84 protein-coding genes, 1 tRNA gene, 1 pseudogene and 2 riboswitches (1 of these 88 running past the window's edge) are annotated in these 91,742 nt (G+C 72.6%); of the genes and pseudogenes, 41 read left to right on the plus strand and 45 right to left on the minus strand.

The annotated features are described in order from the left end of the window. The 3 genes and pseudogenes from ACFWPQ_RS27520 to ACFWPQ_RS27530 all read left to right on the plus strand — a co-directional run. Nucleotides 1-434, plus strand: the 3' end of a protein-coding gene (locus tag ACFWPQ_RS27520) for an FAD-dependent monooxygenase (RefSeq protein WP_384040116.1). 1,222 nt of this gene lie to the left of the window's left edge; the window shows 434 of its 1,656 coding nt (coding positions 1,223-1,656); its start codon lies off the left edge, out of view; its stop codon occupies nt 432-434. A gap of 87 nt (nt 435-521) precedes the next feature. After that, nucleotides 522-1,311: pseudogene (locus tag ACFWPQ_RS27525) on the plus strand (MerR family transcriptional regulator). Beyond that, a complete protein-coding gene (locus ACFWPQ_RS27530; protein WP_384040119.1) occupies nt 1,308-2,036 on the plus strand; it encodes a hypothetical protein in 729 nt (242 codons plus the stop codon). The pseudogene ACFWPQ_RS27525 and the gene ACFWPQ_RS27530 overlap by 4 nt, the downstream one beginning before the upstream one ends. On the opposite strand, the gene ACFWPQ_RS27535 is transcribed toward ACFWPQ_RS27530, so the two are convergent. Then, entirely contained in the window at nt 1,927-3,363 is a 1,437-nt protein-coding gene (locus ACFWPQ_RS27535; protein ID WP_384040122.1) for an RNB domain-containing ribonuclease, read from the minus strand. The genes ACFWPQ_RS27530 and ACFWPQ_RS27535 overlap by 110 nt on opposite strands. 103 nt (nt 3,364-3,466) lie before the next feature. Between ACFWPQ_RS27535 and yaaA the strand changes: the two genes are divergently transcribed. Both yaaA and ACFWPQ_RS27545 read left to right on the plus strand, forming a co-directional pair. Next, a complete protein-coding gene (gene yaaA / locus ACFWPQ_RS27540; RefSeq protein ID WP_384040125.1) occupies nt 3,467-4,249 on the plus strand; it encodes a peroxide stress protein YaaA in 783 nt (260 codons plus the stop codon). A gap of 124 nt (nt 4,250-4,373) precedes the next feature. Continuing rightward, nucleotides 4,374-5,045: a bifunctional 4-hydroxy-2-oxoglutarate aldolase/2-dehydro-3-deoxy-phosphogluconate aldolase gene (locus ACFWPQ_RS27545; RefSeq protein ID WP_384040128.1), complete on the plus strand. Its 672-nt coding sequence runs from the start codon at nt 4,374-4,376 to the stop codon at nt 5,043-5,045. On the opposite strand, the gene ACFWPQ_RS27550 is transcribed toward ACFWPQ_RS27545, so the two are convergent. Genes ACFWPQ_RS27550 through ACFWPQ_RS27560 form a run of 3 tightly spaced genes read right to left on the minus strand, consistent with a single transcriptional unit; the run spans nt 5,017 to nt 7,857 of the window. Beyond that, the gene (locus tag ACFWPQ_RS27550; protein ID WP_384040131.1) at nt 5,017-6,237 is read right to left on the minus strand and encodes a bifunctional RNase H/acid phosphatase; all 1,221 of its coding nucleotides are present in this window, start codon (nt 6,235-6,237) and stop codon (nt 5,017-5,019) included. The genes ACFWPQ_RS27545 and ACFWPQ_RS27550 overlap by 29 nt on opposite strands. Nucleotides 6,238-6,277: 40 nt before the next feature. Continuing rightward, nucleotides 6,278-7,021: a zinc ribbon domain-containing protein gene (locus tag ACFWPQ_RS27555; protein ID WP_384040338.1), complete on the minus strand. Its 744-nt coding sequence runs from the start codon at nt 7,019-7,021 to the stop codon at nt 6,278-6,280. Further along, nucleotides 7,018-7,857, minus strand: a complete 840-nt coding sequence (locus tag ACFWPQ_RS27560; RefSeq protein ID WP_384040134.1) for a Nif3-like dinuclear metal center hexameric protein — start codon at nt 7,855-7,857, stop codon at nt 7,018-7,020. Before ACFWPQ_RS27560 ends, ACFWPQ_RS27555 begins: the two co-directional genes overlap by 4 nt. 186 nt (nt 7,858-8,043) lie before the next feature. On the opposite strand from ACFWPQ_RS27560, the gene ACFWPQ_RS27565 reads away from it, so the two are divergent. After that, on the plus strand, nt 8,044-9,297 hold the full coding sequence (locus tag ACFWPQ_RS27565; protein WP_384040137.1) for a hypothetical protein: 1,254 nt from the start codon (nt 8,044-8,046) through the stop codon (nt 9,295-9,297). A gap of 95 nt (nt 9,298-9,392) precedes the next feature. After that, nucleotides 9,393-9,545: a hypothetical protein gene (locus tag ACFWPQ_RS27570; RefSeq protein WP_383701824.1), complete on the plus strand. Its 153-nt coding sequence runs from the start codon at nt 9,393-9,395 to the stop codon at nt 9,543-9,545. Nucleotides 9,546-9,666: 121 nt separating this feature from the next. Here ACFWPQ_RS27570 and ACFWPQ_RS27575 read toward each other — a convergent pair whose 3' ends face one another. The 3 genes from ACFWPQ_RS27575 to ACFWPQ_RS27585 are packed head-to-tail and all read right to left on the minus strand — an operon-like array spanning nt 9,667 to nt 12,603. Continuing rightward, nucleotides 9,667-10,617, minus strand: coding sequence for a 3-oxoacyl-ACP reductase (locus tag ACFWPQ_RS27575; RefSeq protein WP_384040141.1), 951 nt, complete (start codon nt 10,615-10,617; stop codon nt 9,667-9,669). A 14-nt stretch (nt 10,618-10,631) separates the two neighbouring features. Beyond that, nucleotides 10,632-11,708, minus strand: coding sequence for a Zn-dependent alcohol dehydrogenase (locus ACFWPQ_RS27580; protein ID WP_351709674.1), 1,077 nt, complete (start codon nt 11,706-11,708; stop codon nt 10,632-10,634). A gap of 37 nt (nt 11,709-11,745) precedes the next feature. Then, entirely contained in the window at nt 11,746-12,603 is an 858-nt protein-coding gene (locus ACFWPQ_RS27585) for a MaoC/PaaZ C-terminal domain-containing protein (RefSeq protein ID WP_384040145.1), read from the minus strand. Nucleotides 12,604-12,880: 277 nt separating this feature from the next. On the opposite strand from ACFWPQ_RS27585, the gene ACFWPQ_RS27590 reads away from it, so the two are divergent. Then, nucleotides 12,881-14,161 carry a sensor histidine kinase gene (locus ACFWPQ_RS27590; protein ID WP_384040148.1) on the plus strand — a complete coding sequence of 427 codons (1,281 nt, stop codon included), beginning with the start codon at nt 12,881-12,883 and terminating at the stop codon, nt 14,159-14,161. Here ACFWPQ_RS27590 and ACFWPQ_RS27595 read toward each other — a convergent pair. Continuing rightward, complete coding sequence (locus ACFWPQ_RS27595; RefSeq protein ID WP_384040150.1) at nt 14,139-15,710, minus strand: alpha-L-arabinofuranosidase B; 1,572 nt, start codon at nt 15,708-15,710, stop codon at nt 14,139-14,141. The two genes, ACFWPQ_RS27590 and ACFWPQ_RS27595, sit on opposite strands and share 23 nt — an antisense overlap. A 262-nt stretch (nt 15,711-15,972) precedes the next feature. On the opposite strand from ACFWPQ_RS27595, the gene ACFWPQ_RS27600 reads away from it, so the two are divergent. Then, nucleotides 15,973-16,605 carry a response regulator gene (locus tag ACFWPQ_RS27600; protein ID WP_384040341.1) on the plus strand — a complete coding sequence of 211 codons (633 nt, stop codon included), beginning with the start codon at nt 15,973-15,975 and terminating at the stop codon, nt 16,603-16,605. A gap of 25 nt (nt 16,606-16,630) precedes the next feature. On the opposite strand, the gene ACFWPQ_RS27605 is transcribed toward ACFWPQ_RS27600, so the two are convergent. From ACFWPQ_RS27605 to ACFWPQ_RS27620, 4 genes are all read right to left on the minus strand, one after another. Next, on the minus strand, nt 16,631-17,449 hold the full coding sequence (locus ACFWPQ_RS27605) for a hypothetical protein (protein ID WP_384040153.1): 819 nt from the start codon (nt 17,447-17,449) through the stop codon (nt 16,631-16,633). Beyond that, entirely contained in the window at nt 17,449-17,988 is a 540-nt protein-coding gene (locus tag ACFWPQ_RS27610) for a SigE family RNA polymerase sigma factor (RefSeq protein WP_384040155.1), read from the minus strand. The genes ACFWPQ_RS27605 and ACFWPQ_RS27610 overlap by 1 nt, the downstream gene beginning before the upstream one ends. Nucleotides 17,989-18,176: 188 nt before the next feature. Continuing rightward, nucleotides 18,177-19,607 (minus strand): MFS transporter, encoded by a 1,431-nt coding sequence (locus ACFWPQ_RS27615; RefSeq protein ID WP_384040158.1) that lies wholly within the window; start codon nt 19,605-19,607, stop codon nt 18,177-18,179. 76 nt (nt 19,608-19,683) lie between these two features. Next, nucleotides 19,684-20,883 carry a lipid-transfer protein gene (locus ACFWPQ_RS27620; protein WP_384040161.1) on the minus strand — a complete coding sequence of 400 codons (1,200 nt, stop codon included), beginning with the start codon at nt 20,881-20,883 and terminating at the stop codon, nt 19,684-19,686. Between the two features lie 204 nt (nt 20,884-21,087). Here ACFWPQ_RS27620 and ACFWPQ_RS27625 point away from each other — a divergent pair, with 204 nt between their 5' ends. Further along, a complete protein-coding gene (locus ACFWPQ_RS27625) occupies nt 21,088-22,839 on the plus strand; it encodes an MFS transporter (protein ID WP_384040164.1) in 1,752 nt (583 codons plus the stop codon). A 161-nt stretch (nt 22,840-23,000) separates the two neighbouring features. On the opposite strand, the gene ACFWPQ_RS27630 is transcribed toward ACFWPQ_RS27625, so the two are convergent. Beyond that, on the minus strand, nt 23,001-24,053 hold the full coding sequence (locus ACFWPQ_RS27630) for an aldo/keto reductase (protein WP_384040167.1): 1,053 nt from the start codon (nt 24,051-24,053) through the stop codon (nt 23,001-23,003). Nucleotides 24,054-24,353: 300 nt separating this feature from the next. On the opposite strand from ACFWPQ_RS27630, the gene ACFWPQ_RS27635 reads away from it, so the two are divergent. The 4 genes from ACFWPQ_RS27635 (at nt 24,354) to ACFWPQ_RS27650 (ending at nt 28,007) form a co-directional block, all read left to right on the plus strand. Next, a complete protein-coding gene (locus ACFWPQ_RS27635; RefSeq protein WP_384040170.1) occupies nt 24,354-25,007 on the plus strand; it encodes a class I SAM-dependent methyltransferase in 654 nt (217 codons plus the stop codon). Between the two features lie 22 nt (nt 25,008-25,029). Beyond that, entirely contained in the window at nt 25,030-25,950 is a 921-nt protein-coding gene (locus tag ACFWPQ_RS27640) for an N-acetylmuramoyl-L-alanine amidase (protein ID WP_384040173.1), read from the plus strand. A 135-nt stretch (nt 25,951-26,085) separates the two neighbouring features. Then, nucleotides 26,086-26,901, plus strand: a complete 816-nt coding sequence (locus ACFWPQ_RS27645) for a hypothetical protein (RefSeq protein WP_384040176.1) — start codon at nt 26,086-26,088, stop codon at nt 26,899-26,901. A gap of 95 nt (nt 26,902-26,996) precedes the next feature. Continuing rightward, nucleotides 26,997-28,007, plus strand: coding sequence for an LLM class F420-dependent oxidoreductase (locus tag ACFWPQ_RS27650; RefSeq protein ID WP_361295971.1), 1,011 nt, complete (start codon nt 26,997-26,999; stop codon nt 28,005-28,007). Nucleotides 28,008-28,028: 21 nt separating this feature from the next. Here ACFWPQ_RS27650 and ACFWPQ_RS27655 read toward each other — a convergent pair whose 3' ends face one another. From ACFWPQ_RS27655 to ACFWPQ_RS27670, 4 genes are all read right to left on the minus strand, one after another. Beyond that, entirely contained in the window at nt 28,029-28,808 is a 780-nt protein-coding gene (locus ACFWPQ_RS27655; protein WP_384040179.1) for a hypothetical protein, read from the minus strand. Next, nucleotides 28,795-30,408: a substrate-binding domain-containing protein gene (locus ACFWPQ_RS27660; RefSeq protein ID WP_384040182.1), complete on the minus strand. Its 1,614-nt coding sequence runs from the start codon at nt 30,406-30,408 to the stop codon at nt 28,795-28,797. Before ACFWPQ_RS27660 ends, ACFWPQ_RS27655 begins: the two co-directional genes overlap by 14 nt. Next, complete coding sequence (locus tag ACFWPQ_RS27665; RefSeq protein WP_384040185.1) at nt 30,405-31,691, minus strand: hypothetical protein; 1,287 nt, start codon at nt 31,689-31,691, stop codon at nt 30,405-30,407. The genes ACFWPQ_RS27660 and ACFWPQ_RS27665 overlap by 4 nt, the downstream gene beginning before the upstream one ends. A 129-nt stretch (nt 31,692-31,820) precedes the next feature. Next, nucleotides 31,821-32,384, minus strand: a complete 564-nt coding sequence (locus tag ACFWPQ_RS27670) for a hypothetical protein (RefSeq protein WP_384040188.1) — start codon at nt 32,382-32,384, stop codon at nt 31,821-31,823. Nucleotides 32,385-32,519: 135 nt separating this feature from the next. On the opposite strand from ACFWPQ_RS27670, the gene ACFWPQ_RS27675 reads away from it, so the two are divergent. Continuing rightward, nucleotides 32,520-32,810: a hypothetical protein gene (locus ACFWPQ_RS27675; protein WP_384040189.1), complete on the plus strand. Its 291-nt coding sequence runs from the start codon at nt 32,520-32,522 to the stop codon at nt 32,808-32,810. Nucleotides 32,811-32,934: 124 nt separating this feature from the next. Here the strand turns inward: ACFWPQ_RS27675 and ACFWPQ_RS27680 are convergent, their stop codons facing one another. The 3 genes from ACFWPQ_RS27680 to ACFWPQ_RS27690 are packed head-to-tail and all read right to left on the minus strand — an operon-like array spanning nt 32,935 to nt 36,226. Further along, entirely contained in the window at nt 32,935-34,005 is a 1,071-nt protein-coding gene (locus ACFWPQ_RS27680; RefSeq protein WP_384040192.1) for a prenyltransferase, read from the minus strand. Continuing rightward, a complete protein-coding gene (locus ACFWPQ_RS27685; protein ID WP_384040194.1) occupies nt 34,002-34,772 on the minus strand; it encodes a class I SAM-dependent methyltransferase in 771 nt (256 codons plus the stop codon). The genes ACFWPQ_RS27680 and ACFWPQ_RS27685 overlap by 4 nt, the downstream gene beginning before the upstream one ends. Beyond that, nucleotides 34,766-36,226, minus strand: coding sequence for a glycosyltransferase family 4 protein (locus ACFWPQ_RS27690; protein ID WP_384040197.1), 1,461 nt, complete (start codon nt 36,224-36,226; stop codon nt 34,766-34,768). The genes ACFWPQ_RS27685 and ACFWPQ_RS27690 overlap by 7 nt, the downstream gene beginning before the upstream one ends. Before the next feature lie 220 nt (nt 36,227-36,446). Between ACFWPQ_RS27690 and ACFWPQ_RS27695 the strand changes: the two genes are divergently transcribed. Continuing rightward, nucleotides 36,447-37,076, plus strand: coding sequence for a TetR family transcriptional regulator (locus tag ACFWPQ_RS27695; protein WP_384040200.1), 630 nt, complete (start codon nt 36,447-36,449; stop codon nt 37,074-37,076). A gap of 50 nt (nt 37,077-37,126) precedes the next feature. Then, nucleotides 37,127-37,308: riboswitch (TPP riboswitch) on the minus strand. Nucleotides 37,309-37,399: 91 nt separating this feature from the next. Here ACFWPQ_RS27695 and ACFWPQ_RS27700 read toward each other — a convergent pair. Then, on the minus strand, nt 37,400-38,263 hold the full coding sequence (locus tag ACFWPQ_RS27700) for a tetratricopeptide repeat protein (protein WP_384040203.1): 864 nt from the start codon (nt 38,261-38,263) through the stop codon (nt 37,400-37,402). Between the two features lie 125 nt (nt 38,264-38,388). Here ACFWPQ_RS27700 and ACFWPQ_RS27705 point away from each other — a divergent pair, with 125 nt between their 5' ends. Then, on the plus strand, nt 38,389-39,051 hold the full coding sequence (locus ACFWPQ_RS27705; RefSeq protein ID WP_384040206.1) for a 1,4-alpha-glucan branching protein: 663 nt from the start codon (nt 38,389-38,391) through the stop codon (nt 39,049-39,051). On the opposite strand, the gene ACFWPQ_RS27710 is transcribed toward ACFWPQ_RS27705, so the two are convergent. The 4 genes from ACFWPQ_RS27710 to ACFWPQ_RS27725 all read right to left on the minus strand — a co-directional run bounded on the left by ACFWPQ_RS27710 (nt 39,048) and on the right by ACFWPQ_RS27725 (nt 42,255). Beyond that, nucleotides 39,048-39,281 (minus strand): ferredoxin, encoded by a 234-nt coding sequence (locus ACFWPQ_RS27710; RefSeq protein WP_089101390.1) that lies wholly within the window; start codon nt 39,279-39,281, stop codon nt 39,048-39,050. The genes ACFWPQ_RS27705 and ACFWPQ_RS27710 overlap by 4 nt on opposite strands. Before the next feature lie 9 nt (nt 39,282-39,290). Then, on the minus strand, nt 39,291-40,748 hold the full coding sequence (locus ACFWPQ_RS27715; protein ID WP_384040209.1) for an aldehyde dehydrogenase: 1,458 nt from the start codon (nt 40,746-40,748) through the stop codon (nt 39,291-39,293). 138 nt (nt 40,749-40,886) lie between these two features. Next, a complete protein-coding gene (locus tag ACFWPQ_RS27720) occupies nt 40,887-41,429 on the minus strand; it encodes a GNAT family N-acetyltransferase (RefSeq protein ID WP_384040212.1) in 543 nt (180 codons plus the stop codon). Between the two features lie 166 nt (nt 41,430-41,595). After that, complete coding sequence (locus tag ACFWPQ_RS27725) at nt 41,596-42,255, minus strand: MSMEG_1061 family FMN-dependent PPOX-type flavoprotein (protein ID WP_384040215.1); 660 nt, start codon at nt 42,253-42,255, stop codon at nt 41,596-41,598. 201 nt (nt 42,256-42,456) lie between these two features. On the opposite strand from ACFWPQ_RS27725, the gene ACFWPQ_RS27730 reads away from it, so the two are divergent. After that, nucleotides 42,457-43,557, plus strand: coding sequence for an MBL fold metallo-hydrolase (locus ACFWPQ_RS27730; RefSeq protein WP_384040218.1), 1,101 nt, complete (start codon nt 42,457-42,459; stop codon nt 43,555-43,557). 71 nt (nt 43,558-43,628) lie between these two features. Here ACFWPQ_RS27730 and ACFWPQ_RS27735 read toward each other — a convergent pair whose 3' ends face one another. Next, on the minus strand, nt 43,629-44,210 hold the full coding sequence (locus tag ACFWPQ_RS27735; protein WP_384040221.1) for an XRE family transcriptional regulator: 582 nt from the start codon (nt 44,208-44,210) through the stop codon (nt 43,629-43,631). A 256-nt stretch (nt 44,211-44,466) separates the two neighbouring features. On the opposite strand from ACFWPQ_RS27735, the gene ACFWPQ_RS27740 reads away from it, so the two are divergent. Beyond that, nucleotides 44,467-45,501: a hypothetical protein gene (locus ACFWPQ_RS27740; protein WP_384040224.1), complete on the plus strand. Its 1,035-nt coding sequence runs from the start codon at nt 44,467-44,469 to the stop codon at nt 45,499-45,501. A gap of 131 nt (nt 45,502-45,632) precedes the next feature. Here ACFWPQ_RS27740 and ACFWPQ_RS27745 read toward each other — a convergent pair whose 3' ends face one another. Next, entirely contained in the window at nt 45,633-46,283 is a 651-nt protein-coding gene (locus tag ACFWPQ_RS27745) for a phosphotransferase family protein (protein ID WP_384040227.1), read from the minus strand. Nucleotides 46,284-46,337: 54 nt separating this feature from the next. Then, nucleotides 46,338-46,469: riboswitch (cobalamin riboswitch) on the plus strand. Between the two features lie 108 nt (nt 46,470-46,577). Here ACFWPQ_RS27745 and ACFWPQ_RS27750 point away from each other — a divergent pair. From ACFWPQ_RS27750 to ACFWPQ_RS27780, 7 genes are all read left to right on the plus strand, one after another. Next, a complete protein-coding gene (locus tag ACFWPQ_RS27750; protein ID WP_384040230.1) occupies nt 46,578-47,810 on the plus strand; it encodes a prenyltransferase/squalene oxidase repeat-containing protein in 1,233 nt (410 codons plus the stop codon). Then, on the plus strand, nt 47,807-48,424 hold the full coding sequence (locus ACFWPQ_RS27755) for an SCO2322 family protein (RefSeq protein ID WP_384040233.1): 618 nt from the start codon (nt 47,807-47,809) through the stop codon (nt 48,422-48,424). Before ACFWPQ_RS27750 ends, ACFWPQ_RS27755 begins: the two co-directional genes overlap by 4 nt. Further along, on the plus strand, nt 48,417-49,727 hold the full coding sequence (locus tag ACFWPQ_RS27760) for a CbiQ family ECF transporter T component (protein WP_384040236.1): 1,311 nt from the start codon (nt 48,417-48,419) through the stop codon (nt 49,725-49,727). The genes ACFWPQ_RS27755 and ACFWPQ_RS27760 overlap by 8 nt, the downstream gene beginning before the upstream one ends. After that, entirely contained in the window at nt 49,724-51,406 is a 1,683-nt protein-coding gene (locus ACFWPQ_RS27765) for an ABC transporter ATP-binding protein (RefSeq protein WP_384040239.1), read from the plus strand. The genes ACFWPQ_RS27760 and ACFWPQ_RS27765 overlap by 4 nt, the downstream gene beginning before the upstream one ends. Continuing rightward, nucleotides 51,403-52,284 (plus strand): ECF transporter S component, encoded by an 882-nt coding sequence (locus tag ACFWPQ_RS27770; protein ID WP_384040241.1) that lies wholly within the window; start codon nt 51,403-51,405, stop codon nt 52,282-52,284. Before ACFWPQ_RS27765 ends, ACFWPQ_RS27770 begins: the two co-directional genes overlap by 4 nt. A gap of 336 nt (nt 52,285-52,620) precedes the next feature. Then, entirely contained in the window at nt 52,621-53,034 is a 414-nt protein-coding gene (locus tag ACFWPQ_RS27775) for a transglycosylase SLT domain-containing protein (protein ID WP_384040244.1), read from the plus strand. A 462-nt stretch (nt 53,035-53,496) separates the two neighbouring features. Beyond that, nucleotides 53,497-54,183, plus strand: coding sequence for a YoaK family protein (locus ACFWPQ_RS27780; RefSeq protein ID WP_384040248.1), 687 nt, complete (start codon nt 53,497-53,499; stop codon nt 54,181-54,183). Between the two features lie 125 nt (nt 54,184-54,308). On the opposite strand, the gene ACFWPQ_RS27785 is transcribed toward ACFWPQ_RS27780, so the two are convergent. Next, nucleotides 54,309-55,541 (minus strand): cytochrome P450, encoded by a 1,233-nt coding sequence (locus tag ACFWPQ_RS27785; RefSeq protein WP_384040251.1) that lies wholly within the window; start codon nt 55,539-55,541, stop codon nt 54,309-54,311. 285 nt (nt 55,542-55,826) lie between these two features. On the opposite strand from ACFWPQ_RS27785, the gene ACFWPQ_RS27790 reads away from it, so the two are divergent. Then, nucleotides 55,827-56,996, plus strand: coding sequence for a steroid 3-ketoacyl-CoA thiolase (locus tag ACFWPQ_RS27790; protein WP_384040254.1), 1,170 nt, complete (start codon nt 55,827-55,829; stop codon nt 56,994-56,996). 175 nt (nt 56,997-57,171) lie between these two features. Here ACFWPQ_RS27790 and ACFWPQ_RS27795 read toward each other — a convergent pair whose 3' ends face one another. Then, on the minus strand, nt 57,172-59,217 hold the full coding sequence (locus ACFWPQ_RS27795) for a bifunctional glycosyltransferase 87/phosphatase PAP2 family protein (RefSeq protein WP_384040256.1): 2,046 nt from the start codon (nt 59,215-59,217) through the stop codon (nt 57,172-57,174). A 366-nt stretch (nt 59,218-59,583) separates the two neighbouring features. Between ACFWPQ_RS27795 and proP the strand changes: the two genes are divergently transcribed. Further along, the gene (gene proP, locus ACFWPQ_RS27800) at nt 59,584-60,957 is read left to right on the plus strand and encodes a glycine betaine/L-proline transporter ProP (RefSeq protein ID WP_384040259.1); all 1,374 of its coding nucleotides are present in this window, start codon (nt 59,584-59,586) and stop codon (nt 60,955-60,957) included. A gap of 95 nt (nt 60,958-61,052) precedes the next feature. Here the strand turns inward: proP and ACFWPQ_RS27805 are convergent, their stop codons facing one another. After that, complete coding sequence (locus tag ACFWPQ_RS27805; protein ID WP_384040262.1) at nt 61,053-62,042, minus strand: peptidoglycan-binding protein; 990 nt, start codon at nt 62,040-62,042, stop codon at nt 61,053-61,055. Nucleotides 62,043-62,214: 172 nt separating this feature from the next. On the opposite strand from ACFWPQ_RS27805, the gene ACFWPQ_RS27810 reads away from it, so the two are divergent. Then, a complete protein-coding gene (locus ACFWPQ_RS27810) occupies nt 62,215-64,260 on the plus strand; it encodes a DHA2 family efflux MFS transporter permease subunit (RefSeq protein WP_384040265.1) in 2,046 nt (681 codons plus the stop codon). Here ACFWPQ_RS27810 and ACFWPQ_RS27815 read toward each other — a convergent pair. Both ACFWPQ_RS27815 and ACFWPQ_RS27820 read right to left on the minus strand, forming a co-directional pair. Further along, entirely contained in the window at nt 64,253-64,756 is a 504-nt protein-coding gene (locus ACFWPQ_RS27815; RefSeq protein ID WP_384040268.1) for a GNAT family N-acetyltransferase, read from the minus strand. The genes ACFWPQ_RS27810 and ACFWPQ_RS27815 overlap by 8 nt on opposite strands. A gap of 67 nt (nt 64,757-64,823) precedes the next feature. Continuing rightward, entirely contained in the window at nt 64,824-65,285 is a 462-nt protein-coding gene (locus tag ACFWPQ_RS27820) for a DUF1992 domain-containing protein (RefSeq protein ID WP_384040269.1), read from the minus strand. 92 nt (nt 65,286-65,377) lie between these two features. Here ACFWPQ_RS27820 and ACFWPQ_RS27825 point away from each other — a divergent pair, with 92 nt between their 5' ends. Further along, entirely contained in the window at nt 65,378-65,767 is a 390-nt protein-coding gene (locus tag ACFWPQ_RS27825; protein WP_361296071.1) for a hypothetical protein, read from the plus strand. A gap of 28 nt (nt 65,768-65,795) precedes the next feature. Here ACFWPQ_RS27825 and ACFWPQ_RS27830 read toward each other — a convergent pair whose 3' ends face one another. The 4 genes from ACFWPQ_RS27830 to ACFWPQ_RS27845 form a co-directional block, all read right to left on the minus strand. Then, nucleotides 65,796-66,467: an O-methyltransferase gene (locus ACFWPQ_RS27830; protein ID WP_384040273.1), complete on the minus strand. Its 672-nt coding sequence runs from the start codon at nt 66,465-66,467 to the stop codon at nt 65,796-65,798. Between the two features lie 111 nt (nt 66,468-66,578). Then, entirely contained in the window at nt 66,579-67,712 is a 1,134-nt protein-coding gene (locus ACFWPQ_RS27835) for a DUF2330 domain-containing protein (protein WP_384040276.1), read from the minus strand. 354 nt (nt 67,713-68,066) lie between these two features. Beyond that, entirely contained in the window at nt 68,067-68,729 is a 663-nt protein-coding gene (locus ACFWPQ_RS27840; RefSeq protein WP_384040279.1) for an HAD family hydrolase, read from the minus strand. Between the two features lie 518 nt (nt 68,730-69,247). Next, nucleotides 69,248-69,829: a TMEM165/GDT1 family protein gene (locus ACFWPQ_RS27845; RefSeq protein WP_384040282.1), complete on the minus strand. Its 582-nt coding sequence runs from the start codon at nt 69,827-69,829 to the stop codon at nt 69,248-69,250. 417 nt (nt 69,830-70,246) lie between these two features. Between ACFWPQ_RS27845 and ACFWPQ_RS27850 the strand changes: the two genes are divergently transcribed. From ACFWPQ_RS27850 to ACFWPQ_RS27865, 4 genes are all read left to right on the plus strand, one after another. Beyond that, complete coding sequence (locus ACFWPQ_RS27850; RefSeq protein ID WP_384040284.1) at nt 70,247-70,891, plus strand: HNH endonuclease family protein; 645 nt, start codon at nt 70,247-70,249, stop codon at nt 70,889-70,891. Between the two features lie 194 nt (nt 70,892-71,085). Beyond that, nucleotides 71,086-72,711 carry an alkaline phosphatase D family protein gene (locus tag ACFWPQ_RS27855; protein WP_384040287.1) on the plus strand — a complete coding sequence of 542 codons (1,626 nt, stop codon included), beginning with the start codon at nt 71,086-71,088 and terminating at the stop codon, nt 72,709-72,711. Nucleotides 72,712-72,947: 236 nt separating this feature from the next. Then, on the plus strand, nt 72,948-74,807 hold the full coding sequence (locus ACFWPQ_RS27860) for an FAD/NAD(P)-binding protein (protein WP_384040344.1): 1,860 nt from the start codon (nt 72,948-72,950) through the stop codon (nt 74,805-74,807). Between the two features lie 172 nt (nt 74,808-74,979). Continuing rightward, entirely contained in the window at nt 74,980-75,594 is a 615-nt protein-coding gene (locus ACFWPQ_RS27865) for a DedA family protein (RefSeq protein ID WP_384040290.1), read from the plus strand. 46 nt (nt 75,595-75,640) lie between these two features. Here the strand turns inward: ACFWPQ_RS27865 and ACFWPQ_RS27870 are convergent, their stop codons facing one another. Further along, the gene (locus ACFWPQ_RS27870; RefSeq protein ID WP_361296101.1) at nt 75,641-75,871 is read right to left on the minus strand and encodes a DUF2277 domain-containing protein; all 231 of its coding nucleotides are present in this window, start codon (nt 75,869-75,871) and stop codon (nt 75,641-75,643) included. A 91-nt stretch (nt 75,872-75,962) separates the two neighbouring features. Here ACFWPQ_RS27870 and ACFWPQ_RS27875 point away from each other — a divergent pair, with 91 nt between their 5' ends. Further along, nucleotides 75,963-76,937 carry a ketopantoate reductase family protein gene (locus tag ACFWPQ_RS27875; RefSeq protein WP_384040293.1) on the plus strand — a complete coding sequence of 325 codons (975 nt, stop codon included), beginning with the start codon at nt 75,963-75,965 and terminating at the stop codon, nt 76,935-76,937. Here the strand turns inward: ACFWPQ_RS27875 and ACFWPQ_RS27880 are convergent. Then, nucleotides 76,934-77,521 carry a hypothetical protein gene (locus tag ACFWPQ_RS27880; RefSeq protein WP_384040296.1) on the minus strand — a complete coding sequence of 196 codons (588 nt, stop codon included), beginning with the start codon at nt 77,519-77,521 and terminating at the stop codon, nt 76,934-76,936. The two genes, ACFWPQ_RS27875 and ACFWPQ_RS27880, sit on opposite strands and share 4 nt — an antisense overlap. A gap of 109 nt (nt 77,522-77,630) precedes the next feature. Between ACFWPQ_RS27880 and ACFWPQ_RS27885 the strand changes: the two genes are divergently transcribed. Beyond that, a complete protein-coding gene (locus ACFWPQ_RS27885; protein WP_384040299.1) occupies nt 77,631-79,532 on the plus strand; it encodes an SMI1/KNR4 family protein in 1,902 nt (633 codons plus the stop codon). A 13-nt stretch (nt 79,533-79,545) separates the two neighbouring features. On the opposite strand, the gene ACFWPQ_RS27890 is transcribed toward ACFWPQ_RS27885, so the two are convergent. Then, nucleotides 79,546-80,196, minus strand: a complete 651-nt coding sequence (locus ACFWPQ_RS27890; protein ID WP_384040302.1) for a methyltransferase family protein — start codon at nt 80,194-80,196, stop codon at nt 79,546-79,548. Between the two features lie 182 nt (nt 80,197-80,378). Here ACFWPQ_RS27890 and ACFWPQ_RS27895 point away from each other — a divergent pair, with 182 nt between their 5' ends. Continuing rightward, entirely contained in the window at nt 80,379-80,672 is a 294-nt protein-coding gene (locus tag ACFWPQ_RS27895) for a hypothetical protein (protein WP_384040305.1), read from the plus strand. Nucleotides 80,673-80,759: 87 nt separating this feature from the next. Then, a complete protein-coding gene (locus tag ACFWPQ_RS27900; RefSeq protein WP_293997776.1) occupies nt 80,760-81,089 on the plus strand; it encodes a hypothetical protein in 330 nt (109 codons plus the stop codon). Between the two features lie 47 nt (nt 81,090-81,136). Here ACFWPQ_RS27900 and ACFWPQ_RS27905 read toward each other — a convergent pair. Then, nucleotides 81,137-81,208, minus strand: a tRNA-Val gene (locus tag ACFWPQ_RS27905). Between the two features lie 238 nt (nt 81,209-81,446). Here ACFWPQ_RS27905 and ACFWPQ_RS27910 point away from each other — a divergent pair. Continuing rightward, nucleotides 81,447-82,838 (plus strand): hypothetical protein, encoded by a 1,392-nt coding sequence (locus ACFWPQ_RS27910; protein WP_384040308.1) that lies wholly within the window; start codon nt 81,447-81,449, stop codon nt 82,836-82,838. 130 nt (nt 82,839-82,968) lie between these two features. Next, entirely contained in the window at nt 82,969-83,517 is a 549-nt protein-coding gene (locus ACFWPQ_RS27915; RefSeq protein WP_361296117.1) for a DUF4383 domain-containing protein, read from the plus strand. On the opposite strand, the gene ACFWPQ_RS27920 is transcribed toward ACFWPQ_RS27915, so the two are convergent. The 3 genes from ACFWPQ_RS27920 to ACFWPQ_RS27930 form a co-directional block, all read right to left on the minus strand. Further along, entirely contained in the window at nt 83,505-84,677 is a 1,173-nt protein-coding gene (locus tag ACFWPQ_RS27920; RefSeq protein ID WP_361296120.1) for an amidase domain-containing protein, read from the minus strand. The two genes, ACFWPQ_RS27915 and ACFWPQ_RS27920, sit on opposite strands and share 13 nt — an antisense overlap. A gap of 145 nt (nt 84,678-84,822) precedes the next feature. Then, nucleotides 84,823-86,118, minus strand: coding sequence for a hypothetical protein (locus ACFWPQ_RS27925; protein ID WP_384040313.1), 1,296 nt, complete (start codon nt 86,116-86,118; stop codon nt 84,823-84,825). Between the two features lie 52 nt (nt 86,119-86,170). Further along, nucleotides 86,171-88,279: a transglycosylase domain-containing protein gene (locus ACFWPQ_RS27930; RefSeq protein ID WP_384040347.1), complete on the minus strand. Its 2,109-nt coding sequence runs from the start codon at nt 88,277-88,279 to the stop codon at nt 86,171-86,173. A gap of 633 nt (nt 88,280-88,912) precedes the next feature. Between ACFWPQ_RS27930 and ACFWPQ_RS27935 the strand changes: the two genes are divergently transcribed. Further along, nucleotides 88,913-89,137 carry a zinc ribbon domain-containing protein gene (locus ACFWPQ_RS27935; RefSeq protein WP_361296126.1) on the plus strand — a complete coding sequence of 75 codons (225 nt, stop codon included), beginning with the start codon at nt 88,913-88,915 and terminating at the stop codon, nt 89,135-89,137. Here ACFWPQ_RS27935 and ACFWPQ_RS27940 read toward each other — a convergent pair. Both ACFWPQ_RS27940 and ACFWPQ_RS27945 read right to left on the minus strand, forming a co-directional pair. Further along, entirely contained in the window at nt 89,134-89,946 is an 813-nt protein-coding gene (locus ACFWPQ_RS27940) for an HAD family hydrolase (RefSeq protein ID WP_384040317.1), read from the minus strand. The genes ACFWPQ_RS27935 and ACFWPQ_RS27940 overlap by 4 nt on opposite strands. Then, nucleotides 89,946-91,742 (minus strand): cysteine protease StiP domain-containing protein (locus ACFWPQ_RS27945; protein ID WP_384040320.1); only part of this gene is annotated, 1,797 nt, incomplete at its 5' end. The genes ACFWPQ_RS27940 and ACFWPQ_RS27945, both read right to left, overlap by 1 nt.

Genomic DNA, 91,742 nt, shown 5'->3' on the forward strand with positions numbered 1-91,742 from the left:
TCGCCGTGATGCGCCCCGACCGGCACGCCCGCGCCCTGCGCCGGGTGGTCACCGATCTCGCGCTGACGACGACCGGGACGACGTACCTCGTCAAGCAGATCTCCGGCGTCTGGCAGCACCACGACCTGCCCGGCGACCACCCGCTGACCGGGCAGAGCGCCCCGGACCTGGAGCTTTCCGACGGCACCCGGCTCGGCGACCACCTGCACGCCGGCCGGGCCGTTCTCCTCGACCTCGCCGACGACCCGAAGCTGCGTGCCCGGGCGGAGGGGTACGGCGACCGGGTGGAGGTCCACAGCGTGGGCTGCCCGGGGCGGCCGGAGCTGACCGGTCTGCTCGTCCGGCCCGACGGATTCGTGGCCTGGGCCGCGGACGGCAGCGATCAGGGAGACGACCTCGACGACGCCCTGACCCGCTGGTTCGTCGCGCCCTGAGCCCAAGGGAGCCTCACGGCAGCCCCACCGGAGCCCCACGGATCGGCGGCTTGACCCTGCCGCGACGTCAACGTCTCTACTGGTCCCATGCGGATCGGAGAACTCGCCGCCGCCGTCGGCGTCACCACGCGCGCGGTGCGGCACTACCACCACCAGGGCCTGCTGCCCGAGCCCGAGCGGCTCTCCAACGTCCCCCACTCTCGGCTTCGCTCGAGCGGGAGGTGCCCCCATCCGGGACTACACCCTGCGGCACGCCGTCGTCCTCGCCCGGATCCGGCGGCTGACCGAGCTCGGGCTCGGGCTCGCCGAGGTGCGGGACGTGCTCGCGGACGACGCGGGCAAGGACCTCGTCGAGGTGCTCACCGAACTCGACGGGGACCTCGCCCGGCAGGAGGCGGAGATCCACGGGCGGCGGCAGCGGCTGCGGGCCCTGCTGGACGTGGGCGAACTGCCCGCCGAGGGGCCCGTCTCGCCCGAACTGGCCGCCCTGTTCGCCGAGACGGCGCCGCGGCTCGCCGACTCCCCGATGGCCGCCAAGGACCGTGAGGTGTTCGCCCTGATGGAGACGGTGGCCGACTCGGCGGCCCGGGAACGGTTGATGTCCCTGGCCGGTGCCATCGCCGGGTCACCGCAGGCGGTGGCCCGCGCGAACGAGGCCTACGCGCGGCTCGACGCGCTCGCCGACGCGGACCCCGGTGACCCCCGGGTGGCCGAGGCGGCCCGGGTCCTCGCCGACTGCATCCCCGACAAGGCGTTCCCCGACGGCGTCGTCGACCACGAGGACAGCTTCCTGCGTGCCCTCTACGCGGACCTCGCCCCGGCCCAGGCGGCGGCGATCCGCCGGGCTCTGGACATCGTCAGCGGACGACGGCCATGAGGGCGGCGTACTCCGTGCCGTACTCCGTGCTCCGGCACGAGCTGCGGCTGCTGGCGAGTCTGGTGCTGTGGGCCGCCCGGCGGACGGGAGGGACGAGAGGAACGAGAGGAACGAGAGGAACGAGAGCAACGAGAGGGACGGGGGTGACGTTCGGGTACGCGAAGGGCCAGGGCCCCATGATGTTCGGGCTCGCGTTCGTGTGCGTGATCGAGACGGTCGGCGTGTCGGTGCTGCTGCGCAACTGGCCGGCCGTGCACGTCGTCGTCCTCGTCCTGGACGTCTACACCGTCCTCTTCGTCGTCGGGCTGCACGCCGCCACCGTGGTCCACCCGCACCTGCTGACCCCGGACGCGCTGCACGTCCGGGGCGGTGTCCGGCTCGACCTGCGCATACCGCTGGACGCGATCAGGTCCGTACGGCGCGAGACGCGCTACCTGCACGAGAAGACGGCCGGTCAACTCGACGTGCCCATCGGCTCGCAGACCTCCGTGACCCTCGAACTCGCCGAACCCCTCGCCCACTTCAGCCTGCTGGGCCGCCGACAGGAGGTGCGCGTCGTCCGCTTCCACGCCGACGACGCCACCGACCTCGTACGCCGGCTCGAAGAGCAGCGGCTCACGCGGGCGCGAAGAGCACCTTCGTCGTCCCCGGGTCGGCCTCCGTCAGCCGGACCGGCAGCCGCTCGCCCAGCGGAAGAGGCTCGCCGGCCTCGATCCGGCCTATGACGGCGGGCTGCTGCAACAGCACCTTCCCGACGGTCGGCCGGTGCGGCTCGACCTCCACCACGCACCCGTCGAAGACCTCGCCGACCCGGTCCTTGAGCAGGGCCGCCTCGACGATGTCGACGCACTCCCGCTCCACCGTGCCGGCCCGCCGCGCTCCCTCGGCCATCTGCTTGGGGAGCGTTTCCAGCGCCATCGGCACCCAGTCGGGCGGCTCCTCCCCCGCGGCCGCCGCCAGGCACAGCTCCGAGGCGTAGCGGTCGGCCAGGCGGCGCAGCGGCGCGGTGCAGTGGGCGTAGGGGGCGGCGACGGCCGCGTGGGTGGTGTGCGAGGGGAGGGCGCCGTCCTGGAAGACCGTGTAGCCGGCGCCGCGCAGGAGTGTGGTGCACTCCTGCAGGAAGGCCGCGTGGCGGGGGCGGCGCGGGTTCAGGGAACGGATCAGCGCGGCGTACGAGACATGGTGCGGCCACTCGATGTGCAGCGCGTGCGCGGTACGGCGCAGGCGGGCGACCGCGCCGTCGGGGGCGACCGGGAGGGTGCGCAGGACGCCGGTGCCGTAGGCCAGCATCATCTCGGCGGCGGCCATGCCGGTGAGCAGGGAGATCTGGGCGTTCCAGGCGTCGGCGGGCAGCGGGGCGCGGTAGGTGAGCTCGTAGGTGTGGTCGTACTCGACGATCTCCTGCTCCGGCACGTTGAGGGAGATGCCGCCGCGCTCCACCTCGAGGCGCTCGCGGGCTTCGCCGATCTCCCTGAGCAGGGCGACGGGCTCCTCGGCGGTGCCCTCGTCGATCCGCTTCTGCACGCCCGCGTAGTCGAGCCTGGCCCGGCTGCGGACCAGGGCCCGGCGGACGTCGGCGGTCCGCGTCCGTCCGTCTCCGTCCAGGTCGATGGTCCACAGGACGGCCGGGCAGGTCTGGCCGGGGAGCAGGCTGGCCGCGCCCTCGCTCAGCACGGCGGGGTGCAGCGGGACCTTCTCGTCGGGGAAGTAGAGGGTGTTCACGCGATGGTGCGCCTCGGAGTCCAGCGCGCCGCCGGGTACGACGAAGGCGGCCACGTCGGCGATGGCGTACCGGACGCGGTAGCCGCCGTCGTGCCGGGACAGGTGCATCGCCTGGTCCAGGTCGTTCGCGGTGGGCGGGTCGACCGTGAAGAAGGGGATGTCGGTCGCGTCGTGCCCGGGCACGGCCGGGAACCTGGCGACGCCCTCGGCCTCCTGGAGGACCTCGGGCGGGAAGCTCTCGGGGACGTGGAGGTCGGCCCGGAGCGCGGCGAGCGCGGCCCGGAGGGGGGCCTCGGGGGCACCCTTGACGCGGATGTGGCGGCGGGGCATAGGACGAGCGTAGTCACAGGACGCCGGTCCGGCCCCTTACGCTGGCGCGAAGCGTTGATGCGGAAACGCCGGTCGTGAACGTAGTTGGTGAAGAGGAGTACCTGTGCTGGTCCTGCTGCCGCCCTCGGAGGGCAAGGCGTCCTCGGGCCGTGGTGCCCCGCTGAAGCCGGAGTCGCTGTCCCTGCCGGGGCTCGCGGCGGCGCGTGAGGCCGTGCTCGCCGAACTGGTCGACCTGTGCGCCGGTGACGAGGAGAAGGCCCGCGAGGTGCTCGGGCTGAGCGAGGGGCTGCGCGGCGAGGTCGCCAAGAACGCGGCGCTGCGGACGGCGGGCGCGCGGCCGGCCGGGGAGATCTACACCGGGGTGCTGTACGACGCCCTCGGCCTCGCCACCCTGGACGCCGCGGCGAAGAAGCGGGCCGCGCGGTCGCTGCTGGTCTTCTCGGGGCTGTGGGGTGCGGTCCGGGTGACGGACCGGATCCCGTCGTACCGGTGCTCGATGGGGGTGAAGCTGCCGGGGCTGGGCGCGCTGGGTGCGCACTGGCGGGGGCCCATGGCCGAGGTGCTGCCGGAGGCGGCCGGGTCGGGGCTGGTGCTGGACCTGCGGTCGGCGGCGTACGCGGCCGCGTGGAAGCCGAAGGGGGAGGTGGCCTCGCGGACGGCGACCGTGCGGGTGCTGCACGCGCCGACGCGGAAGGTGGTCAGCCACTTCAACAAGGCGACGAAGGGGCGGATCGTACGGAGCCTGCTGACCGCGGGGATCGCGCCGGGTGGTCCGGCCGAGCTGGTGGAGGCGTTGCGGGAGCTGGGGTACGAGGTGGAGGTGGCGGCGCCGGGGAAGGCGGGGCAGGCGTGGTCGCTGGATGTGCTGGTGACGGAGGTCCACTGACGTCACCGGTGACAGAGGTCTACTGGTGCCACCGGTGACAGAGGTCTGCTGACGCCGCCGGCACCCCGCCGTCGCATTGCAGCATGCGCAACGCCCTTTGCGCGCTCTGCATCGCCTCGGCAGGATGTTCGCCATGCCCACCTCCCTGCTGGACCTCGCGCCCGTCGTACCCGTCGTAGTGATCGAGGACGCCGACGACGCCGTGTCGCTGGCTCGGGCGCTGGTGGCCGGTGGACTGCCCGCCATCGAGGTGACCCTGCGGACCCCGGCCGCGCTCGACGCCGTCCGGGCGATCGCCGGTGCGGTGCCGGAGGCGGTGGTCGGGGCGGGGACCGTTCTGACACCGGAGCAGGTGACGGAGTGCGTCGCAGCCGGGGCCCGGTTCCTCGTCAGCCCGGGGTGGACGGACGGGCTGCTGACGGCGATGGCCGCCTCCGGGGTGCCGTTCCTGCCGGGGGTGTCGACCGCCTCGGAGGTGGTGGCGCTGCTCGAACGCGGGGTGCGGGAGATGAAGTTCTTCCCGGCGCAGGCGGCGGGCGGCACGGCGTATCTCAGGTCGCTCGCCGGTCCGCTGCCGCAGGCCCGCTTCTGCCCGACGGGCGGGATCGGCCCGGAGAACGCGCCGGAGTACCTCGCCCTCCCCAACGTCGGCTGCGTGGGCGGCACCTGGATGCTTCCGGCGGATGCCGTGGCGGCCCGGGACTGGGCCCGTGTCGAGTCGCTGGCCCGGGCCGCGGCGGGGCTCAGGCCTGGGCCGAAGTCCGGGCTCAGGGACGCAGGTGGGACGTCTCGTTGAAGAGCCGTACGCTCGCGTTGCCGTCCGCGTAGTACGCCACCGCCGACAGCGAGGCCGCCGACAGTTCCATGCGGAACAGGGACTGGAGCGGGGCGCCGAGGGCGAGTTGCACGAACGTCTTGATCGGCGTGACGTGCGTGACGAGCAGGACCGTGCGGCCGGCGTAGGCCGCGATCAGCTTGTCCCGGGTGGCCGCGATGCGCGCCGCCGTCTCGGCGAAGCTCTCACCGCCGCCGGTGGGGTGGGCCGACGGGTCGGCCAGCCAGGTGGTCAGGTCGTCGGGGTAGCGCTCGCGGACCTCGCCGAAGGTGAGGCCTTCCCAGGCGCCGAAGTCCGTCTCCTTGATGCCCTCCTCGATCGTGACGTCGAGGCCGAGGCGCTCGGCGACGGCCGCGGCGGTCTGCCGGGTGCGGGTGAGGGGGGAGGCGAGGATCGTCTCGATCGTGCCGCGGCGGGCGAGGGCGTCGGCGGCGCGCTGCGCCTGCTCCAGGCCGACGGGAGAGAGTTCCGGGTCGGTGCCGCCGCTGCCGGAGAAGCGTTTCTGGGGGGTGAGGGGGGTTTCGCCGTGGCGGAGCAGCACGAAGGTGGCGGGGGCGCCCATGTCTGGCGACGAGGCCCAGCCGACGGTGGGCTTGGCCGCGGGCCCCGTCGCCACGTTGCGCGCGGCGCGGGAGTCGACGCGGGGTGCGTCGGCCGTCGTCACAGTGCCGGTGCGTGGGGGCTGGTCGCGCCCACGCGGCGGAGCCGCAAATGTCTCAGCCCCGCGCCCCTTACGGGGCACTCCCGTGCCCGCGTCCATCGCCTCGTTCGCCAGGCGGTCCGCGTGTTTGTTCTGCTCTCTCGGGATCCACTCGTACGTCACCTGGGCCGCCGGGAGCACCCGGGCCGCCTCAGCCGCCAGGGGCTTCATGTCCGGGTGCTTGATCTTCCAGCGGCCGGACATCTGCTCGATGACCAGCTTCGAGTCCATGCGGACGTGGACGGTCGCGGAGGGGTCGAGGTCGTGGGCCGCGCGCAGGCCCGCCAGGAGGCCGCGGTACTCGGCGACGTTGTTGGTGACGACGCCGAGGTACTCGGCCGCCTCCGTCAGCGTCTCGCCGGTCACCGCGTCTATGACCACCGCGCCGTAGCCGGCCGGCCCCGGGTTGCCCCGGGAGCCGCCGTCCGCCTCGACGATGAACTCCCTTGCCACGTAAGCCCCTTGCGTGTTCCCGCTGCAGTGTTCCTGGTTCCTACAGACCCGACTCGGACGTGCGCACCAGGATCCGGCGGCAGTTCTCGCAGCGCACCACCGTGTCGGGTGCGGCCGAGCGGATCTCGGCCAGCTCGGTGATGGCGAGCTCCTGGCGGCAGCCCTGGCAGGTGCGGGCGTACAGCTTGGCCGCGCCGATGCCGCCCTGCTGCTCGCGCAGCTTGTCGTAGAGCTTGAGGAGGTCGGCCGGGACCGAGCCGGCGATGACCTCGCGCTCCTTGGTCACCGTCGCCACCTCGGCGTCGATCTCCTCGGACGCGGAGTCGCGGCGCGCGGTGGCCTCGTCGATCCGGCCCTGGACCGCGCCGACCCGCTCGGACAGCTCGGCGACCCGTTCCTGCACGGACTCACGGCGCTCCATGACCTCGAGGACGACGTCCTCCAGATCGCCCTGGCGCTTGGCGAGGGAGACGATCTCCTTCTGGAGGTTCTCCAGGTCCTTCGGGGAGGTGACCGCGCCGGAGTCCAGGCGCTGCTGGTCGCGGGCGGCGCGCTGGCGCACCTGGTCCACGTCCTGCTCGGCCTTGGTCTGCTCGCGGGCGGTGTCGCTCTCCTCGGTCTGCCCGGCCACGAGCAGGTCGCGCAGCTGGGTGAGGTCCTTGGACAGCGACTCGATCTCGGCGTGCTCGGGCAGCGACTTCCGCTTGTGCGCCAGCTGCTGGAGGCGTACGTCCAGGGCCTGGACGTCGAGGAGTCGGATCTGGTCGGCGGGCGCGGCGTTCAGTTGGGGGCTCCAAGGGACGGTGAGTGGCTGGTCCAGGGGTCGGTGACCGTCTTGGAGACGTGCACCCGCAGGTCCCAGCCGTGGCGGTCGGAGATTTCGTCGAGCTGGGCTGCGGCCAGCTCGCACCAGGGCCATTCGGTGGCCCAGTGCGCCGCGTCGAGCAGCGCGAGGGGGCTTTGGGCTACGGCTTCGGAGGCCGGGTGGTGGCGCAGGTCGGCGGTGAGGAAGGCGTCCACCCCGGCGGCGCGTACGACGTCGAAGAGGCTGTCGCCGGAGCCGCCGCTGACGGCGATCGTGCGGACGAGGGCCTCGGGGTCGCCGGCGACGCGGATGCCCTGGGCGGTGGCGGGGAGGCGGGTCGCGGCCCGGTCCGCCAGCTCCCGGACGGTGACGGGGTGGTCCAGCTCGCAGACGCGGCCCAGGCCCCGGCGGCCCTCCGGGTCCGTCGGGTCCGGGACCAGGGGGCGTACGACGCGCAGGTCCAGGGCGCCGGCGAGGGCGTCGGAGACGCCCGGGTCGGCGGTGTCGGCGTTGGTGTGGGCGACGTGCAGCGCGATGTCGTTCTTGATCAGGGTGTGCACGGCCCGGCCCTTGAAGTGGGTGGCCGCGACCGTCGTCGTGCCGCGCAGGTAGAGCGGGTGGTGGGTGACCAGCAGGTCGGCGCCCAGCTTCACCGCCTCGTCGACGATCTGCTGGACCGGGTCGACGGCGAAGAGGACCCGTGCGACCTCCTGGTCGGGGTCGCCCGCGACCGTACCGACCGCGTCCCAGGACTCGGCCCGTTGGGCGGGCCACAGGTTGTCCAGCGCGGCGATGACTTCTGACAGACGGGGCACGGGGAAAGGCTACCTGCCTGTTCCGCGGGGCCGTACCTGCTCGCCCACGGGAGGCGACGCGCAGCACACCCGCCACCGTTTCCTCAGGCGAATCGCCGAGTGTGCACCCGTATGTGTGAAGTCGGCGTCTGCCGGTCCCCGCCTGTGCGTACGAAAACTAGCTTCGTGGCCGGAGGTGACCGAACGATGACGGCCTGTGCGATCGAACCCTCGGCTGCGGACGAGGAAGACAGCGCGCCGGGGGCGGGCTGCACCATCACGGTGGACGGGGCGTACGCGGCCCGGCTGGCCCAGCAGGATGGTTCCTGCTTCCCGGAGCGGTGGACGCTGGACGGCCCCGAGCCGTACGCCGTTCCGCTGCCCGGCAACCAGCCGGAGGAGCCGGGCACGGAGGTGCAGCCGATGGGCGACGGGCGGGTGCTCATCCGCCGGCTGGTGGACGGGCGGCACCACTTCGCCCTGCTGTATCCGACCGGGCCGGGCACCGGTGAGCTGCCGCTGGGGGCGGTGGAGTACCCGGACGGGGGTGCCGACGAGGGCGCCTCGCTGCGGCTGCTGCCGCCGGCGCCGGGGGGTGTGCGGGCGTATGCGCTCGCCGTGGGGCCCCGGTCGTCCGCGGTGTGGCTGGTGGCGGGCGGGACCTTCGGTCCTGAGCAGCTCGCGGTGGTGCCGGGGCGGTGTTCGGGCGGGGTCTGGCTGGACCGGGACGGGCGGATGCTGGCCCTGGACCGGGAGCTGGGCGGGCGGACCAAGGCGGTCGTGGTCGATCTGGAGCGGGGCGGCGAGGTGTCGCCGCTGCTGCAGATCGCGGCGGACAGCGACGACCGGCTGCTGCTCGCCGACCCGGACAGCGGGCTGATCCTGGTCGGCTCGGACGCGCCCAGCCCCGGGCAGGAACGGTTGGGCTGGGGTGTCCTCGGCTCCACGCTGCCGGTGCGCTTCCCGGAGAGCCTGCGGGTGCCGGAGTGCCGGGACTGCGTGGTGACGCCGTTCGCCGTGCAGCCGGGGCAGGTGCTGGTGCCGGAGAGCTGCGGGGTGGCGCTGCGGATCGACGGCCCGCTCGGCAGCTGGGTGGGCGCTTGGCGGCCCAGAGCGCGCAGGATGTGCCATCTCCCGGCGCCGGAGGGGTGGTTGTCCGGCGCCGGGTTGTGGACGCAGGACGGGGTGCTGCGCCTGCCGTACGCCACGGGGGAGGTCCCGTGCGGCGTGGCGGCGGTGGCGGTGCCCTGGGGGGAGACGGGGGAAGCGGGGGGCTCGGGGGAGACGGGGGAGTACGGGGGGCCGGGGGACGCGGGCCCGGGGGATCCGGTTCATGACGGCGCGGCTGCCGGGGCGTCGGGTACGCCCGGGGAGCAGGCGGAACCGGATCCCCCGGGGCCTGTCGTGGCCCGTCCGGTGCCCTTGCAGCAGGCGCCGTTGGCCCGGCTTGTAACGAACTAGCACCGGTCGGCGTGGCCGCCTGGATACGCCCCGTGGTGCGCCCGATAAACTCACCGCGCTGTAGAAAGATCATGTTGACGGGGTGAATTCTTCCGATGAGCGACGCCAGCACGTCCCAGCCGCTGTCCGCCGACCTTCAGGAAACGGACGGCCACGGCAAGCACCGCGGTCACGTCTCGGGGCAGGACAGCGAGACGGCCCCCAGCGGCCGGCACCGCAAGCCGGAGCCGGCCGAGTCGGTGGCCTGACGGGGGTAGGTAGTTAGGTAGGTAGGTAGAGGCAGGGGGCTCACCGGGTGGCTGGTGAGCCCCCTTCTTCATGCCCTGCCCAGTGGTATGTCACATGGCACCCGCGGCGCTATGTGACATATCACTGCCGCTTCAGCCCCAGCACCTCCGCCGCCGCGAACGTCTCCCCCGCCGCCCGGTCCGCGTAGTGCGGGGTGAGGAGGGCGTCGAGTTCGTCGTAGCTGAAGGTGTCCTGCTTGCTGTCGAACTTGGCCTGGACGCGCGGCCGTTCGACGATCGCGACCATGCCGCCGTGGACGACCAGCAGCTGGCCGTTGACGCGCTCGGCGGCCGGGGAGGCCAGGTAGCCGACGAGCGGGGCGACATGCTCGGGTGCCAGCGGATCGAGTCCCTCGGCGGGCTGCTCGAACCCGGCGAAGACGTCCTCGGTCATCCGGGTGCGGGCGCGCGGGCAGATCGCGTTGGCGGTCACGCCGTACTTGGCGAGGGCGAGGGCGGTGGAGGTGGTCAGGCCGACGATCCCGCCTTTCGCGGCCGCGTAGTTGGGCTGTCCGGCGGAACCGGCGAGGAAGGCCTCGGAGGAGGTGTTGACGATCCGGCCGTAGACCTTCTCGCCGCCCGCCGCCTTGGACCGCTCCCGCCAGTGCGCCGCCGCGAAGTGGGTGGTGTTGAAGTGGCCCTTGAGGTGGACCCTGATCACCGAGTCCCACTCGTCCTCGGTCATGGAGAAGACCATGCGGTCGCGCAGGATGCCGGCGTTGTTGACGAGGATGTCCAGCTTGCCGTAGGTGGTTGTCGCAAGCGTGAGAAGGTCTCGCGCCTGTGAGAAGTCCGCGACATCGCCGGTGTGGGCGACCGCCCGGCCGCCCGCCGCGCGGATCTCCTCGGCGACCTGCTCGGCGGGGGCCGCGGAGGCGGCGCCCGAGCCGTCCCGGCCCGGCTGGCCGAAGTCGTTGACGACGACGGCCGCGCCCAGCCGGGCCAGTTCGAGTGCCTCGGCCCGGCCGAGCCCGCGACCGGCTCCGGTCACGATCGCGGTGAGTCCCTCCAGCGGCCTCTCCGGCATCGACATACGGCGGCTCCTCCTCAGATCTCTATGCAGGTGCGCAGCGCGGTGCCCGTGCGCATCTGGTCCAGGGCCTCGTTGATCTCCGCCAGCGGCACCCGGTGGGTGATCAGGCCCTCCAGGTCGATCCGGCCGGCCCGCCACAGGGCGATGGTGCGCTCGTAGGAGCGGACCACGTCTCCGCCGCCGTACATGGAGGGCAGGATCCGCTTCTCGTCGAAGAACAGCTCGAACATGTTGAGCTGGAGGAAGTCGTCCATGGCGCCCGCGCCGACGACCACGAGGGTGCCGCCGCGCCGGGTGTTCTCGTACGCGGTCCGGGCGGTGGCGGACTTGCCGACGACCTCGAAGACGTAGTCGAAGCCCTCGCCCGCGGTGACCTCCTGCTTGGCGCCGGGCAGTTCGTCGGGCGAGACCGCCTTCGTCGCCCCGAACCGGAGCGCCGACTCGCGCCGCGACTCGACCGGGTCGACGGCGACGATCTCGGCCGCGCCCTTGAGCCGTGCCCCCTGGATCGCCGAGATCCCGACGCCCCCGCAGCCGATGACGGCGACCGACGAACCGGCCTCCACATCGGCCGTGTTGAGGGCCGCGCCGAGTCCGGTGGTGACCCCGCAGCCGATCAGCGCGGCGATGTCGAAGGGCACGTCGTCCGGGATCGGCACCGCGCACCCGGCGTCGACCACGACCTCCTCGGTGAAGGTGCCGGTGCCCGCGAAGCCGAAGACGTCTCCGCCGGGGCGCCGGAAGTTGGGGGTGCCGGCGTTCATGAACCCGGCGAGACACAGCTCGGTCTGCCCGCGCCTGCAGGCGGGACAGGCACCGCAGGCCGGCAGCCAGCAGACGACCACCCGGTCGCCGGGCTTGACCCGGGTGACGCCCTCCCCCACCTCCAGGACCTCGCCCGCGCCCTCGTGGCCCGGCACGAACGGTCCCGGCTGCGGCAGCACCCCGCTCATCGCCGACAGGTCCGAGTGGCACAGCCCTGTGGCGCGCACCCGGATCCGCACCCTGCCGGGCCCGAATCCCACCGCCTCGACGTCGTCGAGGACGTCCAGCTTCTCCTGGCCGATCTCGTGCAGTACGGCTGCGCGCATGGTGCGGCTCCCCTCAACTGCTCAGCTGCTCAACTGATCAAGAGTGTTCGACGATCGTGTCGGCGAGGACCGGCGCGTCCTCCCGCTCGACGGCGCTCACGGCGACCCGGACCTGCCCGTCGCCCCGCCACATGCGGATGCGCAGCGTCTCCCCCGGGTACACCACGCCCGCGAACCGCGTCCCGTACGACCGCACCCGGCTCACGTCCCCGTCGAGCAGCGTGTCCACGACCGCCTTGAGCGTCATGCCGTAGGTGCACAGCCCGTGCAGGATGGGCCGGTCGAAGCCGGCGCGCTTGGCGAAGTCGGGGTCGGCGTGGAGCGGGTTGTAGTCGCCGGAGAGGCGGTAGAGCAGGGCCTGGTCCTCGCGGATCGGGCGCTCGACGGTCCGGTCGGGCTCGCCCGCGGGCGGGTCGAGCCGGGTCGAGGGGCCGCGGTCGCCGCCCCAGCCGCCTTCTCCTCGTACGAAGATCTGCGCGTCGTTGGTCCACAGCGGGCCGTCGGCGTCCGCGACGTCGGTGCGCATCACCAGGACGGCCGCCTTGCCCTTGTCGTACACGGCGGCGATGCGGCCGGTGGCGGTGGCGGTGCCCGCGACCGGGATGGGGCGGTGCAGGATGAGGGACTGGCCGCCGTGCAGCACCTTGGCGAGGTCGACGTCGACGCCGGGCATGGACAGTCCGCTGATCACCCCGGGCGAGCCGGCGCCCGCGACGGTGGCGAAGCTGGGCAGCACGTGCAGCCGCGTCTCCAGGGTGTAGCGGAGTTCGTCGGGGTCCGTGGCGGGGCGGCCCGCGCCGATGCCGAGGTGGTAGAGCTGGACGTCCCGGCGCTCCCAGCCGATCTCCCCCGACCGGGGTTCGGCGGCGAGGGCCTTGGCTGCGTCGATGGGCATACGGCTCCTGAGGTGTCTCAAGACCTCGGCACGGCCGTCCGCACCGTCGGCCGCACCGAGGTCGTCCACGGGCGCGTCTAGAACGCGTTCCAGTCCAGCGCCCCTTGTATAGCCCAGCGCTCCGCACTTGTGAAGGCTCCTGACGTCGTGTCAGATATGGCGCTGCCCGGCCGGGACATTTGTCCTGCCCGACGCCGTACATCCGCCTCTGCCGGAGGAGCGTGGCCTTCCGTAGGGTCGTAGCGCCGGACTGGAGTACGGATCGGGGGAGAACGAGATGTCGTGGCGGCAGCAGATGAGGTGCCAGACCGAGGCCTGGCGGACGGCGCGGGCGCAGTGGCGGGAGGAGATGGACCACTTCAAGGAGCAGCAGAAGGCGGCCCGGAAGAACGGTGAGGTGCCCGAGCACGCGGGCCCGCCGCCCTCCGGGTTCGCCCTGCTCCCCTGGCTGCTGATGGGGATGGGCTCCCTGTCCAACCTGCTCCAGGGCAAGACGGCCAACCCGCTGATCGGCGGCTTGGGCCTGCTCGCCTTCAACTCCCTGTACATCTACGTGACCTTCCGCTCCTTCCGCAAAGAGGCCCGGCAGTCCACCTCCACCCGCGTCGCCCTGCTGCTGATGGGCCTGCTCACCACCGGCCTGGCCCTCGGCTACGGCGGCAACTGGCTGATGTTCTTCCCGCTGCTCGGCCTCGCCGCGGGTGCGGTGCTGCGCGGGCCCTGGCTGGGCCGCGCCGGGATCCTGCTCGCCTGCTTCGCCGGCGCGGTCTCCTGGTACCGGGACGGCTCCGACGCCATCACCATCGCCTACGGCACCTTCCTGTCGACGATGATCACCGCCGCGATCCTCTCCCTCTCCGAGGCCGTGCGGGAGCTGCGCGCCGCGCGCGAGGAGCTGGCCCGGCGGGCGGTGGAGAAGGAGCGGCTGCGCTTCTCCCGGGATCTGCACGACCTGCTCGGGCACACCCTCTCGGTGATCGTCGTGAAGTCGGAGGCGGCCCGCCGGGTCGCGCCCCGTGACCTGGACGCGGCGCTGACGCAGATCTCCGACATCGAGTCGGTCGGCCGGCAGGCGCTGACCGAGATCCGGGAGGCGGTGACCGGCTACCGGGAGGGCAGCCTGGCCGCCGATCTGGCCCGGGCCCGCTCGGCCCTCAAGGCGGCGGGCGTCGAGCCGGCGGTCCGGCAGTCGGGGGCGCCGCTCGCCCCGCAGACCGAGACGCTGCTCGGCTGGGTGGTGCGCGAGGCGGTCACCAACGTGGTCCGGCACAGCGGCGCCACGCGCTGCGAGATCACCGTCGACGGCGCCGCCGGGCGGGCCCGGCTGACGGTCACCGACGACGGCCCGGGCGCGGTGGCCGCCGAGCCCTGCCGGGAGGGCATCGGCGGCACCGGTCTGCAGGGGCTGACCGAGCGCCTCGCGGCGGCGGGCGGCTCCCTGAGGGCCGGCCCGGCGCCGCGCGGCGGCTTCACGGTCACCGCGGAACTCCCCACCGAGGCGCTGGAGCTGCTGGCCTCGACGGCTCACACGGCTCCTACGGCGCCCACGGCGAGCTGACGACCCAGCTCACGTCGTCGGTCCACGAGGTGGCGCTGTCCCAGGCGTTGGAACCGCCGTCGCTCGCTATGTAGAGGTTGTAGTTGTAGTGGCGGAGGTATTTCGTCGGGTAGTTGTACGAGGCGAAGGACGTGCCCGTGCCGCTCTTGCCGGTCGTCGGGCAGAAGGTGGCGTCCTGCCGATACGTGGTGGTGCCGTCCATGGGCTGCCGGTAGATCTTGTAGTTGTAGTGCCGCAGGTAGTCGCCGGGGTAGTTCCGGGACTCGAAGGAGACGCAGGAGCTGTCGGCGAGGCCGGGGCGGACGATCCAGGTGGCGTCGCCCTTGTCCAGGGCGGAGCTGCCGGAGGTGATGGCGGACAGCACGCCGGCGTTGTTCTGGTGGCGCACATAGTCGGCGGTGCAGCAGGACGTCGTGGCCTTCAGGGAGATCTCCGAGGCGGAGCCGAGGGTGCCGGTGGAGCCGGTCGCACCGCCGTAGCCGACGGAGACGATGTTGGACTGGACGGTGTCGTCGGCGGCGTCGGTCGGGATGCCGGAGGTCATCACGCCCTCGAAGAACGAGCCGATGGAGCCGTTGCTGTTGTCGCCGCCGGTGCCGAGGACGATCGCGCCCTCCTGGTGCATCGGGGAGTAACCGCTGCTGGTGCTGGGCTCACTGCCGGAATAGGTGGTGGTGAGACCGCCCGATTGCGCGTTTCCCCATTTCAGTGCGAAATGGTCCTGCCCGTTGTTCTTCAGCAACGCGGTGACGAACGGTATCGCGCCGGTGCCGGTGTTGGACGAGTTGGTGCTGTAGCCGAGGTTGGACTGGAACAGCCCGTTCTCCAGGTCCGCCTGCACCCAGGGGCCGGAGCCGTAGCAGGGCGAGAACCAGCACTCGGTGCCGAAGTTGATGGCGTCCATGTGGCCGTTGCCGGTGTCCTTGTTGTTGGTCTCGGCGTTGCCGTAGTCGAAGCAGCAGCTGCCGTTGACATGGGTGCCGGAGGTGACCATGTACATCCCCTCGGCACCGCCGTTGGTGGCGACGCCCGAGGTCGAGTTGTCCCGGTAGCCCATGCCGGCCGAGATCTCCAGGCCGTAGACCTGGTGCCCGCCGACGGTCACCGGCAGCGCGTCCGCGGGGGCCCCGACATCGGCCGCGCCGGCCCCGCCGGCACCCTCGACCGTGAGGTCGTTGTGCTTACTGGACTGGTCGTAGATCCTGGTGATGATGCAGGTCGTACCGGCGCAGAAGGAGTTCTGCGCGGCCGCGTTGGCGTAGCCGCCGGTGGCCAGCAGGCCGATGTTGGCGGTGGCGCTGTCCGAGGCGCGCTGCACCTGGTAGAGGGAGCCGCTGTACGACGAGTACAGCGCCCGGACCATGCTGTGCGCGGCGACGCACGGGGTGCCGGCGGCGGCGTAGACGTCACAGGGCAGCGAACTCGCGGCGGCCGCCTCGGGGGCGCCGGCCCCGACGACGAGCGCGGCGACGGTCGCGAACGCCGCGAGCGCGGACAGCACGGCTCTCCTGACGCGCGGCGGACAGGAGCGCAGGACTCGTGCAGGCACTGAGAACACGGTGCACCTCTTCTTGGTTCCTCGTAGGGCGGTGCGGGTGCTTGCCGTCCGGTATCCCGAACGTTGTTCGATCGAAATACCGAACCTATTCAGCTGTCGAAATACCGACCATTCGCCGGTCATTCAGGGAATTGCAGAGGTGATTGTTTGAGCACGGTCAACCGCCGTCAAGCCCTGCGGCGCGGAACAATAACCACTCTTTAATGGCCGGGTCCGGAGCTAGGCTTGGGCTGTGTACGAGCCTGCGAACGAGATGCCCCGGGACCACCGGCCCGCCAAGTCCATCAGGGTGCTGCTCGCCGAGGACCAGGGGATGATGCGCGGGGCTCTCGCCTTACTGCTCGGGATGGAGCCGGACATCGAGGTCGTCGCCCAGGTCGGGACGGGCGACGCCATCACGGACGCGGCGCTGGCCCACCGGCCCGACGTGGCCCTCCTCGACATCGAACTGCCGGGCATCAGCGGCCTGGAGGCGGCGGCCGAGCTGCGCGAGCAGGCACCGGACTGCCGGGTGCTGATCCTCACCACCTTCGGGCGGCCGGGCTATCTGCGCCGGGCGATGGAGGCCGGGGCGGCCGGGTTCCTCGTCAAGGACGGTCCGGTGGAGGAACTCGCCCAGGCGATCCGGCGGGTGCTCACCGGGGAGACCGTGGTCGACCCGGCGCTCGCCGCGGCCGCGCTCAGCGCCGGGCCGAGCCCGCTCACCGCCCGCGAGTGCGACGTGCTGAAGGCGTCGGTGGACGGCGCGACCGTCGCCGACATCGCGGCGAAGCTGCATCTGTCGGAGTCGACGGTCCGCAACTACCTCTCCGCCGCGATCGGCAAGACCGGCACCCGCAACCGCGCGGAGGCGGTGCGGGAGGCCCGGCAGCAGGGGTGGCTGTGACCTCCGGGCAGGTCGGCCGAAGGCGTTACTTCGTCACCTCCGCCGACTGGTAGGCCGTGCCCTGCGGGGCCACGCAGACGAACCAGTTCGCCGTCGGGAAGCCGCCGACCGCGCGGATCGCGTTTCCGTCGTCGTGTGCCGAGAAGCCCACGGCGGGGCGGGCCACGCTGGTCCGCCCGTCCTTCCAGTCGCAGGTGACCTCCTGGGCGGTCTTGGCGACCATGCCGATCACCAGCCGCCCCGAGCTCGCGGGGTCGGACGAGAACCGGGTCGCGATGGACTCCAGGTCCGTGCCGGCGTAGGACTCCAGTGTGCGGACGGTGTTGAACATGACCTGCTGGGCGTGCTCCTCACCCCAGCCCCGGGTCGCGAAGAACGAGACCTTGCCGATCAGGTCGGCGGGCTTGCGGGCATCCGCCGGCTTCAGCCCCAGCTCGGCCATGGCGTCGAACTGCCGGTCCGCCTCCGTCTCGTTGCGCGGCGCTCCCCACACCTGGACGCTGACGCTCCACTCCTTGCCCTGGTAGGTCCCCCGCGCCAGCTCGGTCCGCTGCGGCTCGTACACATGCCGCGCCTCGGGAGATGCCGGGTGTGCCGCAACCTGTGTCCGGTGCTCCCCGGGCAGCCCCGCGAACGCCAGCGTGGCCCCCGCCGATCCGCCCAGCACCACCACCGCCGTGGCCGCCGCCATCGCCCATCGCCGTGCCCGGCGCCGACGCCCGCCGCGCAGCACCGACTGGACGGGGGCTATACCGATCTCGACCTCGTCCGCGGCGTCCGCGAGGAGGAGGGCGATGTCCGACTCCGTCTGTGTCATGCCGTGGTTCTCCCGGTTCCCGCTCATCAGTTACGCCCTCCCTGCGTCACCATCTCGGCCAGTCCCGGTATGGCACGGAGTTTCGCGATCCCCTTGGCCGCGTTGCTCTTGACCGTGCCGACCGAGCAGCCCATCGCCTCCGCCGCCTGGGTCTCCGTCAGGTCCTCCCAGTAGCGCAGCACCACCGCCTCCCGCTGCCGTGGCGGCAGCTCGGCGAGCGCCTTGAGCAGGGTGCTGCGGTCGTCGGCCTGGGCGATCCGGTCTCCCGTGTCCGGCACCTCGCGCACCAGGCCCGAGTCGTCCTTCGGCGCGAGGAACTCCTTGAGTTTCCTTCTGTGCCTGCGCGCGTGCGCGTTGATCATCACGCGCCGCACGTACGCCTCCGGGTCGTCGGCCGAGCCGACCCTCCGCCAGGCCACGAAGACCTGTTCGAGCGTCGACTGGACCAGGTCCTCGGCGGCGTGCTGCTCCCCCGTGAGGAGAAATGCCGTACGCAACAGCCGCGGCCAGCGGCCGATCATGAAGCTCTGGAACTCCTCGTTCCGAGCGTCCTTCCGCTCCCCCATGGGCACCTCCTAGATGTAAGAAGGAGTCCACGAGCCGCCCGGACCGTTGCCCCCCGCGCCAGAATTCTCCGGCCCACTACACGGCAGTCGATCGGCCCACTACGCGGCAGTCGATCGGCCCACGTCGCCGCAGCCCACCGGCCCACGTCGCCGCAGCCCACCGGCCCACGTCGCGACGGCGCCCCGGCCTACTTCGCGAAGACCGTCCGGCGCGGCAGCCACAGCAGCATCAGCACCGCCCCGGCCAGCAGCACCCCGGTGCCGGCGCGGAAGACGGCCGCGTACCCCTCCGTCAGGGCGGTCGCCCCGGCCGCCCCGCCCGTCCGGGCCGCCGCGACCGTCGACATCACCGCGAGCCCCAGCGAACCGCCCATCGTGCGGGAGGTGTTGACCAGCCCCGAGAGCAGCCCGGCCTCCGTCGGCGCCGCCCCGGACGTGGCGAGCGCGGCCAGCGGGGTCGCGGCCAGGCCCGCGCCGAGCAGCATCAGGATGCCGGGGAACATGATGGCCGTCGCATAGGAGCCGTGCGCGCCCATCGTCGACTGCCAGGCGAACCCGGTCGCCGCGACCAGGGTGCCGGTCACCGCCACCGTCCGCGCCCCCGCCCGCCGCATCAGCCGCGGCGCCGTCTTGGAGCCGACGAGCACCGCGACCGAGCTGGGCACCAGGGCGAGACCGGCCTCCAGCGGGGTGTAGCCGAGGACGTTCTGGGCGTAGAGCGTCATGAAGTACCACATGCAGAACATCGCCGAACCGGACACCAGCATGGCCGCGTTGGCCGACGCCACCGGCCGCCGGCCGAGCAGTCCGAGCGGCATCAGCGGGGCCGCCGTACGCGCCTCGACGTACAGGAACAGACCGAGCAGCGCGAGTCCGGCGACGAGCGGGAGCAGGGTCCGGGCCGCCGTCCAGCCGGCCCCCTCGGTCTGCGAGATGCCGTACGCCAGGGTGCCGAGGCCCGCTGTCACCAGCAGTGCGCCGGGCAGGTCGAGGCGCCGGCCGTCGCCGGCCCGGCTCTCCGTCAGCCACCGCACGGACCCGGCGAGGACCAGTGCGCCCACCGGCACGTTGATCAGCAGCACCCAGCGCCAGGACAGCACGTCCACCAGCACCCCGCCGACCAGTCCGCCGGCCGCGCCGCCCCCGGCGCCGACCGCCGTCCAGGTGGCGATCGCCCGCGCCCGGGCGGGCCCCTCCGGCACGGCGGCCGTGAGCAGGGTCAGCGTCGAGGGCGCGAGGACCGCCGCGCCGAGACCCTGCACGGCGCGGGCGAGCAGCAGCTGCCAGCCGTCCTGGGCGAGTCCGCCGCCGAGCGAGGCCAGCGTGAACAGGCCGAGCCCGACCAGGAACATCCGCTTGCGGCCGTACAGGTCGCCGGCCCGCCCGCCGAGCAGCATGAACCCGGCGAAGGCGATGGCGTACGCGTTCACCACCCACTGCAGCCCGGAGGCGCTCAGCCCCAGGTCGGCGCGCATCGACGGAAGCGCCACGTTGACCACGGACACGTCGAGCACGACCAGGAACTGCCCGGCGCACGCCAGCGACACCACGAGCCAGGTGGGGGGCGCGATACGGCGGGATATGTGCGAGGTGTCCGCGGCTTCGAGCATGGGCGTCATGCTCTCAAGCCGGTTACGGTCCTTGCATCGGCTTTTCGGCCCACCCGGCCTCGGTCCCCGGCCGTACGCCCTGGCCCTACCCCGCCCGCCGGAACAGCGTCACCACCGCCGCCCCGCCCAGCCCGATGTTGTGCGCGAGCCCCACGCGGGCGCCGGGCACCTGCCGGTCGCCGGCCGTGCCGCGCAGCTGCCACACCAGTTCGGCGGTCTGCGCGAGTCCCGTCGCGCCCAGCGGATGCCCCTTGGAGATGAGCCCGCCGGACGGGTTCACCACCCAGCGCCCGCCGTACGTGGTCGCGCCGGACTCCACGAGTTTGCCCGACTCGCCGACGGCGCACATGCCGAGCGCCTCGTAGGTCAGCAGCTCGTTGACCGAGAAGCAGTCGTGCAGTTCGACCACGTCGACGTCCTCGATGCCGAGGCCGGCGCGGTCGTACACCTGGCGGGCCGCCGCCCGGGACATCGGCTGTCCGACGACGTCGACGCACGAGCCGGACGCGAAGGACTCCTCGGTGTCGGTCGTCATCGCCTGCGCGACGATCTCGACGAGCCCGGTGAGCCCGCGCCGTTCGGCGAACCGTTCGGAGACGACCACGGCCGCCGCCGCGCCGTCGGAGGTGGGCGAGCACTGGAGTTTGGTGAGCGGGCGGTGGACGGTGCGGGAGGCGAGGATGCCGGCGACGTCGTACACGTCCTGGAACTGGGCGTACGGGTTGTCCGCGGAGTGCCGGTGGTTCTTGGCGGCCACGGCGGCGAGCTGCGCCTCGGTGGTGCCGTACCGCTCCATGTGTTCGCGGGCCGCGTCGCCGAAGATCTGCGCGGTGGGCGGGGTCATCTCGAAGCCGTGCCGGGCGGCCATGACGCCGTAGTGCCGGGCGACGGGGGAGGTCGAGAAGTCGCCATCGTCGGCCCCGCTCCCCAGCGCGCCCCTCTTCATCTTCTCGAAGCCGAGGGCGAGGACGCAGTCGGCCGCACCGCCCTCCACCAGCTGGCGGGCGAGCATCAGGGCGGTCGCGCCGGTGGCGCAGTTGTTGTTGACGTTGTAGACGGGGACGCCGGTGAGACCCAGTTCATAGGCGGCGCGCTGGCCCGCGGTGGAGGGCTGGAAGCAGTAGCCGACGGGAACCTGTTCCACCTCGCGGTAGGTGATCCCGGCGTCGGCGAGCGCGGAGCCACCGGCCTCCCGGACCATGTCCCAGTACTGCCAGTCCCGACTCTCGGGCTTCTCGAACTTGGTCATTCCGACCCCGGCGACATACGCCTTCACAGCAGCCATGACGCGGGAGATTAGAACACGTTCCACAAACAGGCCAGACCCTGACGGCGGATCAGAAACCCATGGGACGGTCAAGGATTCGTTAGCAGCTCGAAGCAACGGAATAGTTGCCTGTGCATACGAGGTTTACCTTGCACTTAACCCGCTACGGCTCCCTCTCCGTCACCACCTTCCGTCACTCTCTCGGCCCGGAGGCCCCACTCAATGACGCACACGACGACCGACCAGCCCACCCGGGGCGCGAGCGGGGCCGTGGTCCCGGTCCTCGCCTTCGCGGGCATCGTGGTCGCGGTGATGCAGACCCTGCTCGTTCCGGTCATCAAGGACCTCCCGCAGCTGCTGGGCACCGAACCCAGCAACGCCACCTGGGTCCTGACCTCGACGCTGCTGTCGGGCGCCGTCGCCACCCCGATCATGGGTCGCCTCGGCGACCTCTACGGCAAGCGGCGGATGCTGGTCCTGAGCCTCGCCGTGATGGTGGTCGGCGCGCTGGTCAGCGCGCTCACCAGTGACCTGCTCACGATGATCGCGGGCCGGACCCTCCAGGGCTTCGCCATGGGCGCGATCCCGCTGGGCATCGGCCTGATGCGCGACATGCTGCCGCGCGAGAAGCTCGGCTCGGCGATGGCCCTGATGAGCTCCTCGATCGGCGTCGGCGGCGGCCTCGCGCTGCCCGCCGCGGCCCTGGTGGCCCAGCACATGGACTGGCACGCCCTGTTCTACGGCGCGGCCGGCCTCGGCGTGCTCTCCATAGCCCTGACCTTCCTCGTCGTACCGGAATCCCCGATGCGCGCGGAGGGCTCCTTCGACGTGGCCGGCGCGATCGGCCTGTCGGCCGGTCTGGTGCTGCTCCTGCTGCCCATCACCAAGGGCAGCGACTGGGGCTGGTCGTCCGGCACCACGCTGGGCCTGTTCGCCGCCTCGGTGGCCGTCCTCCTCCTCTGGGGCGTCTTCGAACTGCGCCACTCCGCCCCGCTGGTCGACCTGCGCACCACGGCCCGCCCGGCGGTGCTCTTCACGAACCTCGCCTCGATCATGGTGGGCGTCAGCTTCTACGTCGTCTCGCTGGTCCTGCCGCAGCTGCTCCAGCTCCCGAAGGCCACCGGCTACGGCCTCGGCCAGTCGATGGTCACCGCCGGTCTGCTGGTCGCTCCCCTGGGCCTGACGATGATGTTCACGGCGCCGGTCTACGCCCGCCTGTCCGCCAAGTACGGCCCGAAGACCACCCTGATCCTCGGCATGCTGATCATCGGCATCGGCTACGGCGCCGGTCTCGGCCTGATGAGCGCGGCCTGGCAGAGCCTGGTCATCGCGGTCGTCCTCGGCGCCGGCATCGGCCTCGCCTACTCCTCCCTCCCGGCGCTCATCGTCGGCGCGGTCCCGGCCTCGGAGACCGGCGCGGCGAACGGCCTCAACACGCTGATGCGGTCCATCGGTACGTCCGTGTCCAGCGCCGTCATCGGCATGGTGCTGGCCAACACGGCGAACCACGTGGGCGGTGTCGCCGTCCCGACCATGCACGGCTTCCGGGTCTCGTTCCTGATCGCCACGGGCGCGGTCGCGGTGGGCCTGGTGCTCGCCCTGCTGCTGCCCAGGCGGAGCCGGCCGGCCGAGGTCGCCCAGCACACGCAGCTGCGGGCCAGCAGCGAGGAGGACGCCGTGCTCGCGGGCGCCGAGGAGGTGCTGCGGGGCTTCCGCGGCCGGGTCCTGGACGCCGCGGGCGGGCCGGTGGCCCGCGCCAAGGTGACCCTGATCGACCGGCGGGGGCGGCAGGCGGGGGCGACGCTGTCCGCCGAGGACGGCACGTACGCGCTCGCGGTGCCGGCCGAGGGGGCGTACGTCCTGGCCGCGAAGGCCGCGGGCCACGGTCCGCTCGCCTCGTCGGCGACCCACGCCGGGGACGACCGCGCGGTCGACCTGGACCTGGCGCTGCCGGGGGAGACGGTCAGCGCGTAGCACTCCGTGGGGGTGGCCGCGAGTAGTCCGGGGCCGCCCCCACTTGCTATGGGGCCGGAGCGCTGCGCTGGGACGTGCCGCGATGTGCCGTCTGCCGTCTGCCGTCTGCGGCGCCGTCGTGGCTGGTCGCGCAGTTCCCCGCGCCCCTGAAGGGGCGCTCGTCAGCCCGCCGCCGCGCGCTCCCCGGTCGGGCGCCTGCGGGCGGCCGGGTCGGTGAGGGACGGTGGCTGCCAGACGCCGTCGGCCCGGTAGAGGTCGGTGCCGGGGGCCACGATCTCGTCGATGCGGTCGAGCACCTCGTCGTCGAGGACCAGCTCGGCCCCCTTGAGCAGCGCGGTGAGCTGGTCCATGGTGCGCGGGCCGATGATCACCGAGGTCACGGCCGGGTGCACCAGCGGGAAGGCGACGGCCAGCTCCGGCAGGGTGCAGCCCACCTCCTCGGTGAGCGCGACGAGCCGCTCGACGGCCGCGTACTTCGCGGCGTTGCCGGGGGCGGCGGGGTCGAAGCGCTGCGGGGAGAGCTTGGCCCGGCCGGTGGTGAGGTCGACCGGCCGGCCCTCGCGGTGGGCGCCAGAGAGGAATCCGGAGGCGAGCGGCGACCAGGTCAGCACGCCCATGCCGAGGCGCCGCGCGGTGGGCAGCACGGCCCGTTCGATGCCGCGGGCGAGAAGCGAGTACGGCGGCTGCTCCGTGCGCATCCGCATCAGCCCGCGCCGCTCCGCCACGTGGTGCGCCTCGACGAGCTCCTCGGCGGGGAACGTGGAGCAGCCGAAGGCCCGGATCTTCCCCGCCGTCACCAGGTCGCCGAGGACGGACAGCGTCTCCTCGATGTCGGTGGTGTGGTCGGGGCGGTGCACCTGGTAGAGGTCGATCCAGTCGGTGTCCAGCCGCCGCAGGCTGTCCTCGACGGCCTTGACGATCCAGCGGCGCGAGTTGCCGCTGCGGTTGCGGCCCTCCCCCAGCGGAAAGTGCACCTTCGTGGCCAGCACCACGTCGTCGCGCCTGCCCTTGAGTGCCTTGCCGACGATCTCCTCGCACTCACCGGCCGAGTACATGTCGGCGGTGTCCACGAAGTTGATGCCGGCGTCGAGCGCCGCGTGGATGACGCGGGCACCGTCCTCGTGGTCGGGGTTGCCGATGCCTCCGAACATCATCGTGCCCAGGCAGTGGGTGCTGACCTCGATGCCGGTCTTGCCGAGGACGCGATAGCGCATGCCGGTGCTCCGTCACAGGTGGGGTGGGTTGGCGGCGTCAGTGTAGGTCTTGGAGTGCACTTGAGAGCCAGTCCCCGCGGTCAACTCCGGTGACACACAGCCGGTTTGGCGGGCGTGGCGCCGCTCCGGCCCACCCCGCGCGGCGACGCACGGGGTGGGCCGGCGGTGCCGCCGCGCACCCCGGCCGGCCGGCTTGCGGTGCGGGTGCGGCAGCATGGAGGTCCGGACAGTCGTACGAGTCACGCGTCGGGAGTCACGCGTCACGAGTGAGTCGTACGAGCGAGGAGTGAAAGGAAGCCCATGACCGCGGCAGCCCCCAAGCCCGAGATCCTGGCCGCGTTCGAGGCGGCGAAGGGGTTCATGCCCGTCGGTGAGGGGCTCGCCCTGTACGCGGCCGCCGTCGAGGCGGGGCGGCTCGGCCTCCCGTTGCTGGAGGTCGGGACGTACTGCGGGCGCTCGACGGTCCTGCTGGCCGACGCGGCCCGCGCGGCCGGGGTCACCGCGCTCACCGTCGACCACCACCGGGGCAGCGAGGAGCAGCAGCCGGGCTGGGACTACCACGACCCGGAGACGGTCGACCCGGAGATCGGGCTGATGGACACGTTGCCCGCCTTCCGCCGCACCCTGCACCGGGCCGGCCTGGAGGACCACGTCGTCGCCGTAGTCGGCCGCTCCCCGCAGATCGCCGCGTTCTGGAACTCCCCGCTCGGCTTCGTCTTCATCGACGGCGGCCACACCGACGAGCACGCCACCGCCGACTACGAGGGCTGGGCCCCCCATGTGGCCCAAGGCGGGCTCCTTCTGATCCACGACGTCTTCCCGGACCCGAAGGACGAGTTCACCGGGCAGGCCCCTTACCGCGTCTACCTCCGCGCCCTGGGGTCGGGCGCCTTCACTGAGGTCTCGGCCCACGACTCGCTGCGCGTCCTGCGGCGAACGGGGGCGGGGATCTGAGGGCGCGGTTAGAGTCGCAGACGTGTCGTACACAGGACCGGGATTCGATCCCCCACAGCAGCGCCGGTTCCGGCGGGCGCCGCTCGCCGTCGGTCTGGCCGCGCTGGTGCCCGGTGCACTGCTCGGCTGGGTGCTGTACGAGGGGGTCGGCAAGCCCGGCGGGAGCGGTGCCGGGCAGGCGGGCGCGGCGGTGCCCGAGTCGGCGGCCGCGGCGCCGTCCGACGACGCCAAGGTGCCCGGTGCGAGCCCGAGCGCGAGTGCGGCCCGACCGTTGCGGGGCAAGGTCGTCGTCATCGACCCGGGGCACAACCCGGGGAACTTCCAGCACACGTCCGAGATCAACCAGAAGGTGAACATCGGGACGAACTGGAAGGAGTGCGACACTACGGGCACCTCCACCAACGCCGGGTACACCGAGGCCCGCTTCACCCTCGACGTCGCGCACCGGCTGCGGACCCTGCTGGAGCGGCAGGGTGCCACGGTGAAGTTCACCCACGACGGGGACCGGCCCGCCTGGGGACCGTGCGTGAACAAGCGGGCCGAGATCGGCAACGCCGCGCACGCCGACGCGGCGATCTCCATCCACGCGGACGGCGCCCCGGAGGGCGACCGCGGCTTCCACGTCATCCTCCCGGCCTCGGTGCACTCCGGCGCCGCCGACACCCGCCCGATCCTCGCCTCCTCCCGCGCCCTCGGCGAGCGCGTCGAGAGCGACTTCGCGAGGGTCACGGGCAGCGCGCCCTCCAACTACGTCGGCAACGGCACCGGTCTCGACGTACGCAAGGATCTCGGCGGTCTCAATCTGTCAACGGTTCCCAAGGTGTTCATCGAGTGCGGCAACATGCGCGATAGCAAGGACGCGGCACTGTTGACCAGCGGTGCCTGGCGGCAGAAGGCGGCGCAGGGAATCTCTGAGGGAATCGTGAGTTTCCTGCGCGGGTAGGCAACGGCGGGCCCCTCCGGGCGGACACCCTGATCGTTCGGACGATAGTGTCCTTCCTACGATCGATTCCTATGATGAGGGGCAGATCCTCGCGACGCCTCCTCCGCCGACGAGACGACCCACGAAGGACCTGAAGTGAATATCCGCTCTCTCACTAGAGGCGACGGTGCGGTGATCGGAGCAGCGGTGTTGCTGTTCGTCGCGTCGTTCCTCGACACGTTCGACAAGTCCGGCAGCGGTGCCCCGAACGCCTGGGACAACCTCGGCCTGGTGATGAGCATGTACGTCGGCGGCATCGCCGGCGCGGTCCTGATCGTCCTCGCCCGGGCACTGCCGCAGCCGTTCAAGTTCGTCGGCCTCGACCTGGGCCAGATCGGCGTCGGCCTCACCGTGTTCTCCGTGTGGACGGCGTTCTGGTCGACCATCGACCCGCTGGGCGCGTTCAGCGACCAGTTCAACGGCGCCGACATCGGCGCGGGTTCCGGTCTGATCCTCGGCCTGATCGCGACGCTGGTGCTGGCCGCGGCCGCGATCGCCACCCCGCTCGTCCCCGCCCTCCAGGCGGCCCTGGTCCCGGCCCCCAAGCCGCCGGCCCCGCAGCCCTACGGCGCCCAGCCCCCCGGCGGCTACGGCTACCCGGGTGCCGCTGCCCCGCAGCCCGGCCAGCCCTACGCCGCCCAGCCGCAGCCCGGCCAGCCGTACGGCCAGCAGCAGCCCCCGGCCGCCGCGCAGCAACAGCCGCAGCCGGCCGCGGACTTCTCGCCGTTCTGGTTCGCCGTCCCGGTGGCGCGGCCGCTGTTCGCGGAGGACGGTTCGACCGCTCCGATCGCCGAACTGGCGCCCGGCACCTGGTACTTGGCGGTCGAACAGCGCGGCGCCGCCCTGGTGGCCCAGACCCAGGACGGCCGCCGCGGCGTGCTGCAGGACACCTCCGGGATCCAGCGCGGCTGAACAGCCCGGCACATACGGCCCCTTGCCCTTCCGGGTGAGGGGCCGTTGTCGTACAGTCGCCCGGCGATTGTCCGGCGTGCGGTCAGGAGGCGGCCATGCGGCTCGGGTTGGCACTCGGCTACTGGGGGCGTGGGCCCTCCGCCGACCATGTGCCGCTGGCGCGGGAGGCGGAGCGGCTCGGGTACGACTCGGTGTGGACGGCGGAGTCCTGGGGCTCGGACGCCTTCACCCCGCTCACCTGGATCGCCGCGCAGACCTCGACGATCAAGCTGGGTACGGCCGTTGCCCAGATGGCGGCCAGGTCGCCGACCACCACCGCGATGCACGCGCTGACCCTGGACCATCTGTCCGGGGGCCGGATGCTGCTGGGGCTCGGGCTGTCCGGGCCGCAGGTGGTCGAGGGCTGGTACGGCCGCCCGTTCCCGACGTCGCCGCTGACCGCGACCAGGGAGTACGTGGACGTCGTACGCCAGGTGCTGCGCCGGGAGGGGCCGGTGGCGGTGGACGGGCGCTACCACCCCCTCCCGTACCGGGGGCCGGACGCGACCGGCCTCGGCAAGCCGCTGAAGCCGATCACCCATCCCCTCCGGGCCGGCCTGCCGGTCCTGCTCGGCGCCGAGGGGCCGAAGAACGTCGCCCAGACGGTCCGGATCGCCGACGGCTGGCTGCCGCTGTACTGGGCGCCGAGCCGGCCCGAGGTGTACGGCCCGGCGGTCGCCGACCTCCCGGAGGGCTTCCTGGTCGCGCCCATGGCGCAGGTCAAGGTCTGCGACGACGTGGCGGCGGGGCTGCTGCCCGTGAAGGCCATGCTCGGTTTCTACATCGGCGGCATGGGCCACGCGGCCCGCAACTTCCACGCCGACCTGATGGCCCGCATGGGGTACGAGGAGGAGGCGCGGCGGATCCAGGAGCTCTTCCTGTCCGGGCGGCGGGAGGAGGCCGTGCTGGCGGTGCCGGACGCGTTCGCCGACGAGATCTCGCTGGTCGGCCCGCGCGAACGCATCGCCGAGCGGCTGGAGTTGTGGCGCAAGGGCCCGGTGACCGACCTGCTGGCCCTGGCACCGGACCCGCACACCCTGCGGGTGCTGGCCGAGCTCAACTCCTAGAGGCTGTCCGGCGTCGGCGGTTCAGCGGAAGACGGCGAGCGGGTCCAGGGTCAGCTCCCGGGCCTGGCGGTTCCAGCTGCGCACCTTGCCCAGGCAGCGGGCCTGGAACTCGACGCCGTCCGGGTACTCCTCGTCCCGGAACTCCTCGCGGACCCCGGAGACCGAGCAGGTCATCCTGACGTGGGCCGGCTCGTCCGGGGCGACCCCGTAGCCGGCCCGCAGCACCAGGGTGCGGTCGCCCAGCCTGCGGGCGGTGAAGCGGCCGGTGACCCAGACGAACTCCGACATCACGTCGCTCAGCGCGACCCGCTCGGCGTGCCGCTCCCGCAGCCGCTCGCCGAGCGCCCGGTTGGGCACGAGCCGGTCGGTGAGCAGGTCGGCGTCGACGATCACGTCCTCCTTGCGCATGGTGTCCATGAGCAGCCTGATCACGGTGATCGGGGTGTTCTGCCTGACGTACTTCGTGACGCGTTCCCGGGTGATGTCCTGGGTCGCGCTCCCGTCCCCGATGCCGAGCCGGCCCCTGAGCCCGAACCCGGTGGTGACGTTGGTGCGGTCGGCGACCTCCTGCTCCAGGGCCGCCGCGAAGCCGCCGCTCTGGAAGAGGTCCATCACCCGCTGCTCGTGCAGGTAGAAGCACATGCCGTGGACGGTCCGCCCGCCCCCGCGGCTGCGCCGCCGGCGGACGAACACCGTCACGCCGTACCCGGCGAGGACCGCCCAGCCCAGGACCGTCAGCGCCCACAGGAGGGCCCACGGCCACCCCCACACGCCCCACCACTCGCTGTCAACGGCAGCCACGGATCTCCTTGAAGGCCTCGGAGAGGGAGGAGAGCCCGGCGTCGACCATACGGCCCCCGGTGGCCTTGGCGGCCCGCTCCAGGGCACCGGCGTCGGCCTCTCCGAACGGAACGGTGAACGTCGGCACCGCCTGGGCCGTGCGGCCGAGCGCCTCGTACCGGTGCAGGAACTCCCCGTAGGACAGGCCCGAGTTGCTCTCGCCGTCGGTCATCAGGACGATCGCCACCGGCCGTTCGGGCTGTGCGCGCACCGCGTCGGCGGCGATCCGGTAGCCGCGGTCCAGCGCCGACCACACGGCGGTGGCGTCGTCGAAGCCGCCGTCGGCGACCACCCGGCCGAGGGCACGCAGATCGGCGTCGTCGCGGACGGTCACCGTGCGCTCCTGCAGGACCCGGCCGCCGAAGCGGACGACGGTGAGCCGCTCCCCCCGGTAGAAGCGGGTGAACTTGCCGCCGGCGGACCGGTCGGCGCCGCTCAGTCCCGCGAACGCGGCGCGCAGTCCGGCGATCCGCCTGCCGCGCATCGAGGTGGAGAAGTCCAGCAGGAACACCACCTGGTCGGCGGTCGGGTCGGTGGGATCGCCGTAGTCGTCGACCAGTTGCTCGACGACGGCGAGCCGGTCCGGGAAGGACAGGGCGTTGCCGACGGAGGCGCGCAGCGCGGGTGCCGGGGTGACGTCCGGGTCGACCGGCCGCCGGTGCGTCGTCTCCATCAGCCTGCGCTGTGCGTCGGCGCCGAGCAGCCAGTCCACCACCTTGCGGTAGGCCTCCCGTTGCGCCGGGTGGAGGAGCAGCAGCGGGAAGTCGGAGAGCACCATGCCGTCGTCGGGACGGACGATCTCCAGGGGTTCGCGCAGCTTCTTCGTGGCGTTCAGGGAGAGCAGTTCGGACTCGTGGGCGATCAGGGCGTTGGCCCGGTCCTGGTGGGCCGGGTAGCCGGCCAGCAGGTCGCGGGAGCTGGCGCCGGTCAGGGTCTGGCCGGAGCGGAAGCCCCGCAGCCGGTCGCAGGAGACGTCCTGTGCGCGCAGGGCGCTGCCGGTGCCGGCCGCCGCCGTGGCCACACCGACCAGCGCGGCCCGCCCGGTGTCGCTGCGCCGCGGGTCGGCCATCCCGAACCGCACGACGCCCCGGGCGGCCGCGTCCGCGATGTCCGCCCAGGTCAGCCGGCCCCCGGGCACCCCCTTGCGGAGCCGCTGGGCGACCGAGGGAGTGAGCCCGACCACCACCGGGGAGCGCATGATCGGCGTCGACTCGGGCCGCGCCGCGCTCTTCCCCGACGCCTGCAGCCGCAGCAGGAACGACCGGTCCGAGACCGGCCAGGCGAGGTCGTACGAGGAGTGCGAGGAGTGCGACGACGTCCCGGCGGCGGTCGGCTGCCCGGCCAGGTCGGCGGTGGCCTCGTACGACATGTCGAGGCGGACCCCGGTGTCCCGTGCGAGGTCGTCCAGCAGCGGTGCCACGTCGGCGAGTTCGGGGCTGGCGAGGACGCGCAGGGTGACCCGGGTGTCGTCGCCCCCGCCGCACGCGGTGGTGAGGGCGGCGGGCAGGAGCAGGGCGAGGGCCAGGCAGGCGGTGCGAACGGCCCGTGCGTACCGGCTCATCGGTCGTCCTCGACCGGCGGCGGGCAGTCGCCGACGTAGGTGATGATGTCCTCCAGGACGTCCAGGGCGGGCTCGTACACCTTGGTCCGGTCGGTGTTCTGCCGGGGCACCTGGATGCCGTGGTCGCGCAGGTACGCGTTGAGCCGCTCGCTGGTGCCGTCCTCGCCGCTGAACCGCACCCGGAAGCCGAGTTCGACGGCGCGGTCGCGGAGTTCGGGGTCGTTCTGCATCAGGTCGACGAGCCGGTCGCCCTGGGGGCTCAGGGAAATCAGCTGGGGCTCGGTGAGGGCGTAGGGGGTGGGGTAGAGCAGGACGCGGCCGGTGTCCTGCCGGTGGTGTCTGTCGTGGTACTCGATCTGGTGGGCCAGGTACTGGTGTTCGTAGATGACCGAGACGGGTGCGATGCTCTCGCCCAGGTCGGAGAAGTAGCTGTCGGCCTGTTCGTCGGCCCACATGCCCTGGAGGTCGATCAGGGGCTTGACCTTCTCGGCGAGCCTGCGTACGGCGGCGGAGGCGGCCTCGGGGTCGTCGGTGTCCGTCGTGCCGGGGGTGGTGTTCCCGCCCGCGACGAAGGACAGGATGCTCAGATAGGTGCCGGCCGAGTTGGACTCGCAGACGCTGGAGGTGCGCACCAGCACCCGGCCGCTGTTGCTGCGGCCGCTGACCTCGCGGTAGCCGATGCCGTCCCAGGTGTCGGCCTTGCGGCCGGAGCCGTCCTTGAGGCTCTTCGGGTCGTCCTTGCCGTCGAGCAGGCCCATGAAGCGGCGCATGTCGAGGTCGTAGTAGAGGGTGTGGTCCGCGTCCGAGCCGGGCTGGGGGCGTGCCACCCCGGCCTTCACCAGGGTCTCGGCGTAGTCCCGGAAGGTCGCGAGGACCAGCGGGGTGACGAAGGGGCGCGCGGACCTCGCGCTCGTCCCGTGCTGCCGGTCGAGGATCATCTTCGCGGCGGGCTGGCCGGACGGGAAGACGACGTCCATGCCCTTGAGGGACTGGGTGGCGATGCCCCGGGAGCCGAGGCGGTGGATGTCCACCCGGATGCCGTGCCTGAGCAGCAGCCGCTGCACCTCGCGGTCCTTGAAGAAGTCGGACTTGGAGGCCATCTTGGCCTCGATGGTGACCACGCTCCGGTAGGGCCGGGGCACGTCGGCGGGGAGCAGCAGGGAGAGCGGGCCGGCCAGGGCCAGCGGAAGGGCGAGCAGGACGCGGCGGGGAAAGCGGCGCCGGGGTCTTCGGCCTATGCCGAGCCGGGGCTCGTCGGCGGTGACGGGTCTGGAGTCGGACACCTGCGCTCCTGCCTCTCCGGGGGCAGGATCATCGGGCACCGCCTCGAACAGTCCCCGCCGGAAGCGTCAACTCCGGCCGAACACGAGGCGAACGGCACACCGGCGCCGCACCACCCTCAACTCCGTTCGCTAGTGGGCGAGTTGAGCCGTCGAGGGCACCTGGTTGGTGACCGGCGCTCCCGCGCTCTTCCCGGCTTCCTTCACACTGTTGATGACGTCGTTGAACGAACTCGCCGCGTTCGGGTCGCCCTTGCGGAGCTTGGCCGGCAGGTCCTTCAGTCCGTCGATCGCGGCGGAGAGCGGTGCGATGGCCTTGGACAGCAACGGGTCGCCCTCGGCGTTCCGCTTGGCGGCCTTGAGCCGGTTGTAGGCGAACCCGCCCGCGGCGGCGGCCTTGATCAGGGCGAAGGTGCGGCCGTGGGCGCCCTTCTTGAACTTGCCGGCCTTCCACGGCTTCACGATCCACTGGTAGGTCGCGCCGGCGGCGAGACCCGCGTTGGCGACGAACCGCGTCTTGGCGAGTCTCTGTTTCTGCGCGGACGTACTCGGACTGGGCGTGTCGGCCACCGGGGCCGCCACCATACCGGTGTCGACGGACTTGCTCCGGGTGCTGCCGCCGCAGGCGGTGACACCGGCGACCAGGGCGCAGCAGAGGGTGAGCGTGACGACGAGGCGTCGTATCGGTACGGGCACGGGGTCCTCCCGTGAGTCTCGATGTCCTCCCCGAGCGGTTACTTCCTCCGGAAGCCTCACCCAGACGGCCGCACCTCGCCACTCGGGGGAACGCCGTTCAGGTTTCAAAGACCCTTCGGCGGCAACCCGGACCGTATGTCCCCTGAATCTCGCGGTGCCAATCAGGCCGGCACGGTCGTCGCGATCGTCGCCGACGTCATGGCCCTCATCCTGGGCCTCTGGATCCTGATGTACCTGTTGGACGCGAACCGGGCGAACAGCCTGGTCCAGTTCGTCCACGACGCGGCCGACTGGCTGGCCGGCTGGTCACACGACCTGTTCACCTTCCACAAGGCGTGGGCCAGGGTGGTGGCCGGCTACGGCCTGGCCGCGGTGGTCTACCTCTTCATCGGCCACGCGATCGCCAACCGCATGCACCGTCACTGAAAACCCCCGGTCAGCACAGCGCCCCGAAAGGGGCGCGGGGCTGTGTCGACATGCGGCTCCGCCGCGTGGGCGCGAGCAACCACGACGGACCCGCACCCGCCACCGCGCAGAACCCCCCGCCCCACTAGGCGCAACAATCCACCTCAAGCCCAGAAGGAAGCTCCCCGCCCCCGAACACCGCACACGTCGCGTCATGCCCGCCGAGCGCGGCCACCGCCAACAACAACGACCCCGCCGTCCACGTCGTCAGCTCCCGCGGCCAGATCGCGTCGTCCTCGAAGACGTACCCCGTCCAGTACAGCCCCGACTCGGCGTCCCGCAGATGCTGGATGGACTGGAGGATCTCCAGCGCTCGGTCGGACTCCCCCACCGCCCACAGCGCCAGCGCCAGCTCGGCCGACTCCCCGCCCGTCACCCACGGGTTGGGGACGACGCACCGCACCCCGAACCCGGGCACGACGAACCGCTCCCAGTCCTTCTCGATCCGCGTGCCCGCCTCCGCACCGGTCAACGCCCCGCCCAGCACCGGGTAGTACCAGTCCATCGAGTACTGGTCCTTGTCCAGGAACCGCTCGGGGTGCCGCCGTATCGCGTGCCGCAGTGCGCCCACCGCCAACTCCCAGTCCGGCTGCGGCTCCTCCCGCTGCTCGGCGATGGCGAGCGCACAGCGCAACGCGTGATGGACGGACGAACTGCCGGTCAGCAGCGCGTCCTTGGTCGCCGTGCCGTCGTCCTCGCGGCGCCAGCCGATCTCGCCGCCCGGCTGCTGCAGCCGCAGCACCCACTCGACGGCCGCGTAGACGGCCGGCCACATCCGGTCGAGGAAGGTGTCGTCGCCGGTGGACAGGTAGTGGTGCCAGACGCCCACGGCGAGGTACGCGACGAAGTTGGACTCGCGGGCGCGGTCGGTGACGTCGTCGTGCGCGCCGTCGGCGTAGGCCGCGTACCAGGAGCCGTCCTCGTTCTGGTGCTCGGCGAGCCAGGCGTACGCCCGCTCGGCGGCCGCGTGCTCCCCGGCCGCATCGAGTGCCATCGCGGCCTCGGTGTGGTCCCATGGATCGAGGTGGTGCCCCCGGAACCACGGGATCGCGCCGTCCTCCCGCTGCACGGCGAGGATGCCGCGGACGGTCGCGGCGGCCTGCTCGGCGGTGAGGACCCCGGGCAGGACGAGGTGTTCTGTCCGGGGGGTGGTCACTTGGCGGCCACCTCGGTCTTCTCGGTCTTCTCGGCCTTGTCGGAGACCGCGGGGAGGTGCGGCTTGGTGGCGTACACGACGAAGCTCTTGCCCATGACCGGGTTCAGCGCCTGCTCGGCGACGCGCGTGGCCAGCGGCTTCTTCATGATGTCCCAGACCAGCAGCTTGTGGTACGCCCGCACCGGCAGCGCCTTGTCGTTGTCGACGCCGAACGCGCACTTCAGCCACCAGTACGGCGAGTGCAGCGCGTGCGCGTGATGGCTGCCGTACGGCCGCAGACCGGCCTCCTTGATCTTCCCGACCAGCTCGTCCGCCTTGTAGATGCGGATGTGGCCGCCCTCGACCTCGTGGTAGGCGTCGGAGAGCGCCCAGCAGACCTTCTCGGGGCCGTAGCGGGGCACGGTGACGGCGATCCGGCCGCCCGGCTTCAGCACCCGCACCATCTCGGCGAGCACGCCCTTGTCGTCGGGGATGTGCTCCATCACCTCGGAGATGATGACGACGTCGAAGGACTCGTCCGGGAAGGGCAGGGCCAGGGCGTCGCCCTCCATGGCGGTGGCCGTCGCGCCCGCCGGGGCCTCACCGGCCTCCTTCATCGCCGCGAACCACTTGGCGACCTCGCGGATCTCCTCGGCGTTCTGGTCGAGGGCCACGACCCGGGCGCCGCGCCGGTAGCACTCGAAGGCGTGCCGGCCTGCCCCGCAACCGAGGTCCAGGACGCGGTCGCCCGGCGCGAGCGGGAACCGGGAGAAGTCGACGGTCAGCACGTGGCCCTGCTTTCACTCTCGTCACGAACACCAGCTGAGGCCGCTGAGCGGCCGGGACTGCGGGGCGCGGAGGGGGCGACGGCCGCGGCCTCCGAACGGGCGGACACGGCGGCGCCCGGGCCGCCCGTTCCGACCGCGGCGCCCGTGCCGTCCGCGGCGCGGGCGATCGCCTCGCGGTAGCGGGCCACCGTGCCCTCCGCGGCGCGCGCCCACGTGTAGTGCCGCAGCACCCGCTCACGGCCCGCGTGGCCGAGCCGCAGCCGCAGCTCCGCGTCGCCCAGCAGCCGGTTCAGCCCGGCGGCCAGCGCGTCCGCGTCGCCCGGCGGTACGGCCAGGCAGGTCTCCCCGTCACGCCCGGCGACCTCGGGGATCGCGCCGCCGGTCGTGGCGACCAGCGGGGTGCCGGTCGCCATGGCCTCGGCGGCGGGCAGCGAGAAGCCCTCGTAGAGCGACGGCACGCAGGCGACCTCGGCCGACCGGACCAGGTCGACGAGCTCGGCGTCGGAGATGCCCTTCACGAACTCGACGGCGCCGTCGAGGCCGTACCGCTCCACGGCCTGCGCGACGGGCCCCTCGGTGGGCCGCTTGCCGACGACGACGAGATGGGCGGCGGGGTGCTCGGTCCGTACCTTGGCGAGGGCCTCGACGAGGAAGACCAGCCCCTTGAGCGGGACGTCCGCGCTGGAGGTGGTGACGATCCGGCCGGGCACCTGGGGGACGGCGGGATTCGGCGCGAAGAGATCGGTGTCGGCGCCGATGTGGACGACGTGGACGCGGTCCTCGCGGACGCCGAGGTGGTCGACGATCTCCTGGCGGGAGGTGCCGGAGACGGTGAGCACGGAGGGCAACCGGCGGGCGACCCGCTTCTGCATCCGGGTGAAGGCGTACCAACGCCGTACGGAGTACCGCCGTTTCCATCCCTCGGCGGCGTCCAGCTCCAACTGCCGGTCGACGGTGATGGGATGGTGGATGGTGGTGACCAGGGGAGCGCCGATGTCCCCCAACAGGCCGTATCCCAGGGTCTGGTTGTCGTGGACGACGTCGAACTCCCCGGCGCGGGCGCGCAGATGACGCCGGGCGCGCAGGGAGAAGGTCAGGGGTTCGGGGAAGCCGCCGGTCCACATGGTGGCCACTTCGAGGGCGTCGACCCAGTCCCGGTACTCGCCCCGCCCGGGCGTCCGGAAGGGGTCCGGGGAGCGGTACAGGTCGAGGCTGGGCAGCTCGGTGAGGGTGAGGCCCGGGTAGCCCTCGTCGAGGACGGGATACGGCTGCGAGCCGATCACCTCGACCCGGTGCCCGAGCCGGGCCAGCTCGCGCGACAGGTGCCGTACGTAGACACCCTGGCCGCCGCAGAACGGGTTCCCTTTATAGGTGAGGAGCGCGATGTCGAGCGGTCGCTCGCCGTCGGCGGCGGGTTCCTCGTCGGCACCCGTCCGCCTGGCCTCAGCGGTCACTCTGGGCCCCCTTCTCCCTGCACTTTCCCGTGAGGTTACGCCGGGACGCTAATCTAGAACAAGTTTCAGACTTGATCGTTCAAGAGCCTCTGAATCTACCGGCAGGTAGGGGCGGAGCGAGCAGTGGATCAGGTGATTCGCGCCACGGCGGGAACCCCTGCAATGCTGTCTGATCACTCGCCCTGAGCACTGCCCTCACCGACTGTCACGGACGGGACCCATGCCTGCGGAAGCCAAGGTGGACATCGGCGCCGGATCGGCCACCCCGCCGCTCACCGAGCGGCAGGAGGCCCGGCGCCGCCGGATCCTGCACGCGAGCGCCCAGCTGGCCAGCCGGGGCGGTTTCGACGCGGTGCAGATGCGCGAGGTGGCGGAGTCCTCCCAGGTGGCCCTGGGCACCCTCTACCGCTACTTCCCGTCCAAGGTCCATCTGCTGGTCGCGACCATGCAGGACCAGCTGGAGCACATGCACGGGACGCTGCGCAAGAAGCCCCCGGCGGGCGAGACCGCGTCCGAACGGGTCGCCGAGACCCTGATGCGGGCCTTCCGCGCCCTGCAGCGGGAGCCGCACCTGGCCGACGCGATGGTCCGCGCCCTCACCTTCGCCGACCGCAGCGTCTCCCCCGAGGTGGACCAGGTCTCCCGGCAGACGACGGCGATCATCCTGGACGCGATGGGCCTGACCGACCCGACGCCCGCCCAGCTGTCCGCCGTCCGGGTGATCGAGCACACCTGGCACTCGGCCCTGATCACCTGGCTCTCGGGGCGCGCCTCCATCGCCCAGGTGAAGATCGACATCGAGACGGTGTGCCGCCTGATCGACCTGACGGAGCCGGACGGGGAGCCGTAGGACGGACGAAGGCCCCACAGGGCGCAAGGAGGCCGCCGTGGGGCATGCGAAGACCTACGAGACGGGTTCCCTTCGCCGGCATGGTCCGGATCAGGTATTGGGGGTCGCCGTCCGGCCCTACTGCTGCCTTCCGGCCTCTCAGCCCGACCGTCGACGTCGGCACCGGCGGATGCTTCTGCATCTGCGTCACGCCAGAGTCGGCTACTCCGCTCGGACTCCCTCACTCGCCTCGTAGGCTGATTCCAGGATAGAACGCGCGGAGCATATGGGAACCCCCAAAGGAGTATTTTTTGGACTTTTCCTGATATCGGCAGACTGGTCCGCTACCCCACGGTCTCCAGCCCGCTCCAGCTCCGCCCGATCACGGTCTCCCCCGCCCACCGCTCCAGCAGCAGCCGGGCCTCCTCCTCCGGGGCTGCCAGGGACACCTGCTGGGCGCCGCCGTGCACCGAGCGCTGCTGCTCGTGGGTGCCCTCGCTGCAGCAGCCGCAGAGCACCTCCACGCTGCTCGCGGGTTCGGCGCCGAAGTCGTGCTCGACGAAGAGGGCGACCAGTGCGTCCAGGTCGGCGGCTTCGCCCGCGTTCACCGTCACCTCCAGGGTGGGCAGCTCGGAGGCGCGGAAGAGGAGCAGTTCGTCGAAGACGGGGAACTCACGGCCGTCGACCACCCGGTGCCCCTTGGGCTCGCCGTCGTGCACGACGATCTCCCCGAACCGCCGCCCGCCCGTGACGGGCACGTTCATGACCCGTCCCCGGGTGGGGCAGAGCCGGTCGATCCACACCACCTCGCGCTCACCGCCGGTGTCGAGCCGCACGCAGGCCGCCCCGAACCGCCCGTCGATCTCCCCCTCACCCTCCGGGAGTTCGATGCCGAAGCCGGTCCAGGCGTCCCGGGCGGTGGCCCAGTCGCCCTGGATGGTGGCCGCGATCCCGAGGTTCCAGAACGCCGGGTCACCCTCTCCGCGCGGCGCCCGGGCGGCGGCCTCGCGGCCCAGCGCACAGGCCTTCGCCCAGTTGCGCAGGAACTTGTGGGCGAGCGCGGCGTCGTACCACCACACGGCGCTCGGCCTCTCGTCCGGGAAGTGTGCGAGGACCTGCTCGAAGAGCCCGGCGGCGGTCAGCCACTCCTCGGCCTCCCAGGCCTGGTAGGCCTCCTTGATCAGGCCCTTGGCCTCCGACTTGCGCACGCTTCCCACCCTGCTCGCTCCGTTGAAACCGCAGGAGCGTATCCCAGGGCAACGACACTCCACCGAGTCCGGCCCGGCGGAAAGTGTCTGGCGAGGCACGTCCGCCTGATCGGAGAATCTCCCCCATGGCACTCATCCACCACACCACCCTCAAGCCCACCAAGGTCGAACTCCTCGCCGGCTGGCTCCCCACCCGCCCCTGGTACCACGGCCCGGCCGCGCCGGAGTTGGTGAAGGCCGGCGGCTTCCGGCTGGACGATCCGGCGGGCGAGGTCGGGATCGAGTTCATGGTCGTCACGGAGGGCGCAGGGGGCGCAGAGGGCGCAGAGGGCGCAGACAGCTCAGGGGTCTACCTCGTACCACTCACCTATCGCGGCGCCCCGCTGGCCGGCGCCGAGCACGCGCTCGTCGGCACCATGGAGCACGGGGTCCTCGGCACCCGCTGGGCCTACGACGGCTGCCACGACCCGGTCCTGACCGCCGGGTTGCTCGCGCTGATCGAGGGGCGCACCGAGGCGCAGGCGCAGAGCATCACCGACGCCCCGGACCGTGAGGTCGAGCGTTCCTACGCGGGCGAAGGCCCCGTGCCCGGCCTCGGTGCCCCCGTCGACACCGACGAGAGCACCGAGTTCGCCGTACCGGGCGCCGGTCTGGTCCTGCGGCTGCGGCGTGTACTGGAGCCCGGCTCGACACCGCCCGACGGCACGGCCGGGCAGGTCACCGGCGCCTGGCAGCAGCCGGACGGCACCCGCGCCCGGGCAGTGTTCGCGACCCTGGGAAGGATCTAGTCCTCCGGCGGGAACACCGGCTCCCCGCTGCCCAGCAGGGTGATCGTGATCGCCTCCACCGGGCAGTTCTCCGCCGCGTCGAGGACCTTCCCGTTGGCGTCCGTCTCCGGGTCCACGGGGTGGGACTGCATGGCGGAGTCGAGGCGGAAGGAGCCGGTGGCGCGGTGGACGCACTGGGCCGAGCCGATACAGATCGAACGGTCGACCTCGACGTGCCAGCGGTCGCCCATGGCGGCCCCTCACCCCTCCCAGCCGGCCGGCAGGTGGATCATCTTGTGTTCCAGGAACTCGCCGTACCCCTCCGGGCCGAACTCCCGTCCCAGACCTGAGTTCTTGTAGCCGCCGAAGGGGCCCAGCATGTCGAGGCTGAAGGTGTTCACCGAGTAGGTCCCGGTACGGACCTGGCGCGCGACCTCGATGCCGTGCGCCACGTCCGCCGTCCAGACGCTTCCGCTCAGCCCGTAGTCCGAGTCGTTCGCGATCTTCAGCGCCTCGGACTCGTCGCCGTAGGGGAGCAGGCAGATCACCGGCCCGAAGATCTCCTCGCGCGCGATCCGCATGGAGTTGTCGACGTCGCCGAAGAGGGTGGGCTCGACGTACCAGCCCCTCTCCAGACCGGGCGGCCGTCCGCCGCCGGTGAGGATCTTGGCCCCCTCCTCCTGGCCGATCCGGATGTAGTCCAGGTTCCGCTGCTGCTGGCGGCGCGCGACCAGGGGGCCCACCTGGGTGGCCGGGTCCAGCGGGTCGCCGACCTTCAGGGCGCTCGCCGCGGCGGCGAAGGCGTCGGCGAACTCGTCGTAGCGCGAGCGCGGGACGAGGATGCGGGTCTGGGCGACGCACGCCTGGCCGTTGTTCATCCAGGCCGCCGGGACGATGCCGGCGACGGCGGTGGCCACGTCCGCGTCCGGCAGCACGACGGCCGCCGACTTGCCGCCGAGTTCCAGGGTCACCCGGGTGAGGTTCTTCGCGGCGACCTCCATCACGCGCTTGCCGGCCGCGACCGACCCGGTGAAGGAGACCTTGTCGACGCCCGGGTGGGACACGAGGTACTCGCTCACCTCGCGGTCCGCCGGCAGGATGGAGAGCACCCCGTCCGGCAGTCCGGCCTCCTTGGTGATCTCGCCGAGGATGTAGGCGTCCAGCGGCGACTCCGGGGACGGCTTGAGCACCACCGTGCAGCCGGTGAGCAGCGCCGGGGCCAGCTTGGCGGCCGCCACGAACTGGGGCACGTTCCACGGCACTACGGCCGCCACCACCCCGACCGGCTCCCGGCGCACCAGGATCTTCCCGAGCACCCCGTCGCGCGTCTCCTCGTACGTGAAGTCACGCGCGACCCTGATCGCCGCGTCCCACACCATCATCGCGCCGAGCGCCTGCGCGAGGACGCTCCAGGAGTACGGCGAACCGTTCTCGGAGGAGATCACCCGGGCGATCTCCTCGTGCCGCACGGCGATCGCGTCCTTGATGCGGGTGACGACCCCGATCCGCTCGTCGAGCGTCATCCGCGGCCACGGCCCCTCGTCGAAGGCCCGCCGTGCCACCGCCACCGCCCGGTCCACGTCCTCCCGCGAGGCATGCGGCACCCGCCCGAAGACCTCCTCGGTGTGCGGAGAGACCACCTCGATGACGTCCTTGCCCAGGGGGTCGGTCAACTCCCCGCCGATGAACAGCTGTCCGTGTTCCAGGAACTCGGTCATGGCGCCGCGCCACCCTTCCCTGACGATGTCTCAGAACTGATACCAGTTCTAGTTGAAGGAAGCCAGGGGCGGGAACGAATAGGCTCTCACCAGCGCTTTTGTCACTGCTGAAGGGGCGCCCTCGACGCCCCTTCAGGGCTAGGCCGCCGAGGCCGGCTGCCACTCCCGGGCGAGCAGCCCGAGCAGGACCTCGTCCAGGAACTCGCCCATCACCCAGGCCGAGGAGCGCAGCACGCCCTCGCGGACGAAGCCGTTGCGTTCGGCGGCGCGCAGCATCGCGGCGTTGTCCGAGAGGGTCTCGATCTGCAGACGGTGCAGGCCGCGTACGGCGAAGCCGTAGTGGCACAGCACCGCGACCACGTCGGTGCCGTAGCCCTTGCCGCGGAAGGCCGGCAGCAGACTCAGTCCGAGGTGCGCGCCGCGGTTGTGGTTGTCGATGCCCCACAGCACGGCGGAGCCGACCAGCGTGCCGCCCGCCAGCTCCACCACGGAGAACTTGACGCTCGCGTCGTCCTTGTCGTCCACCGTGAGCCGCGAGTCCTTCGAGCCGGGCGCGACCGGCCGCCACGGCCTGCTGTCCGCCCGCGAGGAGTGGACCGCGTCGTTGTAGAGCTCGGCCCGCAGGACCGGGAAGTCCTCCTCGTGCCGGGCCCTGAGCCCGACGGTGCTGCCTGTAAGCATGCGAGCTTCCTATCCGGCGGCACCGGCGCACGGCAAACCAATATGCGGTCGCGGCGGCCGGGGCCCGGCGGGCCGAGGGTGCGGCGCGCCGAGAGAACGGCGGGTCAAGGGCGCGGCAGGCCGGGAGTGCGGCGGGCCGACGATGCGGCAATCGCCGGTCGGGCCGTCACTCGTACCGGTACCTCAGCGAATCCGCCTCCGTCTGCTCGATGTCGGCGATCGTCAGCTCCGGCATCCGCAGCTGGGCCAGCGTCACCTCGGCCGAGGTCGGCTGGGCGTCGGCGGGGAGCCACTGCTCCGGCTTCCAGGCCCCGCTGCGCAGGAGCGACTTGGGGCAGTGCGGGTAGACCTCCTCGATCCCCACCACCAGCGCGCTGGCCGGCGGCTTGCCCACGGCGGTCAGCTGCGACAGCAGCTCCGGGCGGGTGGAGACGCAGGCCCGGCCGTTCACCCTGAGCGTCGTGGTGCGCCCCGGGATGACGAACAGCAGCCCGGCCCGGCCGGTGGCGACGACGTTCTGCAGGGTGTCCAGCCGCTTGTTGCCGGTCGCGTCCGGTATCGCCACCGTCCGAGCGTCCAGGACGGCGACGAACCCGGCGGGGCCGCCGCGCGGGGAGACGTCGCAGTGGCCCTCGGCGTCCGCGCTGGCGACCAGGACCAGCGACGAGCAGCCGATCAACCGCCGGGTCTGCTCGGTGAGTTCGGTCATCTGCTTGCGTACGGCCGCGGCGCCGGGCAGCTCGTAGGCCCGGCGCAACGCCTCCTGGTCGGGCACGGCGTCGAGGCGGAGCGAGTCGAAGGCACTGCCGGCAAGTGGGAGCGTCATGCCCCCGACCCTAAAGGGCCGACCCGCGGCCGAGCCCGGCCGGTGAGCGTCGGCCAGGGGGAGGCACTCGCGCGAGTCGCCAAGCGCGCGAAGTGCCGTCAAGTGAACTTGTCCGCCGCCTGCCTGACGCATCATCAGTTCTCGTTATAGTGAGGAACGGCCGTGGGGCCGGCGGGACCGGGCGGGGGCGGAGGAAGGCTGATGGCGGACAGTCTGGGCGAGTCGGCGGAGGTGCGGCCGGGGGAGGCGCGATCGGGGGAGGCGCGATCGGGGGTGGCGGTGCGGGATCTCGGTGGGGGTGTGCGGTCGATTGCCGTACCCATTCCGGACAATCCGCTCGGCCACACGCTGGTGTACATGATGGACACCGACCGCGGGCCGGTGCTGGTCGACACCGGGTGGGACGACCCCGGGTCGTGGGACGTGCTGGTGGCGGGGCTGGAGGCCTGCGGTACGGGCGTCGGCGAGGTGCACGGGGTCGTCATCACGCATCACCATCCCGACCATCACGGGCTGTCGGGGCGGGTGCGCGAGGCGTCCGGGGCCTGGATCGCGATGCACGCGGCCGACGCGGCGATCGTGCGGCGGGCCCGGGAGACCCGGCCGGAGCGGTGGTTCACGTACATGGCGGCGAAGCTGACGGCCGCCGGGGCGCCGGACGAGCACGTGGCGCCCTTGCGCGGCGGACCCCGCCGCCGAAGCACCCCGCCCGGCCTCGCCCCCGCCCTCCCCGACCGCGAGATCCTCCCCGGCGAACTCCTCGACCTGCCCGGCCGCCGGCTGCGTGCCGTCTGGACGCCGGGGCACACCCCCGGCCACGTCTGCCTGCACCTGGAGGAGCAGCACCCCGCCCGGCTCCCGGGCCACGGGCGCCTGTTCTCCGGCGACCATCTGCTCCCCGAGATCACCCCGCACATCGGCCTCTACGAGGACCCCGACGACGCGACCGTCACCGACCCCCTCGGCGACTACCTCGACTCCCTGGAACGCGTCGGCCGGCTCGCCCCGGCCGAGGTGCTCCCGGCCCACCAGCACACCTTCACCGACGCACCGGGACGGGTACGGGAGCTGCTGGCCCACCACGAGGAGCGCCTCTCCGGCCTGCTCTCCCTCCTCCGACAGCCGCTCACCCCGTGGGAGTTGGCCGTCCGGATGGAGTGGAACCGGCCCTGGGACCAGATCCCCTACGGTTCCCGGAACATCGCCGTCTCGGAGGCCGAGGCCCACCTGCGGCGCCTGGTGAAGCTGGGGCGCGCGGAGGCGGTGGCGGGGAGCGAGCCGGTCACGTACGTGGCGGTGTAGGCGGTTCGCCGGTCGCCGCCGCAACCCGGACCGGGTTCGACGTCACCGCCGCAACCCGGGCCGCCCGAAGCTCAGTTGACGGCGCCCTCGGAGGTGATCAGCATCTCCGCCAGGTCGGCGAGCGTGGCCAGCTGGCGGGGGTTCATCTGCGGGGCACGGGCCGCCAGGCGGACCAGGCCGCTCTCGCGGAGCCGGGAGAGCGGGTCGGCCTGGGCCTCCAGGCCCTGGAGCACCGGCTGGAGCGCCTCGTACAGCGCCTCCGGCTCGTCGGCGGTGAAGAAACCGGCCGGCAGGCCGAAGAACCGCCGCAGCCGGTCGGTGTGTTCGAGGCTCGGCAGCCCGCTCTTGCGCCACTCGCTCAGCCACTGCCTGCTGGTGCCGGCGATCGCCGCCAGCTCGCCCAGCGAGTACCGCTTGCCGTCGGGACGGCGCCGGTTCTCGCGGATGAAGTCCAGCCGCTGCCGCACCCGTTCGGCGAGCCCCGCCTCGGGCGCGGCCCCGCCCTCGAGGAGTTCGGCGACCACCCCGACCGGGATCCCGGTGCGGTACGACAGGTCGGCCACGTCCAGCACCTCGGGCAGCCGTCCGGGGCGCCCGGTCAGCTCCCCGAGCCGTTGCAGTGCACCGGTCAGCGGGGCATGGGCGTCACTCACCAAGGTCCCCCTGGACACGCGTGGTTGGTCGGTCGGCCGAGCAGACGCGAGGCTATCGAATCACCGGTCCCGGCCACCAGACATGACAAGGACCACTGCGCAAGGGGGCAGCAATCGTTGACATGTGACGGACCGGCAGGAAAGGATCACAGCACCAGGCCACGGTCGAACCGACCCGCCCCGGGTGCCGCCTATGGGGGAGCGGCATCCGGGGCGACCAGCCGCCCCGCCTCCTCCCAGAAGGTGAGGCGAACCGATGCCGCAGCCCGTCCTGCTCCTCGGTGCCGGCCGCCGGCGCGCGTACGACGAGTTCGTGCTGACGCGTGTCGCCGCGGTCCGCCCGGTGCTGCTGGTGGACGCCGCACCGCCGGCCTGGGCACAGCAGTGCCTGGCCGGTCACCTCGCGGCGGACCCCGGCAAGGGCGGCGCGACGGCATCGGCGGTGGTGCGGTTCGCGGCCAGGCACCGGGTCCGCGGCGTGCTGACCCACACGGGCGAGTACGCGGTCGCCGCCGCCACGATCGCCGGGCAGTTGGGGCTGCCCGGCACCTCCCTCGCCGCGGCCGCCGCGTGCAGCGACCCGCCCGCGCTGCGCGCGCTGCTGGCCGGCCGCGCGGTCCCCGTCGACGACGACCCCGGCCCGCCCCGCGTCTCGGCCGAGACGGTCGTCCTCGACGGCGAGATCCGCATCGCCGCCATCACTCGTACGACCCTGGGCCCGGCGCCCGCCCGGCAGCCGCTCCGGCACACCGTGCACGCCCACGACGGCCTGCTGCACAACCGTTTCCTGCGGCTGGCCGTCGACCGCACCGTGCACGCCCTCGGCGTCGGCCGGGGCGTCCTGCACATCGGCCTCACCCTCACCGACCGCGGCCCCCGGGTCACCGACGTCGCCCCGCACCTCCCGGGCGACCTGATCCCGCTGCTCGTCAAGCGGGCCACCGGTGTCGACCTCGCCCAGGTCGCGGCCGCCCTCGCCACCGGCGATGTGCCCGACACCACGCCGACCCGGCAGCGGGCGGCCGCGATCCAGTTCGCCTACCCGGCCGCCACCGGCCGCCTCGACCACCTGGACCTCTCCCCCGACGCCGCCCACGAGCCCGGCGCCGACCGCATGCTCCTCACCGGGCACACCGGCGACCACGTCACCGCCGGGCCGCACGCCACCGCCGCCGACCGGCTGGCCCTCTGGGTGGCGGTGGGCGAGACCCCGGCCGACTGCGACGACGCACTGCGCCGGATGGCCCGCCACCTGTCCGCGGGCATCGCCCCGCTCGCGAACGCGGCGTGAGCGCTCCGCCGGACCTGCCGCGGCATGCCGTCGGTCGACTGCGGCGCCGTCGTGGCTGCTCGCGCAGTTCCTCCCCCGGCCTTCGGCCGGGGGTACCCCCAGCGTCCCTGAAGGAGCGCTGCCGGTCCGCCCTAGAACGCGATCGCCCGTATCAACTCGCCCGCCTCACCCAGCACTTCGACTTCCTCCCGGCTCATCGTCGGATTGGCCGCCCGCCGCCGCAGCGCCTCCGTCAGCCCTTCCTCGGTCAGTTCGGCCGGATCGGCGAGCAGGGCCGTCAGCAGCGTGCGCGCCAACGGGTAGGCACCGAGCGCCACTTGGGCGAGGATCACCGCGGACATGCCCCAGTCGAGCCCGGGCGGCCCGTCCTCGGCGTTGGTCCAGTCGATGACCCGAGGGCCGTCGGGGGTCAGTATCACGTTGTCCGGATGGAGGTCGAGATGGAGGACCCGGGCGCCGGGATCGGCCGGTTCCCGGCCGGGCACCGCGTGCAGCCGGCGCAGCAGCGAGGCGAGCAGCGCGCCGCCCTCCGCCGCGTCCGTCTCCCCCGCCAGCAGCGCCGCCAGCATGGTCGGCCCGGACAGCCGCTCCATCACCAGTTCGGTACGGGACCCGGACGGCCGCACCCGGGGCGCCGGGTACCCGTGCTCCCGTACGTACGTCATCACCGCGCCCTCGGCGGCGGCGTCCCCCCAGCCGTCCCGGTCCCGGCGCAGCACCCATGCCTCGTCGATCTCGTACACGTCGGCCGAACGCCCCGAGCCGAGCAGTCTCCCCGTCATGGCCCGACCATAGCGAAACGGTCCCCGCACAGCCCCCTCTCAGCTTCCGCCGGGCGGCCGGTAAGGTAGCCGGGTCGTCATCACCCGTACGGGGGGAAGCCGGTGCAATTCCGGCGCTGACCCGCAACCGTGAGCCACATCCCCTGTGGCAAGCCGGACCGCCGCGCCCGGGACGTTGATCGGCTCATGTGCGCCGGCGCCCGCCGTCGCACGGCACCGTCGAGGTTTACGGAGCCGAGCCGCCGGGGTGTCCCGTGCTGCCCGGCTCCCCGCAGGGAGAGGCACCCGCCGACCATGACCGTCCTCCGCCGCACCGCCGGGGTGCTGGCCGCCACCGCCGTCATCGGTACCGCCACGCCCGCGACGACCGCGCTGGCCGCCGGCACGGCCGCCGGCACCGCGTCCCCTTCGCCCTCCGCGTCGGCGGTCCTCCCGTCGGGGCTGTACGGCGGTTCGGACCCGAAGTACGACGGCGTCTGGCGCCAGTCCCTCGCCCTGCTGGCCCAGCGCGCGGTGGGGGTCACCCCGGCCGCGAAGGCGGTGGACTGGCTGGCCGGGCAGCAGTGCGCGAACGGCTCGTTCGCCGCGTTCCGCGCCGAGCCGACGGCGGCCTGTGACGCCAAGGTGACCGTGGACACGAACAGCACGGCGGCCGCGGTACAGGCGCTGAAGGCGGCCGGCGGCCACGACGCCGCCGCGGACAGGGCCGTGAACTGGCTGAAGTCGCAGCAGAACAAGGACGGCGGCTGGGGCTACGCCCCCGGCTCGGCCAGCGACACCAACTCCACCGGCGTGGTCATCGGCGCGCTCGCGGCGGCCGGCGCGAGCGCGGACAGGTCGCCGTACGCCCTCCTCGCCAAGTGGTCCCTCCCCTGCGCCGAGGACGGTGGCGGCGCTCTCGCCTACCAGCCGGACCAGCAGGGGAAACTGGCCGCCAACGCGGACGCGACCGCGGCCGGGGTGCTCGGAGCCCTCGGCAAGGGATTCGTGACGACGGCCGGGAAGGCGTCGGCGAAGGGCAGCCATGCCTGCGCGGACGCCGCCAAGGCCCTCACCCGGGACGAGGTGGCCCGCAACGGCGCCGCGTACCTGGCGGACGCCACCTCCGCCAAGGGCTACCTCGTCTCCGCGCTGCCCGGCGCCAAGCCCCAGCCGGACTACGGCAACACCGCCGACGCGGTCGTCGCCATGGCCGCGCAGGGCTGGACGAAGCCGGCGAAGAAGCCGTACGCGTGGCTGGAGGCGCACGCCGTGCCGTGGGCGGAGCAGAGCGGGCCCGCGGCCTACGCCGAGCTGGTCCTCGCCGCGCACGCGATGGGCGCGGACCCGCGCGACTTCGGCGGGACGAACCTGGTGACGGCGCTGAACGCGACGGGCCCGGCGCCGCAGGCGGCCACGGCCGCCGCGAAGCACACCGAGGAGAAGAAGCCGGGCAACAGCGTGTGGTGGATCGTCGGCACCGGTCTCGTCGGCGGTATCGGCATCGGCTTCCTGCTCAGCGGCCGCCGGAAGCAGCAGCAGCTGTGACCGCGGTCCGCCGGGCCGCGCTGCTGCTCCTGGCCGCGCTGACGCTGTGCGCGACGGCCGCCGGGCCGGCGGCGGCCACCGGTTACCGCTACTGGTCCTTCTGGGAGCGGGACGGCGCGCGCTGGGCGTACGCCACGCAGGGCCCCTCCACCGCGCGGCCCGCCGACGGTTCGGTCGAGGGTTTCCGCTTCGCGGTGAGCGAGGACTCGGCGGACGCGTCGCGACCGCGCGGCACGGCGGACTTCGGGAGGATCTGCGCCGGCACGCCTGCCGTGGAGGGCCGGAAGCGGGTGGCGCTGGTCGTCGACTTCGGCACGGCGGCGGACGCGTCCCCGGGAGAGCGGCCGCCTGCGCGGCGGACGGCCTGTGCGGTGGTGTCCGAGGACGCGACGACGGCGGAGGCGCTGGCGACGGTGGCGAAGCCGCTGCGGTACGACACGAACGCGTTGCTGTGCGCCATCGACGGGTATCCGTCGCGGGGGTGCGGGGAGAAGGTCGCGGCGGGGGGTACGTCGGACAGCGGGCCGTCGCTCGGCCTGGCGGCCGGCGTGGGGGTGGTCGTAGTGGTGGCTGCGGGTGCCCTCTGGCAGACACGGCGGCGGAAGAATGCGTGAGCGCCACAGTGCGGGCCGGTGGGGGCTGGTCGCGCAGTTCCCCGCGCCCCTTGCGGGGCACGTCCTGGCTGCGGGCAGTCGTGCCTCCCCCAGAGCCCTAAAAGCCTGGGGGGACCCCCAGGCGGCACGGGTGGGCGCTGGGGGTCCCCCCGGCCGAAGGCTGGGGGAGGCACCCCGCAAGCGCGGGCGAGCGAAACCCCCCGTCGCCCGGCTGCAGCGCCGCTCCCCCGTACACCCCGGCGCCTGGTGGCTCTGGTCGCTCTCTCTCGGGGTCGCCGCGTCCCGTACCACCAACCCCCTCCTCCTCGCCCTCCTCGTCGCGGTCACCGCCTACGTCGTGGCCGTCTGCCGGAGCCGGGTCGCCCCCTGGTCCCGCTCCTACGCCGCATTCGCCAGGCTCGCCCTCGCCGTCCTCCTCGTCCGCCTCGCCTTCACCGTCGTCCTCGGCTCCCCCGTCCCCGGCGCGCACACCCTCGTCACCCTTCCCGAAGTGCCTCTCCCGCACTGGGCCCAGGGCATCCGGCTCGGCGGCCGGGTCACCGCGGAGGCGCTCGTCTTCGCCCTGTACGACGGCCTCAGGATCGCCGCCCTCCTCGTCTGCGTCGGCGCCGCGAACGCGCTCGCCAACCCGGCCCGGCTGCTCAAGTCCCTGCCCGGTGCCCTGTACGAGCTGGGCGTGGCCGTGGTCGTCGCGCTCACCTTCGCGCCGCATCTGGTGGCCGACGTGCAGCGGCTGCGGGCCGCCCGGCGGCTGCGCGGCCGCCCCGACTCCGGCATCCGCGGCCTGCTCCAGGTCGGACTCCCGGTCCTGGAGAGCGCGTTGGAGCGTTCGGTCGCCCTCGCCGCCGCGATGGACGCGCGCGGGTACGGCCGCAGCGCCGACGTCCCGGACCGGGTCCGCCGTACGACGGCCGTGCTCACCCTCGGCGGCCTGCTCGGCATCTGCGCGGGAACGTACGGGCTGCTCACCGCTGAAGGCGGCGGCTACGGACCGACCTTGCTGCCGGCCGGGGTGGCCGCCGCGCTGGCGGGGCTGCGGCTCGGCGGCCGGCGTTCGCCGCGCACCCGGTACCGGCCCGACCCGTGGGACGCGCGGGCCTGGCTGGTGTCCGGGGCCGGCGCCGCGGTCGCCGCCCTGCTCACCCTGGCGTCCGTCCGTGATCCGGACGCCCTGCATCCCGGGGTCGTACCGCTGGTCGCCCCCACGCTTCCGCTCTGGCCCGCGGCCGCCGTGCTGCTCGGCCTGCTGCCCGCCCTCATCGTTCCCGGGGATCCCAAGGGCCCCAGGGAGGAGCCGTCGTGATCCGTTTCGAGGACGTCTCCGTCACCTACGACGGCGCGGTCCAACCCGCTGTGCAGGATGTCGACTTCGAGGTGCCGGAGGGTGAACTCGTCCTCCTGGCCGGCCCGTCCGGCACCGGCAAGTCGACGGTTCTGAACTCCGTGAGCGGGCTCGTGCCGCACTTCACCGGCGGCACCCTGCGCGGGCGGGTGACGGTCGCCGGCCGGGACACCCGCACCCACCGGCCGCGCGAACTCGCGGACGTCGTCGGCACGGTGGGCCAGGATCCGCTCGCCCACTTCGTGACCGACACCGTGGAGGACGAACTCGCCTACGGGATGGAGTCGTTGGGGATCGCCCCGGCGGTGATGCGGCGGCGGGTGGAGGAGACCCTCGATCTGCTGGGGCTCGCCGAGGTGCGGGACCGGGCAATCGCCACGCTCTCGGGCGGACAGCGGCAGCGGGTCGCGATCGGGTCGGTGCTCACCCCGCATCCCGCGGTCCTGGTGCTGGACGAGCCGACCTCCGCGCTCGACCCGGCCGCCGCCGAGGAGGTGCTGGCCGTGCTCCAGCGGCTGGTGCACGACCTGGGGACGACGGTGCTGCTGGCCGAGCACCGGCTGGAGCGGGTCGTGCAGTACGCCGACCGGGTCGTGCTGCTGCCCGGGGACGGGGCCGCGCCGGTGTGCGGGACACCCGCCGAGGTGATGGCCGTGTCGCCGGTGTGTCCGCCGGTGGTGGAGCTGGGGCGGCTGGCCGGGTGGTCGCCGCTGCCGATGACCGTACGGGACGCCCGGCGGCGGGCGGCGGCGGCCGGGTTGCGGGAGCGGCTCGCCGGGCGGGTCCCGGAGCAGCGGCCCGTTCCCGGTCGCGCGGGTGGTCGTGTGGCCGGTCGCGCGGGTGATCGTGTGGCCGGTCCCGCGGCCGGTCCCGCGGTCGGCCCGGCGGCTCCGCTCGCCGAGGTCCGTTCCCTCGCCGTCCGCCGGGGCCGGGTCGACGCGCTGTGCGGCGTCGACCTCACCGTCGCCCCCGGGGAGACCGTGGCCCTCATGGGGCGCAACGGCGCCGGGAAGTCCACGCTGCTGGGCGCCCTGGTCGGGCTCGTCGAGCCGGGCTCCGGCGCGGTGCGGGTCCGCGGCGCGGTCCCGCACCGCACGCGCCCGCGTGACCTCGTACGCCTGGTCGGACTGGTCCCGCAGGAACCGCGTGACCTGCTGTACGCCGACACGGTCGGGGCCGAGTGCGCGGCCGCCGACCGGGACGCGGGGGCGGAGTCCGGGACCTGCCGCGGGCTCGTGTCCGAGCTGCTGCCCGGGGTCGCGGACGACACGCACCCCCGTGATCTCTCCGAGGGGCAGCGGCTCGCCCTCGCGCTCGCCGTCGTCCTCACCGCCCGCCCGCCGCTGCTCCTGCTCGACGAGCCGACCCGGGGCCTGGACTACGCGGCGAAGGCCCGGCTGGTGGGCGTGTTGCGCGGGCTCGCCGCCGACGGGCACGCGATCGTGCTGGCCACGCACGACGTGGAGCTGGCCGCGGAGCTCGCGCACCGGGTGGTGCTGCTCGCGGAGGGCGAGGTCATCGCGGACGGGCCGACCGACGACATCGTCGTCTCCTCGCCGTCCTTCGCCCCGCAGGTGACGAAGATCCTCGCGCCGCAGCGGTGGCTCACCGTGGCCCAGGTCCGGGAGGCGCTGGCATGACCGGCACGCCCCCTCCCCGTATCCGGTCGCGTCCCCGTATCCGGTCGCGTCCCCGGGCGGGGTCCCGGGCGGACAACCCCGTGCGGCTCGGCCCCCGCTCCATCGCCGCCCTGCTCCTCGTCAGCGCCGTCGGCGTGGTCGCCGTCGGCTGGCCCTTCCTCGCCCCGCCCTCCTCCCGGATCGCCTCGCACGCCCAGGACGCGCCCTGGCTCTTCGCGGGGCTGCTGGTGCTGCTGGTCGCCGTGCTGGCGGCGACAATCGCCGAGTCGGGGCTCGGTCCGAAGGCGGTCGCCATGCTGGGCGTGCTGGCCGCGACCGGGGCGGCGCTGCGGCCGGTCGGCGCCGGCACCGCCGGGATCGAGCCGATGTTCTTCCTGATGGTGCTGAGCGGGCGGGTCCTCGGGCCGGGTTTCGGGTTCACCCTGGGCTCGCTCACCATGTTCGCGTCGGCGCTGCTCACCGGCGGGGTGGGGCCGTGGCTGCCGTTCCAGATGCTGGCGATGGGCTGGTTCACGATGGGGGCCGGCCTGCTGCCGGGCGCCGGTCGGCTGCGCGGCCGCGGGGAGCTGGCGCTGCTGGCGGGGTACGGCTTCGTGGCCGCGTTCGCCTACGGCACGGTCGTCGACCTGGCGGGCTGGCCGCTGCTGGCCGGCACCGCCTCGAACCTCGCCTTCGACCCGCACGCCGGGCCCGCCGCCAACCTGGCCCGTTTCCTCGCCTACAGCCTGGCCACCGCCATGGGCTGGAACCTGGGCCGGGCCCTGTGCACGGTCGTCCTCACCCTTCTCCTCGGTCCGGCGCTGCTGCGGGCGCTGCGCCGGGCCACCCGGCGGGCCGCCTTCGAGACCGCGGTCACATTCGACGGTCCCGGGACGTGAGGCGTCGTACGCGCCAGGTGACCGGACCGGTGAAGCACCCCACATGACCCACGTCACCTACGACCCGGAACAGTAGTCAGACTTTTCCCTTTTGCCCGTTTCGCGACCCCGACTGACCTGCGGTTTGAGAGCCACGCCACACAACGGACCATCGACGCGTATGCGACCACCACTAGTAAAAGGGGTGATTGCGGACGGGTTCCCGGCCTGCTTGTCTGGACGACGTCGCCAGGCGCCACGAGCCCGCAGCGGGCCGCGGCGCCGACGCATACGGACGGCCCTCACGGGTGGTTCCGGAGCACGGCGACTCCCTGTCCCCGACGAAAGAGGTTCTCCGTGTCCGTGTCCTTCATCCGCCGCATCGCTTCCCCGAAGAAGGCCCTCACCACCGCCGCCGTGGCCGCTGCCGCCGCCGGCATGGCCCTGACCGCGGCGCCCGCCCAGGCCGCCACCACGTCGGCCTCCTCGGCCCAGGCGATCGCGCACAAGATGATTCCGAACGCCGCGCAGTTCAACGCGTTCAGCAAGATCGTGTCGCACGAGAGTGGCTGGAACATCTCCGCCACCAACTCCTCCTCCGGCGCCTACGGCCTGGTCCAGGCCCTGCCCGGCTCGAAGATGGCGTCCGCCGGCTCCGACTGGAAGACCAACCCGGCCACCCAGATCAAGTGGGGCCTGGACTACATGAACTCCCGCTACGGCAGCCCGACCGCCGCCTGGAGCTTCTGGCAGGCCAACGGCTGGTACTGAGCCGCCGACCCGCGCGCGCCCGTGGTCGATCGCGGCCGAGCCGCGCAGCCGCCGCTGATCCCCGGCACCGCGCGCCCCTGAACTCCGGCACCCTCGCCCCTCCTCCTGGGCGAGGGTGCCGACGCATGTCCGGACAGGGTGCCGACGTAGATGCGGGCGTGCTGCCGCGGCATGTCCGGCCGCGGTGCCGAGGTACGGCCCGCCGTGGTGCCGACGTGCGGCCCGCCGTGGTACCGACGTGCGCCCGGCCGTGCTTCCGAGATGCGGCCCGTCGTGGTGCCGACGTCCGCCCGGCCGCGGTGCCGACGTCCGCCCGGCCACGCTGCCGACGTCCGCCCGGCCACGCTGCCGACGTCCGCCCGGCCGCGGTGCCGACGTCCGCCCGGCCGCGGTGCCGACGTGCGGCCCGCCGTGGTGCACTGGGCCCGGAGCCAGACCACCCGCCGGACCGCCGGAGGAACGATGACGACGGCCACCCCGCCCCGCGACCCCGAGACCCGCGGTGTGCGGCTGGTGGCCGTGCTGCTGGCGCTGATGCTGGTGAGCGGCCTGATCGACGCCGTCGGCTATCTCGGCCTGGGCCATGTCTTCACCGCCAACATGACCGGCAACGTGGTGATCCTCGGCTTCGCGGCCGCCGGGACGCCCGGCTTCTCCGTCCCCCACTCGGCGACCTCGCTGGCCGCCTTCATGCTGGGCGCGGCGACGGGCGGCCGGGTCGCGGCCCGGCTCGCCGCCGGCTCCCGGCGCCGGTGGATGCGGGTGACGCTGGCGGCGGAGGCGACCCTGGTGGCCGGGTCGGCCGTGCTGGCCTTCGCCGGCTCCGGCACGCCGGCCACCAGCTACGTCCTGATCGCGCTGACCGCCTTCGCGATGGGGCTGCGCAACGCGAACGTCCGCAAGCTGGGCGTGCCCGACCTCACGGCGACCACGGTCCTCACCACCACCCTGACCGGACTCCTCTCCGAGTCCCGCCTCGGCGACGGCACCAGCCACCGCTCCCCGCGCCGGGCGGCAGCGGTCGTCGCGCTGTTCGCCGGCGCGGCGCTGGGGGCGTGGCTGATCAGCGACCACAGCCCGGGGGTGCCCCTGCTCGTCGCGGCCGCCGTGTCCGGGGTGCTGGCGGTGGTCGCGTCGGGCAGGGAGTGACCTCGCGTCTCGGGGGAGGCAGGAACGGGGGCGTAGGGAGGGGGTGCTCCTGCCTCCCTCGGGACGGGCCGGCGGCGCCGGGAGCCGTCGGCCCGCGTCCGGAGGGGGTTACGACGTGGTGACCCCTACGTCGTGACCCGGAGGTGTTTCACGCCGTTGATCCACGCCGAGCGCAGCCGGTCCGGGTCGCCGACCAGCCGGAGGCCCGGCATCGCGTCGGCGATCGCGTTGAAGATCAGGTCGATCTCCAGGACGGCGAGGGACTTGCCGAGGCAGTAGTGGGGGCCACCGCCGCCGAAGCCGAGGTGGGGGTTGGGGTCGCGGGTGATGTCGAAGGTGTCGGGGTCGGTGAAGACCTCGGGGTCGTGGTTGGCGGAGGCGTAGAAGACGCCGACCCGGTCGCCCTTGCGGATCAGCCTGCCGCCCAGTTCGGTGTCCTGGGTGGCGGTGCGCTGGAAGGAGTTGACCGGGGTGGCCCAGCGGACGATCTCCTCGGCGGTGGTCGCGGGCCGCTCGCGCTTGTAGAGATCCCAGGCGTCGGGGTGGGTCAGGAACGCGTGCATGCCGTGGGTGATGGCGTTGCGGGTGGTCTCGTTGCCGGCCACCGCGAGCATCAGCACGAAGAACCCGAACTCGTCGGAGTTGAGATTGCCCTCGTCCTCGGCGGCGACCAGCGTGGAGACGATGTCCTTGGCCGGGCACTGCTTGCGGTCGGCCGCCATGTTCATCGCGTAGGCGATCAGCTCGGTGGCGGACTCGGCGCCCACCTCCTCGGTGATCGCGTACTCCGGGTCGTCGTACGAGATCATCTTGTTGGACCAGTCGAAGATCTTGGCCCGGTCGTCCTGCGGGATGCCGATCAGTTCCGCGATCGCCTGGAGGGGGAGCTCGCAGGCGACCTCGGTGACGAAGTCGAAGGGGCCCGAGTGGGCGCGGGCCGCGTCGACGATCGAGCCGGCGCGGGCGCGCAGCCGCTCCTCCAGGGCGCGGATGGAGCGCGGGGTGAAGCCGCGCTGGATGATCTGGCGGACCCGGGTGTGCTCGGGCGGGTCCATGTTCAGCAGGATCAGCCGCTGGGCGTCGATCGCGTCCCGCTGCATGTGCTCGGTGAAGCGGATGATCGCCGTGTTGAGCCAGGACGAGAAGATCTCGGGGTGCGTGGAGACGTACTTGACGTCCGCGTGCCGGGTGACGGCCCAGTAGCCGTCGTCCTGGAAGCCGGCGAGGCCGTGCGGCTGTTCGATCCAGCGGACCGGTTCCGCCTGGCGCAGTTCGGCGAACTCCGGGAGCGGCACCCGGTGATGGAGCAGGTCGGGGTCGGTGAGGTCGAACCCGTCGGGCAGCGCGGGACAGGGCATGAGCGACTCACTCCCACCGTGTACGAGCCTGGACATATGGTTCCGACGCGTGCTGACGACGCGTTCTGACGGTCCATCAGAAAGGACCGGTTGCCGTGAAGGTAATAACGGGTTCTACAAGTCGCAAGGGGTGCGGTCCCCCCAATTGCATGCACCCCCCTTGCGGTTGTGGACGGACTGTCAGCAGACTGCACGCAGAACTAGTACGCGTTCTAGTTCTGCGTGGCGGGCCGGGCCGGGACGCCCCTGCGCCGCGCGGGTGACCGAGGAGAGGACCGAGCCCCCATGGCCGCGGAACCCGTGATCGTCGAAGCCGTACGCACCCCCATCGGCAAGCGCGGCGGCGCGCTCGCCAACCTGCATCCCGCCTACCTCCTGGGCGAGACCTACCGTGAACTCCTCGGCCGCACCGGCATCCCCGCCGACGCGGTCGAGCAGATCGTCGGCGGCACGGTGACCCACGCCGGCGAGCAGTCCATGAACCCCGCGCGCACGGCCTGGCTGACCATGGGACTGCCGTACGAGACCGCGGCCACCACCGTCGACTGCCAGTGCGGCTCCTCGCAGCAGGCCTCGCACATGACCGCCAACATGATCGCCGCCGGGGTCGTCGACGTCGGGATCAGCTGCGGGGTCGAGGCGATGTCCCGGGTGCCGCTGGGCTCGGGCTCCAAGCACGGTCCGGGCAAGCCGTTCCCCGACGAGTGGAACGTCGACCTGCCCAACCAGTTCGAGGCCGCCGAGCGCATCGCCCGCAACCGCGGCCTGACCAGGGAGGACGTCGACGCGCTCGGGCTGCTCTCGCAGGAGCGGGCGGCGCACGCCTGGGCCGAGGAACGCTTCAAGCGGGAGACCTTCGCCGTCCAGGTGCCGACGACGGAGGAGGAACAGCACGCGGGGCAGGGCATGTGGCGCCTGGTCGACCGGGACGAGGGGCTGCGCGACACGTCGGCGGAGGCGCTGGCGGGCCTGAAGCCGGTGATGCCGACGGCGGTCCACACGGCCGGCAACTCCTCCCAGATCTCCGACGGCGCCGCCGCCATCATGTGGGCGTCCAAGCGCATGGCCCGCGCCCTCAAGCTCCGCCCCCGGGCCCGGATCGTCGCCCAGGCCCTGGTCGGCGCCGACCCGCACTTCCACCTCGACGGCCCGATCGACGCGACCCGCGCCGTCCTCGGCAAGGCCGGCATGACCCTCAAGGACATCGACCTCGTCGAGATCAACGAGGCGTTCGCGTCCGTGGTGCTCAGCTGGGCCCGGGTCTTCGAGCAGAACCTGGACAAGGTCAACGTCAACGGCGGCGCGATCGCCCTCGGCCACCCGGTGGGGGCCACCGGCGCCCGCCTGATCACCACCGCCCTGCACGAACTGGAACGCACCGACAAGGAGTTCGCCCTCATCACGATGTGCGCGGGCGGCGCCCTGGCAACCGGAACGATCATCCAGCGACTCTGAGAAGCGCCCGAAACTCAGTGCCCCGAAGTTCAGCGCCCCCGCAGGCAGATCAGCGGCCCGCAGATGAGCGCCCCAAAGGGGCGCTGGGGGTACCCCCGGCCGAAGGCTGGGGGAGGAACTGCGCGACCAGCCCCAACGGCGCCGCAGCCGAACGACAACGCATCACCCCAAGGCGTCACCCGGGAGCCGGAATCGTCACCGGCTCCCGGGGCTCCCGGTCCCCCCTGTCGGCCCCCGCCCCCCGCAGGGCCCGCGGCCCCTGCAGCAGATACCCGACGCCGAAGCCCGCGCCGACCACCGCCGCACCGCCCACCGCGTCCAGGACCCAGTGGTTGCCGGTGCCGATGATCGCCGAGACCGTGAGGAGGGGGTGGATCAGGCCGAAGGCCTTGAGCCACCACTTCGGGGCGACGACGGCGATGACGATCCCGCACCACAGCGACCAGCCGAAGTGCAGCGAGGGCATCGCCGCGTACTGGTTGGTCAGCTGGGTGAGCGTGCCGTAGTCCGGCTTGGCGAAGTCCTGCGGGCCGTGCACGGTGTCGATGATGCCGAGGCCCGGCATCAGGCGGGGCGGGGCCAGCGGGTAGAGCCAGAAGCCGATCAGGGCGAACGCGGTGGCGAAGCCGAGGGCGGTGCGGGCCCAGCGGTAGTCGACCGGGCGGCGGACGTAGAGGACGGCGAGGACGGTCAGCGGGACGACGAAGTGGAAGGACTCGTAGTAGAAGTCGAGGGAGCTCCGCAGCCAGCCGATGCCGTACACGGTGTGGTTGGCCCAGTGCTCGATGTCGATGTGCAGGAACCGCTCGATGTCGTGGATCTGGTGCCCGTGGCGCTCGGCGCGGGCCCGCCCGGACGTGCCGTTCCCGTCCCCGGCGGCGGCGAGCCGGATCTGCTGGTAGGCGAAGTAGACCAGCCGCATCGCGACCAGTTCGAGGAAGAGGTTGGGGCGGGTCAGCACCCGGCGCAGGGACGCGGCCAGCGGGACCTGCCGGAAGCGGGCCGGGACCGGCTCCGCGTAGTCCGTCGGGATCGGGCGCAGGAACTCCGGGGCGGTACGGGACAGGAAGGGGACGACCGTGGCCGCGGCCAGGGCGGCGAGCAGGATCGTGTTGTCGCGCACGGGCACGAAGAGCGACTGGTTCGGCAGCATCGCCTTGGCGGGCAGCGTCATCACGAGGACGACCACCACCGGCCACACCGGCCGGTCCGCGGCGCGCCGCCCGGCCCTGCCGACCACCGCGAGCAGCACCCACAGCAGCTGGTGCTGCCAGGCTGCGGGCGACACCGCCACCACCGCGCAGCCGGTGATCGCGACCGCGAGCAGCAGCTGCCCGTCGCGGGCGTAGCGCACCGCCCGGCGCAGCGCGAGGACGGCCACGGCCGCGGCGAGCGCCAGGAACAGGACGATCTCCAGCGGGCCGCTCAGCCCGAACCGCAGCAGGGCGCCGTGCAGCGACTGGTTGGCGAGCGCGTCGGCCTCGCCGCCGAGGCCGACGCCGGCCATGTGGTGGACCCAGTAGGTGTACGAGTCGTGCGGCATCGCCGCCCAGGCCAGCACCGTGCAGGCGGCGAAGGTCGCGCCGGTGGCGAGGGCGGCCCGGCGGCGGCCGGTGAACCACAGCAGCGGGGCGAACAGCAGCAGGGCCGGCTGGAGGGCGGCGGCCAGGCCGATGCACACCCCGCTGTCGCGCTGCCCGCGGGCGGCGAAGCAGCCGAGCAGGACGAGCAGGACCGGGATGATGCTGGTCTGGCCGAGCCAGAGGGTGTTGCGGACCGGCAGCGAGAGCATCAGCAGGCTGATCGCGACCGGCGCGGCCAGCAGCGAGGTGCGGCGGCTCGCCGGCTGGGGCAGCGCCCGGGCGGCGACCAGGCCGAGGGCGACCACCAGCAGCAGCGTGCCGAAGGTCCAGCCCCAGCCGAGGGCCTGCTCGGCGGCTCTGGTGAGCGGCTTGAGGGCCAGCCCGCCGAAGGGGGTGCCGGTGAACTGCGTCGAGTCGTACAGGGAGCCCTTGACGTGCAGCACGCCGTCCGGGCCGACCCAGGTCTCCAGGTCCGTCAGCCGTTCCCCGCTCGGGGTGCTCAGGACGGCGGCCACCTGCCGTACGGCGAGGATCGCGGCCACCGCCCACAGGCCGAGCCGGGCCATTCTGAACCGCGCTCCGGCCTCCGCCCCGCCGAAAGCCTCCCCCTGCCGTCCTCCGTGCTCCACGTTCGCCACGCCTCGCCGGCCTCCCGCCCCGTCCCGCGCATCGTTCTGAGAACCCTAAGAGGCTCCCACCGCCTCTGGACAGAGACGCAGGCAACCCCCTCGTCACCTGACGTCCGCCCGCCTTTTGTCCGGAAGACGACAGTGTGCGAGGGGTGGGGTCGCCTCCACGGAGCGCGACAAGGATCACAGTGCGCGGCCCGCATAAGGCCACGGGAGCGGGCAGACGTCCCTGCACACACCGCGTTTAGCTGCACTGCGCAGGTAAGCGCGTACGCGACGTAACGCCCCCAAGTACTCCTATCGTCACTTTCCGGCCCGTCCGCCGCCGTACGGGCCGCACCCCCTGTCCCCCACGAAAGGTAGGCGAGCCCCGTTTTGGCGACCGCCACAGCCGTCATCCCGTCCCCCCGCACAGCCACCGCCCCCGGTCCGGCCCCCACCGTCACCGATCCCGCGCTGGTGAGGCGCGCCGTGAAGGCGGCCGCGCTCGGCAACGCCATGGAGTGGTTCGACTTCGGCGTCTACAGCTACATCGCGGTGACCCTGGGCAAGGTCTTCTTCCCGTCCGGCAGCCCGACCGCCCAGCTGCTGTCCACGTTCGGCGCCTTCGCCGCGGCCTTCCTGGTCCGCCCGCTCGGCGGCATGGTCTTCGGCCCGCTCGGCGACCGCGTGGGCCGCCAGAAGGTCCTCGCCGTGACCATGATCATGATGGCGGCGGGCACCTTCGCGATCGGCCTGATCCCGTCCTACGCGACGATCGGCGTCGGCGCCCCGCTGCTCCTTCTGGCCGCCCGCCTGGTGCAGGGCTTCTCCACCGGCGGCGAGTACGCGGGCGCGTCCACGTTCATCGCCGAGTACGCGCCGGACAAGAGGCGCGGCTTCTTCGGCAGCTGGCTGGAGTTCGGCACGCTGGCCGGCTACATCGGCGGCGCCGGCCTGGTGACCCTGATGACCGCGCTGCTCTCCTCCGACGACCTGACGTCCTGGGGCTGGCGCATCCCGTTCCTGATCGCGGGCCCGATGGGCATCATCGGCCTCTACCTGCGGATGCGCCTGGAGGAGACCCCGGCGTTCGCGGCCGAGGTCGAGAAGTCCGAGCAGTCCCGCCCGAAGGTCCCCCTGCGCGAGATGATCACCGGCCAGTGGCGGGCCCTGCTCCTGTGCATGGCCCTGGTCCTGGTCTTCAACGTCACGGACTACATGCTGCTGTCGTACATGCCCAGCTATCTCACCAGTGAGCTGAAGTACGACGAGACGCACGGCCTGCTGGTCGTCCTCGGCGTGATGGCGCTGATGATGGTCGTCCAGCCGTTCGCCGGAGCCCTGACCGACCGCGTCGGCCGCCGCCCGGTGATCGCGGCGGGCTGTGCGGGCTTCCTGGCCCTCTCCGTCCCCGCCCTCCTCCTGATCCGCCAGGGCAGCCTGCTCGCGGTCGGCCTCGGCATGGGCGCCCTGGGCCTCCTCCTGGTCTGCTTCACGGCCGCGATGCCGGCCGCCCTCCCGGCCCTCTTCCCGACCCGGGTCCGCTACGGCTCCCTGTCGATCGGCTTCAACATCTCGGTCTCCCTGTTCGGCGGCACGACGCCGCTGGCGGTGACGGCCCTGATCGGAGCGACGGGGAACCTGATGATGCCCGCGTACTACATGATGGCCGCGGCAGTGATCGGCGGCTTCGCGGCCTGGCGCATGGCGGAGACGGCGGGACAGCCCCTGCCCGGTTCAGCACCGTCGGTCGAGGCGCCCCTTTAGGGGCGGCCGCGCCCCTGGGGGCGCGGGGAACTGCGCGCCCAGCCCCCACCGGCCCGCAGACAGCCGACGAGCTGAGCGCCCCGTCGGCCCGCCCCCTACGGTTCCGTCGTCTCCGACTCCAGTGCCGCACGGGTGGCCGTTCCGTACACCCCCGGCTCGTCGGTCAGGATCCCCCGCGCCACCTGGTACGTCCGCACCGCGTCCTCGGTCCTGCTGTCGTAGTGGCCGTCGGCCTTCCCGGTGTAGAGGTTCAGCTGGGCCAGCCGCTGCTGGAGTTCCGTCACCTCCGCCCCGGTGTCGCCGGGGCGGAGGACCGGGGGCGAGGTGGGCTGCGCGGAGGCCGCCGTACCCGTCGTCGACGCCGACTCGGTCGGTGTGGCCGAGCGGGAGGCGGTCCGGGACGGGGTGGCACTCGACGGCGCGGGGGACGGGGAGTGCGACGCGCTCGGGCTCGCGGACCCGGAAGGCGCCGAGGAGGAGGGCGCGGATCCCCGCGACGTCACCGGCGCCGCGGCCGAGGGCGACGCCGTGCTCGGGGTCACGTCCGGGACGCTCTGCCGTACGTCCGCCGGTGCCGCCCTGTCCCGCGTCGGCGTCGCGCGGGCGAACATCCCGCTCGCGAACCCCGCCACGGCGAGGATCCCGGCCACCGCCCCGGCGACCGCCAGGAGCAGGGCCCACCGGTGACGCCGACGAGGAGCTTCCGGCGCTTGCGGCGCTTGCGGCGCCGCGTCGAGGGCGTCGGCGGGCACCGCCCGCAACGGCACGGTCGCCTCGGCCGCGACCGGCACGGCCGGCCGCCCCACCGCCACCGGCAGCGGCAGCGGCAGCGGCAGCGGCAGCGGCGCGGTCTCCCCGCCGTCGGCGTCCGCACCGGCGTCCGCGTCCGCGTCCGAGTCGCCCGTGATCGCGACGTACGGCCGTATCCGCAGCGGGTCGAAGTCCTCCGCGGCCGCCTGTTCGGCCGTGCGCGCGTCGCGCAGGGCGTCGGAGGCGCGCCGGTTGCAGTCGCAGGAGGGCGAGCCGTCCGGCCCCTTGGGCGTCCCGCACTCCGGGCACTGATGGCCCCCGGTCGTATCCGTCACGGCGTTCCTCCCTCCCCCCACGAACTCCACAGATTATGCAGAGCGTCCACACGTACGTTCGCCGAAACCTCCCGTCTCCCTCCCGTGTCACAGATCCCGAAGCGGACTCGACGGGCCATACCGGGTGACACCGTCCACGATGGAAGATGGCCGAAAGCCCCGGGAGGTCTCCATGGCCCTGGAAACGACGCACACCCCGGCGAAGGACGCGGAGCGGGTACCCGGCAATGTGCTGGTCCCGATCGGCGCGCTGCTGCTCGGGCTGTTGCTGGCCGCGCTGGACCAGACGATCGTGTCGACGGCCCTGCCGACCATCGTCAGCGACCTCGGGGGGCTCGAGCACCTGTCGTGGGTGGTCACCGCCTACCTGCTGGCCTCCACCGCCGCCACCCCGCTGTGGGGCAAGCTCGGTGACCAGTACGGGCGCAAGCGGCTCTTCCAGCTCGCGATCGTGATCTTCCTCGTCGGGTCGGCGCTGTGCGGGATGGCGCAGGACATGGGCGAGCTGATCGGCTTCCGCGCCCTGCAGGGGCTGGGCGGCGGCGGGCTCATGGTGCTGTCGATGGCGATCGTCGGGGACATCGTGCCGCCGCGCGACCGCGGGCGCTACCAGGGGCTGTTCGGTGCCGTGTTCGGCACGACCAGTGTGCTCGGGCCGCTGCTCGGCGGACTGCTCACCGAGCAGCTGAGCTGGCGCTGGGTGTTCTACGTCAACCTGCCCGTCGGTGTCGTCGCGCTCGCCGTGATCGCCGCCGCGCTGCACATCCCGCGCCGGAGCGCCCACCACGTCATCGACTACCTCGGCACCTTCCTGATCGCCGCCGTCGCCACCTGCCTGGTGCTGGTGGCCTCACTGGGCGGGACGACCTGGGCGTGGGGCTCGCCGCAGATCATCGGGCTCGCGGTCCTCGGGGTCGTCCTCGCCGTCGCCTTCGTGGCCGTCGAGCGGCGGGCCGCCGAACCCGTGCTCCCGCTCAAGCTCTTCGGCATCCGCACCTTCACCCTCGCCGCCGTGATCAGCTTCATCGTCGGGTTCGCGATGTTCGGCGCGATGACCTATCTGCCGACCTTCCTCCAGGTCGTGCAGGGCATCTCGCCGACCCTGTCGGGCGTGCACATGCTGCCGATGGTGATCGGTCTGCTGCTGTCGTCGACGATCTCCGGGCAGATCGTCAGCCGTACCGGGCGCTGGAAGGTGTTCCCGGTCACCGGCACCGGTGTGACCACCCTCGGGCTGCTGCTCCTGCACCGGCTCGACGAGCACAGCTCGACCGCCGCGATGAGCGGCTGCTTCTTCGTCTTCGGCCTGGGCCTCGGGCTGGTCATGCAGGTACTGGTGCTGATCGTGCAGAACTCCGTGTCGTACGAGGACCTCGGCGTCGCCACCTCCGGCGCGACCTTCTTCCGCTCGATCGGGGCCTCCTTCGGCGTCGCCATCTTCGGTTCCGTCTTCGCGAGCCGGCTCGCCGACAAGCTCACCGACGCCTTCCGGGGCGTCCGGCTCCCGCCCGGCGCCACTCCGGACACCCTCAAGTCCGACCCGCGGGGCATCGCCGCCCTGCCGCCCGCGCTGCGCCCGGCGGCCCTGCACGCGTACGCGTCGTCGATCACCGACGTGTTCCTGTACGCCGCCCCGGTCGCCCTCCTCGGCTTCGTCCTCGCCTGGTTCCTCAAGGAGGACCGGCTGCGCGGCTCGGTCACCGCGCCGGACGCGTCCGAGACCATCCCGCCCAACCCGGTCCAGCGGTCGTCCTACGACGAGTGCTCCCGGGCGCTGTCCCTGCTCGGCACCCGGGAGGGGCGCCGGGAGGTCTACCGGAAGATAAACGAACGGGCCGGGTACCAGGACCTGTTGCCGGCGTCCGGCTGGCTGCTGCTGCGGATCCGCCGGTACGGCTCGGTGGAGCCGGGCAGGCTCGCCGAGCGCGGCCCGGTCCCGATGACCATCGTCCTGGCGGGGGCCCGCCAGCTGGAGGAGCGGCATCTCGCCGACCGCCTGGGCCTCGACCTGACCCTCACCGGCCAGGGCCAGGAGGTCGCCGAACGGCTCGCCAGGGCCCGCGAGGAGTCCCTGGCCGAACTCCTCGGCGACTGGTGGACCCCGGACCGGCCGACCGACCTGGACCGCCTGGTCCGGGAGCTGACCGACGAGCTGTGCGGCACCGAACGCGAGCAGCCGCAGCAGCCGCAGCGCCCGGCGGCACGGCGGATCAGCTGACGAGTTCCTTGCGGAACCAGTGCCCGGCGTAGACGTCGTCGTTGTGCGGCCCGGTCTCCGTGTAGCCGAGCCGCGCGTAGAGGGCGCGGGCCTCCACCAGGTCGGTGCGGGTGTCCAGCAGGATCCGCGCGGCCCCCAGGGCACGGGCCGCGTCCTCGGCCGCCGTGACGAGGAGCGCTGCGCCGCCCCGGCCGCGCAGCCCCTCGTGCACGAAGACCCGGGTGAGTTCGGCGGTGGCCGGGTCCAGGAGCCGTACCCCCGCGCTGCCGGCCGGCTCACCGTCGTACCGCGCGACCAGCAACCGTCCGGTGGGCGGGGCCAGTTCGGCGCCCAGGCGGGCGGCGATCTCCCGCTCCAGCTCGGCCGGGTCGGTGCGGCGGCCCTCGTGGAGCAGGTACCAGCGGTCGCTGACCTCGGTGTAGTAGGCCCGCCACAGGGCGCGGGCGGCGGCGGAGTCCGGCTGTTCCGGGGTGATCGTCCAGGAGGTCGAGGCCATGGACCATAATCCCAGGGGGACTTGACCCGCCCGCGCAACCGGATATGCGTGGCCGCGGGGGGCCGGGTCAGCCGTGGGCGTCCGGATCCGGTTCCTGTTTCGGCTCCGGTTTCGGTTCCGCCGCGGCCGCCGCGCGGCGCTCCCGCCACTCGCGTACGACCTCCTCGACGTCGTACGGCTTCCTGCCCAGCGGTGGGCCGGGCGGCGGCTTGAACATCATGTCGCGGATCCTGACGTTGACGTCCTCGATGATCCTGCGGACGATCCGCTCCGAAGGTGCCGTGTAGGCGGCCGCCAGCGCGTCCTCGGCCTCCTTGCGCAGGGCGAGCGTCGGCGGCAGCATCGCCAGGCCCTCACGGGCCATCTTCCTTTTGATCCACCACATCTCGTCGTACGACGAGTCCAGGCCGGCGGGCAACGGTTCGCCCAGGCCCGGGAGTTGGTCGAACTCGCCGCGCCGCTGCGCGTCCCCGATCTGCTTGTCGACCCAGGACTCGAACGGTACCCCGGGTGGCTTTCGCTCGGTCATGACTCCATTGTGCCGGACGCGGCCCGGCCGGGCGTTTTATCATGCGCCGGAGATCCAGTAAGGATTCAGGAAACCGCGCAGGGGGAACGCACGTGCTCGAACTCACCATGGCCTCCGTGTCCGGAGAAGCGGGCGAGACGGCCGGAATGCTCATGGCCGACGCGCCGAGCGACCCGGGCGCCGTGCTGCGGGTGGGCCGCGACGCCTCCGTCTGCCGGCTCGCCACGCCCGACGACTGGCTGTTCGTCTCCCGGGTGCACCTGGAGTTCCTGTGCGGGCCCGAGGGCGGCTGGCAGGTCACCTGGCTGCGCGGCTCCCAGCCCGAACCGTCCTCCGAGGTGCTGCTGAAGGTCGGGGAGTACGCCCAGGCCATCACGTACGGCGGGACCGTCGCGCTGCCCCGGGGCGGCTCCGGCGAGATCGTCGTCCGGGACCGCACCGCCCCGCGCAGCGTCAACGTGGGCTTCTACCACGAGGGTTGAGCCACGCCCTCGCGGTGACCCGGCCGGGTCAGTCGAGGACCCGCGCCAGTGCGAAGCCGTCGTAGCCCTTGCTGCCGACCGTCTGGATCGCCGTGCCGGTCAGCCTCGGGTGGGCGGCGATCAGCTCGATCGCGGCGCGAGTGCCGACCACGTCAGGTTCGGCGCTCTCCGCGTCGACGACCCGGCCGCCGCGCACCACGTTGTCGACGATGATCAGGCTGCCGGTGCGGGTGAGCCGCAGCGCCCACTCCACGTAGTGCGGGTTGTTGGCCTTGTCGGCGTCGATGAAGACCAGGTCGAAGGGGGCCGGGTTCTCGTCGGCGAGATTGGGCAGCGACTCCAGGGCGGGGCCGACCCGCACCTCGACGATCTTCTCCAGGCCCGCCCGGGCGATGTTGCGGACCGCGATCTCGGCGTGCCGGGGGCTGTACTCCAGCGAGATCAGCCTGCCGTCGGCGGGCAGGGCGCGGGCCAGCCAGATGGTGCTGTAGCCGCCGAGGGTGCCGATCTCCAGGATGTTCCGGGCGTCCTGGATCTGTGCGAGGAGCTGGAGCAGTTTGCCCTGGTTGGCGGTGACGTTGACGTGCGGGAGCTCGTTCGCCTCGCTTTCCCGCAGGGCCGCCTGGAGCGCCTCGTCGTCCGGTGACAGGTGGCTGGTGAAGTAGAAGTCGACGTCGTCCCAGAGCTGAGAGCCGCTCATGCGTCCGCTGCCTTTCGCCTATGCAGATGGCTGTCCGGTGACAGCTACCTGGATAGCACTACTGAGGCGGCGGGCGCGCCGGTGATCCACCGCCCCGGTGCCGGACGGAACTCAGCCGATCGGCGCAGGGGGCGTCGGCGGGTACGACGGCGGGGGCGGCGGCTCAACCGGCGGGGGCGGCGGGGGCGGCGGGGACGGGCGGCGGGAGCGCCGTACGACCGCCAGGGACGTGACCGCGACGACCAGCAGCAGCGTGCCGCCGACCGTCAGCAGCCACGCCGGCATCCCGGCCACCTCGCGCAGCCGGTCCTCGTAGATCACCTGCTGGAACGGGGTGTCCGAGGACGCCTGCCGCAGCACGTGGTCGGCGGAGATCCGGGACGGGTACGGGAACTCCTGGCCGATCGCCGTCAGGTACGGGGCGCCGGCGGCCAGCTCGGCCAGCTCGCCGGTGGGGCGGCTCAGACGGCCGGCGTAGACGACCCGCGGGGGATCGCCGCCGATCGCCGAGCGCGGCTCCATGCGGTGCGCGGCGAGGACGTACAGGCCCAGCGACTGCGGGGTGGCCGCCAGCCGGGACAGCCGCATCGGGTAGACGGGGCGTTCGCTGGCGAAGGCGAGGTGGAGCGGGTCGAGGGCGCCGCGCAGTGCGGTGTCCGCGGTCTCGGGGGCGAGTCTGACCGCGACGTACTCCCAGTGGTCCGCGACGTAGGACCGGAGCGCCGTGTTCAGGCGGGCCGGGAAGGGGAAGCCGTTGCTGCGCAGCCAGCCGCCGAGGGCGCTGGGGTCGGTGGCGGTCAGCTGGGCCACGTCGAACGGACCGAGCCGCTGGCGGTCGACGACGCCGACGCCGGGGGCGGTGGCACCGGCGCCGGGCGGGCCGGTGGAGGTGTCGTCGCCGGTGGTGAGGGGCCAGTCGCCGTCCTCGGGCCAGAAGTGGGAGCGGGTGCGGTGCACCGGGGCGGTGAGGGTGTGCAGCTGGTCGAAGAGGGCCGGGTCGGCGAGGGCGACGGTGGCGCGGTGCGGGACGGGCATGATCCAGCCGGCGGCGTCGGCGTCGCCGTCCACCGTCAGACGCATCACGATCTGTTCGCGGGTGCCGTCCCAGCGCAGTACGGATTCCTCGCGGCCGACGGTGACCTGCTGGGCGGCGTCGGGGACGAGCGCACCGCAGGCGCAGGCGAAGGCGGGGGCGGCGAGCCAGCCGAGCTGGATGCCGGCGAGGATGAGGAGGACCGCGAGCAAACGTGTGCGTCGGCGAGGTCTCCGCTGGCCGATCATGAACCGATGCCCTCCGCCTGTGTGTGGATCACCGACTGCAGACGGTATAGCGGAGGGCATGGTTCCTGCGCCTGTTCCGGACAGCCACCGTCTGTCCACCGACGGTACGCATGGGGGGTGCGGATCGTTCGAACAGTGCAGGTGGGTGGAGGCTGGTCGCGCAGTTCCCCGCGCCCCTTGCGGGGCGCCTGTAGTCACCTAGCCGCGGGCAGGCGTGCCGCAGGGCGGCACGGGTGGCACGGGTGGGCGCTGGGGGTCCCCCGGCCGAAGGCTGGGGGAGGCACCCGGCAAGCGCCGGTAAGCGTCCCCGCCCCGGCCTCAGGCCACGCCGACGTGCACCCGGAGCGAGCCGTCCGCCACCGCTTCCACCCGCACCCCGGTGAGGTCCCGCACCACCACGTCCGGCCCGTGCACCCCGGCCCGCGCCCCGACGCCCACGACCCGCATCCCGGCCGCCCGCCCCGCCACGATCCCCGCGCCCGAGTCCTCGAACACCACACAGTCCGCCGGAGCGACCCCCAGCTCCGCCGCCCCCTTCAGAAAGCCCTCGGGGTCCGGCTTGCTGGCGCCCACCGACTCCGCGGTCACCCGCACCGCCGGCATCGGCAGCCCGGCCGCGGCCATCCGTGCCGTCGACAGTGCCACGTCCGCCGAGGTCACGAGCGCGTGCGGCAGCCCCGCCAGGGACGCGAGGAAGGCCGCGGCGCCCGGGATCTCCACCACGCCGTCCATGTCGGCGGTCTCCTCCGCCAGCATCCGCGCGTTGTCCGCGAGGTTCTGCTTCACCGGCCGGTCCGGCAGCAGCACCGCCATGGACGCATGCCCCTGGCGCCCGTGGACGACCTTCATGACCTCGTCGCCGTCCAGCCCGTGCCGCTCGGACCAGCGCCGCCAGATGCGCTCCACGACGGCGTCGGAGTTGACGAGGGTGCCGTCCATGTCGAGCAGGAGGGCGCGGGCGGTGAGGACGGTGGCCGTCATCGGGCAGCTCCTAGTGCACAGGCCGAAAGCAGGCCGGGAAGAACAAGGCGGCCCCGCCCGCCGGTCAGGGAAAACGGGCGGGAGCCACTTTGTTCCTCCACGGTACAAAACAGAACGCCGATCCCGCCACCGCCTTCGCCGACCGTTCACCGAGTCTTCAGCTCGGCCGATCACACCGGACCGGGCCACAGCACGCCGGAACGGGTCACAGCACGCCGGAACGGGTCGCGGCACGGCGGAAGCGCCGGAACGGATCGCAGCCGCCGGACCGGGCCACAGCACACCGGAACGGGTCGCGGCACGCCGGAAACGCCGGAACGGATCGCAGCGCGCGGGAACCGCGCCGGAAACGCCGGCACGGGCCGCAGCGCGCCGACAGCCCGGGCGCACGCGGCAGGCCGGGCGCGCCGCGGGGAGCCCCGCCCGGCCGGGGCACAGTCGCGGGGAGCCCCGCCCGGCCAGGGCTCGGCCAGGGCTCGACCGGGGCGCGGCCGGGACGCGGCCCGGACGCGGGCGGCTCAGCCCGCGATCGCCTCCCCCAGGCTCCACACGCCCAGCGCCAGCATCAGCACCGCCGCGATCTGCGTGATCAGCCGCAGCGGCACCTTCTTCATCAGCGCCTTGCCGCCGACGATGCCGAGTCCGGCCACCGCCCACAGGCCGAGCACCGCGCCGAGGCCGACGGAGATCGGGTCGTCGTAGCGGGCCGCGAGGTTCGCGGTCATGATCTGCGTGAGGTCCCCGAACTCGGCGACCAGGATGAGCATGAACCCGGTGCCGGCGACCTTCCAGAAGGACTGGTCGGCCGGCCCCCGGATCTCCTCTTCCTCCTCGTCCTTCTTCAGCAGCAGCACGGCCGCGCCGCCGAGGAAGAGCACACCGGTCAGCGCGTGCACGATCTGCTGCGGGAGCAGGGTCAGGACGCTGCCGGCCGCGACGGCGAGCACGACGTGCAGCAGGAAGGCCGCGGCGACACCGGCGAAGACGTACGACGCCCGGTAGCGCGTGCCCAGGACGAGGCCGGCCAGCGCGGTCTTGTCGGGCAGTTCGGCGAGGAAGATGACGCCGAAGACGAGCGCCGTCACGGTGATGCTGATCAAGGGTCCTCAATCGGTCGGGGCCACCCCACCGAGAGCACCGCACTTCGCAGACGAACACCTCGGCACGGCAGCACACGATCACCCGTGCCGTACGACACAGGCGTGCACTGCTTGCCGAAGGTCTCGCTGGCGCCCCTGACCGAGATGGCCGAGGTCCGCCTCCGGGCGCCGGCTCAGACGAGCTGAGCAGTATGTCGACGGTCCGGCGAAGAGCTACTCCCCTTCAACGCCGTCAAGAGTACGTGACCACGCCACCGATCCCAAGGCCGGCGCCCCCACCTGTGAGTCACGTCGCACACCTTGTCGTGTCATGAACACGTCACTAGTTTCTTACCGAACGCTCACCCATCGGCAACACGGCAGCGCGAGCATTCCCTCGCTCGCGCTCCAACACCCCCACCCCACAAGGGAGTTCGCATGCCGAAACTCTACGCGCGTCGACGACTCAGCATACTCGCGGCCTTCACCGGACTCATAGCCTCCGCCGCACTGTTCAACTCCCCGAGCGCCTCCGCCGCCCTCCCCACCCCGGTCAGCGCGTCCACCGCCCGCACCTACCTCGCCTCGCTCACCGTGGCGACCGAGGTCAGGACCGGCTACGACCGCGACCTGTTCCCGACCTGGGACACCATCAGCGGCACCTGCAACACCCGTGAGTGGATCCTCAAGCGCGACGGTACGAACGTCGTCACCAACTCCGCCTGCACCGCCACCAGCGGCAGCTGGTACTCCCCCTACGACGGCGCCACCTGGACCGCCGCCTCCGACGTCGACATCGACCACCTCGTGCCGCTGGCCGAGGCCTGGGACTCCGGTGCCCGCAACTGGACCACCGCCCAGCGCGAGGCCTTCGCCAACGACGTCACCCGCCCGCAGCTCCTCGCCGTCACGGACAACGTGAACCAGTCCAAGGGCGACCAGGACCCGGCCACGTGGATGCCGTCCCTCACCTCCTACCGCTGCACCTACGTCCGCGCCTGGGTCCAGGTGAAGTACTACTACGGCCTCTCCGTGGACTCCGCCGAGAAGAGCGCGCTCACCAGCTACCTGTCCGCCTGCTGAACCGGCCGGCCGTCGCAGGGTCCCGCTTCCCCCGCGTTCCGGCCACGCGCCGCCCTCCTCGCGGCTCTCTCCGGCTCTCTTTCCGGCTCTCTCCGGCTCTCTTTCCGGCGTCGGAACCTCCCCGCCGACCTCCGTCGTTCCGTACCGTACGGGGCGACGGAGGCGAACCGACCGAGGAAGAGAGCGGGGCGATCGTGGCCGGACTGCGCCTGGGACCGCTGCTGAGGTACACCGACGGCTCGTCGGCGACCGTCTGGGTCGAGGCGAGCCGTCCGTGTACCGCCGAGGTCCGCTGCCCGGACGGCGCGGGCGGCACCGCGCGCACCTTCCAGGTGGCCGGCCACCACTACGCCCTGGTCCCGGTCACCGGTCTGACTCCGGGGACGTCACCGTCGTACGACGTCCTCCTGGACGGCACGCACGTGTGGCCGCTGCCCGACTCCCGTTTCCCGCCCTCGGTGATCCGTACCCGGACCGAGGACGACAGCCTGGACGTCGTCTTCGGCTCCTGCCGCTGGGCCGCGCCGCCCGCCGACGGCCACGACCCGGTCGGCCCGGACGCCCTGGACAGCCTCGCCGCGCGCATCGCCGCCGGCGGCCGACGGCCGGACGTGCTGCTGCTGTTGGGCGACCAGGTGTACGCCGACGAGACCTCCGCGGCCACCCGGCGCTGGCTGGCCGCCCGCCGCGGCCTCGCCGACCCGCCCGGCGCCGAGGTCGCGGACTACGAGGAGTACACCCGCCTCTACTACGAGTCCTGGCTGGACCCGGAGGTGCGCTGGCTGCTCTCCACCGTGCCCAGTTGCATGATCTTCGACGACCACGACGTCATCGACGACTGGAACACCTCCGCCGCCTGGCTGGCCGACCTGCGTGCCACCCCCTGGTGGCAGGAGCGGCTGCTCAGCGGGCTGATGTCGTACTGGGTCCACCAGCACCTGGGCAACCTCTCCCCGGCCGAGCTGGCCGCCGATCCCCTGTACGCCGCCGTGTGCGACTCACCGGACGGCACGGAGGAGTTGCGTGCCTTCGCCGCCGAGGCCGACGCCGATCCGGCCTCGGTGCGGTGGAGTTACCGGCGTGACCTCGGGCGGGTGCGGCTGCTGATGGTGGACACCCGGGCGGCGCGGGTGCTGGACGAGCAGAGCCGGGCCATGCTCGACCCCGGCGAGGCCGAGTGGCTGCGCGAACAGGCCCTGGACGGCCGGGAGTCGTACGACCACCTCCTGGTCGGCACCTCGCTGCCCTGGTTGCTGCCGCACCTCATACACGACGTCGAGACCTGGGACGCGGCACTGTGCCGGGGCGAACGCGGGCCCCGCTGGGCGAGGTTCGGGGAACGGTTGCGCCGCGCGGCCGACCTGGAGCACTGGGCGGCCTTCCCGGCGTCCTTCGCCGAGCTGGCCGCCCTGCTCGCCCGGACCGGCTCCGGGCCCGGGGCGCCCGCCTCCATCTGCGTGCTCTCCGGAGACGTCCATCACGCGTACGTCGCCGAGCCCGCGTGGCCCGCCGGGGCCGCCCCCGACTCCCCTGTGCTGCAACTCACCTGCTCCCCCGTCCACAACTCCGTGCCGCCGACGATCCGGGCCGGCTTCCGGTTCGGCTGGAGCGCCTTCGCCCGGTTCCTCGGACGGCGGTTCGCCCGGCACGGGCGCTGTGCGCGGCCGCCGGTGACCTGGCGGAGGAGGGGCGGACCATGGTTCGGCAACCAGCTCATGACGCTGACGCTGCACGGCCGTTCGGCCCGGCTGCGGCTGGAGCGGGCCCGGCGGAACGGGACCCTGGAGACCGTGGAGGAGTCCGTCCTCACCACCTCATGAGGGGGAATTGAGGGACAACTGGGGTGCGTGGGGCCCGCGTTGGCAACTGTTAACCGCGACGGCATGATGAGGCGGACCGTCCGCTTCCTGATCCCGTGCGGGCGGTGTTCCTGCCCTGCGCCCCCACCCGCCCGGGAGTCACGTCCTTGTCCTCCTCCCCCCACGAGTCCGCCCAGGAGCCGGTTCACGGGTCGGACCACGAGTCGGTCCGCGAGTCCCGGCCGGTCTCCGTCGCCCTGGTCGGCGCCGGCCCCCGCGGCACCAGCGTCCTGGAACGCCTCTGCGCCTCCGCCCCCGAACTGCTGCCCCCGGGACGGCGGCTCACGGTCCATGTGATCGACCCGGCGCCACCGGGTCCCGGCCGGGTCTGGCGTACGACGCAGTCGGCGCAGCTGCTGATGAACACCGTGGCGAGCCAGGTCACCCTGTTCACCGACGACAGCGTGGACTGCGCGGGCCCCGTCCTGCCCGGCCCCAGCCTGCACGCGTGGGCGGCCGGTGCACTGGGCCCCGACGACTACCCGACCCGCGCCCACTACGGCCGCTACCTGGAGTGGGTGTTCGCGCGGACGGTCTCCCGGGCACCGGCGGCGGTCCGCGTCGAGACGCACCGCGCCCGCGCCGTACGGCTCGACGACGCCCCCGACGGCCACCAGACGCTCACCCTCGACGACGGCCGCACGCTGGCCGGCCTGGCGGCGGTGGTGCTGGCCCAGGGCCACCTCCCGGCGACGGCGTCCGCCGGGCAACGCCGGCTCTCCGCCCACGCCGCCCGGCACGGCCTGCGGCACATCCCGCCCGCCAACCCCGCCGACGTCGACCTCGCCCCGCTCGCGCCCGGCGAACCGGTACTGCTGCGGGGCCTGGGCCTCAACTTCTTCGACCACCTGGCCCTGCTGACCACCGGCCGGGGCGGCCGTTTCACCCGCACCCCCGACGGCACCCTGCGCTACACCCCCTCCGGCCGCGAGCCCCGCCTGTACGCGGGCTCCCGGCGCGGCGTCCCGTACCAGGCACGCGGCGACAACGCCAAGGGCCCGTACGGCCGCCACACCCCGCTCCTGCTCACCCCCGAGGTGATCGCGGGCTTCCGCAAGCGCGCGGACTCCGGCGCGGCGCCCGACTTCCTCACGGAGATCTGGCCGCTGGTCGCGAAGGAGGTGGAGACGGTCTACTACGCGGCCCTGACCGGCGACCCGGAGTTCCCCGGGCGCTTCCTCGCGGCCGACGGCGAGCACGCGGAGACGGCCGTACTCCACGCCCACGGCGTGCCGGAGCCGGACCGCTGGTCCTGGGAGCGCCTCCAGCACCCGTACGGGGACCGGGAGTTCACCGGTCCCGAGCAGTGGCGGACCTGGCTCCTGGGGTATCTGCGCGAGGACGCGGCACAGGCCGCTCTCGGCAATGTGCGGGGCCCGCTCAAGGCCGCCCTGGACGTGCTGCGCGACCTGCGCAACGAGATACGGCTGATCGTCGACCACGGCGGCCTGGCCGGTGCCTCCCGGCGGGCCCACCTGGACGGCTGGTACACCCCGCTCAACGCCTTCCTCTCCATCGGCCCGCCCCGCCGCCGTATCGAGGAGCTCGCCGCGCTGTTGGCGGCGGGCGTGGTGGACGTGCTGGGCCCGGGGCTGGAGGTGGGCCCCGGGGACGGCGCCTGGGTGGCCCGCTCCCCCGCCGTACCCGGCTCGGCGGTCCGGGTGACCACCCTCGTCGAGGCCCGCCTCCCCGAGCCGGATCTGCGCCGCACCGCCGACGCGCTGCTGGCCGGGCTGCTCCGCGAGGGCGCGTGCCGCCCGCACGTGGCGGACGGCCACGAGACCGGCGGCGTCGACGTGACACCCCGCCCGTACCGCGTCGTCGGCCGTCACGGCCGCCCGCACGCACGGCGGTTCGCCTTCGGGGTGCCCACGGAGGGGGTGCACTGGGTGACCGCGGCGGGGGCCCGGCCGGGCGTGGACTCGGTGACCCTGTCCGACGCCGACGCGATCGCGCGGGCGGTACTGCGAACGGCCGCGGCGGAGCCGCAATCACGATCGGAGGCGGTCCCGGAACGCCCGACGGCGGCCGAACGGCACACACCGGTCACCGTATGACAGCACAGGACGACACATGACACCGCGCGACACCGTATGACACATGCCTGACCCACCGCCGATAACCCTTTGCCGAACATACGAAGCCCCCGTGACACTCCTGTCACACCCCCCGCGTACGCTGTATGGCTGTCGTCGGGGGGCGCATCAGGACAATCGCGGGGGAACCGTCGTGTGGGAAAGCATGGGGTCGCTGGAGGCCGGGCCATGGATATACGCCATGGTGGCCCTCTCCGTCCTCCTTGATGTGTTCCTGCCGGTCCTGCCGAGCGGCGTGCTGGTCATCACCGCGGCCACGGCAGCGGCGGCCGGCTCCGGCGCGTCGGCCGGACAGGTCCCGCCGCACGTCCTGCCGGACTTCCTGGCGCTGACCCTCTGCGCGACCACCGCGTCGGTCCTCGGCGACCTGGTCGCCTACCGGCTGGCCCGGCGCGGCGGCGCCCGCCTGGACCGCGCGATCGCCCGCTCCCGGCGGCTGAGCCGCGCGCAGGAACGTCTCGGCGACGCCCTGTCCCGAGGCGGCGGCGCACTGGTGGTGCTGGCCCGCTTCGCCCCGGCCGGCCGCTCGATCGTCTCCCTCGGCGCCGGCGCCACCCACCGCAGCGTCCGCGACTTCCTCCCCTGGTCCGCCCTGGCGGGCCTGACCTGGGCGGTCTACAGCGTCGCCCTCGGCTGGCTCGGCGCCCAGTGGCTGGGCGGAACCTGGCTGGCGACGGCGGTGTCGGTGGCAGCCCTGTTCGGCGCGGGAGCGGGCGCGGGGTACCTGATGCGAAGACGCCCTGCCTGAACCGCGCCGCGCCCACCCCGCAAGCGCCGGTGAGCGTCCCCGCCCCTCAGCTCCCACCCACAGCCGTCTGCCCCCGCACCTCCAGTCCCCCCAACAACGCGGCAGTGGCCTCGGCGACCGCATCCACCGCCCGCTCGAACACCTCCCGGTTGTGCGCGGCCGGCGCCCGGAACCCGGACACCTTCCGCACGTACTGCAACGCGGCAGCACGGATCTCGTCCTCCGTGGCCTCCTCGGCCAACTGGGGCGGACGCAGGGTCTTGATACTCCGGCACATGTCCCCAGTCTCCCGCAGACCCCCTCCTTCCTGCGAGGATCTTCCAGAGGCGGCCACCGTTCCCGGGGCCGACCGACGAGAGGACAACCCCATGCCGAACAGCCCCGCCGGCCCGGCCGGCCCGAACAGCCCGGCCACGCCGAACGCCCCCACCCCTCACCCCACCCCCACCCCCGCCCTCACCGTCGCCGTCCTCGGCCCCGGCGGTGTCGGCGGTCTCCTCGCCGCCCTGCTCTCCCGCTCCGGCCACCGCGTCCTCTGCCTCGCGGGCGAGGAGACGGCACACACGCTCCGTACCACCGGCATCCACGTCCGCAGCCCCCTGTTCGGCGACTTCACGGCCCCCGTCGAGGCCGACACGGCCCTTCGCGAACCGGTCGACGCCTGCCTCGTCACCGTCAAGGCCACCGCCCTGGACGCGGCCCTCACCCGGATCCCGCCCGCGGCCCTCGGCGACGCCCTCCTCGTACCGTTCCTGAACGGCGTGGAACACCCCGCACTGCTGCGCGCCCGCTACGCCCCCGACCGCGTGGCCCCGTCCGTGATCCGCGTCGAGTCGACCCGCACGGCCCCCGGCCAGGTCGAACACACCAGCCCCTTCACGGAGATCGACCTGGCCGGCGCCAAGGTCCCCCACCCCCGCCTGGAGTCCCTCGCCGAAGCCCTCACCGCCGCGGGCCCGACCACCCGCGTCCTGGACGACGAAACCACCACGCTCTGGGCGAAGATGGCGTTCCTCGCCCCGTTCGCCCTCCTCACCACCCGCTACGCCCTCCCCCTCGGCGAGGCCCGCACCCGGCACCGCGAGGAGCTGGCTTCCCTGGTGGCGGAGACGGCGGCGGTCAGCCGTGCCTGCGGCGCCCCCGTCGACCCGGCCCAGGCGCTGGCCCGGTACGACGCCTTCCCGCCCGCCGCCAAGTCCTCGATGCAACGCGACGCGGAGGCCGGCCGCCCGCTCGAACTCGACGCGATCGGGGGCGCGTTGCTGCGCGCGGCGGACCGGCACGGCGTACCGGTGCCGGTGACGGCCCGCATCGTCAGGGAGCTGCGCGAGGCCGGAAGCTAGCGGCTGCCGCGCCCAGGGGCACGCTCGGGGGTCCGGGCGGCGGCGACGAAGGCGGCCATCTTCTCGCGGCTCTTGACCCCCGGCGCGGTCTCGACACCGCTGGAGACGTCCACGCCGTAGGGCCCGAACGCCTCGATGACACCGGCGACGTTGTGCTCGTCGAGGCCACCGGCGATCACCACCTTCCCCGGCACCTCCCCGACCCAGTCGGGGATGTCCGCGAACACGCCGCTGCCGGCGCTGGCGTCGTAGAAGAAGTACTGGAGCGCCTCCGGCCTCTCGGGCGGGGTGCCGGAGGCGAGGGCGAGGTTCGGGATGTCGGCCGTCTCATAGATCTGGATGACGTCGAAGTGGTCGGCGACGGCGGCCGTCTCGGCGTGGGTCAGGGCCACGGCGAAGACGGGGATCCGTCCCCGGGCATGGTCGGCGAGCGCCACGGCCCGTTCGGGCGGGCAGTACCGCTTGCTCTTCGGGGTCACCACGATCCCGACGGCGTCGTACCCCAACTCGACGGCCCAGTCGATCTGCTGCTCCTGGGTGAGCCCGCACACCTTCACGAACGCCGCCTGCCGCTGCCCGCTCATCCTGTACTCCCTGCTCCGTTCTCCCGCCCGGCGGGAACCCGATCGTGTGCCCCAGCTTCTCAGTCTTCACCCCCGGGCGTTGTCAGTGGTGGCTGACAGGATCACCGGCATGACGGACACGAGCGGCGACTGGCGGTCCCTCCTGGTGCGGTGGAGCCAGGAGTGGGCGGACGCGCAGGACGGGGACGGGCCGGCACGGGACGAAGAGCCGATGCGGACACGCTGGCTGGGGTTCCCGCCCGCGCCGGAGGACCGGATACAGGCCCTGGAGGAGCGGCTCGGTCACCGGCTGCCGCCGTCGTACCGGACGTTCCTCGCGGTGAGCGACGGCTGGCGGCACGCGGGCGGTTTCGTCTGGGTGCTCGCCGGCACCGGCCAGATCCACCCGCACGAGGACGCGGCGGGCCTGTCCGAGTACTTCCCCGGGGAACTGGACGACGACCCCACCCCCGAGGACCAACTCCTCGCCGGGATGTGGGAGCGGGCACTGCAGCTGGACGTCGAGTCGGACGCCGTCTACGTCCTGCTGGACCCGGGGGACGTGGACGAGGCTGGTGAGTGGGCCGTGTACACGTGGGCGCCGTGGCACGGAGACGTACCGACGCGGTACGGATCGTTCCGTATCTTCATGGAGGCGATGTACCGCCAGTTCCACCACCTGGCGGTGAGCAACTCAGAGCGGGGCGGGCCGGTGTTCGACAACACGACGACACGGGCCCTGGACGCGTCCGTGACGGACGCGCGGCTGGACGCGCTGGGCGGCAGGTACGAGCAGGCGGCGACGGCGCTCGCGGACGCGGTCGCCTTCGGCAGGCCACGCGCGCCGGGGCTCCACGACCAGATCCGCCGGCTGCTCGGGGAGACGTACCTGGTCTCCTTCCGCGGCCTGACGGCCGACCCGGCGTACGCCCCGGAGATCCTGCCCGTATTGGCGGCCGAACACGCCCGCATGCGCCGGGACGGCGACCTGGCGGCCCACAACCTGCCGGGCGCCTCCGAAGCGATACGCAAGGCAGCGGCCGACGTCCTGCGGCAGATACGGGAAGGCACCTACCGATACACCGCCGACGGCCCCTTCGGCCGAGCCGTCGAGGAGGCCCGGGAACTGGCCCGCTGGGGCGACACGGACGCGGCCTGGCACACCCTGCGCGCCGCCCTGCCCGACTGGCGCCCGCTCGGCCCCGAGCACCTCGCCCCGGTCGGCCTGCTCGCCGACCCGCTCCTCGGCCCCCTGATCACACCGGACCGCGGCCGGGAACTCCTCGCCACACCCCGTGCCGGACAGCCCGGCGACACCCCGCCGCCCACCGCCGACCTGGACCCCCCGGGCCTGGCCTGGCTGGCCGACGAATCCCCCGGCACCCTCGTGGCCTCGTACCGCTTCCTTCTCGTGGAAACCGTGGCACCGCCCCGCCTGCCGTCCCTCATCACCGCCACCGCCACCACCAGCGGACCCACCGCCCTCAATGCCCCGGCGACACCGTGGGACGCCCGGATGCGTTTCCGCGCCGCCGAGAGCGTCCCGCCCTGGGCGGACACGGCACTGACCGCCGTCGGCCGGGCGGGCCCCGGCTGGAGCTTCGCGTTCGAGGCGCGGCCGGGCGGCAGCTTCGATGAACGGCGCTTCGTCTCCCCGGGCCTGGCCGCCTCCCGGGGCACACGCACGGTCACGGTGTGGAGCGAGCCGCCACGCGACCAGCGCCCCGGCCTCTTCTTCCTGTCCGTCGCCGAGAACGGCGAGGAACGGTACGGCTTCACCGCCCACGGCACCAGGACCGAGCATCGGGGTCCCGTCCCGGAGTCCCTCCGCTTCCCGCCGGACGGCCCCGACGAGCACCGGCGGCACGAGCGCCGCACCCTCGAAGCGCTCACGACCGAACTCGGCGTCCGCCTACCGCGGTTCGCCCTCACCCAGGGCCGCCTGCACACCCTCCGCACCCGCCCCTGGAACCGCGCCCCGGGCCCGGGCGAGGCGTACCTCACCGTCCGCTTCGTGCCGCACCGGCCGTAGCGGAGTCTCCCGCCTACGCCCCTGAGCTGCTGCTCGCGTCACCGTGGCGGGGACGGACCCGTGTCGGACGCGTCCACGGTATGAGTGCCGGGACGCGGACGCGGTAGGCGTCGTAGGCGGTCCCGAACCGGCCGGCCATGAGGGCGTCCTCGGTCCGCACCCGGCTCAGCAGCCACGGCACAGCGACCGCCAGGGCGGCTGTCCAGACGCCGAAGCCGCAGGCCAGCATGGCGCCGACGACCAGCCCCAGCAAGCCGGTGTATATGGGGTGGCGGACCAGGCGGTAGGGCCCGTCGGTGCGCAGTTCGTGATGCTCCTGGACCGTCGGGACGCTGGCCCACATGGTGCCCAGGACCCAGCGGGCCCACAGCAGCAGAGCGGTGGAGGCGACGGCGAGCAGTGCGCCCAGGAGCGCGAGCTCGGGCTGCCAGTACTGCAGACGGTGCCAGAACCCGCCGGTGCGCCCGACCAGCCAGGAAAACAGCCACGCACCGGCGACCAGCAGAACCCGGCGGGGCAGCGTGCGGCGCAGTCCACGCAGCCAGCCGCGCGCACCAGCCTGGCTCTTCATACCGAAGTAGACGGCACCCACGATCCAGGCCACGACGAAGACCAGGACGCAGACACCGGTGAGTGCGACAAGTCCCGAGTGCAGTGATCCCATGCCCCAAGGCTCCTCCCGGCACCCGGTCGATCACCACCACCCACGGGTCGATGGACAGAACTCCACCCACGAAGGCCGGGTGGGGACGTCCGGTCGATGCCTCCGCATCGGCGGAGTCCCGGTCCGGTCTCGGTATGAGGGCGGGACCGGCGGAGGGGGCGGCTCCGGGAGACGCTGCCGCGATGGACGGGGGAATCAGGCGGTACGCGAAGTGGGCCGGGGACGTGGTCGCGGCGGCGGTCATGGTGGTGTTCGAGGCGGTCGCACTGTTCGCGGTCATGCTGGGGTTGTTCTGGTTCACGCGCGGGGCGACGTGGGTCACACCTGCCTGCCTGGGAGGCCTCGCCGTGTGTGCGGGGATCATCGCGGCGGCGTCGTGGAGCACGCGGATGTGGGTCATGGCGACGGTACAGGGGCTGGTCACCGGGGGTTGCGTGGTGATGCTGCTGATCGGCCTCACCGGTGGGTTCCGGTGACGGAGCGCCCGCCAGCCCCGCGCATCGAACACATGAACCCCACGAACAAACTCGCCACCTAAAATCGAACAGGCGTACCATTGCCGCGTGGCTGCGACCTATGACTTTCCGAGTGACCTCCTCGCCGGTCAGGAGGAGCTGCATCAGGTCCGGGCCGAGCTGTCGGCCCTGCTGAAGCGGCTTCCCTGGTCGGTCGAGCCGCTGGACGGATTCAGCGACGAGGGCGGCTGGCGCAAGGTGGAGCGCCCCGCCTCCCCGGGCTGGACCGAGGACGAACAGGCGGAGGTGGAGAAGCTGCGCCGCCGCGAGCACGAACTCGCGGTCTTCGTCAGCGGCCACCGCTTCTGGGCGGAGGTCACGGCCCCGGACCGCATGGACGCCCGAAGCCGCCTCAAGCACGCCCACGAGACGGACTGAGAACAGAAAAGGACCCCGGCCGAGGCGGCCGGGGTCCTCTGTTCACGTGGGCGCGGACGGTTTCGAACCGCCGACATCCTGCTTGTAAGGCAGGCGCTCTACCCCTGAGCTACGCACCCGAGACGAGTCGACAGCCTACATTGCCAGGGGCGCTGTCCCGCAAACCCGTATCCGGACCGAGCGCGGACACCCGCGCCGGCCAGCCGTGCGTGCCCTCGCTGCACCGGTGTTCCCGAGCCCTCCCCGGTTGATCGTCCTTACCGCGAACTGACCGGCCCGTGTGTTCGTCTTTCACGAGTGGGAGAATTGCAGCAACCGCCAGGACACAGGGCGCACCGCGGTACGGGAGAGGGAGCAGTGACGGGGACATCGGCGACTTCGGCGGTATCCGATCGGTCGTACTCGCCTCCCGTACGGGCCCGGCGCACGCCGCTTCGGGATGTTCTCGGGCTGGTGAGCCTGCCGTTGCTGGCCGTGCTGGTGGTGCCGGGGTCGTTCGCCGGTGGCGGGACCCGGCGGTGGTTCGGGGGGCGGGCGGAGAGCCAGCGGGCGGAGGCCCAGGCGGCCAAGGACGCCGCGGCCGCCGCGTTCTACGAGCTGGACACCGCCCAGCGGGATCTGCGGATCTCGATAGAGACCATCTCCGCCGTCGACGACTCGCCGGCGGCCCGTCGTGCCGTCTCGGACTTCGAGGCGCTGGGGCGGCGGATCGACGAGGTGAGCAACCGGTACATCGAGGCCATCGACGCCTACGACCTGGACCGGGACGATCTGGAGGCCGGGGTCGCGGCGCGGGCGCGTGGGCAGATCTCCGGGGCGAAGGACGAGCTGGTCCGGGTCAAGGGGGAGCTGGACCGGTTCGGGGAGTCACTGGGGCCGTTGCTCGGGAAGGCCGAGACGCAGTTGGCGCGGCTGGCGCCCGCCGTGGAGCGGGCCCGGCAGGCGCTGCTGGCGGCCAGCAACGCGCTCGATGCGGTGCGGAGGACGCAGCTCGGGGCCGATGACCTGGCGGCCCGGCTGGCCGCGCTGTCGCCCGAGCTGACCAGGCTCAACCAGGGTGCGGGCCAGCACGGTGTGCAGGCGACGCTGGAGCGGGCCGGGCGGGTGCAGCGGGAGGCCGAGGCGATCCGGGTCGAGGCGGAGCGGCTGCCGGAGAGGGCCGCGGAGATCGATCACCGGCTGGTGAGCCTGCGGACCCGGGCGCAGGCGCTGACCACCCGGGCCGGGCAGGTGGATCCGGTGCTGAGCGAGCTGCGGCGGCGGTTCTCGGCGGCGTGCTGGCAGGATCTGCAGCAGGTGCCGCAGCAGGCCGTGGAGAACGTCCGGCAGGCCGAGGTGAAGCTGCGGGAGGCGCAGGCCGCGCGGGACGCGCAGAAGTGGGCGGACGCCACCTCGCTGCTGTCCACGGTGCGGGCGCTGCTCAACAGTACGGACGAGGCGGTGTCGGCCGCCGGTGACCGGCTGGGCAGGCTCAACGCGGTGCAGAAGGATCCGCAGGCGGAGATCGATCGGACGCGGTTCGCGATCCGGGACGCGCAGCGGCTGGCGATGGCGGGGCGGACCAGTCCGGATCCGCAGCACGCGCGGCTGCTTGACGACGCGGTGGCGCGGCTGGACCGGGCGGTCGGGACGCTGGAGGGGCGGCATCCCGACTACTGGCACTTCCTGACGGAGACGGAGGCGGTGCGGCAGTCGGTCGCGCGGGCGGTGGCGCAGATCCGGGAGGACCGGGGCACCGGTCACCTGTGAGTCAGTGAGCCTGCGTGCGTGTATGCGTCTGTGCGTGTGTGCCTGTGAGCCGTTGCCGTCCTCCCGGTGCGGGCGGATATTGGGAGGGCGGTCCGCAATCCAGGCCCGCAGTCCAGATGGGGAGGCGGAGATGGCCTCACACGCAGCGCACTCGGGGACGTCGGGGACCTCGCGGCGGCGGATCGTCTTCGACGAGGCACTGCCCGTCGACCACCGCCTGAACAGGGTCTACCGGATCGGGGCGGGCCTGATGGGCCTGTTCCTGCTGGCGTTCGGGATCCTCGGGCTGACCAACAACATCGGTTTCTTCGACACGGGCGGGAACAGCGCGATCGGTCTGAACACCAACGGTGCGCTGAGCGTGCTGTCGATCTGTGTCGGGCTGCTGCTGTTCGCCGGGATGGTGATCGGCGGGAACTTCGCGTCCACGCTGAACATGGTGCTGGGTGTGCTGTTCATCCTGAACGGCTTCCTGTTCCTGGGCCTGCTCGACACGGACTCGGACTTCCTTGCCTTCAAGATCCAGAACGTGCTGTTCAGTTTCGTGGTGGGCCTCGTGCTGATGGTGTTCGGGATGTACGGCCGGGTCAGTACGAACCTGCCGCATGACAACCCGTACTGGCGGGCCCGCCACCCCGAGGCGGAGCAGCGGGCCGAGCCGGAGGCTCAGGTGCGGTAGGCGTAGTAGTACGCGTTCGGGTACGACGCGATGAGGCTCGCCAGCGACCTGCGGTAGGTGTTGTTGGAGTGGTATGTCACATACGGGATGCCGTTGGCCTTGTACGTGACGATCATCGTGTGGTCCTTCGACCCGTCCCGGTCGAAGTCCATCTGGATGACGTCGCCGACTTCCGCCTGGTAGACGTTGGCGAGCGGGGTGGTCCGCTTGGAGTTCTGGGCGAACCAGGACCACTCGTTGACGCCGACGAACGAGTCGGACTGGATGTCGGCGGTGCCGAACCACTTCGTGTAGTCGTAGACGTAGCCCGGGACGTGCTTCCAGCCGCCGGCCTTGAGTGACTGGCTGACGAAGTTGGTGCAGTCGCCGCCGTCCGCGTGCCCGTTGAAGTTCGGGTAGGCGGTGTTGTAGTTGCTCCAGTACGTCTCGGCGTAGGTGGCCATCGCCTTGTAGTCGTACGTGCCGCCGGTGAGCGTCTTCGGCACGGCCACCGGGTTGCGCGTGGTGGCCGCGCGGGGGGCGTCCGGCGTGGTGTTGCCGTCGTCGCCGGTGGCGGGCGCCTTGACCGAGGGCTTGGACAGCGTGTTGACGGCGAGGCCGCCGTCGTCGGTGTCCTGGATGTTCGTCAGCTGCCAGGTGCCCTGCCGGTCGGCCTTGAAGGTCAGCTCGTGGTGGGCCTGGAAGCCGGTGGTCTTCGGCGTGCCGGAGGCGGCCTTGGTGTAGGTCAGCGTCGTGGTCTCGGTGACGTCGGCCTTGGCGGTGCGGCCGGTCACGCGGGTCGCGTCGAGCGTGACCTGGGTGCTGCCGGCGCTGTACTTCTCGCCGGCCTTGGCGATGCTGTTCTGGCGGCCGCGCAGCTGGGTCAGCGCTGCGTCCTCGTCGCGCGACTGGGTGCTGGAGAGGCGGACGTCGCCGGAGAAGCGGGACGTCTGCTGCTTCTGCGAGGCACCCTGCACGAGGGCCTGGGTGCGGTCGGTGAAGACCGCGTCGGCCAGCTTCTGGAAGGTCGCCTTGGTCGCGGCGTCCACGGTCGGGTCGTCGACGACGGCCGCGCCCGCGCTCCAGTTGGGCACGAGGGCGACGCCGGCGACGACCGAGGCGGCCGCCGCCGTGACTATGGCCGCACGGCTGCGCTTACGGCTCAGTTTTCTGGATTTCAATGATGTTCCCCTCTACGCCGGTACACCTCTACCGGGCGACGGCATCTTCGCACGGCGTGTGTGACTCCTGTGAAGGGGGTTGCACGATTGGAATCCGCTTGCTGCCGCGTCGAATTGAACCGGCCGCGCGGGGTTGGTACGGCACTCACTTCACGATGCTCGACCAGTCCGACGGGGCCTGGGCGGGGTCCAGGGTGCGCAGCCGGGCGAGGGTGGCCGGGTCCTGGGCGTCCATCCAGTCGGCGAGTTCCTTGAAGGAGACGCACTTGACGCCCTTCTTGGTGCAAATCTTCGGGATGATCTGGTCGATGGCCTTCATGTAGATGCTGCCGTTCCAGTCCTCGAAGTGGTTGCCGATGAACAGGGGGGCGCGGCTGCCGTAGTAGACGCGGTTGAAGCCGTTCATGTAGGCGTCGACGGTCTGCTGCTCCCAGGTGGCGTACTGGGACGGGTCGCCGTCGGTCTCGCCGTTGGACTGGTTGTAGAGGAAGTTGAAGTCCATCGAGAGGGACTGGATCTTGTCGCCGTACGGCACCATCTGGAGGGGGAAGTTCCAGAGGCCGTCCTTCTTGGAGGGCCATATCTGGAGGTCGCCCGGGGAGCTGGCGTCGTACTTCCAGTTGTAGCCGTACTTCTGCAGGGCCTTCAGCAGGTTGGGCTGGCCCTCCAGGCAGGGGGCGCGGCCGCCGACGACCTCCTGCTTGAAGTCGAAGGGCAGGGCGGGGATGTCCTTGAAGCCGGTGTTGGTCTTCCAGTTCTCGACGAACTTGTAGAACTGGTCGATCTCGCTCTTCCACTGCGCGACGCTCCACTCGCCGCCGCCCTTGGCCTCGCAGAAGTGGCCGTTGAAGTGGGTGCCGATCTCGTTGCCGTCGTTGTAGGCCTCGCGGAGCTGTTCCAGGGTGGTGCGGATGTGCTCGTCGGTGGCGTAGTCGATGGCGGCGTCGCCGGGCTGGTGCATCGGGCCGGTGTAGAGGCTCTTCTTGCTCTTGGGCAGCAGGTAGATGCCGGTGAGGAAGAAGGTCATGTGGGCGTTGTACTCCTTGGCCATCTCCCGGTAGTGCGAGAAGAGATGGTCGGAGCCCTCCAGCGCGCCGTCCCAGGAGAAGACCACGAACTGGGGTGGCTTCTCGCCCGGCTTGAGCTTCACGGGCTTCAACTGGTCCTTCTGCGGCCCGGTGTACGACGTCGAGCCGTCGCCGAGGATCTTGGTCTTGCCGTCCCACTTCGGCGAGGCCGACGCGGACGGGGAGGCCTTGGTGGTCCCGGCGGCGGTGGGCGCGGTGTCGTCCTGTCTGGTGAGCACCAGATAGCCCGCGACGAGGGAGGCCACGACCAGGAAGGCGGCCAGGGTCATGACCTCCGGGCGGGCGGGACGGCGGTCACGGGCGGGCGCCTTGCGGCGGTGGCCGCCGGTTGTCGGCTTCGTGCGGGGCTTCATGCTCGGCTCATTCTGCGGGTGGGTGGCGTGGGGAGCGTCGGGGCCTCGGGGGTCAGTCGAGGCCCATGGCCTGTGCCCAGACCGTGTAAGGGACGTTGTCGGTGCCGGATCCGGCGATTCCCTTGAGCGGGAGCGGCTCCAGGGACTTGTTCAGGTCGATGCGGTAGACGACGACCGACGTCGTCACTTTCGAGAGCGTGCCGGTGTACCAGGCGGCGGTGTCCTTGCCGCCGGCGTAGGTGCTGCCGGCCTTCCCGGCCGCCGCGTTGGTGAGCGCGGGGGTCGGATGGGCGAGGCGGAACGATTCGGTGAGTGCCTGTTCGACGTCCTCGGCCACGTCGTCGCGGACCGCGCGGGTCGGCCGGGTGGTGTCCATGACGACCCGGTGGCCGTTACGGGTGATCTTGGAGACCGAGTACGGCTCGGTGTGGTCGCCGCCGGCGGCGAAGGTGGCGTATCCGCTCGCCATCCGGATCGCGCTCGGTGTGGAGCTGCCCATGGAGAGCGCGGGCACCTGGGGTCCCATGCTCTCGGAGAGCAGTCCGGAGGCCACCGCGGTGGAGCGCACCTTGTCGAGTCCGGTGTCCACGCCGAGTTGCATGAAGGGGGTGTTCACCGACTGGGCGAGGGCGTTGGCCAGGCTGATCTGCCCGTAGGACTTGTCGTCGTCGTTCTTGGCGTAGACCTTCTTGCCGCTGCGGTCCCAGTACGGTCCGTCGGGTGTGGTGACCGTGACCTTGTCGTCGCCGTCGTAGAGCGTCTCGGGCAGGACGTCGGTGGCGGCCCCGCCGCGTTCCTTGTGGATGCCGTTCTGGAGCCCGGCCGCATAGACGAACGGCAGGAAGGCGCTGCCGGCCGGGACGGTGGTGGCGTTGGACTCGTTGTAGCCCTGGGTCCGGTGGTCGGGTCCGCCGTACACGGCGACGATCCGTCCGTCGGTGGCGACCGAGGCGGCGCCGTAGTGGGCGGCCGCGGCGTTCTTGGGGTCGCTCGCCTTGGCGTCCTTGCGGGCCTTGGTGACGGCCTTGGTGAGGGTGCCTTCCTTCTTCCGGTCGAAGGTGGTGTAGATCTGGTATCCGCCCAGGTCGAACTGTTTGTCCGAGATGTGGGCGGACTTCTTGGCGTACTGCTGGGCCAGTTCCACGAGGTAGTCGCTCTGACTGCCGGTGTCGTACACCTTGTTGGTCGCGATCGGTTCGGGGAACTTCGTGTACTTGGCCCGCTCGGCCGGCGACAGCTTGCCGATCTTGACCATCCGGTCCAGGATCCAGGACCAGCGTTCGACCGCCCGCTTGTGGTTGGCCTTGCTGAGCGTCGGGTCGTAGAGCCCGGCGCCCTTGAGCAGGGAGGCGAGCATGGCGGCCTGGCTGGCGTTCAGCTGGCCGACGTCCTTGCCGTAGTAGGCCTGGGCGGCGCGCTGGATGCCGTACGTCCCCCGGCCGAACCAGCTGGTGTTGAGGTAGCCCTCGAGGATCTGGTCCTTGCTCATCTTGTTGTCGAGCTTGAGGGAGATCATCGCCTCGGTGAATTTACGGCTTACCGTCTGGTTCTGCGTGAGATAGACGTTTTTCACGTATTGCTGGGTAATGGTCGAGCCGCCCTCGGTGTCCCCTTCGCCGACCGTGCGATAGAGGGCCCGGGCTATGCCTTTGACCGATATACCGGGGTCGGTGTAGAAACTCTCGTTCTCGGCCGCGAGCACCGCCCAGCGGACGTCCACGGGTATGTCCTTGAGCGGCATGTCCTGCCGCTGCACCCAGCCGGTCCGGGCCATCGGTGTCCCGTCGGACCAGAAGTAGACGTTGTCCTGCTGGGTGGCGTACGTGTTGAGGTTGCTGGGGATGTCCGTCGCCGCGTAGGCCACCACGAGGAACAGCCCGGTCAGCCCGATGCTCCCCAGCCAGGCCCCCAGCCACTGCCGCCAGGACGGCACCCAGCGCCGCCAGCCGGTCCGGCCGGGGCGCGGGTACATCGGCCGCAGCTTCCGCGCGTACGGCAGCAGGGGCTCGATGCGGGGCCCCACGAGAGCCCCGATCCGCTCCCGGACGCCGACGACACGCTCACGCGTGGAGGGCCGCGCGCTGCGCCGCCGCTCGGCACGGCCGCCCGAGGCCGCCGACTCCGGCTCCGGCCGGCGCTGTTCGGGCACCCGGATCTGCATCGTGACGTCCGCGCGCAGGGCGCCCACGTTCAGATGCAGGGTCTCGTCGTGCACCGGCAGATCCTGCTTCTTCCCCCGCGCCCCCTCACGAGACGCCGGGGTGTCGCCCGCGCCGCGGCGCGCACCCTCTTTCTCCCCCGTCTTCGCGGCGTCGGTCTCGGCGGCCCGCAGGGCGTGCAGCTCCTTCCACAGAGCCTCCGCCTTGCGCCGCGCGGCCTCCTGCGCACGCTGAGCGTCGTCGCCCTTCTGCCACAGAGCGTGCTCCGCGCGCAGGCCGTCGACGTTCAGATGCAGGGTCGCGTCCGGCTCGAACGGCTTCCGATCCCGGGATCGGGCCTGGTCACGGCCGCCCTCCGGGTCGCCCGTCCGCTCCGATGCGTCCGTCACGACTGCGTCTCCCCTCGCACTCGGTCTTGCGCGCGTGGTCGGACACGACGGGGGGCAGGGCCGCGGTGGGCGCGGCGCTACGAGCCCCCCTCTTCCCCCGGTCTTTCGGCTCCTCGCGGCCAGCTCAAATTATCAGCGATCTTTTCAAAATCTCCGCACAAGTATCGGACAGAAAGGAACACTCATGAAATTCTGAGGTGAAGTGATGCCCATCACTCTCGCATCACTGCCGCTAGCCTGTCCCTCATGCCCCGCTACGAGTACCGCTGCCGCACCTGCGGCGACACATTCGAACTGTCCCGCCCCATGGCCGAGTCATCGGCTCCGGCAGCATGCCCGGAAGGGCATCAAGACACGGTAAAGCTCTTGTCGACGGTGGCGGTGGGCGGCTCGGCGTCCGCGCCCGCCCCCCGCTCCGGCGCCCCCGCCGCCTCCGGTGGCGGTTGTTGCGGCGGCGGCTGCTGCGGCTAACTCCCCTGCCGGACCGTCTTCAGGAATTCGCGCAGGATTCGCTCACCGGCGAGCACCCCTCGCTCGGGCAGCGCGGCGATGGCCGGCCCGGTCCACCCGGCGTCGGCCAACTCCCCGTGCCCCGGCCGCCAGCCACGGTCCGCGGCCAGCAACAGGTCGGCGTCGAGCAGCGAGTCCCCGGCGGCCACCGTCAGCTCGGCCCCGGTCCGGCGCGCGACCTCCCGCATGGCCGCGCTCTTCGTCAGCGGCTTCGGCACGGCGTAGATCTTCCGGCCCTGCAGCGACACCGTCCAGCCGCGGTTCTCCGCCCACACCGCGAGGCTCTTCACCCACTCCTCGGGCAGCAGCTCCCGCTCGACGACCAGGTAGGCGAACAGGTCCTCGGCGACCCGCTGCTTGCGCAGCCACACCGGATCGGCCTGCTCCGCCAGATACGCCCGCACCTCGTCCAGCGGGGCGCACTCGTCGGCCAGCCGCGCCAGCACCCGTCCGTGCCAGTCCGCGTCGGACACCCCGTCGACCAGCAGATGCCCGCCGTTGGCACAGATGGCGTACTGCGGCGCGGGCCCCGGCAGGTTGATCCGCTCGTACTGCTTACGGGTCCGCGTCGTGGTCGGCACGAAGACGGCCGCGTCCCCCAGCTCGGTCAGCAGCTGCGCGGCCGTCTCCGTCATGTACGACAGCGGCCTGGCCTCGTGGACCTCGACGCAGAGCAGCCGGGGCGCCCGCGCGTCCGGCATGGTCAGCGCCAGGGCACCCGCGGAGTAGATGAGCGTGCGGTCGAGGTCGCTCGCGACGAGCACCGCCATCAGACGTTCACCGCCCGGCCGTCGGCGCCGGTCGCCCCGCGCGTGTACTTCGGGTGGATCAACCCCACGCAGGTGTACGGCAGTTCGCCGACCTCCTCCACCGGTACCCCTCTCTGCTCCGCAAGCAGCCGCACATGGTCGAGGTCGGGGCCCGCCCCGGCCCGCGCCAGGATCTTCCAGGGCACCCGGCGCAGCAGCACCCGGGTGGTCTCGCCGACGCCCGGCTTGACCAGGTTCACGTCGTGGATGCCGTACTCCTCGCTGATCCGCTCCACGGCCGCCCAGCCCTCCCAGGTCGGCGCCCGGTCGGCGACCGCCAGCTCCTTCACGGCCGCGTCCACGGGGTCGACCACCTCGGCGAACCGCGCCGCGACCGCGTCCAGGAAGGCCACCGACACGTCGGCCCCGGCCAGCTCGCGGTAGAACTTCGCGCCGTGGAAGTCGTCGGGACCCACCAGGTCGGCCCGCAGCACGGTCCGCGAGATCAGCCCGGAGACGGTCGAGTTGAGGCACGCGGAGGGGATCAGGAAGTCCTCCCGGGTGCCGTACGTCCGCACACACGACCCGGGGTCCGCGAGCACCGCGATCTCCGGGTCGAACCCGGAGACGCCCGCCCGCTCCTCGAACTCCTCGACCGCGTCGGCCAGTTCCCGGGTGATCGCGCCCTTCCCCGTCCACCCGTCCACGAACACCACGTCCCGCGGGTCGTGGTGGGCGGCCAGCCAGCGCAGCGCGTTGGCGTCGATGCCGCGGCCGCGCACGATCGACACCGCGTAGTGCGGCAGGTCCAGGCCGTACCGGAACTGCGCCCAGCGGCGCATCAGGACGCCCACCGGGGTGCCGGCCCGCGCCAGCGACACCAGCACCGGCCGCGGCGACCGCTCGGCCAGCACGGTCTCGGTGACGACCCCGACGGCCTGCGCGAGCCGCGCCGCGGAGGCCTCCAGGGCCGTGTGGAAGAGGGCCTGGTACCGCTCGCTCGGCTGGTACTCCACCGGCAGCGACTCGGCGTAGTGCGCGCCGCCGCTCTGGATCGCCTCCTCGCGCTCCTCGGTCGGCGCCTCCAGTGTGACGTCCGAGAGGTCCTGGAGCAGCCAGCCGACGTCCTCCGCCGGGTACGAGGAGAAGGCGGGGCCGCGGAGGGGCTCGGGCAGCATGGCGGGGCTCACTTCGGGTAGCGGGGGGACGTACGACGGTACAACCGCGAGCAGGACGTGCGGGGCATGCGCGCCGAGCCGGTCGAGCAGGCCGTCCGGGGCGTGCAGTTCGGGGGTGTCGCCGGCCGAGTCGACGAACAGGACGACGGCGTCGAAGCCGGCGCCCGCGACGTTGTACGCGTAGCGCTCGCCGGGGCCGTCGGCGGGGTTGTCGTGGGCCGAGAAGACGAGCCGGCTGCGGATGGCGTAGCCGGGGTCGTCGACGGCCAGGACGGGTGACCGGGTGGTGGTCGAGTACCGCACCTCCGCGGTGACCAGGGCCTCCAGCTCGCGGGCGACCCTGAGGGGGGCGTACATCAGCTCCTCGAAGCCGAGCGTGAGCACGCGGCGGGCGTCGGCGGGGAGCGCTTCGGCGACCCGCGCGGCTATCAGGGGGAGGGCCGTTTCGAGGCGTATGCGGTGGGCCGGGGTGAAGCCGTGCCGTCCGCCGTCGGGGAGGCCGGGGGGCCAGTGCAGGTCGATGCGGGTGAGGTGGCTGCGGTGGGGGGTGGTCCGGTTGTCGTCCGGGTGCGGGCCGGTGGGGGCTGGTCGCGCAGTTCCCCGCGCCCCTTGAGGGGGTTGCCCTGGACCCCCCAGGGG

The sequence above is a fragment of the Streptomyces sp. NPDC058464 genome, from assembly GCF_042721035.1.
Taxonomy (GTDB): Bacteria; Actinomycetota; Actinomycetes; order Streptomycetales; family Streptomycetaceae; genus Streptomyces.

Bases quoted from the DNA above. Each gene is read 5' to 3' on its own strand.
- ACFWPQ_RS27530 (WP_384040119.1), top strand. From the start codon at position 1,308: ATGAGGGCGGCGTACTCCGTGCCGTACTCCGTGCTCCGGCACGAGCTG.
- ACFWPQ_RS27535 (WP_384040122.1), bottom strand. From the start codon at position 3,363: ATGCCCCGCCGCCACATCCGCGTCAAGGGTGCCCCCGAGGCCCCCCTC.
- ACFWPQ_RS27545 (WP_384040128.1), top strand. From the start codon at position 4,374: ATGTTCGCCATGCCCACCTCCCTGCTGGACCTCGCGCCCGTCGTACCC.
- ACFWPQ_RS27565 (WP_384040137.1), top strand. From the start codon at position 8,044: ATGACGGCCTGTGCGATCGAACCCTCGGCTGCGGACGAGGAAGACAGC.
- ACFWPQ_RS27570 (WP_383701824.1), top strand. From the start codon at position 9,393: ATGAGCGACGCCAGCACGTCCCAGCCGCTGTCCGCCGACCTTCAGGAA.
- ACFWPQ_RS27575 (WP_384040141.1), bottom strand. From the start codon at position 10,617: ATGTCGATGCCGGAGAGGCCGCTGGAGGGACTCACCGCGATCGTGACC.
- ACFWPQ_RS27580 (WP_351709674.1), bottom strand. From the start codon at position 11,708: ATGCGCGCAGCCGTACTGCACGAGATCGGCCAGGAGAAGCTGGACGTC.
- ACFWPQ_RS27585 (WP_384040145.1), bottom strand. From the start codon at position 12,603: ATGCCCATCGACGCAGCCAAGGCCCTCGCCGCCGAACCCCGGTCGGGG.
- ACFWPQ_RS27590 (WP_384040148.1), top strand. From the start codon at position 12,881: ATGTCGTGGCGGCAGCAGATGAGGTGCCAGACCGAGGCCTGGCGGACG.
- ACFWPQ_RS27600 (WP_384040341.1), top strand. From the start codon at position 15,973: ATGCCCCGGGACCACCGGCCCGCCAAGTCCATCAGGGTGCTGCTCGCC.
- ACFWPQ_RS27605 (WP_384040153.1), bottom strand. From the start codon at position 17,449: ATGAGCGGGAACCGGGAGAACCACGGCATGACACAGACGGAGTCGGAC.
- ACFWPQ_RS27610 (WP_384040155.1), bottom strand. From the start codon at position 17,988: ATGGGGGAGCGGAAGGACGCTCGGAACGAGGAGTTCCAGAGCTTCATG.
- ACFWPQ_RS27615 (WP_384040158.1), bottom strand. From the start codon at position 19,607: ATGACGCCCATGCTCGAAGCCGCGGACACCTCGCACATATCCCGCCGT.
- ACFWPQ_RS27620 (WP_384040161.1), bottom strand. From the start codon at position 20,883: ATGGCTGCTGTGAAGGCGTATGTCGCCGGGGTCGGAATGACCAAGTTC.
- ACFWPQ_RS27625 (WP_384040164.1), top strand. From the start codon at position 21,088: ATGACGCACACGACGACCGACCAGCCCACCCGGGGCGCGAGCGGGGCC.
- ACFWPQ_RS27630 (WP_384040167.1), bottom strand. From the start codon at position 24,053: ATGCGCTATCGCGTCCTCGGCAAGACCGGCATCGAGGTCAGCACCCAC.
- ACFWPQ_RS27635 (WP_384040170.1), top strand. From the start codon at position 24,354: ATGACCGCGGCAGCCCCCAAGCCCGAGATCCTGGCCGCGTTCGAGGCG.
- ACFWPQ_RS27650 (WP_361295971.1), top strand. From the start codon at position 26,997: ATGCGGCTCGGGTTGGCACTCGGCTACTGGGGGCGTGGGCCCTCCGCC.
- ACFWPQ_RS27660 (WP_384040182.1), bottom strand. From the start codon at position 30,408: ATGAGCCGGTACGCACGGGCCGTTCGCACCGCCTGCCTGGCCCTCGCC.
- ACFWPQ_RS27675 (WP_384040189.1), top strand. From the start codon at position 32,520: ATGTCCCCTGAATCTCGCGGTGCCAATCAGGCCGGCACGGTCGTCGCG.
- ACFWPQ_RS27695 (WP_384040200.1), top strand. From the start codon at position 36,447: ATGCCTGCGGAAGCCAAGGTGGACATCGGCGCCGGATCGGCCACCCCG.
- ACFWPQ_RS27705 (WP_384040206.1), top strand. From the start codon at position 38,389: ATGGCACTCATCCACCACACCACCCTCAAGCCCACCAAGGTCGAACTC.
- ACFWPQ_RS27710 (WP_089101390.1), bottom strand. From the start codon at position 39,281: ATGGGCGACCGCTGGCACGTCGAGGTCGACCGTTCGATCTGTATCGGC.
- ACFWPQ_RS27715 (WP_384040209.1), bottom strand. From the start codon at position 40,748: ATGACCGAGTTCCTGGAACACGGACAGCTGTTCATCGGCGGGGAGTTG.
- ACFWPQ_RS27720 (WP_384040212.1), bottom strand. From the start codon at position 41,429: ATGCTTACAGGCAGCACCGTCGGGCTCAGGGCCCGGCACGAGGAGGAC.
- ACFWPQ_RS27725 (WP_384040215.1), bottom strand. From the start codon at position 42,255: ATGACGCTCCCACTTGCCGGCAGTGCCTTCGACTCGCTCCGCCTCGAC.
- ACFWPQ_RS27730 (WP_384040218.1), top strand. From the start codon at position 42,457: ATGGCGGACAGTCTGGGCGAGTCGGCGGAGGTGCGGCCGGGGGAGGCG.
- ACFWPQ_RS27740 (WP_384040224.1), top strand. From the start codon at position 44,467: ATGCCGCAGCCCGTCCTGCTCCTCGGTGCCGGCCGCCGGCGCGCGTAC.
- ACFWPQ_RS27745 (WP_384040227.1), bottom strand. From the start codon at position 46,283: ATGACGGGGAGACTGCTCGGCTCGGGGCGTTCGGCCGACGTGTACGAG.
- ACFWPQ_RS27750 (WP_384040230.1), top strand. From the start codon at position 46,578: ATGACCGTCCTCCGCCGCACCGCCGGGGTGCTGGCCGCCACCGCCGTC.
- ACFWPQ_RS27760 (WP_384040236.1), top strand. From the start codon at position 48,417: ATGCGTGAGCGCCACAGTGCGGGCCGGTGGGGGCTGGTCGCGCAGTTC.
- ACFWPQ_RS27770 (WP_384040241.1), top strand. From the start codon at position 51,403: ATGACCGGCACGCCCCCTCCCCGTATCCGGTCGCGTCCCCGTATCCGG.
- ACFWPQ_RS27780 (WP_384040248.1), top strand. From the start codon at position 53,497: ATGACGACGGCCACCCCGCCCCGCGACCCCGAGACCCGCGGTGTGCGG.
- ACFWPQ_RS27785 (WP_384040251.1), bottom strand. From the start codon at position 55,541: ATGCCCTGTCCCGCGCTGCCCGACGGGTTCGACCTCACCGACCCCGAC.
- ACFWPQ_RS27790 (WP_384040254.1), top strand. From the start codon at position 55,827: ATGGCCGCGGAACCCGTGATCGTCGAAGCCGTACGCACCCCCATCGGC.
- ACFWPQ_RS27810 (WP_384040265.1), top strand. From the start codon at position 62,215: ATGGCCCTGGAAACGACGCACACCCCGGCGAAGGACGCGGAGCGGGTA.
- ACFWPQ_RS27815 (WP_384040268.1), bottom strand. From the start codon at position 64,756: ATGGCCTCGACCTCCTGGACGATCACCCCGGAACAGCCGGACTCCGCC.
- ACFWPQ_RS27820 (WP_384040269.1), bottom strand. From the start codon at position 65,285: ATGACCGAGCGAAAGCCACCCGGGGTACCGTTCGAGTCCTGGGTCGAC.
- ACFWPQ_RS27830 (WP_384040273.1), bottom strand. From the start codon at position 66,467: ATGAGCGGCTCTCAGCTCTGGGACGACGTCGACTTCTACTTCACCAGC.
- ACFWPQ_RS27840 (WP_384040279.1), bottom strand. From the start codon at position 68,729: ATGACGGCCACCGTCCTCACCGCCCGCGCCCTCCTGCTCGACATGGAC.
- ACFWPQ_RS27850 (WP_384040284.1), top strand. From the start codon at position 70,247: ATGCCGAAACTCTACGCGCGTCGACGACTCAGCATACTCGCGGCCTTC.
- ACFWPQ_RS27870 (WP_361296101.1), bottom strand. From the start codon at position 75,871: ATGTGCCGGAGTATCAAGACCCTGCGTCCGCCCCAGTTGGCCGAGGAG.
- ACFWPQ_RS27875 (WP_384040293.1), top strand. From the start codon at position 75,963: ATGCCGAACAGCCCCGCCGGCCCGGCCGGCCCGAACAGCCCGGCCACG.
- ACFWPQ_RS27880 (WP_384040296.1), bottom strand. From the start codon at position 77,521: ATGAGCGGGCAGCGGCAGGCGGCGTTCGTGAAGGTGTGCGGGCTCACC.
- ACFWPQ_RS27885 (WP_384040299.1), top strand. From the start codon at position 77,631: ATGACGGACACGAGCGGCGACTGGCGGTCCCTCCTGGTGCGGTGGAGC.
- ACFWPQ_RS27890 (WP_384040302.1), bottom strand. From the start codon at position 80,196: ATGGGATCACTGCACTCGGGACTTGTCGCACTCACCGGTGTCTGCGTC.
- ACFWPQ_RS27895 (WP_384040305.1), top strand. From the start codon at position 80,379: ATGGACGGGGGAATCAGGCGGTACGCGAAGTGGGCCGGGGACGTGGTC.
- ACFWPQ_RS27915 (WP_361296117.1), top strand. From the start codon at position 82,969: ATGGCCTCACACGCAGCGCACTCGGGGACGTCGGGGACCTCGCGGCGG.
- ACFWPQ_RS27925 (WP_384040313.1), bottom strand. From the start codon at position 86,118: ATGAAGCCCCGCACGAAGCCGACAACCGGCGGCCACCGCCGCAAGGCG.
- ACFWPQ_RS27930 (WP_384040347.1), bottom strand. From the start codon at position 88,279: ATGCAGATCCGGGTGCCCGAACAGCGCCGGCCGGAGCCGGAGTCGGCG.
- ACFWPQ_RS27935 (WP_361296126.1), top strand. From the start codon at position 88,913: ATGCCCCGCTACGAGTACCGCTGCCGCACCTGCGGCGACACATTCGAA.
- ACFWPQ_RS27940 (WP_384040317.1), bottom strand. From the start codon at position 89,946: ATGGCGGTGCTCGTCGCGAGCGACCTCGACCGCACGCTCATCTACTCC.